The organism is Saccharopolyspora griseoalba, assembly GCF_042665275.1.
Lineage (GTDB): Bacteria > Actinomycetota > Actinomycetes > Mycobacteriales > Pseudonocardiaceae > Saccharopolyspora > Saccharopolyspora griseoalba.
The window spans coordinates 167,882-283,224 of sequence record NZ_JBHTCJ010000006.1 but is presented as its reverse complement, the minus strand read 5'-3'; the positions used below and the strand labels follow the sequence as shown (position 1 = coordinate 283,224).

At 71.5% G+C, this 115,343-nt stretch carries 96 protein-coding genes, 4 tRNA genes and 1 pseudogene (2 of these 101 running past the window's edge); 59 read left to right on the top strand and 42 right to left on the bottom strand.

Features of this window, described 5'->3' with window-relative positions; translation table 11 throughout:
* On the top strand, nt 1–369 hold the 3' end of the coding sequence (locus ACFQRI_RS14235; RefSeq protein WP_380668555.1) for an ATP-binding protein. It extends 669 nt beyond the left edge of the window; 369 of the gene's 1,038 nt are visible here — the last part of the coding sequence; the start codon falls outside the window, past its left edge; its stop codon occupies nt 367–369.
* On the opposite strand, the gene ACFQRI_RS14230 is transcribed toward ACFQRI_RS14235, so the two are convergent.
* The 3 genes from ACFQRI_RS14230 to ACFQRI_RS14220 all read right to left on the bottom strand — a co-directional run bounded on the left by ACFQRI_RS14230 (nt 366) and on the right by ACFQRI_RS14220 (nt 6,651).
* A complete protein-coding gene (locus tag ACFQRI_RS14230) occupies nt 366–2,300 on the bottom strand; it encodes an acyl-CoA dehydrogenase family protein (RefSeq protein WP_380668553.1) in 1,935 nt (644 codons plus the stop codon). The two genes, ACFQRI_RS14235 and ACFQRI_RS14230, sit on opposite strands and share 4 nt — an antisense overlap.
* A gap of 156 nt (nt 2,301–2,456) precedes the next feature.
* The gene (leuS, locus tag ACFQRI_RS14225) at nt 2,457–5,330 is read right to left on the bottom strand and encodes a leucine--tRNA ligase (protein ID WP_380668551.1); all 2,874 of its coding nucleotides are present in this window, start codon (nt 5,328–5,330) and stop codon (nt 2,457–2,459) included.
* Between the two features lie 250 nt (nt 5,331–5,580).
* Entirely contained in the window at nt 5,581–6,651 is a 1,071-nt protein-coding gene (locus ACFQRI_RS14220; RefSeq protein ID WP_380668549.1) for an esterase-like activity of phytase family protein, read from the bottom strand.
* 66 nt (nt 6,652–6,717) lie between these two features.
* Here ACFQRI_RS14220 and ACFQRI_RS14215 point away from each other — a divergent pair, with 66 nt between their 5' ends.
* Nucleotides 6,718–7,125 carry an SdpI family protein gene (locus ACFQRI_RS14215; protein WP_380668547.1) on the top strand — a complete coding sequence of 136 codons (408 nt, stop codon included), beginning with the start codon at nt 6,718–6,720 and terminating at the stop codon, nt 7,123–7,125.
* A 120-nt stretch (nt 7,126–7,245) separates the two neighbouring features.
* Here ACFQRI_RS14215 and ACFQRI_RS14210 read toward each other — a convergent pair whose 3' ends face one another.
* Nucleotides 7,246–7,818 carry a YqgE/AlgH family protein gene (locus tag ACFQRI_RS14210; protein WP_380668545.1) on the bottom strand — a complete coding sequence of 191 codons (573 nt, stop codon included), beginning with the start codon at nt 7,816–7,818 and terminating at the stop codon, nt 7,246–7,248.
* A gap of 173 nt (nt 7,819–7,991) precedes the next feature.
* A complete protein-coding gene (locus tag ACFQRI_RS14205) occupies nt 7,992–9,473 on the bottom strand; it encodes a CCA tRNA nucleotidyltransferase (protein WP_380668543.1) in 1,482 nt (493 codons plus the stop codon).
* 188 nt (nt 9,474–9,661) lie between these two features.
* On the opposite strand from ACFQRI_RS14205, the gene ACFQRI_RS14200 reads away from it, so the two are divergent.
* The 9 genes from ACFQRI_RS14200 (at nt 9,662) to ACFQRI_RS14160 (ending at nt 20,406) form a co-directional block, all read left to right on the top strand.
* Entirely contained in the window at nt 9,662–10,210 is a 549-nt protein-coding gene (locus ACFQRI_RS14200; protein ID WP_380668541.1) for an NUDIX hydrolase, read from the top strand.
* The gene (locus ACFQRI_RS14195) at nt 10,207–12,432 is read left to right on the top strand and encodes a DUF6049 family protein (protein ID WP_380668539.1); all 2,226 of its coding nucleotides are present in this window, start codon (nt 10,207–10,209) and stop codon (nt 12,430–12,432) included. The genes ACFQRI_RS14200 and ACFQRI_RS14195 overlap by 4 nt, the downstream gene beginning before the upstream one ends.
* Before the next feature lie 59 nt (nt 12,433–12,491).
* The gene (gene murJ, locus ACFQRI_RS14190) at nt 12,492–14,306 is read left to right on the top strand and encodes a murein biosynthesis integral membrane protein MurJ (RefSeq protein ID WP_380668537.1); all 1,815 of its coding nucleotides are present in this window, start codon (nt 12,492–12,494) and stop codon (nt 14,304–14,306) included.
* Nucleotides 14,307–14,405: 99 nt separating this feature from the next.
* Entirely contained in the window at nt 14,406–15,968 is a 1,563-nt protein-coding gene (locus ACFQRI_RS14185) for a protein kinase family protein (RefSeq protein WP_380668535.1), read from the top strand.
* A gap of 116 nt (nt 15,969–16,084) precedes the next feature.
* Nucleotides 16,085–16,690 (top strand): RNA polymerase sigma factor SigM, encoded by a 606-nt coding sequence (gene sigM / locus ACFQRI_RS14180; RefSeq protein WP_380668533.1) that lies wholly within the window; start codon nt 16,085–16,087, stop codon nt 16,688–16,690.
* Complete coding sequence (locus ACFQRI_RS14175) at nt 16,687–17,460, top strand: anti-sigma factor (protein WP_380668531.1); 774 nt, start codon at nt 16,687–16,689, stop codon at nt 17,458–17,460. The genes sigM and ACFQRI_RS14175 overlap by 4 nt, the downstream gene beginning before the upstream one ends.
* 168 nt (nt 17,461–17,628) lie before the next feature.
* Nucleotides 17,629–18,588, top strand: a complete 960-nt coding sequence (gene trxB / locus ACFQRI_RS14170; RefSeq protein ID WP_380668528.1) for a thioredoxin-disulfide reductase — start codon at nt 17,629–17,631, stop codon at nt 18,586–18,588.
* 53 nt (nt 18,589–18,641) lie between these two features.
* The gene (gene trxA, locus ACFQRI_RS14165; RefSeq protein ID WP_380668526.1) at nt 18,642–18,968 is read left to right on the top strand and encodes a thioredoxin; all 327 of its coding nucleotides are present in this window, start codon (nt 18,642–18,644) and stop codon (nt 18,966–18,968) included.
* A 289-nt stretch (nt 18,969–19,257) separates the two neighbouring features.
* Nucleotides 19,258–20,406, top strand: a complete 1,149-nt coding sequence (locus ACFQRI_RS14160) for an N-acetylmuramoyl-L-alanine amidase (RefSeq protein ID WP_380668524.1) — start codon at nt 19,258–19,260, stop codon at nt 20,404–20,406.
* A 55-nt stretch (nt 20,407–20,461) separates the two neighbouring features.
* On the opposite strand, the gene ACFQRI_RS14155 is transcribed toward ACFQRI_RS14160, so the two are convergent.
* On the bottom strand, nt 20,462–21,079 hold the full coding sequence (locus tag ACFQRI_RS14155) for a GNAT family N-acetyltransferase (RefSeq protein ID WP_380668522.1): 618 nt from the start codon (nt 21,077–21,079) through the stop codon (nt 20,462–20,464).
* 342 nt (nt 21,080–21,421) lie between these two features.
* Here ACFQRI_RS14155 and ACFQRI_RS14150 point away from each other — a divergent pair, with 342 nt between their 5' ends.
* Together ACFQRI_RS14150 and ACFQRI_RS14145 are read left to right on the top strand one after the other, a co-directional pair.
* Nucleotides 21,422–22,750 (top strand): aminotransferase-like domain-containing protein, encoded by a 1,329-nt coding sequence (locus ACFQRI_RS14150; protein ID WP_380668520.1) that lies wholly within the window; start codon nt 21,422–21,424, stop codon nt 22,748–22,750.
* Between the two features lie 224 nt (nt 22,751–22,974).
* Nucleotides 22,975–23,919 (top strand): D-alanine--D-alanine ligase family protein, encoded by a 945-nt coding sequence (locus ACFQRI_RS14145; protein ID WP_380668518.1) that lies wholly within the window; start codon nt 22,975–22,977, stop codon nt 23,917–23,919.
* A gap of 113 nt (nt 23,920–24,032) precedes the next feature.
* Here the strand turns inward: ACFQRI_RS14145 and ACFQRI_RS14140 are convergent, their stop codons facing one another.
* The 8 genes from ACFQRI_RS14140 to rpmH all read right to left on the bottom strand — a co-directional run bounded on the left by ACFQRI_RS14140 (nt 24,033) and on the right by rpmH (nt 29,609).
* Nucleotides 24,033–25,061: a ParB/RepB/Spo0J family partition protein gene (locus tag ACFQRI_RS14140; protein WP_380668516.1), complete on the bottom strand. Its 1,029-nt coding sequence runs from the start codon at nt 25,059–25,061 to the stop codon at nt 24,033–24,035.
* On the bottom strand, nt 25,058–25,987 hold the full coding sequence (locus tag ACFQRI_RS14135; RefSeq protein WP_380668751.1) for a ParA family protein: 930 nt from the start codon (nt 25,985–25,987) through the stop codon (nt 25,058–25,060). The genes ACFQRI_RS14140 and ACFQRI_RS14135 overlap by 4 nt, the downstream gene beginning before the upstream one ends.
* Before the next feature lie 50 nt (nt 25,988–26,037).
* A complete protein-coding gene (gene rsmG, locus ACFQRI_RS14130; protein ID WP_380668514.1) occupies nt 26,038–26,736 on the bottom strand; it encodes a 16S rRNA (guanine(527)-N(7))-methyltransferase RsmG in 699 nt (232 codons plus the stop codon).
* A 348-nt stretch (nt 26,737–27,084) separates the two neighbouring features.
* Nucleotides 27,085–27,651: a Jag family protein gene (locus ACFQRI_RS14125; protein WP_380668512.1), complete on the bottom strand. Its 567-nt coding sequence runs from the start codon at nt 27,649–27,651 to the stop codon at nt 27,085–27,087.
* A 33-nt stretch (nt 27,652–27,684) separates the two neighbouring features.
* Nucleotides 27,685–28,635 carry a membrane protein insertase YidC gene (gene yidC, locus ACFQRI_RS14120; RefSeq protein WP_380668510.1) on the bottom strand — a complete coding sequence of 317 codons (951 nt, stop codon included), beginning with the start codon at nt 28,633–28,635 and terminating at the stop codon, nt 27,685–27,687.
* A 1-nt stretch (nt 28,636) separates the two neighbouring features.
* Nucleotides 28,637–28,951: a membrane protein insertion efficiency factor YidD gene (gene yidD, locus ACFQRI_RS14115; RefSeq protein WP_380668508.1), complete on the bottom strand. Its 315-nt coding sequence runs from the start codon at nt 28,949–28,951 to the stop codon at nt 28,637–28,639.
* Nucleotides 28,952–29,006: 55 nt separating this feature from the next.
* Nucleotides 29,007–29,453 (bottom strand): ribonuclease P protein component, encoded by a 447-nt coding sequence (rnpA, locus tag ACFQRI_RS14110; protein WP_380668506.1) that lies wholly within the window; start codon nt 29,451–29,453, stop codon nt 29,007–29,009.
* Nucleotides 29,454–29,465: 12 nt separating this feature from the next.
* Nucleotides 29,466–29,609, bottom strand: coding sequence for a 50S ribosomal protein L34 (gene rpmH, locus ACFQRI_RS14105; RefSeq protein ID WP_125092573.1), 144 nt, complete (start codon nt 29,607–29,609; stop codon nt 29,466–29,468).
* A gap of 657 nt (nt 29,610–30,266) precedes the next feature.
* On the opposite strand from rpmH, the gene dnaA reads away from it, so the two are divergent.
* The 11 genes and pseudogenes from dnaA to ACFQRI_RS14050 all read left to right on the top strand — a co-directional run bounded on the left by dnaA (nt 30,267) and on the right by ACFQRI_RS14050 (nt 43,815).
* Entirely contained in the window at nt 30,267–32,129 is a 1,863-nt protein-coding gene (dnaA, locus tag ACFQRI_RS14100; RefSeq protein ID WP_380668503.1) for a chromosomal replication initiator protein DnaA, read from the top strand.
* A 1,246-nt stretch (nt 32,130–33,375) separates the two neighbouring features.
* The gene (gene dnaN / locus ACFQRI_RS14095; RefSeq protein ID WP_380668501.1) at nt 33,376–34,500 is read left to right on the top strand and encodes a DNA polymerase III subunit beta; all 1,125 of its coding nucleotides are present in this window, start codon (nt 33,376–33,378) and stop codon (nt 34,498–34,500) included.
* Nucleotides 34,501–34,671: 171 nt separating this feature from the next.
* Nucleotides 34,672–35,553, top strand: a complete 882-nt coding sequence (gnd, locus tag ACFQRI_RS14090) for a phosphogluconate dehydrogenase (NAD(+)-dependent, decarboxylating) (protein ID WP_380668499.1) — start codon at nt 34,672–34,674, stop codon at nt 35,551–35,553.
* Nucleotides 35,554–35,638: 85 nt separating this feature from the next.
* Complete coding sequence (recF, locus tag ACFQRI_RS14085; protein WP_380668497.1) at nt 35,639–36,826, top strand: DNA replication/repair protein RecF; 1,188 nt, start codon at nt 35,639–35,641, stop codon at nt 36,824–36,826.
* A 112-nt stretch (nt 36,827–36,938) separates the two neighbouring features.
* Nucleotides 36,939–37,490 carry a DciA family protein gene (locus ACFQRI_RS14080; RefSeq protein WP_380668495.1) on the top strand — a complete coding sequence of 184 codons (552 nt, stop codon included), beginning with the start codon at nt 36,939–36,941 and terminating at the stop codon, nt 37,488–37,490.
* 424 nt (nt 37,491–37,914) lie between these two features.
* Nucleotides 37,915–39,882, top strand: coding sequence for a DNA topoisomerase (ATP-hydrolyzing) subunit B (gene gyrB / locus ACFQRI_RS14075; RefSeq protein WP_380668493.1), 1,968 nt, complete (start codon nt 37,915–37,917; stop codon nt 39,880–39,882).
* Between the two features lie 49 nt (nt 39,883–39,931).
* A complete protein-coding gene (gyrA, locus tag ACFQRI_RS14070) occupies nt 39,932–42,427 on the top strand; it encodes a DNA gyrase subunit A (protein WP_380668491.1) in 2,496 nt (831 codons plus the stop codon).
* Between the two features lie 55 nt (nt 42,428–42,482).
* Nucleotides 42,483–43,289, top strand: coding sequence for a DUF3566 domain-containing protein (locus ACFQRI_RS14065; protein ID WP_380668489.1), 807 nt, complete (start codon nt 42,483–42,485; stop codon nt 43,287–43,289).
* 141 nt (nt 43,290–43,430) lie between these two features.
* Nucleotides 43,431–43,504, top strand: a tRNA-Ile gene (locus tag ACFQRI_RS14060).
* A gap of 75 nt (nt 43,505–43,579) precedes the next feature.
* Nucleotides 43,580–43,687, top strand: a pseudogene (locus ACFQRI_RS14055) (DLW-39 family protein); the annotation flags it as partial.
* Nucleotides 43,688–43,742: 55 nt separating this feature from the next.
* Nucleotides 43,743–43,815 (top strand) — tRNA-Ala (locus ACFQRI_RS14050).
* Between the two features lie 358 nt (nt 43,816–44,173).
* On the opposite strand, the gene ACFQRI_RS14045 is transcribed toward ACFQRI_RS14050, so the two are convergent.
* Entirely contained in the window at nt 44,174–44,758 is a 585-nt protein-coding gene (locus ACFQRI_RS14045; RefSeq protein WP_380668487.1) for a hypothetical protein, read from the bottom strand.
* Between the two features lie 140 nt (nt 44,759–44,898).
* Here ACFQRI_RS14045 and ACFQRI_RS14040 point away from each other — a divergent pair, with 140 nt between their 5' ends.
* Together ACFQRI_RS14040 and ACFQRI_RS14035 are read left to right on the top strand one after the other, a co-directional pair.
* Nucleotides 44,899–45,447, top strand: coding sequence for a peptidylprolyl isomerase (locus tag ACFQRI_RS14040; protein ID WP_380668485.1), 549 nt, complete (start codon nt 44,899–44,901; stop codon nt 45,445–45,447).
* Nucleotides 45,448–45,469: 22 nt separating this feature from the next.
* Nucleotides 45,470–46,393: a rhomboid family intramembrane serine protease gene (locus tag ACFQRI_RS14035; RefSeq protein ID WP_380668483.1), complete on the top strand. Its 924-nt coding sequence runs from the start codon at nt 45,470–45,472 to the stop codon at nt 46,391–46,393.
* Nucleotide 46,394: 1 nt separating this feature from the next.
* Here ACFQRI_RS14035 and ACFQRI_RS14030 read toward each other — a convergent pair whose 3' ends face one another.
* Nucleotides 46,395–46,793, bottom strand: coding sequence for a PH domain-containing protein (locus tag ACFQRI_RS14030; protein ID WP_380668481.1), 399 nt, complete (start codon nt 46,791–46,793; stop codon nt 46,395–46,397).
* Nucleotides 46,794–47,037: 244 nt separating this feature from the next.
* Complete coding sequence (crgA, locus tag ACFQRI_RS14025) at nt 47,038–47,304, bottom strand: cell division protein CrgA (RefSeq protein ID WP_380668479.1); 267 nt, start codon at nt 47,302–47,304, stop codon at nt 47,038–47,040.
* 233 nt (nt 47,305–47,537) lie between these two features.
* Between crgA and ACFQRI_RS14020 the strand changes: the two genes are divergently transcribed.
* The 3 genes from ACFQRI_RS14020 to ACFQRI_RS14010 all read left to right on the top strand — a co-directional run bounded on the left by ACFQRI_RS14020 (nt 47,538) and on the right by ACFQRI_RS14010 (nt 49,280).
* Nucleotides 47,538–48,392, top strand: coding sequence for a class E sortase (locus ACFQRI_RS14020; protein ID WP_380668476.1), 855 nt, complete (start codon nt 47,538–47,540; stop codon nt 48,390–48,392).
* Nucleotides 48,392–48,547 (top strand): hypothetical protein, encoded by a 156-nt coding sequence (locus ACFQRI_RS14015; protein WP_380668473.1) that lies wholly within the window; start codon nt 48,392–48,394, stop codon nt 48,545–48,547. Before ACFQRI_RS14020 ends, ACFQRI_RS14015 begins: the two co-directional genes overlap by 1 nt.
* 91 nt (nt 48,548–48,638) lie before the next feature.
* Nucleotides 48,639–49,280 (top strand): aminodeoxychorismate/anthranilate synthase component II, encoded by a 642-nt coding sequence (locus tag ACFQRI_RS14010; RefSeq protein ID WP_380668471.1) that lies wholly within the window; start codon nt 48,639–48,641, stop codon nt 49,278–49,280.
* Nucleotides 49,281–49,346: 66 nt separating this feature from the next.
* Here ACFQRI_RS14010 and pknB read toward each other — a convergent pair whose 3' ends face one another.
* Genes pknB through ACFQRI_RS13975 form a run of 7 tightly spaced genes read right to left on the bottom strand, consistent with a single transcriptional unit; the run spans nt 49,347 to nt 58,873 of the window.
* On the bottom strand, nt 49,347–51,308 hold the full coding sequence (pknB, locus tag ACFQRI_RS14005; protein ID WP_380668469.1) for a Stk1 family PASTA domain-containing Ser/Thr kinase: 1,962 nt from the start codon (nt 51,306–51,308) through the stop codon (nt 49,347–49,349).
* Nucleotides 51,305–52,705, bottom strand: coding sequence for a serine/threonine-protein kinase (locus tag ACFQRI_RS14000; RefSeq protein ID WP_380668467.1), 1,401 nt, complete (start codon nt 52,703–52,705; stop codon nt 51,305–51,307). Before ACFQRI_RS14000 ends, pknB begins: the two co-directional genes overlap by 4 nt.
* A gap of 3 nt (nt 52,706–52,708) precedes the next feature.
* Nucleotides 52,709–54,166 carry a peptidoglycan D,D-transpeptidase FtsI family protein gene (locus ACFQRI_RS13995; RefSeq protein ID WP_380668465.1) on the bottom strand — a complete coding sequence of 486 codons (1,458 nt, stop codon included), beginning with the start codon at nt 54,164–54,166 and terminating at the stop codon, nt 52,709–52,711.
* Entirely contained in the window at nt 54,163–55,587 is a 1,425-nt protein-coding gene (locus ACFQRI_RS13990; RefSeq protein ID WP_380668463.1) for an FtsW/RodA/SpoVE family cell cycle protein, read from the bottom strand. The genes ACFQRI_RS13995 and ACFQRI_RS13990 overlap by 4 nt, the downstream gene beginning before the upstream one ends.
* Nucleotides 55,587–57,035, bottom strand: a complete 1,449-nt coding sequence (locus tag ACFQRI_RS13985) for a PP2C family protein-serine/threonine phosphatase (protein WP_380668461.1) — start codon at nt 57,033–57,035, stop codon at nt 55,587–55,589. Before ACFQRI_RS13985 ends, ACFQRI_RS13990 begins: the two co-directional genes overlap by 1 nt.
* A complete protein-coding gene (locus tag ACFQRI_RS13980) occupies nt 57,032–57,499 on the bottom strand; it encodes an FHA domain-containing protein FhaB/FipA (RefSeq protein WP_380668459.1) in 468 nt (155 codons plus the stop codon). The genes ACFQRI_RS13985 and ACFQRI_RS13980 overlap by 4 nt, the downstream gene beginning before the upstream one ends.
* A 45-nt stretch (nt 57,500–57,544) precedes the next feature.
* Entirely contained in the window at nt 57,545–58,873 is a 1,329-nt protein-coding gene (locus ACFQRI_RS13975) for an FhaA domain-containing protein (protein WP_380668457.1), read from the bottom strand.
* 218 nt (nt 58,874–59,091) lie between these two features.
* Here ACFQRI_RS13975 and ACFQRI_RS13970 point away from each other — a divergent pair.
* The 4 genes from ACFQRI_RS13970 to ACFQRI_RS13955 all read left to right on the top strand — a co-directional run bounded on the left by ACFQRI_RS13970 (nt 59,092) and on the right by ACFQRI_RS13955 (nt 62,660).
* A tRNA-Leu gene (locus tag ACFQRI_RS13970) sits at nt 59,092–59,174 on the top strand.
* 497 nt (nt 59,175–59,671) lie between these two features.
* Entirely contained in the window at nt 59,672–60,460 is a 789-nt protein-coding gene (locus tag ACFQRI_RS13965; RefSeq protein ID WP_380668455.1) for an IclR family transcriptional regulator, read from the top strand.
* A gap of 794 nt (nt 60,461–61,254) precedes the next feature.
* A complete protein-coding gene (locus ACFQRI_RS13960) occupies nt 61,255–61,803 on the top strand; it encodes a hypothetical protein (RefSeq protein WP_380668453.1) in 549 nt (182 codons plus the stop codon).
* Between the two features lie 200 nt (nt 61,804–62,003).
* Nucleotides 62,004–62,660, top strand: coding sequence for an SDR family oxidoreductase (locus ACFQRI_RS13955; protein ID WP_380668451.1), 657 nt, complete (start codon nt 62,004–62,006; stop codon nt 62,658–62,660).
* Here ACFQRI_RS13955 and ACFQRI_RS13950 read toward each other — a convergent pair whose 3' ends face one another.
* Nucleotides 62,661–63,974: a D-arabinono-1,4-lactone oxidase gene (locus ACFQRI_RS13950; protein ID WP_380668749.1), complete on the bottom strand. Its 1,314-nt coding sequence runs from the start codon at nt 63,972–63,974 to the stop codon at nt 62,661–62,663.
* Nucleotides 63,975–64,162: 188 nt separating this feature from the next.
* On the opposite strand from ACFQRI_RS13950, the gene ACFQRI_RS13945 reads away from it, so the two are divergent.
* Nucleotides 64,163–65,302 (top strand): alanine racemase, encoded by a 1,140-nt coding sequence (locus ACFQRI_RS13945; RefSeq protein ID WP_380668747.1) that lies wholly within the window; start codon nt 64,163–64,165, stop codon nt 65,300–65,302.
* Here ACFQRI_RS13945 and ACFQRI_RS13940 read toward each other — a convergent pair.
* Nucleotides 65,272–65,955, bottom strand: a complete 684-nt coding sequence (locus ACFQRI_RS13940) for a TetR/AcrR family transcriptional regulator (RefSeq protein ID WP_380668449.1) — start codon at nt 65,953–65,955, stop codon at nt 65,272–65,274. The two genes, ACFQRI_RS13945 and ACFQRI_RS13940, sit on opposite strands and share 31 nt — an antisense overlap.
* Before the next feature lie 527 nt (nt 65,956–66,482).
* Between ACFQRI_RS13940 and ACFQRI_RS13935 the strand changes: the two genes are divergently transcribed.
* Nucleotides 66,483–69,845, top strand: a complete 3,363-nt coding sequence (locus tag ACFQRI_RS13935) for an L-tyrosine/L-tryptophan isonitrile synthase family protein (RefSeq protein ID WP_380668447.1) — start codon at nt 66,483–66,485, stop codon at nt 69,843–69,845.
* Nucleotides 69,846–70,201: 356 nt separating this feature from the next.
* Here the strand turns inward: ACFQRI_RS13935 and ACFQRI_RS13930 are convergent, their stop codons facing one another.
* Together ACFQRI_RS13930 and ACFQRI_RS13925 are read right to left on the bottom strand one after the other, a co-directional pair.
* On the bottom strand, nt 70,202–70,537 hold the full coding sequence (locus ACFQRI_RS13930) for a hypothetical protein (protein ID WP_380668445.1): 336 nt from the start codon (nt 70,535–70,537) through the stop codon (nt 70,202–70,204).
* Between the two features lie 11 nt (nt 70,538–70,548).
* The gene (locus ACFQRI_RS13925) at nt 70,549–70,809 is read right to left on the bottom strand and encodes a hypothetical protein (RefSeq protein WP_380668443.1); all 261 of its coding nucleotides are present in this window, start codon (nt 70,807–70,809) and stop codon (nt 70,549–70,551) included.
* Nucleotides 70,810–71,031: 222 nt separating this feature from the next.
* On the opposite strand from ACFQRI_RS13925, the gene ACFQRI_RS13920 reads away from it, so the two are divergent.
* The 4 genes from ACFQRI_RS13920 (at nt 71,032) to ACFQRI_RS13905 (ending at nt 76,526) form a co-directional block, all read left to right on the top strand.
* Entirely contained in the window at nt 71,032–72,402 is a 1,371-nt protein-coding gene (locus tag ACFQRI_RS13920) for a helix-turn-helix domain-containing protein (protein ID WP_380668441.1), read from the top strand.
* A 44-nt stretch (nt 72,403–72,446) separates the two neighbouring features.
* On the top strand, nt 72,447–73,358 hold the full coding sequence (locus ACFQRI_RS13915; protein ID WP_380668439.1) for a phosphotransferase enzyme family protein: 912 nt from the start codon (nt 72,447–72,449) through the stop codon (nt 73,356–73,358).
* Between the two features lie 185 nt (nt 73,359–73,543).
* Nucleotides 73,544–73,825, top strand: a complete 282-nt coding sequence (locus tag ACFQRI_RS13910; RefSeq protein ID WP_380668437.1) for a hypothetical protein — start codon at nt 73,544–73,546, stop codon at nt 73,823–73,825.
* Nucleotides 73,826–74,018: 193 nt separating this feature from the next.
* Nucleotides 74,019–76,526 carry an HAD family hydrolase gene (locus ACFQRI_RS13905; protein WP_380668435.1) on the top strand — a complete coding sequence of 836 codons (2,508 nt, stop codon included), beginning with the start codon at nt 74,019–74,021 and terminating at the stop codon, nt 76,524–76,526.
* A 107-nt stretch (nt 76,527–76,633) separates the two neighbouring features.
* On the opposite strand, the gene ACFQRI_RS13900 is transcribed toward ACFQRI_RS13905, so the two are convergent.
* From ACFQRI_RS13900 to ACFQRI_RS13890, 3 genes are all read right to left on the bottom strand, one after another.
* Complete coding sequence (locus ACFQRI_RS13900; RefSeq protein ID WP_380668433.1) at nt 76,634–77,179, bottom strand: copper resistance CopC family protein; 546 nt, start codon at nt 77,177–77,179, stop codon at nt 76,634–76,636.
* On the bottom strand, nt 77,176–77,907 hold the full coding sequence (locus ACFQRI_RS13895) for a YcnI family copper-binding membrane protein (protein ID WP_380668431.1): 732 nt from the start codon (nt 77,905–77,907) through the stop codon (nt 77,176–77,178). The genes ACFQRI_RS13900 and ACFQRI_RS13895 overlap by 4 nt, the downstream gene beginning before the upstream one ends.
* Nucleotides 77,908–77,977: 70 nt before the next feature.
* Entirely contained in the window at nt 77,978–78,430 is a 453-nt protein-coding gene (locus ACFQRI_RS13890; RefSeq protein WP_380668429.1) for a hypothetical protein, read from the bottom strand.
* Nucleotides 78,431–78,797: 367 nt separating this feature from the next.
* On the opposite strand from ACFQRI_RS13890, the gene ACFQRI_RS13885 reads away from it, so the two are divergent.
* Genes ACFQRI_RS13885 through ACFQRI_RS13865 form a run of 5 tightly spaced genes read left to right on the top strand, consistent with a single transcriptional unit; the run spans nt 78,798 to nt 84,094 of the window.
* Entirely contained in the window at nt 78,798–80,498 is a 1,701-nt protein-coding gene (locus ACFQRI_RS13885) for a BCCT family transporter (protein WP_380668745.1), read from the top strand.
* A 3-nt stretch (nt 80,499–80,501) separates the two neighbouring features.
* Nucleotides 80,502–81,149 carry an ABC transporter permease gene (locus ACFQRI_RS13880; protein ID WP_380668427.1) on the top strand — a complete coding sequence of 216 codons (648 nt, stop codon included), beginning with the start codon at nt 80,502–80,504 and terminating at the stop codon, nt 81,147–81,149.
* On the top strand, nt 81,142–82,335 hold the full coding sequence (locus tag ACFQRI_RS13875) for an ABC transporter ATP-binding protein (RefSeq protein ID WP_380668425.1): 1,194 nt from the start codon (nt 81,142–81,144) through the stop codon (nt 82,333–82,335). Before ACFQRI_RS13880 ends, ACFQRI_RS13875 begins: the two co-directional genes overlap by 8 nt.
* Nucleotides 82,332–83,099, top strand: a complete 768-nt coding sequence (locus ACFQRI_RS13870) for an ABC transporter permease (protein ID WP_380668423.1) — start codon at nt 82,332–82,334, stop codon at nt 83,097–83,099. Before ACFQRI_RS13875 ends, ACFQRI_RS13870 begins: the two co-directional genes overlap by 4 nt.
* Nucleotides 83,096–84,094: a glycine betaine ABC transporter substrate-binding protein gene (locus ACFQRI_RS13865; protein ID WP_380668421.1), complete on the top strand. Its 999-nt coding sequence runs from the start codon at nt 83,096–83,098 to the stop codon at nt 84,092–84,094. Before ACFQRI_RS13870 ends, ACFQRI_RS13865 begins: the two co-directional genes overlap by 4 nt.
* A 64-nt stretch (nt 84,095–84,158) precedes the next feature.
* On the opposite strand, the gene ACFQRI_RS13860 is transcribed toward ACFQRI_RS13865, so the two are convergent.
* Entirely contained in the window at nt 84,159–84,830 is a 672-nt protein-coding gene (locus tag ACFQRI_RS13860; RefSeq protein WP_380668419.1) for a DUF6474 family protein, read from the bottom strand.
* A 161-nt stretch (nt 84,831–84,991) separates the two neighbouring features.
* Here ACFQRI_RS13860 and ACFQRI_RS13855 point away from each other — a divergent pair, with 161 nt between their 5' ends.
* Nucleotides 84,992–86,626 (top strand): TM0106 family RecB-like putative nuclease, encoded by a 1,635-nt coding sequence (locus tag ACFQRI_RS13855; RefSeq protein ID WP_380668417.1) that lies wholly within the window; start codon nt 84,992–84,994, stop codon nt 86,624–86,626.
* Nucleotides 86,627–86,658: 32 nt separating this feature from the next.
* Here ACFQRI_RS13855 and ACFQRI_RS13850 read toward each other — a convergent pair whose 3' ends face one another.
* The 3 genes from ACFQRI_RS13850 to ACFQRI_RS13840 all read right to left on the bottom strand — a co-directional run bounded on the left by ACFQRI_RS13850 (nt 86,659) and on the right by ACFQRI_RS13840 (nt 88,735).
* Entirely contained in the window at nt 86,659–87,417 is a 759-nt protein-coding gene (locus ACFQRI_RS13850; RefSeq protein ID WP_380668415.1) for an SDR family NAD(P)-dependent oxidoreductase, read from the bottom strand.
* Nucleotides 87,418–87,521: 104 nt separating this feature from the next.
* Complete coding sequence (locus tag ACFQRI_RS13845; RefSeq protein WP_380668413.1) at nt 87,522–87,644, bottom strand: hypothetical protein; 123 nt, start codon at nt 87,642–87,644, stop codon at nt 87,522–87,524.
* A gap of 134 nt (nt 87,645–87,778) precedes the next feature.
* Nucleotides 87,779–88,735 carry an aldo/keto reductase gene (locus ACFQRI_RS13840; protein ID WP_380668411.1) on the bottom strand — a complete coding sequence of 319 codons (957 nt, stop codon included), beginning with the start codon at nt 88,733–88,735 and terminating at the stop codon, nt 87,779–87,781.
* A 158-nt stretch (nt 88,736–88,893) separates the two neighbouring features.
* On the opposite strand from ACFQRI_RS13840, the gene ACFQRI_RS13835 reads away from it, so the two are divergent.
* A complete protein-coding gene (locus ACFQRI_RS13835; protein ID WP_380668743.1) occupies nt 88,894–90,198 on the top strand; it encodes a UDP-glucose dehydrogenase family protein in 1,305 nt (434 codons plus the stop codon).
* Nucleotides 90,199–90,245: 47 nt separating this feature from the next.
* Nucleotides 90,246–92,051 (top strand): gamma-glutamyltransferase family protein, encoded by a 1,806-nt coding sequence (locus ACFQRI_RS13830; protein ID WP_380668409.1) that lies wholly within the window; start codon nt 90,246–90,248, stop codon nt 92,049–92,051.
* On the opposite strand, the gene ACFQRI_RS13825 is transcribed toward ACFQRI_RS13830, so the two are convergent.
* The 5 genes from ACFQRI_RS13825 to ACFQRI_RS13805 form a co-directional block, all read right to left on the bottom strand.
* Nucleotides 92,033–93,220 carry a glycerate kinase family protein gene (locus ACFQRI_RS13825; protein ID WP_380668407.1) on the bottom strand — a complete coding sequence of 396 codons (1,188 nt, stop codon included), beginning with the start codon at nt 93,218–93,220 and terminating at the stop codon, nt 92,033–92,035. The genes ACFQRI_RS13830 and ACFQRI_RS13825 overlap by 19 nt on opposite strands.
* A 7-nt stretch (nt 93,221–93,227) precedes the next feature.
* Complete coding sequence (locus ACFQRI_RS13820; RefSeq protein ID WP_380668405.1) at nt 93,228–94,697, bottom strand: SLC13 family permease; 1,470 nt, start codon at nt 94,695–94,697, stop codon at nt 93,228–93,230.
* Nucleotides 94,698–94,936: 239 nt separating this feature from the next.
* Nucleotides 94,937–95,599 carry a response regulator transcription factor gene (locus ACFQRI_RS13815; RefSeq protein WP_380668403.1) on the bottom strand — a complete coding sequence of 221 codons (663 nt, stop codon included), beginning with the start codon at nt 95,597–95,599 and terminating at the stop codon, nt 94,937–94,939.
* Nucleotides 95,596–97,047, bottom strand: coding sequence for a sensor histidine kinase (locus ACFQRI_RS13810; RefSeq protein WP_380668401.1), 1,452 nt, complete (start codon nt 97,045–97,047; stop codon nt 95,596–95,598). Before ACFQRI_RS13810 ends, ACFQRI_RS13815 begins: the two co-directional genes overlap by 4 nt.
* A complete protein-coding gene (locus ACFQRI_RS13805; protein WP_380668399.1) occupies nt 97,037–97,324 on the bottom strand; it encodes a hypothetical protein in 288 nt (95 codons plus the stop codon). The genes ACFQRI_RS13810 and ACFQRI_RS13805 overlap by 11 nt, the downstream gene beginning before the upstream one ends.
* Before the next feature lie 537 nt (nt 97,325–97,861).
* On the opposite strand from ACFQRI_RS13805, the gene ACFQRI_RS13800 reads away from it, so the two are divergent.
* The 4 genes from ACFQRI_RS13800 to ACFQRI_RS13785 all read left to right on the top strand — a co-directional run bounded on the left by ACFQRI_RS13800 (nt 97,862) and on the right by ACFQRI_RS13785 (nt 106,285).
* A complete protein-coding gene (locus ACFQRI_RS13800; protein WP_380668397.1) occupies nt 97,862–100,504 on the top strand; it encodes an HAD family hydrolase in 2,643 nt (880 codons plus the stop codon).
* The gene (locus ACFQRI_RS13795; RefSeq protein ID WP_380668395.1) at nt 100,501–101,580 is read left to right on the top strand and encodes a class I SAM-dependent methyltransferase; all 1,080 of its coding nucleotides are present in this window, start codon (nt 100,501–100,503) and stop codon (nt 101,578–101,580) included. Before ACFQRI_RS13800 ends, ACFQRI_RS13795 begins: the two co-directional genes overlap by 4 nt.
* A 64-nt stretch (nt 101,581–101,644) precedes the next feature.
* Nucleotides 101,645–102,961: a glucosyltransferase gene (locus tag ACFQRI_RS13790; protein WP_380668393.1), complete on the top strand. Its 1,317-nt coding sequence runs from the start codon at nt 101,645–101,647 to the stop codon at nt 102,959–102,961.
* 114 nt (nt 102,962–103,075) lie between these two features.
* On the top strand, nt 103,076–106,285 hold the full coding sequence (locus tag ACFQRI_RS13785) for a glycosyltransferase (protein ID WP_380668391.1): 3,210 nt from the start codon (nt 103,076–103,078) through the stop codon (nt 106,283–106,285).
* 91 nt (nt 106,286–106,376) lie between these two features.
* Here ACFQRI_RS13785 and ACFQRI_RS13780 read toward each other — a convergent pair whose 3' ends face one another.
* Nucleotides 106,377–107,678 carry an SHOCT domain-containing protein gene (locus tag ACFQRI_RS13780; RefSeq protein WP_380668389.1) on the bottom strand — a complete coding sequence of 434 codons (1,302 nt, stop codon included), beginning with the start codon at nt 107,676–107,678 and terminating at the stop codon, nt 106,377–106,379.
* 196 nt (nt 107,679–107,874) lie between these two features.
* On the opposite strand from ACFQRI_RS13780, the gene ACFQRI_RS13775 reads away from it, so the two are divergent.
* From ACFQRI_RS13775 to ACFQRI_RS13765, 3 genes are all read left to right on the top strand, one after another.
* Nucleotides 107,875–109,380, top strand: coding sequence for an acyltransferase family protein (locus tag ACFQRI_RS13775; RefSeq protein ID WP_380668387.1), 1,506 nt, complete (start codon nt 107,875–107,877; stop codon nt 109,378–109,380).
* A gap of 21 nt (nt 109,381–109,401) precedes the next feature.
* Nucleotides 109,402–110,067: a peptide-methionine (S)-S-oxide reductase MsrA gene (gene msrA / locus ACFQRI_RS13770; protein ID WP_380668385.1), complete on the top strand. Its 666-nt coding sequence runs from the start codon at nt 109,402–109,404 to the stop codon at nt 110,065–110,067.
* Nucleotides 110,068–110,308: 241 nt separating this feature from the next.
* Nucleotides 110,309–110,665 carry a helix-turn-helix domain-containing protein gene (locus ACFQRI_RS13765; RefSeq protein WP_380668741.1) on the top strand — a complete coding sequence of 119 codons (357 nt, stop codon included), beginning with the start codon at nt 110,309–110,311 and terminating at the stop codon, nt 110,663–110,665.
* Here the strand turns inward: ACFQRI_RS13765 and ACFQRI_RS13760 are convergent.
* Nucleotides 110,619–110,691: transfer RNA gene (locus tag ACFQRI_RS13760), tRNA-Gly, on the bottom strand. The genes ACFQRI_RS13765 and ACFQRI_RS13760 overlap by 47 nt on opposite strands.
* Nucleotides 110,692–110,928: 237 nt before the next feature.
* Here ACFQRI_RS13760 and ACFQRI_RS13755 point away from each other — a divergent pair.
* The 5 genes from ACFQRI_RS13755 to ACFQRI_RS13735 all read left to right on the top strand — a co-directional run.
* Nucleotides 110,929–111,366, top strand: coding sequence for a DUF983 domain-containing protein (locus ACFQRI_RS13755; RefSeq protein ID WP_380668383.1), 438 nt, complete (start codon nt 110,929–110,931; stop codon nt 111,364–111,366).
* A gap of 28 nt (nt 111,367–111,394) precedes the next feature.
* Nucleotides 111,395–112,246, top strand: a complete 852-nt coding sequence (locus ACFQRI_RS13750) for an Fpg/Nei family DNA glycosylase (protein ID WP_380668381.1) — start codon at nt 111,395–111,397, stop codon at nt 112,244–112,246.
* Between the two features lie 168 nt (nt 112,247–112,414).
* Nucleotides 112,415–113,665 carry a histidine kinase gene (locus tag ACFQRI_RS13745; protein ID WP_380668379.1) on the top strand — a complete coding sequence of 417 codons (1,251 nt, stop codon included), beginning with the start codon at nt 112,415–112,417 and terminating at the stop codon, nt 113,663–113,665.
* Nucleotides 113,666–113,675: 10 nt separating this feature from the next.
* Nucleotides 113,676–114,578, top strand: coding sequence for a S49 family peptidase (locus tag ACFQRI_RS13740; RefSeq protein ID WP_380668377.1), 903 nt, complete (start codon nt 113,676–113,678; stop codon nt 114,576–114,578).
* Nucleotides 114,579–114,823: 245 nt separating this feature from the next.
* Nucleotides 114,824–115,343, top strand: partial view of a LytR/AlgR family response regulator transcription factor gene (locus ACFQRI_RS13735; RefSeq protein ID WP_380668375.1) — the 5' portion only. The gene runs 326 nt beyond the window's last position; the window shows 520 of its 846 coding nt (coding positions 1–520); it begins with the start codon at nt 114,824–114,826; its stop codon lies beyond the right edge, outside the window.

Genomic DNA, 115,343 nt, shown 5'->3' with positions numbered 1-115,343 from the left:
TTCCAGCCCGCGCACAACGGGCTCTCGGTGGTCGTCGACGACGCCGGTCCGGGCGTGGGCGACGAGCAGCTGGAGCGGGCGAAGGCCCTGCTCTCCGGGCGCGAATCCGCGGACGTCCACCGGCTCGGGGACCCGCCCCGGGTGGGCTTCGCCGTCGCCGGATTGCTCGCGGCCCGGTGCGGGTTCAAGACCTTCGTGGAGTCCGCCTCGCCCTACGGCGGGACCCGAGCGGTGCTGTTCCTGCCCAACGACGTGCTGACCGGGGCGGAGGCGGAGACGCAGCCCGGCGCCCCCGAGCCCTGGCAGCGGGGAACGCTCATGGGAGCGCACGCGAAGCTGCCAGACCCGGAGGACCCCTCGTTGAACTAGGATCCGTCCCGGTCGTGCGCGGCCATGCGTTCCTGGCGCGATTCCTCGGCGCCGGTGGCGATCGGGGCGGTGAGCCACTCGCGCGGGGTGCCGAAGGCCTCGACGAGCTCGACCGCGTGCGGGCGGAGCTGCTGGCAGAGGTCGTTGACCGCCTGGGTGATCGCCTTCGCGCGGCGCGGGTTGATCCGCTCGTGCTCCAGGAACCACGCCCGGTCCGCCTCGATGTTGGACAGCACGTAGAGGTCCATCAGCTTGTCCAGCATCTCGGCCGTGGCCTCGTCCGGACAGCGGTCGATCGCGCCGACGAAGGCCTCCAGCACCACCCGGTCGATGTGCACCTGGGCGGCGCGCAGCACGTGGTCCTGGGCGTTGTTGAACACCTCGAAGGCGTTCGACCGGTCCGCCTTGCGCAGCCGTCGGGCCAGGCCGTCGAGCACGTGGCGCTCGCGGTCGTCGAACATCTTGAGCTGCCAGCCGCGGTCGAGGATGTCGTCCTCGCCGGCGCGGTCGATGATGCGCTGCACCAGCGAGCGCGTCGCGGTCCGCTCGAAGACCGCGCCCACGAACTGGTCGGCAACGAACCGGGCCAGCGCCAGCGTGCCCAGGTCGTCGAACTGGTCCTTGTAGTTGGTGAGCAGGCCCTTGGCCACCAGTTGCAGCAGCACCGTGTTGTCGCCCTCGAAGGTGGTGAACACGTCGGTGTCCGCCTTCAGCCCGGCCAGCTGGTTCTCCGCCAGGTAGCCGGCGCCGCCGCAGGCCTCCCGGCAGGTCTGGATGGTGCTCGTGGCGTGCCAGGTGGTGACCGCCTTCAACCCGGCCGCGCGGGACTCCAGCTCGCGCTGCGCGCGCTCGTCGGCGGAACCCATCTCCCGCAGCGCGGCGACCAGCTCCTGCTGCGCGAAGTGCAGCGCGTAGCTCTCGGCCAGCGCGGGCAGCAGCTTCCGCTGGTGGCCGAGGTAGTCCAGGACCGCGACTTCCTCGCCGGTGCCCGGCTTCTCGAACTGCCTGCGCACGTCGCCGTAGCGCAGCGCGATCTCGAGCGCCAGCTTCGCCGCGCCGCCCGCGGTGCCCGCCACCGAGATCCGCCCGCGGATCAGCGTGCCGAGCATGGTGAAGAACCGCTTGCCGGAGCTGCCGATCGGGCTGGAGTAGGTGCCGTCCGCGGCGACGTCGCCGTATCGGTTGAGCAGGTTCTCCCGCGGCACCCGCACGTGGTCGAAGTAGATCCGGCCGTTGTCCACGCCGTTGAGCCCGGCCTTGCGGCCGCAGTCCTCGATCCGCACCCCGTCGGCGACCTTGCCGGTGGCCTCGCGGATCGGCACCAGCAGCGCGTGCACGCCGTGCGACTCGCCGCGGGTGATCAGCTGCGCGAACACCACGGCCATCCGGCCGTCGCGGGCGGCGTTGCCGATGTACTCCTTGCGCGCCGCCTCGTGCGGGGTGTGCACCACGAACTCCCGGGTCTCCGGGTCGTAGGTCGCGGTGGTGCGCAGGCTCTGCACGTCCGAGCCGTGACCGGTCTCGGTCATCGCGAAGCAGCCCGGGAGCTCCAGGCCCATGATGTCGCGCAGGTAGCGCTCGTGGTGCCGCTCGGTGCCCAGCGCGACCACCGCGCCGCCGAACAGGCCCCACTGCACGCCCGCCTTGACCATCAGCGAGAGGTTGCCCGGCAGCATCTCCAGGGACACCACCGAACCGGCCGGGTCCCCGCCGCCGCCGTGCTCGGTCGGGAAGCCCAGCTCCGGGATGCCGGACTCCACCAGCGCGTGCATCTGCTCCAGGGTCAGCGCGCGGTGGCTCTCGGTGTCCAGGTGGTCGCCGGAGGGAAGCGCGGTGTCGCGCAGCGCCTCCCGGACCCGCTCGCGCACCTCGGCCCAACGCCCGTCGAGCAACCGGCGTAGTTCACCCGCGTCGAATGCGGACTCGGTCATGCGGCCCTCCCGGGTCGGCGGCGTTGGGATCGAGCGTAGTTACCCGCGAGTAACAAATGCCATGCGAGCTCGCTCACGCCCAGTGTGCCGGTGGCCGGGACGAGAACGCGGGGCGTCCTCGGCGAGTCGAGGACGCCCCGCGTCAGGTTCGCCAGGTCAGGCGACCACGTTCACCAGCCGGTTCGGCACCACGATGACCTTGCGCGGCTCGTTGCCCTCCAGCGCCGCGGCGATCTTCTCGTCGGCCAGCGCGGCGGCCTTGACCGCCTCCTGGTCGGCCGAGGCGGGCACCTCGATGCGCGAGCGCACCTTGCCGTTGACCTGGATCGGGTACTCCACCGAGTCCTCGACCAGGTACTGCTCCTCGGCGACCGGGAAGGTGCCGTGCGCCAGGCTCTCCGCGTGCCCCAGGCGGTTCCACAGCTCCTCGGCCAGATGCGGGGTCATCGGTGCGACCATCAGCACCAGCGGCTCCACCACCGCGCGCGGCGTGCCCGCGGCCGCCGAGCAGGCCTTGGTGATCCGGTTGTTGAACTCGATCAGCTTGGCCACGGCGGTGTTGAACCGCAGCTCGGAGTAGTCCTCGCGGACCCCGGCGATCGTCTTGTGCAGGGCGCGCAGCATCTCGGTGTCCGGCTGCTCGTCGGTGACCCGCAGCTCACCGGTCTGCTCGTCGACGACGTTGCGCCACAACCGCTGCAGGAAGCGGTGCGAACCGACGACGTCCTTGGTCACCCACGGGCGGGAGGCCTCCAGCGGGCCCATGGACATCTCGTAGAGCCGCAGCGTGTCCACGCCGTAGGCGTCGGCCATCTCGTCCGGCGAGACCGAGTTCTTCAGGCTCTTGCCCATCTTCCCGTACTCGCGGGAGACCTCTTCGCCCTCGTAGTAGTACTTGCCGTCGCGCTCGACGACCTGCTCGGCGGGCACGTAGACGCCGCGCGCGTCGGTGAAGGCGTAGGCCTGGATGTAGCCCTGGTTGTACAGCCGCCGGTAGGGCTCCTCCGAGGAGACGTGGCCCAGGTCGTGGAGCACCTTGTGCCAGAACCGGGAGTACAGCAGGTGCAGCACCGCGTGCTCCACGCCGCCGACGTAGAGGTCCACGCCGCCCGGGTCGTTCGGCCCGTGCTCGGCGGTGTCGCGGCCCATCCAGTACTGCTCGTTGGCCGGGTCGACGAACTGCTCGGAGTTGTCCGGGTCGATGTAGCGCAGCTGGTACCAGCAGGAACCGGCCCACTGCGGCATGACGTTGGTGTCCCGCTCGTAGTGCTTGAGCCCGTCGCCCAGGTCCAGCTCCACGTGCGCCCAGTCGGTGGCCTTGGCCAGCGGCGGGGACGGCTTGGAGTCGGCGTCCTCGGGGTCGAAGGTCTGCGGCGAGTAGTCCTCGACGTCGGGCAGCACCACCGGCAGCTGGTCCTCGGGCACCCCGCGCGGAACGCCGTCGTCGCCGTAGACGATCGGGAACGGCTCGCCCCAGTAGCGCTGCCGGGCGAACAGCCAGTCGCGCAGCTTGTACTGCACCGTGCCGCTGCCGTGGCCGTGCTCCTCCAGCCAGGCGACGACCGTCTTCTTCGCCTCGTCGACGCCCAGGCCGTTGAGGCTCAGCCCGGTGGTCTCCGAAGCGGAGTTGATCGCCGGGCCGTCACCGGTGAACGCCTCGCCGTCGAAGCCCTCGGTGGGCTGCACGGTGCGGATGATCTCCAGCCCGAAGGTCGTCGCGAAGTCCCAGTCGCGCTGGTCCTGGGCGGGCACGGCCATGATCGCCCCGGTCCCGTAGCCCATCAGCACGTAGTCGGCGATGAACACCGGGATCTGCGCGCCGTTGACCGGGTTCGTGGCGTGGGCGCCGGTGAACACGCCGGTCTTGTCCTTGTTCTCCTGGCGGTCCAGGTCGGACTTCATCGACGCCGCGCGCCGGTAGGACGCCACCGCCTCGGCCGGGGTCGCCGCGCCACCCGTCCAGCGGTCGTCGACGCCCGCGGGCCACTGCTCGGCGGTCAGCTCGTCGACCAGCGGGTGCTCCGGGGCCAGGACCACGTAGGTCGCGCCGAACAGGGTGTCCGGACGGGTGGTGAAGACCTCGATGTCGTGCCCGCCCGCGGCGAACCGGACGTTGGCGCCCTGCGAGCGGCCGATCCAGTTGCGCTGCATCGTCTTGACCTTCTCCGGCCAGTCCAGCCGGTCCAGGTCGTCGACCAGGCGGTCCGCGTAGGCGGTGATCCGCATCATCCACTGCTTGAGGTTGCGGCGGAACACCGGGAAGTTGCCGCGCTCGGTCAGGCCCTCGGCGGTGACCTCCTCGTTGGCCACCACGGTGCCCAGGCCGGGCGCCCAGTTCACCGGCGCCTCGGACAGGTAGACCAGCCGGTAGGAGTCGACGACCTCGCGCTGCTCGGCCCGGGACAGCTCGGACCACGCCCGGCCGTCCGGGGTGGCGCGCTCGCCGTTGGCGAACTCCTTCTCCAGCTCGCCGATCGGGCGCGCCCGGCCCGCCTCGGTGTCGTACCAGGCGTTGAAGATCTGCAGGAAGATCCACTGCGTCCAGCGGTAGAACTCGATGTCGGTGGTGGCGATGCGGCGGCGCTCGTCGTGGCCCAGGCCCAGCCGGCGGATCTGACCCAGGAACCGCTCGATGTTCGTCTCGGTCGTGGTGCGCGGGTGCGTGCCCGTCTGCACCGCGTACTGCTCGGCGGGCAGGCCGAACGAGTCGAAGCCCATCGTGTGCAGCACGTTGCGGCCCAGCATCCGGTGGTAGCGCGCGTAGACGTCCGAGCCGATGAACCCCAGCGGGTGGCCGACGTGCAGCCCCGATCCCGACGGGTACGGGAACATGTCCTGGACGAACAGCTTGTTCCCCGGCACCTCGCCGTCGGAGAGCGAGCCGACCGGGTTCGGCGCGTGGAAGATCCCGCGCTCGTCCCACTCGCGCTGCCAGCGCTGCTCGATCTCGCTCGCGATGCCCGCGGTGTAGCGGTGCGGCGGAATCTCCTCCGCGGCCCCGTTGCCCGCAGCCTCTGCCTGGCCACTCATCAGTTGCGTCCTTCCCTGCTCCGCCGGAACGCCCGCGTCGTGCGCTACAAGTGTGCCGCCTCCGGAAAATCGAAAACCCCCCAGGCCCTGGTGGGCATGAGGGGTCGCCGCGCTGAACCGTCGGTCCGGGCTCAGCGCGGCCTCGGAAGAAGTCGGCGCGCGCTCACGGGCTCAGTCTAACCGACCAGGCAAAACGCCCTTCGGAACCGGCCGGGGCGGAGCCGGTCGCCGCCACGGCTCGCCGGTTCGCTCAGCCGACGGCCAGGGTGATCAGCTGGGTGGTCTGCGACTCGCTGAAGTTGTCGTCGCTGACCAGCACCAGCGTGCGGCGACCGTCGGCGAGGCGCGGGCCCCAGGTCATGCCCTCGACGTTGTCCACCGCACCGAGGTCGAACTCGGCGAGGTCGGCGAGCAGGCGCTTGCGCACCGGGCGGACGTCCGAGCCGACCAGCGAGCCGACGTGCTCGACGTCGGTGGCACCGCGCAGGTCCGCCTCGTAGACGCGGATGGAGTTGCCGACGCCCGCGACGTAGGCGCGCTCGGCGACGAGGTACCGGCCGCGGTCGTCGGCGAGGATCGCCGAGACGCCGTTGTCGCCGGACCCGCCGGTGGGCGACTCGGCGAACACCGGGTCCAGCGGGTAGGCGTACTGCCCGAGGACCTCGCCCGCGCGGTCCTGGACGGTCAGCCGGGACAGGGCGCCGCGCTCCGTGGTCGGGGGATCGCCGTCCTGGAGCAGCGGACCTTCCATCGCCGTGACCAGCAGGGACCCGCCGGCGGCGAAGGTGAGGCCTTCGAGGGCCAGATTGTTCCTGGGGCCGGAGCCGGGCGCCATGCGCAGATTGTCGGCCACCGGGATCTCGCCGGTGAAGGCGCCCTCGTCGTCGGTCTCGCGGATCGCCGGGTCGATCAGCCGCGAACCGCGCTCGCCCTCGCTGGTCCACCAGGCCCGGCCGGTCCAGGGGTCGTGCCGGACGTCCTCCGGGTCGACCGAGCCCGGCGGGTACGGGGAGCCGTCCGGCCGCAGCAGCGGGTGCGTCCCGGTCAGGCGGAACTGCCCGCCGCGGTCGAACCGGCCGGTGTAGGTGCGGGCGGGCTGCTGATCCGAGCGGTCGTCGGAGATCAGCAGGTACTCGCCGGTGGCGGGGTCGTGGTCGATGCCGGAGAGACCGCCGACCGTGGTGCCCTCGAACCGCATCGCGTGCGGCAACGTCGTCTCGCCGACCAGCTCGACCCGCTGGGGCGGCGCGGCCGGGGCGGCCGGGGCGGTGGCGATCGCGAGCAGCGCGGCGACCGCCAGCGCTCGGGGAGTCTTGACCATGTGGGACAGCACACCGGACGCGGATGGCCGGCGGGTAGCCGCCAGGTTGAGGTTTAGGCTGCTGGGGTGCTCGCTGTTCAGGTGATTCTCTGCGCGGTCCTGGTCCTCGGTGGCGCGGCTCTGCTGACGCTCGGCTTCCGGGGGCTGCGCGGGCGGCTGCCCCGCAACACCTACGTCGGAGTCCGCACCCCCGCGGCCATGCGCAGCGAGGAGGCCTTCGAGCTCGCCAACCGCGCGGCCGGCCCGGCCATGCTCGGCGCGGGCGGCGTCGCGGTGCTGAGCGGCGTCGCGATGCCGGCGCTGGCCACCGGGTTCACCGTCGCGATGGTGGCGGTCATCGGGCTGGTCGGGGCGTTCGCGCTGATGACGGTGGGCGGCGTGGTGGGGAACCGCGCGGCCGAGACCGTCCCGGCCCCGTCCCGGGTCAACCCCAGCCCGTGCGCGGGCTGCGCAGGCGGCTGCTGCAGCGCCTGACCTGGGAGAACCCCCCGGTCCCCAAGTTATCCACAGGAAGTTGTCCACAGGTGTGTGGAGAACTCGCCCCGGCTGCGGCCCTCCCCATCTTCATCAAGAGGTCCCCGGGCGTGCGGTGCGTCAGTTGAGCTTGACGTCGCCCGGGTGGGTGGCCAGGAAGGCCAGCGGCGGGCCCTGGCGGCGCAGCACCCTGGACCACAGCTCCTGGTCCTGATCGGCGATCACGTCGTCCGGCAGCGCGGGGACCACGTGCCAGTCCCCGCGGTCGATCTCCCCGGCGAGCTGACCGGCGTCCCAGCCCGCGTAGCCGGCGAAGAAGCGCAGCCCGCGCGCCCTGGGCACCAGCGAGTCGGGATCGCCGTCGAGGTCGACCAGCCCGACCGGGCCGCGCACCCCGACCATGCCCTCGATCGCGTCGGCGCGCTCGCCCGCGCGCAGCGTCGCCAGGCAGATGGCGGTGCGCTGCTCCACCGGGCCGCCCACGAACAGGGACCGGGGTTCGGTGGCGTGCTCGGCCCACTTCGGCAGGACCTCCTCGACCGCGACCTCGCTCGGCCGGTTCAGGACGACCCCGAGCGTGCCCTCGGCCCGGTGATGAATCACGTAGACGACGGCTCGCCGGAAGTTCTTGTCCAGCAGCTGCGGCGCCGCGACGAGCAGCGTCCCCGGTTCCACCTCAACGTCCGATCCCACGGCCACATGATCTCACCGGAACGGCCGACGGGGACCCTCCCAGGCCGATTCGGTGCCCGCGGAACCCGCAGAACAACACCATTGAGCAACAACAACGAGAAATACGAACCAGTGCTCAGCACTCACTATTAACAGTGCCGCACTTCAGCCCCACGACCTGCGGATTCGGCGAATCAGACGTCGAGTCCCTGCTCCCGGGCGAACTTGAACAGCTCCTCGACGGCCTCGTCGCGGTCCATCGGGCCGCGGTCCAGCCGGAGCTCCTTGAGGTGCTTCCACGCCTTGCCGACGATCGGCCCGGGCTCCACGCCGAGCAGCCGCATGATCTCGTTGCCGTCCAGGTCCGGGCGAACCTTGGCCAGGTCCTCCTCGGCGGCGATCCGGGCGATGCGCTCCTCGAGGTCGTCGTAGGCGCGCTGCAGCGCGGAGGCCTTGCGCTTGTTGCGGGTCGTGCAGTCGGCGCGCACCAGCTTGTGCAACCGGGGCAGCAGCGGGCCCGCGTCGTTGACGTAGCGGCGCACCGCCGAGTCGGTCCACTGCCCGTCGCTGTAGCCGTGGAACCGCAGGTGCAGGAACACCAGATCGCTGACCTGGTTGATGACGTCCTTCGGGTAGCGCAGCGCGCGGAGCCGCTTGCGGGTCATCTTCGCGCCGACCACCTCGTGGTGGTGGAAGCTCACGCCGCCACCGGGCTCGAACCGGCGGGTTGCCGGCTTGCCGACGTCGTGCAGCAGCGCGGCCAGTCGCAGCACCAGGTCGGGCTCGCCGTCCGGGTCTTCGGCCCGCTCCAGGTCGATGGCCTGGTCCAGCACCGTCAGCGAGTGCCGGTAGACGTCCTTGTGCTGGTGGTGCTCGTCGATCTCCAGCTTCATCGCCGGCACCTCGGGCAGCACGTGCTCGGCCAGCCCGGTGTCCACCAGCAGCTCCACGCCGCGCCGGGGGTGCTCCCCGCACAGCAGCTTGGACAGCTCGACCTGAACCCGCTCCGGGGTGATCCGGGCGATCTCGGCCGACATCTCGGTCATCGCGGTCACCACCCGGTCGGCGGCGGTGAAGCCCAGCTGCGCGACGAAGCGGGCCGCGCGCAGCATGCGCAGCGGGTCGTCGGCGAAGGAGTCCTCCGGGGCCGCAGGGGTGTCCAGCCGCTCGGCGACCAGGTCGTCCATCCCGCCGTGCAGGTCGACGAAGGTGCGCGCGCGCAGCTCGATGGCCATCGCGTTGACGGTGAAGTCCCGGCGCACCAGGTCGCCGTCGATGCTGTCGCCGAAGTCGACGTCGGGGTTGCGGCCCACCCGGTCGTAGCTGTCGGCGCGGAAGGTGGTGATCTCCACCGTGGTGCCGCGCCGGTAGGCGCCCAGGGTGCCGAACTCGATGCCGGTGTCCCAGATCGTCTCGGCCCAGCCGGTGAGCAGCTCGCGCACCCGCTCCGGGCGCGCGTCGGTGGTGAAGTCCAGATCGGTGCCCAGCCTGCCCAGCAGCGCGTCCCGCACGCTGCCGCCGACCAGGTAGAGCGCGTGGCCCGCGGCGGCGAAGCGCTCGCCCAGCTCCTCGGCGACCGGCGCGACCCGGATCAGCTCCACGACCGCGTTGCGTTGCGCTTCGCGCTGCCGGTCCGGCGCGGGCTGGGTCGAGTCGGTCTGCTTGGAGGGGGCCACGACGCACCAGGGTATCGGGCGTGCGGCCAGCCGTTTCACCCCTACGTGACCGGTTCACCACCGCACCGGGCGGCAGCCCGTCCACCTCGCGAAACCGCAGGCCCCGGCGCTCGGATCACCCCGCCGGTCACCCGACGCGGCCACGACCGCGGCCCCGCCGCGCGGCTGATCGCACTACCATCGGGCGCATGCCCCCGTCGCCCGGCCGCTCCGGCGGTAACCAGCCGGGGCGTCGGAACCGACGCCGGCGGCGCAGGCTGCGAACGGTCGACGAGACCTCCGCCGGGGGACTGGTGGTCGACGCCGCCGCGGAGCTCGCTGCGATCATCGGGAGGGTGGACCGCAAGGGCCGGCTGCTGTGGTCGCTGCCCAAGGGGCACATCGAACCTGGTGAGACCCCTGCGCAGACCGCGGTGCGGGAGGTCACCGAGGAGACCGGCATCATCGGCCGGGTGGTGACCGCGATCGGCACGATCGACTACTGGTTCGTCGCGGGCAACCGGCGAATCCACAAGACCGTGCACCACTTCCTGCTGGATGCGGTGGGCGGGGAGCTTTCCGACGAGGACGTGGAAGTCACCGAGGTGGCCTGGGTGCCGCTGAGGGAACTGGACGAGGTGCTGGCCTACGCCGACGAACGGCGGCTGGTGCGACGGGCGCTGAGCGAGCGCGGCGACGGTTCGGCCGAGCGGTTCGGGGCCCGTCCGACGAGGAGTACCGGGACGGAGCCGGGTTGAGGTTTCTGCTGGCCGCGCTGGCCGCGGTGATGGTTTTCGCGATGCTTCCGGTCTCGCAGGCGACCGCGCAGACCGACGGTCCCGCCCGATTCGATGTGACCAAGGTCACTCCCAGCGTGGTGGGTCCGGACTCCCCGGGCGAGGTCGTTGTCAGCGGCACGCTCACCAACACCGGCGACGAGGCCATCACCGACCTCGAGGGGCGCGTCGAAGCAGGGAACCCGGCCACCAGCGAACCCCAGGTCGAGCGCTACCTGCGCGACGGCCCGCCGAGCAGCCGCGGCCCCGGCTTCACCGAGCTGCCCGGCCGCGTCGAACCCGGCAGCAGCCTCCCGGTCCAGATCCGCGTGCCGCTGGACTCGCTGCAGATCAACCAGCCCGGCGTCTACCCGCTGCTGATCAACATCAACGGCTCCGCCGACGGCCGCACGCGCATCGCCGACCAGAAGTTCCTGCTCCCGGTCACCGGGCTGCCCGGAGCTCCGGCCCCGCCGCCCGCCGAGCCCACCCCGACCTCGATGATCGTGCCGATCGTCGACCGGCCGCGGATGGAGCGCGAGGCGCTGCCGCAGGGGCGCGCGGTGCTCGTCGACGACCAGCTGTCCACCGAGCTCGCCCCCGGAGGCAGGCTCTACGAGCTGGTGCAGGGCATCATCGACGGCACCCCGCCCGGTTCCACGCTGGGCAACTCGCTGTGCTTCGCCATCGATCCGGACCTGCTGATCACCGCCAAGGCCATGCAGGGCGGGTACCAGGTGCGCAAGCCCGACGGCAGGCTCGTGGAGGGCATCGGGCGCAACGCCGCGGACCTGTGGCTGACCAAGCTGCGGCAGGCGGTCTCCGGGCGCTGCGTGATCGCGCTGCCCTACGCCGACGCCGACCTGGTCGCGCTCGGCCGCGCCGGGCTGCCCGACCTCGTCCGCGGCGCTCTCGACGGCGCCGACCTGCTCGCCGCCAAGGACGGCCTGGACGCCGAACCGCGCGACGTGCTCTGGCCGATCGAGGGCGCGCTGTCCGGACCGCTGTCCGAGGACCTGCCCAAGACCACGCTGCTGGACACCAGGGCGGTCGACATCCCGCCGGGTTCGCTGTCGCCGGTGCGGCTGCGCGGCCAGGACCGCGCCGCGGTGCCGATCGACCCGCTGCTGTCCAGCGCGCTGGACCCGAACCGGGACACCGCCCAGGAGGTCACCGCGACCTCGCCGGGCACCGACGAGGGCACCACGACCGCGCAGGACGCGCTGGGCGCGCTGACCTTCCGCGCCACCCAGGGCTTCATCGGCAACTCGACCTCGGTGATGGTGCCGCCGCGGCGCTGGCAGATGACCGGCGAGGACCTCACCGCGCTGCTGTCCGGGATGCAGCAGCTGGCCGACGCGAAGATCATCGATCCCACCCCGCTGCCCCAGCCGGACCCGGAGAAGCTGCCGGTGGCCGACCTGACCTACCCGGTGCAGGCCAGCAGCTCGGAGATCCCCCGCGACGTCGTCGACCGGATGGCCGCGCAGAACTACAAGGTCGGCGACCTGGCCCGCTCCTCCAGCCCGGAGTTCGCCAACCCGGTCCCGCCCGGCCGGGTGACCACCCCGCTGCGCAACGGCCTGCTGCACGCGGTCTCCAGCGCCTGGCGGGACAACCCGGCGGCGGCCTCGGACTGGGTGCGCCGGGGGACCCGCCCGATCCGGGACGTGCTGGGCATGGTGCGCATCGAGGAGTTCCCCGGGCGGACCACGCGCACCGAGTCGGACAGCCCGATCCCGGTGACCGTGGTCAACGACCTCCCGTTCACCGTCGGCATCGAGTTCCACATCCCGAAGGTGCCCGGGGTGACCGTGCACCACGACTTCGGCGGTCAGCTGGCCACCGTGCCGGCCAACGGGCGGCGGCAGTTCATGCTGCAGGCCGACGCGCAGCGCTCCGGCCAGTTCTTCCTCGACGTGCGGCTCACCGCCGAGGGCGGCACCCAGCTGGGCACGCCCAAGCGGCTGCTCATGGAGTCCACCAACTACGGCGCGATGATCCCCTGGCTGACCGGGATCGCCGGGGCGGTGCTGGTGCTGATGTCGGTGCGCCGGATCGTGAAGAAGGCCAAGGGCCGGCGCGAGCGCCGCGCCGCGGAGCAGCCCTCGGACCCCGATTCGGAGACCACCGCGGAGCTGTTAACCGTTCCGCCCCGAATCGCCCAGTGGAGCACCACCGACCGTGACCGCGACCAGAGCTGAGAAGCTGTGGAGCGACACGATCGGGGCGCGAGCTCCGGTGCGGGCGAAGGACTGAGGCGTTGAACCGAGAAACCGACCCCAGGCGGGGAGTCTCCCCGGACGGGCCGACCCGGCCGGTCCGCCCCGCAGGCACCCACGGGCAGCCGCACCGCGGCTGGCACGTCGCCGAGACGCAGCCGCTGCGCGCGGTGCCCGCCGAACCGGGACCGGACCAGGCCGCCGAGCAGGCCGCCGAGCAGACCGCGGTGATCCGCCCGGTCTCGCCGGGCAAGCCCGGCAAGCCCTCGCTGCTCAAGGCCAGCGGCTCGATGGCCATCGCGACGCTGATCAGCCGGATCACCGGCTTCCTGTGGAAGCTGATGCTGGCCGCCGCGGTCGGCTTCGGCGTCATCAACGACTCGTTCACCGTCGCCAACACGCTGCCCAACAGCATCTTCGAGCTCCTGGTCGGCGGTGTGCTGACCAGCGTCGTGGTGCCGGTGCTGGTGCGCTCGCAGAAGGCCGACCCGGACGGCGGGCTGCGGTTCAAGCAGCAGCTGATGACCCTGGCGGTGGTGGTGCTCGGGGTGGGCACGCTGGTGGCCGTGGTCTGCGCGCCGCTGCTGACCCTGCTGTTCGTGACGCAGTCCGACGCCTCCAACATCGAGCTGGTCAACGTCCTGGCCTACCTGCTGCTGCCGCAGATCTTCTTCTACGGCATCTCGGCGCTGGCCGGGGCGATCCTGCAGGCCAAGCAGGTGTTCAGCCCGCCGGCCTGGGCCCCGGTGGTGAACAACCTGGTCGTGATCGCCACGATCGTGGCGTACTGGCTGCTGCCGGGGGAGATGACCCTCGACCCGGTGTCGATGACCGACGCGCACGTGCTGACCCTGGGCATCGGCGTGACCCTCGGCGTGGTCAGCCAGGCGCTGATCCAGGTGCCCGCGATGCGCGGCACCGGCTTCCGCTGGGCCTGGAGGTGGGGCTGGGACTCGCGGCTGAGCGAGTTCGGCGGCCTGGCGCTGTGGATGCTGGGCTACGTGGCGGTCAGCCAGGTGGGCCTGATCGCGCTGAGCCGGGTGGCCTTCGGCGCCGACGCGGGCGCGTGGTCGATCTACAACTACGTGTGGATGCTGCTGCAGCTGCCCTACGGCGTGATCGGCTTCTCGATCATGACCGCGATCCTGCCGCGGATGTCGGCGGCCGCGGCCGACCGCGACTACGCCAAGGTCGTCGACGACCTCTCGCTGGGCAACCGGCTGTCCACGGTGACCCTGATGCCGGTCAGCGCGATCATGACCGCGCTCGGCGTGCCGCTGGCGCTGTCGCTGTTCGCGCTGCGCGGCTCCACCGGCTCGGCCACCACGCTGGGCCTCGCGCTGGCCGTCTCCGCCTTCGGGGTGCTGCCCTACGCGCTGACGCTGATGCAGATGCGCACCTTCAACGCGCTCAACGACGCCCGCACCCCGACGCTGATCATGGTCGTGATGACCATCGCGAAGGTGCTGCTGGCGATCGCGGTCGCCAACGCGCTCCCGCACGAGGACGTGGTCTACGGGCTGACGTTCGTCAACTCGCTGACCTTCGTGCTCGGCTGGCTGGTCGGCGAGATGTGGCTGCGGCACCGGCTCGGCCCGCTCGGCAGCGCCCGGTTCCTCAAGACCCTCGGCAAGTCGCTGATCGCCTCGATCATCGGTGGTCTCGCCGCCTGGGGCGTGGCGATCGGCGTCGACTCGCTGATCGCCGGGCCGGCCGGTGCCGGGACCGGGTGGCTGCAGCTGCTCCTCGGCAGCGCCGTCGGGTTCGCGGTGATCTTCGGGGCGATGTCGATACTGCGAGTGGCGGAATTGCAACCCGCCGTTGGGCGCGTCACCGGTTTGCTGCGTCGTCGCTGACATCCGCGTCACGTACCCTCGACTCCGAAGTCTCCTTCCGTGAGGGAGCACGGGTGTATCCAACCCCCAAGGCGGACCGGAAGGAGCGGGAGAGGGAAGGTGACCAGCAAACCCACCGAGCAGATCACGAACGAGAACGACGATTCGGGCGCTGACGCCGCGGCGGAGCTAACCCCGGGACGCGTGCTGGACCACGGCAGGTACCGGTTGCTCGCGCAGGTCGGCGCCGACGACCGGTGCGACGCGCAGCTGTGGCGCGCCAAGGACGGCGTGCTCGGCCGCGACGTCGCGCTGACCATCCTGGTCGGCGACCGGTCCGACGCCGAGGCGGCCAACAACGCGCGGCGCACGCTGGAACGCGCGATGCACGCCAGCACGTTCAACCACATCGGCGTCGCGCGGGTGCTGGACGTCGTCACCCCCTCCAGCGGAGATCCGGCCGGCGTGCTCGGCCTGGTGATCTCCGAGTGGACCCACGGCACGGACCTGCTCGACCTGGTCGCCGAGGGGCCCCTCCCGCCCGGCACCGCGGCGCGGTTGATGCAGCCGCTGGCCGCCGCGGTGGAAGCCGCGCACCACGCGGGACTGGTGCTCGGCGCCGATCACCCGCAGCGCGTCCGGGTCACCCCGGACGGCGAGGTGCGGATGGCCTTCCCCGGTCCGCTGGCCCACGCCACCTCCAACGACGACGTGCGCGGCCTCGGCGCCGCGCTGTACCTGCTGCTGACCGGCCGCTGGGCGCTCGACGGCGCGCCGGAGGGACTGCCCACCGCGCCGACCGGCCCGGACGGCGACCTGGTCGCGCCGCGCACGCTGCGCCCGACCGTGCCGATGGAGCTGTCCACCGTCGCGGTGCGCGCGCTGGGCACGCCGGACTCGACCGGCACCACCGGAGGGGTCCGCACCGGTGCGGCCGTGCTGCGCGTCCTGGAGCAGTACGCCACCTACGAGGCCGCGCCGACCGGGACCGGCGGGGACACCGCCACCTTCGAGGCCAACGAGGTGTGGCGGCGCGAGGACCCGAAGACCGACAAGGGGACCCGCAAGAAGCTGATGATCAGCGTCGGGGTGCTGGCCGCGGCCACCATCCTGGTGATCGGCTGGATCGCCGTCGGCGTGATCGGCATCTTCACCGACACCGGCGGGGGCGGCACCGGAACCATCATCAGCGGTGACGAGCCGTCCCAGCAGCCGTCCTCGACCGCGCCGCCGCCCGCCGCCCCGGTGGGCATCACCGACGGCGTCTCGTTCACCGTCCAGGGCGAGCCGGACGCGCCGAACAGCATCCCGCACCTCTTCGACGGGGACCCGAGCACCGACTGGTCGACCTACAACTACTTCCAGCAGCTCGGCCCGGACGGGATCAACACCGGCACCGGCGCGGTGCTCACGCTGGACCGCCCGACCGTGCTGCAGCAGGTCGTGATCAACTCGCCGAGCCCGGGGACCAGGGTGGAGATCCGCCAGGTCGACGGCACGCCGAGCATGGACTCCAAGCTGCTGGGGTCCGCCGAGCTCGCCTCCGGCGACACCCCGATCAAGCTGCAGGCGGCCGCGCCGAGCAACCAGATCCTGGTGGTGCTGACCAAGCTCTCGCCCGGCGACGGCGGGAACTTCGCCTCCAAGATCAACGAGATCAGCGTGACCGGCTCAGCGGCCTGACCAGCCACTCCGCGCGCCCTCGTCGCTCGTCCGGCGAGGGCGCGTCGCAGTGCGCGGCCGCGCGGTCACCGCGGGCACTTCCCGGGCGGTTCGCCGGATCAGTAAGGTCTTGGGCCGTGTCGACCCCCGCCGCATCCGATGCCGAGCTCATCGCGGCGCACAACGACGGAGACCCGCACGCGTTCTCCGAGCTCTTCCGCCGACATCGGGATCGGCTGTGGGCTGTTGCGCTGCGCACCACGCGCGATCACGAGGAAGCAGCCGACGCGCTGCAGGAAGCGATGATCTCGGCCTTCCGCAACTCCGGGTCGTTCCGAGCCGAATCGCAGGTCACCACCTGGCTGCACCGCATCGTGGTGAACGCCTGCCTGGACCGGATCCGGCGCAGGCAGGCCCGGCCCACCGTGCCGTTCCCGGAGACCGGGCCCGAGCCGCCCGCGCCCCGCGACGCGATCGCCGAGCAGGACACCAGGATGGCGGTGCAGGAAGCGCTCGCCACCCTCCCCGAGGACCAGCACGCGCCGATCCTGCTGGTGGACGTCCAGGGGTACTCGGTGTCCGAGGCGGCCCGGCTGCTCGGCATCGCCGACGGCACCGTCAAGAGCCGCTGCGCGCGGGGCCGGGCGAAGCTGGCGAAACTTCTGGGGCATCTGCGGAACCCGAGTGCAGATGCGAACGTCCCAGATGACGCGATGGCCATGCGTCGACGGGAGGGACGATGAGCGGGGAGTACCGGCGCGCGGGAGCGCCGCAGGGGCCACCGTCCCTGGAGGAGCTGGCCGACCTGCACGCGGGGGTGTTGGACGAGCCGACCGCCGCCGAGCTGCGCCGCCGGGTGGAGGCCGATCCCGAGGCCGAGGAGATGCTCGCCGCGCTCGACGCCACCAGCGCCGAGCTGCGCGACCTGCCGCCGCTGCCGATCCCGGGCGAGGTCTCGACGCGCATCGAGGACGCCCTGGCCGCCGAGGCCGCCCACCGGCAGATGCCGCAACAGGCCCCGGGCGGGGCGCAGGTGGTCGACTTAGCGGCGGCCAGGCGGCGCCGCAGGCAGCGCTGGACGCTCGGCGCGGGGCTGGCCGGGGTCGCCGCCGCGGCAGCCGCGGTGGTCTTCGCGGTGCTGCCCGGCACCGGCGCCGACGACGAGCGGCGAGCCGCCCCGGCCCCGGACGCCGGCCCGTCGGGCCAGAACGCGCCGATGGCCCTGCAGGGCGATCAGGTGCAGCTCGACGGCGCGCAGTTCTCGCAGGTCATGCGCTCGGACGAGTACGTGCGCGCGCTGCAGGACCCGCAGCAGCTGATCAGCTGCCTGCAGGCCAACGGCGTCAGCGGCGGGAAGCCGATGGGCGCCAAGGAGGTCACGCTCGACGGCCAGCGCGCCCAGCTGCTGATCCTGCCCGGCGGCGGCCTGGGCCAGTTCCGCCTCCTGGCGGTCGGGCCCGGCTGCGGAGCGGGCAACCCCGCCACGATCTCGGACGGCACCTTCGGCGGCTGACCGCTGCGCGCAGCACCCCCGGTTCCCGAGATGTGGGAGCGGACCGGGGGTGCTGTGCCGTGCGGCACCGCGTCCGACCGATCGGGAACACCGGCGAATAGGATCGCGTTGACTCGGATGCCGTCGCGCGAGCCGCGCGGCGCACACGCTTACGACGGAAGGGGCGCGGTGACTGGCGACGTCCGCAACGTGATCATTGTCGGTTCTGGTCCGGCCGGCTACACCGCGGCGGTGTACGCGGCGCGGGCCGAGCTGGAGCCGCTGATCTTCGAGGGGTCCCAGTTCGGGGGCGCCCTGATGACCACCACCGACGTGGAGAACTACCCCGGGTTCAAGGACGGCATCATGGGTCCGGACCTGATGGAGCAGATGCGCTCCCAGGCCGGCCGCTTCGGCGCCGACCTGCGCCCCGAGGACGTCGAGCGCGTCGACCTCTCCGGCGAGATCAAGACCGTCGTGGCCAACGGGGTCGAGCACCGGGCCCGCGCCGTCATCCTGGCGATGGGCGCCGCCCCGCGCTACGTCGGCGCGCCGGGCGAGGAGAAGCTGCTCGGCCACGGCGTGTCCTCCTGCGCCACCTGCGACGGGTTCTTCTTCCGGGACCACGACATCGCCGTCATCGGCGGTGGCGACTCGGCGATGGAGGAGGCCACCTTCCTGACCAAGTTCGCCCGGTCGGTGACGATCATCCACCGCCGCGAGGAGTTCCGCGCTTCCAAGATCATGCTGGAGCGGGCCCGCGCCAACGAGAAGATCAAGTGGCTGACCAGCAAGACCGTCGCCGAGGTCCAGGGCGAGGGCACGGTCAGCGGCCTCAAGCTGCGCGACACCGTCACCGGCGAGCACTCCGACCTTGCCGTGACCGGCATGTTCGTCGCGATCGGCCACGACCCGCGCAGCGAGCTGGTCAAGGGCCAGGTGGAGCTGGACGACGAGGGCTACGTGCAGGTCGAGCAGCCCTCCACGCGCACCGGCGTCCCCGGCGTGTTCGCCTGCGGCGACCTGGTGGACCACACCTACCGGCAGGCCATCACCGCCGCCGGTTCCGGGTGCTCCGCGGCCATCGACGCCGAGCGCTGGCTGGCCGAGCACGCCGACGTCACCGCCTCCGCAGCGGTCGCCAACTGATCCCGGGTCCCCGCGGACCCGAGCGCACACCCACCCCGAAAAGGAGAATCATCATGGCCGGCAACACCGTGACCGTGGACGCGGACACCTTCAAGAGCGAGGTCCTCGACAGCGACAAGGTCGTGCTGGTCGACTTCTGGGCCACCTGGTGCGGTCCGTGCAAGATGGTCGCGCCGGTGCTCGAGGAGATCGCCGAGGAGCACTCCGACAAGCTGACCGTCGCCAAGCTCGACATCGACCAGAACCCGAGCGTCTCGCGGGACTACCAGGTCATGTCCGTGCCGACCCTGCTGGTGTTCCAGGGCGGCCAGCCGGTCAAGCAGATCGTCGGCGCCAAGCCGAAGGCCGCGCTGCTGGACGACCTCGCCGACTTCCTGTGAATTAGGACTCCCGACGGGGCAACCGAATAACGCGAACCCGCCGTCTTGTCGATAGACACAGGCGGCGGGTTCGTCGTTTCCGCACTCGGCGGCACCGCGTGCGCACCGCCTGTCGTCGCAGTTGAGCCCGGGTGCGCGTAGGCCGCGACGCCGGGCCCCGCAACGCAAGGCACAATGACCCGTTGGGGCCACACTTTCGTGGTCCGCCCACGCAGAACCGGAGTCGGGAAGCGTCCCGACCGTCCTCCGCGCCGGAGTGGAACCGGCGCCTGAATCGAGCGAGGAGTGCATGCAGCTGCTCCACCGCGGTGACGTCGGTCCGGCCGTTGCCGAGATCAGGAACACCCTCGAGGCGCTGGGTCTGCTGCCTGCCACCGGCCGGTCCGGCCAGGCCGTGTTCGACGAGGCGGTGGAGCAGGCGGTGCGCGGCTTCCAGCAGCAGCGCGGCCTGATCACCGATGGCCTCGTCGGCCCGGCCACCTACCGAGCCCTGACCGACGCGCGCTGGCGGCTGGGCGACCGCTCGCTGGCGTTCCTGGTCTCCAAGCCGGTCAGCGGCGACGACGTGTTCGCGCTGCAGGAGCGGCTGCTCGAACTGGGCTACGACGCCGGGCGCCCGGACGGCATCTTCGGCCGCGAGACCGAGCACGCCCTGCGCAGCTTCCAGCGCGACTACGGGCTCAACTCGGACGGCATCTGCGGGCCGGGCACGCTCCGCGCGCTCAAGCAGCTGGCGCCGAAGGTGCGCGGCGGGCGCCCGGTGTTCCTGCGCGAGCAGGAGAAGGTGCGCCGCGCCGGGCCGCGGCTGCGCGGCAAGCGCATCGTCATCGACCCGGGCCACGGCGGCACCGACCGCGGCGCGTGCGTGGGCGAGACCTGCGAGGCCGAGCTGACCTGGGACCTCGCCCGCAGGCTCGAGGGCCGGATGGTCGCCACCGGGATGGAGGCGCTGATCACCCGCGGGCCGAACGCCTGCCCGCCGGACGCCGATCGCGCCACCTTCGCCAACGAGGCCGGCGCGGACATGTTCCTGTCGCTGCACATCGACTCCAACCCGTCGCCGCGGGCCGAGGGCGTGGCGAGCTTCCACTTCGGGACCGGCAACGGCACCACCTCGAACGTGGGGGAGGCGCTGGCCGGGTTCCTGCAGCGCGAGATCGTGGCGCGCACCGGCATGCGCGACTGCGGCGGCCACCCGAAGACCTGGGACGTGCTGCGGCTGACCAAGATGCCCGCGGTGCGCATGGAGATCGGGTACCTGACCAACGAGCGGGACCGCTCCCGCTTGCTGGACCCGTCGTTCCGCGATGTGGTCGCCGAGGGGCTGCTGGTCGCGGTCAAGCGGCTCTACCTGCTGGGCAAGGACGACCAGCCGACCGGCACCTTCACCTTCGACGACCTGCTGCGCCACGAGCTGGCGCGAGCCGAGGGCGCGTAGAGCAGTTCGGCCCCCAACCGCACGCCTCGGGACGTGCGGTTGGGGGCCGAACTGCTCAGCGCACCGCGGGTTCCGCGGTCTTGATCGTCACCGAGGACAGCAGGCGCTCCAGGGCGGCCTCCACGTCCTCCTTCCACGAGATCGCGGTGCGCAGCTCCAACCGCAGCCGCGGCCACCTCGGGTGCTGGCGGACCGTCTTGAAGCCCACCTTCTGCAGGAAGCCCGCCGGGATCACGCACGAGGACTCCCCGGTGAGGTCTCCGAAGGCCTCAATCGCCTTCACACCGCGTCGCGTGAGGTCCTTGGCCACGTTCTGCAGGAGGACCCGCCCCAGGCCGCCATCGGCGAACTCAGGCTGCACGTGGAGGGCCGTGAGGAGCACGGCGTCCGCGCTGACCGGAGCGGTCGGGAACGCGGCGGCGCGGGGCACCGCGGCCGGGGGAGCGTAGGCGGCGTACCCGGCGGGCACCCCGTCGACGTAGATGATGCGCCCGCAGGAGCCCCACTCCAGCAGCACGCTGGAGACCCAGGCCTCCTTCTCCAGCTCGGTTTCGCCGAACTCCTCGGCCTGCTCCCGGACGTGCGGCGCCAGTTCCCAGAAGACGCACCGGCGACACCGCTGGGGCAGGTGGTCGAGGTTGTCCAGCGTGACGCCGACGACGCGTCGCGACACCTGACCTCCTGGCAACCCGCGTGAACCCGCACCTGAGTAGCGGGGACTGCGCACAGAATAAGCCGGGGTGCGCCGCGCCGGAAGCACCGCTGCGCACCCGATCCACCTCGATGGGGTGAGATCACCTCCGCGGCTGCGGTTTCACGTGAAACGTGCGACAAATCGGGTCAGCGCTTCGGCCGTGCCGCAGCACCGGCGCGGCGGCACGAGGACCGAAGGGCGTCGTCAACGAGGTGCCTGTTACATCTCCGCTACCGCGGAGCGATAGGCCTTATAGAATCGCCCGACCGTTCGCGTCAGCCAGCGAGCGGTCTCGAGCGCACGACGAAACCGGAGCGCGATATGTCGGATCAAGGTAGCCAGCCGGACCAGCCCGCGGATAACTCCGCTCGCAACCTCGACGCCTACCGAGCGGCCTACGCCGAGCGGACCGCCGGGATGACCGCTTCCGAGATCCGAGCTCTCTTCGCCGTCGCCAGCCGCCCCGAGGTGGTCTCGCTGGCGGGCGGCATGCCCAACCTCGCCGCCCTGCCATTGGAATCCCTCGGCGCCGAGGTCGGCAGGCTGATCGCCGAGGACGGCCAGGTCGCCCTGCAGTACGGCTCCGCGCACGGGGTGCCGGAGCTGCGCGAGCAGATCTGCGAGGTGATGGAGCTCGAGGGCATCACCTCGCACCCGGACGACGTGGTGGTCACCGCGGGCTCCCAGATGGGTCTCGACATGATCACCCGGATCTTCTGCGATCCCGGTGACGTCGTCCTCGCCGAAGGCCCGTCCTACGTCGGCGCGCTGGGGTCCTTCCAGGCCTACCAGGCCGAGATCGTGCACGTCGCGATGGATGACGAGGGCTTGCAGCCCGAGGCGCTGCGCCAGGCCATCGCCGAGGTGCAGCAGCAGGGCAAGCGGATCAAGTTCCTCTACACGATCCCGAACTTCCACAACCCCGGCGGCATCACGCTCGCGCCCGAGCGCCGCCCGGAGGTCCTGGAGATCTGCCGGCGAGCCGGCATCCTGGTCATCGAGGACAACCCCTACGGCCTGCTCGGCTTCGACGGGAAGCCCCACCAGGCGCTGCGCAGCCTGGACGCGGACAACGTGGTCTACCTCGGCTCCTTCTCCAAGACCTTCGCCTCCGGGCTGCGGGTCGGCTGGGTGCTCGCCCCGCTGGCCATCCGGGAGAAGCTGGTGCTCACCGCGGAGTCCGCGACGCTGTGCCCGCCCACGCTCACCCAGATGATCGTGAGCCGCTACCTGAGCACGCACGACTGGAAGGGTCAGATCAAGATCTTCCAGGAGCAGTACCGGGAGCGGCGGGACGCGATGATGACCGCCCTGGAGCAGTACATGCCCGAGGGTTGCACGTGGACCAAGCCGGACGGCGGTTTCTTCGTCTGGTTGACCGTGCCCGAGGGCGTGGACACCAAGGCGATGCTGCCGCGCGCGGTCACCCAGCGCGTGGCCTACGTGTCGGGGACCGGCTTCTACAAGAACGGCTTCGGCAGCAGGCAGATGCGCCTGTCCTTCTGCTACCCGACCCCGGAGCGGATCCGGGAGGGCGTGCGCCGGCTCGCCAACGTGCTGACCGAGGAGATGGACCTGGTCCGCACCTTCGGCACCGTCCCGCAGCGGAGCGTCCCGGGGCCGCAGGCGCCCTCGCCGGACACCGCCTGATCCCGAGGGCGACCACCGGTCCACCGCGCTCGCCCGGCGGGTGCGGTGGACCTTCTACTCTCCTCCCCGGGGCGCGGGATCTGGAGCGGCCTCCCCGGTGAGGACGCTGCGCCGCCGCGCACGAGTGATACACAAGGAGTGGCTCCCGGAGCCAGGAGCCGCTCAGGTTCTCCTGCCGGCCCCCGCAAATCGGTTCTCAATTGACTTTTCGAGGTGTTCCAGAAGTGTCTGATCGCTGGGTTGCCGTTCTCGCCGGCGGGCTCTCGCACGAGCGCGACGTGTCGCTGCGCTCGGGTCGCCGGTTGTCCGCCGCGCTGCGGTCGACCGGGATGACCGTGGCGGAGTGGGACGCCGATGAACGGCTGCTGTCCCGCCTCACCGAGGAGCGCCCGGATGCCGTGGTGATCGCGCTGCACGGGGGCGAGGGCGAGAACGGCTCGGTGCAGACGCTGCTGGAGATGCTCGACATCCCCTACGTGGGCACCGGCTCGCACGCCTGCCGCCGCGCCTGGGACAAGCCCACCGCCAAGGCCGAGCTGGCCCGCGCCGGGCTGAACACGCCGGACTGGGTCGCCCTGCCGCACAACACCTTCCGGGAACTCGGCGCGCAGGCGGTGCTGGACGCGCTCGTGGCCAAGCTGGGCCTGCCGCTGATGCTCAAGCCCGATCAGGGCGGCTCCGGGCTGGGCGCCCAGGTGGTCACCGAAGCCGCGGAGCTGCCCTCGGCGATGGTCGGTGCGCTGTCCTACGGCGACGCGGTGCTGGTGGAGAAGTTCATCGAAGGCACCGAGGTGGCGGTCACCGTGATCGAGGGGGAGCAGGGTTCGGAAGCGCTGCCCGCGGTGCAGATCGAGCCCGCCGACGGCGTCTACGACTACACCGCCCGCTACACCGCCGGGCTCACCAGCTACCACGCCCCGGCCGAGATCTCGGAGAGCTCCGCGGCCGCGGCCGGCGAGCTGGCGATCGCGGCGCACCGATTGCTCGGGCTGCGCGACGTCTCCCGGACCGACGCGATCATCGACACCGACGGCGTTCCGCACTTCCTCGACGTGAAGGTCTCGCCGGGTCTCACCGAGACCTCGCTGATGCCGATGGCGGTGGAGGCCGCCGGCCGCTCCCTCGGCGACGCCTTCGCCACCCTCGTGGAGCGAGCGATCAACCGCTAGCGTTTCACGTGAAACGGAGAAGCGGCCCGGCCTCCCCGAGGGGAGACCGGGCCGCTTCTTTGGCCTCGATCAGGCCGCGATCGTTATCGTCACCGTGACGAAAGACCCCCGTGTCATCCTTCGTCGATCTCGCGGGCCCGCTCGCCCAAGATCAACTGCGCGATGCGCTCCAGATCGTCGATCGAGCCGTACTCCAGAACGATCTTGCCCTTCCGACGACCACGTTCCACCTTGACCCGGGTGTCGAAGTGGTTGGAGAGCCGATCCGCCAGGCGGTCGAAGCCGGGGGCCTGCACCTGCGGCTTGGCGGCCTTCGGCTTGGCCGGCTCCTCCGACTTCTTCAGCGTCACCTGCTCCTCGGTCGCGCGGACCGACAGCCCCTCCGCGACGATCCGCTTCGCCAGCTCCTCCTGCTGCGCCACGTCCTCCAGACCCAGCAAGGCGCGGGCGTGCCCGGAGGACAGGACTCCCACGGCGACCCGGCGCTGCACCTCGAGGGGGAGACGCAGCAGCCGGATCGTGTTCGTGATGACCGGTCGGCTGCGGCCGATGCGGTCGGCGAGTTCATCGTGGGTGACGCCGAACTCGTCGAGCAGCTGCTGGTAGGCAGCCGCCTCTTCGAGCGGGTTGAGCTGGACGCGGTGGATGTTCTCCAGCAACGCGTCCCGCAGCAGCGCGTCGTCCTTCGTCTCGCGGACGATCGCCGGGATGTGCTCCAGGCCCGCCAGCTGCGAAGCGCGCCACCGGCGCTCACCCATGATGAGCTCGAACCGGTCCTGCTCCAGTTCGCGAACCACGATCGGCTGCATCAGGCCGAACTCGCGGATGGAGTGCTGCAGCTCCTGCAGCGCGTCCTCGTCGAAGACCTGCCGCGGCTGCTTCGGATTCGGCGTGATGGACGCGATCGCGATCTCGCGATACGTCGCGCCGGCCACCGAGCCGCCCCCGGTTTCACGTGAAACCTCGGATTCCGCCGGGGTGGACGGATCCGCCGGGGCAGCGGGGGACGGGGCACTCGGCGCGTCACCACCGCGCACCTGTCCCGAACCACCGCTGAGGGAGGCGCCGTCGGCGCCCCCGGGCGGACCGTTCGGGATCAGCGCGGCGATGCCGCGACCAAGACCACCTCGTCGCTCGGTCATGCTGACGTCCTTTCGACACCCCGCTCCGCGATCTCTCGCGCCGCGTCCAGGTAACTCATCGAACCCCGCGAGCCGGGGTCGTAGGTCAGCACCGTCTGGCCGAAGCCCGGCGCCTCCGAAATCTTGACACTACGCGGGATGACCGTGCGAAGGGCCAGATCGCCGAAGTGGTCCCGGACCTCGGCGGTCACCTGATCCGCCAGCTTCGTGCGCCCGTCGTACATGGTCAGCAGAATCGTGGACACCCACAGCGCCGGGTTGAGGTGCGACTGCACCAGCTCGATGTTGCGGAGCAGCTGCCCCAAGCCCTCCAGCGCGTAGTACTCGCACTGGATCGGGATCAGCACCTCGTGCGCGGCCACCAGAGCGTTCACCGTGAGCAGGCCGAGCGAAGGCGGGCAGTCCACGAAGACGTAGTCGTAGCCGAGCTCGTTGACCGCCTCGGAATTCAGGGCCTCCTTCAGGCGTCCCTCGCGGGCCACCATCGTGACGAGCTCGATCTCCGAACCCGCCAGGTCGATGGTCGCCGGCACGCACCACAGGTTGGCGGACTGGGTGGACTGCGCCGCGGCGTCGGCGATCGAGGTCTCACCCAGCAGCACCTCGTAGATCGAGGGCGTGCCCGCCCGGTGCTCGACCCCCAGCGCGGTGCTCGCGTTGCCCTGCGGGTCGAGGTCGATCACCAGCACCTTGAGCCCGTGGATGGCCAGCCCGGCCGCGAGGTTCACCGTGGAGGTCGTCTTCCCGACGCCGCCCTTCTGGTTGGCCACGGTCATGATCCGGCGGTTCTGCGGGCGGGGGAGGTCCAGCTCGTCGGGATGCAGCACGCGGGTGGCGCGCTGGGCCTCCTCCATGATCGGAGTCCACCCGATGTCCTCCCGCCCGAAGCTCATCGACTCCGACTCGGGCCCGGACGGGAACCGCATCGCGCCCATCGCGCGGCTCCTTGTTTCACGTGAAACCCCGTTTGAGTCCGTCACCGTCCACGATCCTTTCTCGCTCGACGTGCACCGTCACGACGTCGACCGGACGCTTTTCGGGTCGCCGCGACCCGTTCCACGACGACCACGGTCGTCGGCACCTCCAGGGAGCCGACGCCGCACTGGACAACTTCGCCGCGGCCGCCACCGGCCGCCGCGATCGCCGCTTCGTCCCGCTGCAGTTCCTCGGCCGCGCTCTCGCCCTTCATCGCGAGGAGCTTGCCGTCCTGCCGCAGGAGGGGGAGGCACCACTTCGCGAGCCGTTCCATCGGAGCCACGGCGCGCGCCGTGACCACGTCGGCGCCGGCCAGCTGTTCGCGCACCGGACCCTCCTCGGCACGGCCCCGCTGCACCTCGCAGGTGAGCGACAACTCGGTGATGACTTCCTGCAACCAGGTCACCCGTCGGGCCATCGGCTCCAACAAGGTGAGGGTGAGATCCGGGCGAGCGATCGCCAGCGGGATGCCCGGCAACCCCGCCCCAGAGCCTACGTCCACAACCCGGCTTTCCGGTGGAAGCAACTCCGCGAGAACCGCAGAGTTCAACAGATGTCTTTCCCAGAGCCGGTCCAGTTCCCGCGGACCGATCAGCCCGCGCCGGATTCCGTGCTCGTGGAGCAGTTCGTGGAACCGCTCGGCGAGCTCCAAGCGGTCACCGAACACGACCCGCGCCGACTCCGGCGCCCCTCCGGTCAAGACATTCACCCCGTCGTTTCACGTGGAACCAGGACTTCGCACCCAAGACTGCCGGATCACGATCCGCAGTCGAGCACCAACCCTCGTTTCACGTGAAACAGAACCGAACGGGCAACACCGCCGCGCGCGGGCCGGGGTTCAACTACCCGGAACTCATTCAGCCAGACCCGGGTTGCAGAAGTGTTTCACGCGAAACCCGCCCTGACTACGACCCCGAACGGGGTGGGGAAGACCTGTCGACAAAACGTCACGGTGATGAGTCGCCGAGCACCCGGCGGGGGGATTCCTCCCGCACGAGAAAGTCCCCGCACGGAACGCACGTGCGGGGACTTCTCGCAGGGGGAGGGGTCAGCGCTTGAAGACGACCACCTTGCGGTTGGGCTCTTCGCCCTCGGACTCGCTGTGGACGCCGTCGACCGCGGCGATGGCGTCGTGGATGATCTTGCGCTCGAACGGGGTCATCGGCCGCAGCCGGGCCTCCTCGCCGGTGCGGAGGACTTCCTCGGCGGTGGTCCGGCCGAGCTCGGAGAGCTCGTCGCGCCGGCCCGCGCGCCAGCCCGCGATGTCGAGCATCAGCCTGCTGCGGACCCCGGTCTCCTGCTGCACGGCCAGTCGCGTCAGCTCCTGCAGCGATTCGAGCACCTGACCGCGGTTGCCGACCAGCTTCTCCAGGTCACCACCGCCCTCGATGCTCACCACCGCACGACCGGCCTCGACGTCCAGGTCGATGTCACCGTCGTAGTCCAGCAGGTCGAGCAGGCGCTCCAGGTAGTCACCGGCGGCATCGCCCTCCTGAACCAGGAGGGCCTCGGTGTTCGACACCTGCTCGGCGCCGGTCTCCTCGACCGAGCTCGACTCCTCGGTCGCGGCCTCTTCGGCCGAGGCCGGGGTCGACTCCTGCACAGTTTCAGACACTGGGTGTCTCCTCTCCAGGGGTTCGCGACGGACTCAGCGGGACTCGCCCGGCTGGTCGGTGTCGCGAGAACGGTCTTCGATCACCCCGGGGACGTCACCGGGTTGGTCCTTGCCCGCCTCCGCGGCCTGGGCCTCCGAGCTCTCGCTCGGGGCCTCGACGACCGCCGAGTCCACGACCGCGGGCGCGCCGGCCTGCTCGGCCGACGCGGCCTCCTCGCGGTCGATCTTGCGGTACACCACGCGCTGCTGCCCCAACGTCCAGAAGTTGTTGGCCAGCCAGTAGATCAGGATCGCCAGCGGCAGGAAGGGACCACCGATGATCGCGAACATCGGGAAGATCCACAGCATCAGCTTGCCGGTCATCGCGGCCTGCGGGCTGTTCGCGGCCTCCGGGCTCTGCCGCTGCATCGAGTGCCGGGCGGTGAAGTGCGTGGCGATCGCCGCGGCGATCATCAGCGGCACCGCGACGAGCAGCATCGAGGAGCGGTCGGTGCCGAAACCGGCCAGCACCTCGGGGGACTGGCTGATGTGGTTGGACAGCTTCGCGCCGAAGAGATCGGCGGCGACGAAGGAGCGCACGTCCTCGGCGTTGAAGATGAAGTTCGACTGCGCGCCCGGCTTGAACCCGTTCAGGACGTGGAACAGGCCGATGAACACCGGGATCTGCACCAGCATCGGCAGGCAACCCGACAGCGGGTTGAAACCCTGCTCGCTCTGCAGCTTCTGCATCTCCTCGGCGAGCTTCTGCCGGTCGTCGCCGTGCTTGTTCTGCAGGTCGCGCACCAGCGGCGCGAACTCCTGCATCTTCTTCATCGACCGGACCTGGTGCACGAACGGCTTGTACAGCAGCGCGCGAAGGGTGAAGACGAGGAAGATCACCGACAGCGCCCAGGCGAATCCGCTGGCCGGGTCGAGCACGAAGCCGAAGATCTCGTGCCAGAACCACAGGATGGCCGACACGGGGTAGTAGATGAAGTCGAGCACGCTACTCCTCGGCGGTGTTGTCAGACTCGCGAACGCCGGTGGTCGCGGACCGCCGACGGGGTGGCGGGACCGGGTCCAGGCCACCAGGATGCCAGGGACCGCAGCGCAGCAGCCTGCGGAGGGTGAGCCACCCGCCGCGGAACAACCCGTGCTTGGTGAGCGCCTCGACCGAGTAGGCGCTGCAGCTCGGGTAGAAGCGGCACGTCGGCGGCAGCAATGGGGAGATCAGCTTGCGGTAGACGTGCACCGGCCCGAGCAGGAGCCACGCCGCCGGGCTCGGGCGCCCGGGGGAGTCGTGCTCTCGGTCCTGTGCCATCACGAACCCGCCATCAACATCGAACCGACCATTGCCCTGCGGCCTCGACCGGTCGCTACTTCGACACGATCCGCGGACCGTCCGGACGGTCGATGCGCAGCTTGCGCAACGCCGCGTCCAGGTCCGCGCCGAGCTCGTCGCTGGTGGCGCCGGCCGCCGGCGGCAACGCGCGCACCACCACCAGTGTGCCCTCCGGCAGCGCCGGAAGGCGGTCGCGGATCAGGTGCCGCAGCCTGCGGGTGACCCGGTGGCGGACCACCGCTACGCCGACGGCTTTGCTCACGACAAAACCCACCCGGGTCGATCCTGTCGACTCCCGGGTGGGTGCCGTGTTCTGTTCGACTTCCGACGCGGCCTCACCGACGGCTCCGGCCGAGCTCGCGATCGCCGGGTCCGGACGCAGCGCGTGGACCACCAGACGGGATCGCCCTGCTCGGCGGCCACGACGAACCACCAGGCGGAACTCCTGGGACTTGGTCAGCCGGGCTGCCGCGGGAAGCACAGCCGGACGCGATCAGGCAGACAGCTGCGCGCGGCCCCGGCGACGGCGCGCGGCCACGATGGCCCGGCCGGCGCGAGTGCGCATGCGCAGCCGGAACCCGTGCTTCCTGGCACGGCGGCGGTTGTTCGGCTGGAAAGTGCGCTTGCCCTTGCTCACGGTCGGATCTCCCGGTTACTACAGGCACCGAGGCCACGAATGAACCACGGTTCGGTCTGGACGTCCCTGCTCGGGCCCACCATGTCGAGGGAACCCGCGGTCACCGCCCGGACGATACGTCGGCGCAGCGACATGCCCGCTTCGCAAGCGGGGGACTGTACGAGGGTACGCCAGGGCCAACGGCAGGTGCACAACCGGGGTCGGCAACGGGCCCGGCAACGTGTCGGGGACGCATCGGCGGAGGCGCGGTGCGCCCGGAGATCCGCCCGCCGGAAGCCGGCGCCGGCCGCGCTGGTGATCGCCCCCCGCGCCCCGCACCATCCCACATCACGATCGCCGGACGGCGCCGGGGATCTGGTTGTGGGCGGGACGCCCGCTTGTTAGCGTGCCAATCTGCGATGGCGCAGGCCGATGGGTGGGAGCATCGGCCTGGTCGAGGGCCTGACCTCGGTCGCAGCGGGTACACCGGCCCCAGGGGGAAATACCGAAGCGGCCTGCCGTACCTTCATACACACGTTGTGGACAACTCTGTGGACACGTGTGTCCGCGGAGTCGCCTACCAAGTCCCGTGTCATCGCCCGCTGCCCATGCAACCTTGGGGGCTGGCCCTCGGGACCGCAACCGGGGACGCATCAGCGAGGGGAGGGGAGCAAGGCGGTGTCCGACCACCAAGCCGATCTCGGTCGGGTTTGGGAAGAGGTGGTGCAGGAGCTGTCCTCCGGCACCCTTTCCCCGCAACAACGCGCGTGGATGCGGGTCACCCGCCCCATCGGGCTGCTCGACGGGACCGCGCTGCTGGCCGCTCCCAGCGACTTCGCCAAGGAAGCCATCGAGCGCGCGCTGCGCGACCCGATCACCGACGCCCTCTCCCGCCGGCTCGGCCGGACGGTCTCGCTGGCGGTCAAGGTGGACACCGCGGTGCCCGCGCCGACCCGCCCGGTCGCCGCGCCCGCGCCGGAGCCCGGCAACGGTTCCGCCACCGGCGGCGACCAGCAGTCCTCCACCTACATCTCGCTCCCCGCCTTCGGCTCCTCCGGGGACAGCTTCGGGCACACCGCGCACACCGGGTCGATCCCGGTGGTGCCGAGCGACCCGCCCGCGGGCCCGGCCGCGCCGAACCCGCCGCCGACCGCCTCGTCCGGGCCGACCGCGACACCGCCGGTGAGCCCCGCTCCCGAGCCCAAGCACGCCAAGCCGGAGCCGCAGCCGGAGATCGACTTCCCGACCGCCGAGTTCAAGTGGCCGGCGGGCGAACCCCCGAAGCCCAAGGCGGAGCCGGAACCGGAGCCGCAGCCGGAGGAGACCCCGAGCGCGCCCGCGACCAGCACTTCCGCCGAGCAGGAAGCCCCCGCGACCGGTGAGGGCGCCGAGTCCGGAGGGGATTCCGAGGAGAACGGGGTCTGGCCGACCTTCGGCCGCGGCGGGCAGCAGCCCGAGCAGCAGCAGGGCCAGCCGTTCACCGCGCCCAAGCACGCTCCGCCGACCTCGCAGACCCGGCTCAACGCCAAGTACACCTTCGACACGTTCGTCATCGGCGCGTCGAACCGGTTCGCGCACGCCGCCGCGGTCGCGGCGGCCGAGGCGCCCGCCCGCGCGTACAACCCGCTGTTCATCTGGGGCGAGTCCGGTCTCGGCAAGACGCACCTGCTGCACGCCGTCGGGCACTACACGCAGCGCCTGTTCCCCGGGATGCGGGTGCGCTACGTGTCGACCGAGGAGTTCACCAACGACTTCATCAACTCGCTGCGCGACGACCGGCAGGTGGCCTTCCAGCGCCGCTACCGCGACGTGGACGTGCTGCTGGTCGACGACATCCAGTTCCTGGAGGGCAAGGAAGGCACTCAGGAGGAGTTCTTCCACACCTTCAACACGCTCCACAACTCGAACAAGCAGATCGTGGTCTCCTCGGACCGGCCGCCGAAGGGGCTGCGCACGCTGGAGGACCGGCTGCGCACCCGGTTCGAGTGGGGCCTGATCACCGACATCCAGCCGCCCGAGCTGGAGACCCGGATCGCGATCCTGCGCAAGAAGGCGGCCCAGGACCGGATGAACGCGCCGGCCGACGTGCTGGAGTTCATCGCCTCCCGCATCGAGCGCAACATCCGCGAGCTGGAGGGCGCGCTGATCCGGGTCACGGCCTTCGCGTCGCTGAACCGGCAGCCGGTCGACCTGCAGCTCGCCGAGATCGTGCTGCGCGACCTGATCCCGGACTCGCAGACGCCGGAGATCACCGCGCCCACGATCATGGCCGTGACCGCGGACTACTTCGGGGTGACCATCGACGACCTGTGCGGCCCCGGCAAGACCAAGGCGCTGGCCCAGGCCCGGCAGATCGCCATGTACCTGTGCCGCGAGCTGACCGACTCCTCGCTGCCCAAGATCGGGCAGTCCTTCGGCAGCCGCGACCACACCACCGTGATGTACGCGGACAAGAAGATCCGCAAGGAGATGGCCGAGCGCCGCCGCGTCTACGAGCACGTCCAGGAGCTCACCGCGCGCATCAAGCAGCAGTCCCGCTGATCGGGCGGTTTCGGGCCCGACCGCATCGCCAGGTGTCCGAGGTCGGCTCCGAAACCGCGAACACTCGAAGCTGTGACCTGCACCTTTATCGGGTCGGCCGCTCATTTGGCCGCTGCCGCCCGATTTCGGGTCGCCTGGTGTGATTGGCCGGGCGGCGAACACCGGATCTTTCTGCTACTGGGGATCGCCGCGCCCCACCCCCGCGACCAGAAAGATCCCGGGGGATCGCCCCGACCCGCACCCCGCTCCGGCGGACGGCGCGCATCCGAAATCCGGCCCGCGAGCCGACGACGGGAACCTTTCTGCTGACCCACCGCGGCCGCGCCCACCCCCGGGAGCAGAAAGATCCCGCACCACCCGGAGGGCTCCGCACCGCTGGATCCGGGGTGTGCCGAGCCCCGCCGAGGCTTCCGCGTCGGCGAATCCGCACGTGACGTGGTCGTCCGATCGCCCTGCGAGGTCACCGGGACGCGCTGCAGAGGCCAACTTTTCTGCGCCCCCGGGTGGGCTTCGCCTCACCCCGCCCGCAGAAATCCGCGAACCGGCCGAGATGTCCACAGCGACCTCGGTCCCCAAGGATGACCTGGAACTTTCCCCAATTCATCCACAAGCTGTGCACATCTGTCCCCGGGTCTGCCCACATGCCTTCCCGGGGTTGCCAACAGCTCTCCCACAGGTCTGCCCACAACCCGACCGGTGGAGAACCGCGAATCCACCGGCGCTCGGGACAACCGGGGGAGCATCTGGGGATCGGCGTGTGGACAACTGGGGACAGTTGTGGAAGCAGCGAAGGAGGCCAGAAGTTGTCCACCACCCGGCTGTCGTAGTCCCCGGACACGTCCCGTGGTCATCCACACGGCACGGGACGCCACGACCAGCCGAAACGGGACTTGTCCCCACAACTCACAGCCCTTACTACTACTGCTCTCATTTCTCTTCTTTTAAGAAAAAAGACAAGAGAAAGAGGGGCGGTGGATAAGTGGACAACCCCTCGGCTCGGCCCTCGGAGCGGTCTCGCGAATGCCCGGACCCGGATGCGGAGATCCGCGAGCACGCTCTACGGTGGAACTCCCGCGAAGACCGCATCCGCGAACATCGCCCCGGCGATCGCTGTCGAGGCCTGCCTTCCTCGGTGCGTTCGGCGCGGGACGCTTCGCCTCGACGCGGAGCACCCCGAACCTTCCAGCCGCGCACGGCTCGACAAGTTCTCGGCAGCCAAGCCACGGCTGAAACCGAAAGGACACCCATGAAGATCCGCGTGGAGCGCGACGGCCTCGCCGACGCCGTCGCCTGGGTCGCGCGCAGCCTCCCGTCGCGGCCACCGGTTCCGGTGCTGGGCGGCGTGCTGCTCGATGCGAGCTCCGGGGAAGCGCTGACCATCTCCGGCTTCGACTACGAGGTCTCGGCGCAGGTCGCGGTCGAGGCCTCGATCGACGCCAGCGGCAAGACCCTGGTCTCCGGGCGCCTGCTGGCCGACATCACCAAGGCGCTGCCCAACCGCCCGGTGGAGCTCACCGTGGACGGGTCCCGCGTGAGCATCAGCTGCGGCAGCTCGAAGTTCAGCCTGCCGACCATGCCGGTCGAGGACTACCCGGCGCTGCCCGCGATGCCCGACCACGTCGGTTCGGTGCCGGGCGACCTGTTCAGCGAAGCGGTCGGCCAGGTCGCCGTCGCGGCGGGCAAGGACGACACGCTGCCGATGCTCACCGGCATCCGCATGGAGATCAACGCCGACAAGCTGACCATGGTCGCCACCGACCGTTTCCGGCTGGCGATGCGCGAGTTCACCTGGGAGCCGGGCACTTCGCTCGGGGACACCTCGGTGCTCGTCCCGGCCAAGACGCTGGCCGACTCGGCCAAGACCCTCGGTGCCGGCGGCAGCAAGGTGGAGATCTCGCTGGCCTCGGGCGACGGCCTGCTGGGCCTGTCCGGCACGACCCGGCGCAACACCACCCGGCTGCTGGACGCCGAGTTCCCCAAGTACCGCCAGCTGCTGCCCTCGGAGAGCGCGGTGACCGCCGACGTCGACGTCGCCCCGCTGGCCGAGGCGATCAAGCGCGTCTCGCTGGTCGCCGAGCGCGGCACCCAGGTGCGCCTGGAGTTCTCCGACCGCCTGCTGCGGCTGACCGCCGGTGGCGACGACGAGGGCTCGGCCGAGGAGGAGCTGCCGGTCGACCTGGTCGGCGAGGACCTGACCATCGCGTTCAACCCGACCTACCTGCTGGACGGCCTCGGCGCGCTCAAGTCCGAGCGGGCGCAGCTGCAGTTCACCACGTCGAACCGGCCCGCTCTGATCAAGCCGATCGGCGAGGACGGCCAGGTCCAGGAGGGCTACCTCTACCTGCTGATGCCGGTGCGCCTGCCGGGCTGATCCGGCGCGGCTGGTGGTGGGTCACATCCGGCCCACCACCAGCCGACGGCTGCCCGCTCCGGTGGTTAGGCTCGAAGTCAGATCGATTCAGCGGGCGAGGCATCGCCCCGACGAGGCCGGCCGCGCGCCGACCCCGGCAGTCGACAATCACGTTCGGATAGGGGAGTTCCAGTGCAACTCGGACTTGTCGGCCTCGGCCGAATGGGCTTCAACATGCGCGAGCGGCTGCGCGCTGCGGGGCACGAGGTGGTCGGTTACGACCGAAACGCCGAAGTCAGCGACGTCGCGTCGATCGCGGAGCTGGTGGAGAAGCTGTCCGGCCCGCGCGTCGTGTGGATCATGGTCCCGCACGGGGACCCGACCAGGCAGACCGTCGAGGAGCTGTCCGGCCTGCTGGCGGCCGGTGACCTGGTGATCGAGGGCGGGAACTCCAAGTTCACCGACGACCAGGCCAACGCCGCGCTGCTCGCGGAGAACGCCATCAAGTACGTCGACGTCGGCGTCTCCGGCGGCGTCTGGGGTGCCGAGAACGGCTACGGCCTGATGGCGGGCGGCGACGCCGAGGACGTCGAGCGCGCGATGCCGATCTTCGACGCGCTGCGCCCGGAGGGCCCGCGCGAGGAGGGCTTCGCGCACGCCGGCCCGGTCGGCGCGGGGCACTACGCGAAGATGGTGCACAACGGCATCGAGTACGGCCTGATGCAGGCCTACGCCGAGGGCTTCGAGCTGCTGGCCGCCTCGGACGTGGTCACCGACGTGCCCGCGACGATCAAGGCGTGGAGCCGCGGCACCGTGGTCCGCTCCTGGCTGCTGGACCTGCTGGTCCGCGCCCTGGACGAGGACCCGGAGCTCGCCGAGCTGCGCGGCTACGTGCAGGACTCCGGCGAGGGTCGCTGGACCATCGAGGAGTCGATCAACAACGCGGTCCCGGCCCCGGTGATGACCGCCGCGCTGTTCGCCCGCTTCGCCTCGCGCCAGGACGACTCCCCGGCGATGAAGGCGGTCGCCGCGCTGCGCAACCAGTTCGGCGGGCACGCGGTCAAGAAGGACTGACCTCCCGGCTCCGCGGTGGCGGTGCGGCGCGCGCGTCGTGCCCGCCGCCACCGCGCCGAGATCCCGACCACTAGGTTGGACAGCCGTGTACGTGCGTCATTTGCAGGTGACCGACTTCCGGTCCTGGTCGCATGCCGACCTCGCCCTGGAACCGGGGACCACCGTGCTGGTCGGCTCGAACGGGCAGGGCAAGACCAACCTGGTCGAGGCGATCGGCTACGTCGCGACGCTCGCCTCGCACCGGGTCTCCAGCGATCAGCCGCTGGTGCGCGAGGGCAGCGGCCGAGCGGTGGTGCGCGCCGCGGTGGTCAACGGCGGCCGCGAGCTGCTGGTCGAGCTGGAGATCACCCCGGGCAAGGCCAACCGCGCCCGGATCAACCGGGGCAACGCGGGCAAGCCGCGCGACGTGCTGGGCATCCTGCGCACCGTGCTGTTCGCGCCCGAGGACCTGGCCATCGTGCGCGGGGATCCGGGCGAGCGCCGCCGGTTCATGGACGACCTGCTGGTCTCCCGCGCGCCCAAGTACGCGGGCGTGCGCTCGGACTACGAGCGGGTGCTGCGCCAGCGCAGCGCGCTGCTGAAGTCGGCGGGCGCGGCGCGCAAGGGCGGCGGCAAGGCCGATCTGCGGACCCTGGAGGTCTGGGACGGTCACCTCGCGCGCTTCGGCGCCGAGCTGCTGGCCGGCAGGCTCGCCCTGGTCTCGGCCCTCGGGCCGCACGTGACCAGGGCTTACGCCAGCGTGGCCGCGACCGAGGAGGCGACCTCGCCCTCGGGGCGGGTGGCCGATCTGCGCTACCGCAGCAGCCTCGGCGAGTCGCTGCCCGCGGGTTACGGCGAACCGGGGCAGGAGCAGCCGCCGCACGATGAGATGGTCGCGGCGCTGGAGTCGGCGCTGCAGGCCGAGCTGGAGCGGGTCCGCCCGCAGGAGATCGAGCGCGGGGTGTCGCTGGTCGGTCCGCACCGCGACGACCTGGAGCTGCTGCTCGGCGAGCTGCCGGCGAAGGGCTACGCCAGCCACGGCGAGTCGTGGTCGTTCGTGCTGGCGTTGCGCCTGGCCTCGTACCACCTGCTCACCGATGATGGCGCGGAACCGGTGCTGATCCTGGACGACGTGTTCGCCGAGCTGGATCGGCGGCGCCGGGCCCGGCTGGCCGAACTGGTGGCCGACGCCGAGCAGGTGCTGGTGACCGCGGCGGTGCCCGAGGACGTGCCGGAGGAGCTCACCGGTGTCCACTTCAACGTCCGGGAAGGCGAGGTCCACCGTGCCGAGTGAAGATGGCCGGGACGAGGGGCCCGGCAGAGCGCCGAGCACCCGCGATGATGAACCCAGCGTGACCGGCGCCACTGGTAAAGCTGTGGATGTCCCCACATATGGGGATAACGCTGTGGATAACTCGCGGTCGGCCGCGGAATCCCGAGTTGCGGAGGACGGCGAGCTGCGCGGTCCCGACCTCGCCCGGGCGGCCCTGCAGGCCGCCCGGGAGCAGGCCGCGGCCAAGCGCAAGAAGAGCGGTGCCGGGCCCGCGGGCGGCAAGGTGCGCACCCGGCGGCGTCGCGGCTGGTCGGGCGCCGGTCCGGACGACCGCGACCCGCAGCCGCTGGGCAAGCTCGCGTCCCGGATCGCCAAGGACCGGGGGTGGACGGACAACCTCACCGGCGGCCAGGTCTTCGCCAAGTGGGGTGCGCTGGTCGGCGAGGAGGTCGCCGAGCACACCAAGCCGGTCGCGCTCTCCGACGGCGAGCTCACCGTGCAGGCCCAGTCCACGGCGTGGGCCACCCAGCTGCGCCTGCTGCAGCGGCAGATCCTCAAGCGGATCTCCGACGGGATCGGCCGCGACGTGGTCAAGCGGATCAAGGTGCAGGGCCCGGCCGCGCCGAGCTGGCGACACGGGCCGCGACACGTCCCCGGACGGGGCCCGCGGGACACCTACGGCTAGTAATCTGCGGGCTGCGCACCGTCCGGTTCCCGGTCGGGCGCGCGGCCCGGCGGGCTCCGGCGGTGCTGATCTGCTCCTCGGCGGCCGATCGCCACCGAGATCCGGCGACGACCGTTCACGGCTCTTCGATGGTGGATCCGGTCGAGTTATCGGCTCTGTGAGCAAGTCAGGGGTGTCCTTGCCCCACTTCTGCGCGGGGGGACAAGTAGAATCTCAGACGGGGTGTGACCCGACGCGCCCGCGACCGGCCGCAGGCACGACCGACCCGGTCGGCAGGGAGGCCGGTGGTGACGTCGGCAGCACCCGGGGTGCGGCGCCGGCAGACGAGTCGCCCCGAAGTGGTCCGCGGTGCGGGAGACAGGTTCGAACCGGCATCGACCGATCACCGTGACAGCACAGTCGGCTCAAGGAGAAATCGAGGCCCGTGGCACCGAAGAAGAGCGAATACAACGCTTCATCCATCACCGTTCTTGAGGGCCTTGAGGCCGTCCGCAAGCGTCCGGGCATGTACATCGGCTCGACCGGCGAGCGCGGTCTGCACCACCTGGTGCAGGAGGTCGTGGACAACTCGGTCGACGAGGCGATGGCCGGGTACGCCTCCAAGGTCGAGGTCACCCTGCTGGCCGACGGCGGCGTGCGGGTCACCGACGACGGCCGCGGCATCCCCGTCGGCCTGCACCCGGTGGAGAAGAAGCCGACCCTGGAGGTCGTGCTCACCGTGCTGCACGCGGGCGGCAAGTTCGGCGGCGACTCCTACGCCGTCTCCGGCGGTCTGCACGGCGTCGGCGTGTCGGTGGTCAACGCGCTGTCCACCGCCCTGGAGGCCGAGGTCCACGTGGACGGCCACGTCTGGCGGCAGAGCTACAAGGACTCCAAGCCGGTCGCCGACGTCGAGAAGGGCGAGAAGACCGACCGGACCGGCACCACCATCACCTTCTGGGCCGACCCGACCATCTTCGAGACCACCACCTACAACGCCGAGACGATCGCTCGCCGGCTGCAGGAGATGGCCTTCCTGAACAAGGGCCTGATCATCACCCTGCGGGACGAGCGCAGCACCGGCGAGGACGGCGAGATCGACGGCGAGGAGGCCGTCCGCCCGAAGGAGCGGACCTTCCACTACCCGGGCGGCCTGGAGGACTTCGTCAAGCACATCAACGCCACCAAGGAGCCCATCCACAAGAAGGTGGTGGCCTTCAGCGCCTCCGGTCAGGGGCACGAGCTGGAGGTGGCGCTGCAGTGGAACTCCGGCTTCAACCAGTCGGTGTACACCTTCGCCAACACGATCAACACGCACGAGGGCGGTACCCACGAGGAGGGCTTCCGGGCCGCGCTGACCAGGGTGGTCAACGCCTACGCCAAGGACAAGAAGCTCATCAAGGACAAGGACGGCAGCCTCACCGGTGACGATGTCCGCGAGGGCCTGGCCGCGATCGTGTCGGTGAAGGTCTCCGAACCGCAGTTCGAGGGCCAGACCAAGACCAAGCTGGGCAACACCGAGGTCAAGTCCTTCGTGCAGACCACCGCCTTCGAGTGGCTGACCGACTGGTTCGACCGCAACCCGGCCGACGCCAAGACGATCGTGAACAAGGCGGTCTCCTCGGCGCAGGCGCGGATGGCCGCGCGCAAGGCCAAGGAGCTGGTCCGCCGCAAGAGCGCGATGGACATCGGCGGCCTGCCGGGCAAGCTCAAGGACTGCCAGTCCAACCAGCCCGACGAGTGCGAGCTCTACATCGTGGAGGGCGACTCCGCGGGCGGCTCGGCGAAGGAGGGCCGCGAGTCCCGCTTCCAGGCGATCCTGCCGATCCGAGGCAAGATCATCAACGTGGAGAAGGCCCGGATCGACAAGGTCCTCAAGAACAACGAGGTCCAGTCGATCATCACCGCGCTGGGCACCGGCATCCACGACGAGTTCGACCTGTCGAAGCTGCGGTACCACAAGATCGTGATCATGGCCGACGCCGACGTCGACGGCCAGCACATCCGGACGCTGCTGCTCACGCTGCTGTTCCGGTTCATGCGCCCGCTGATCGAGGCCGGTCACGTCTACCTCGCGCAGCCGCCGCTGTACAAGATCAAGTGGCCGCGCGCCGAGCCGGACTACGTCTACAGCGACAAGGAGCGCGACGCGCTGCTCGAGCGCGGTGCAGCCGAGGGTCGCAAGCTTCCCAAGGACGACGGCATCCAGCGCTACAAGGGTCTCGGCGAGATGAACCCCGAGGAGCTCTGGGAGACCACGATGAACCCGGCTTCCCGGCTGCTCATGCAGGTCTCGCTGGACGACGCCGCCACCGCCGACGAGCTGTTCAGCGTGCTGATGGGCGAGGACGTCGAGGCCCGGCGCTCGTTCATCACCCGCAACGCCAAGGAAGCCGGCCTGCTCGACGTGTGACGCCGACGCGCCTCAATCGCCAAGACTTCGAGCGAAACGAAGGATCAGCATGACTGAAATCCTGCCGCCGGAACACGGCCGGATCGAGCCGGTCGAACTCCAGCAGGAGATGCAGAACTCCTACATCAACTACGCGATGAGCGTCATCGTCTCGCGCGCCCTGCCGGACGTGCGGGACGGCCTCAAGCCGGTGCACCGCCGAGTGCTCTACGCGATGCACGACGCCGGGTTCCGCCCGGACCGCGGGTACGTGAAGTGCTCGCGCGTCGTCGGCGAGGTGATGGGCAACTACCACCCGCACGGCGACTCGGCGATCTACGACACCCTGGTGCGCCTCGCCCAGCCCTGGTCGATGCGGCACCCGCTGATCGACGGCCAGGGCAACTTCGGCTCCCCGGGCAACGACCCGGCGGCGGCCATGCGCTACACCGAGTGCCGGCTGGACCCGTTGGCGACGCACATGCTCGCCGACATCGAAGAGGACACCGTCGAGTTCTCGGACAACTACGACGGCCGCACCCAGGAACCCGACGTCCTCCCGTCGCGCATCCCGAACCTGCTGGTCAACGGCGGTGGCGGTATCGCGGTGGGCATGGCGACCAACATCCCGCCGCACAACCTGCGCGAGGTCGCCGAGGGCGTCTACTGGCTGCTGGACAACCCCGAGGCCGAGGACGACGAGCTGCTCGAAGCGCTGATGCAGCGGATCAAGGGCCCGGACTTCCCGACCCACGGCCTGATCCTGGGCACCAACGCGATCGCCGACGCGTACCGGACCGGCCGCGGGTCGATCAAGATGCGCGCGGTCGTCAACATCGAGGAGGACAGCAAGGGCCGCACGATCCTGGTCGTCACCGAGCTGCCGTACCAGGTCAACCCGGACAACCTCATCGAGAACATCGCGACCATGCACCGCGAGGGCAAGATCGCGGGCATCTCGGACATCGCCGACGAGTCCAACTCGCGGCGCGGCATGCGGATCGTGGTCACCCTCAAGCGGGACGCGATCCCGAAGGTCGTGCTCAACAACCTCTACAAGCACACCCAGCTGCAGACCACCTTCGGCGTGAACATGCTGGCGCTGGTCGACGGCGTGCCGCGCACGCTGCGGCTGGACCAGGTGATCCGGTACTACGTCAAGCACCAAGTCGACGTCATCGTCCGCCGGACCCGCTACCGGCTGCGCAAGGCCGAGGAGCGGGCGCACATCCTGCGCGGTCTGGCCAAGGCGCTGGACGCGCTGGACGAGGTCATCGCGCTGATCCGGCGCTCGCCCACGGTCGACGAGGCGCGCACCGGCCTGATCGAGCTGCTCGAGATCGACGAGATCCAGGCCAACGCGATCCTGGAGATGCAGCTGCGGCGGCTGGCCGCGATGGAGCGCCAGAAGATCGTCGACCAGCTGGCCGAGATCGAGCGCGAGATCGAGGACCTCAAGGACATCCTGGACAAGCCCGAGCGGCAGCGCGCGATCATCCGCGACGAGCTCGCGGCGATCGTGGACAAGCACGGCGAGGACCGGCGCACCAAGATCGTCCCGTTCGAGGGCGAGGTCTCCATGGAGGACCTCATCGCCGACGAGGACGTGGTCGTCACGATCACCCGGACCGGCTACGCCAAGCGGACCCGCACCGACCTGTACCGGGCCCAGAAGCGCGGCGGCAAGGGCGTGCAGGGCGCGGCGCTGAAGCAGGACGACATCGTGTCGCACTTCTTCGTCTGCTCCACGCACGACTGGATCCTGTTCTTCACCAACAAGGGCCGGGTCTACCGCGCGAAGGCCTACGAGCTGCCCGAGGCCAACCGCACCGCGCGGGGCCAGCACGTGGCGAACCTCCTGGCGTTCCAGCCGGACGAGGAGATCGCCCAGGTCATGCAGATCAAGGACTACACCGCGGCCCCGTACCTGGTGCTGGCGACGCGGAACGGCCTGGTCAAGAAGTCCCGTCTGACCGATTTCGATTCCAACCGATCGGGTGGACTTATCGGCATCAACCTCAAGGACGACGACGAGCTGGTCGGCGCCGTGCTGTGCTCGGCGGATGACGACCTGCTGCTGGTCTCGGCCGAGGGGCAGTCCATCCGCTTCCACGCCACCGACGAGGCGCTGCGCCCGATGGGGCGCGCGACCTCCGGCGTGCTCGGCATGCGGTTCAACCAGGGCGACGAGCTGCTCGCGATGGGCGTGTGCCGAGATGACCGGTATGTCCTCGTGGCCACCGACGGCGGTTACGCCAAGCGGACGCCGATCGAGGACTACCCGGTCCAGGGCCGCGGCGGAAAGGGCGTGCTGACTCTCCAGTACGACAACAAGCGTGGCAGGCTTGTGGCTGCGCTCATCGCCGAGCTCGACGACGAGCTCTACGCGATCACCTCCACCGGCGGGGTCATCCGGACCACCGCCAAGGAGGTGCGAAAGGCCGGCAGGCAGACGAAGGGTGTTCGCCTGATGAACCTCGACGACGGGACCGCGCTGGTGGCCATCGCCCGCAACGCCGACGAGGCCGCCAACCCCGACGCTGCGGGGCCGGACCAGCAGAAGTAAAACCGTGGGGTGACCACGGGGCACACCGACGCCGACGATCACCGAAGGATCGCTCGTGACACGTTCCGAGAAGCCGGAGTCCTCGGACCCGCAGCAGCAGGGTGCGGACCGGACTTCGGTCAGCACCCAGACAGTCGACGAGAACGTCGAGAACGCGGCCGCGGAGACCGGCGCGTCCTCGGCGCAGGCTGCCGACGACGGCGGTGAGGCGCTCGGTGGCACCGAGGCCCCGCCGCCGTGGCAGCGGGGCTCGGCCTCCGCGGAGTCCGGGACCGCCGCCACCGGGACGTCGTCGGCGGGCTCCGCCGACAGCGGGGTCGAGGAGACCCAGACGATCCCGAAGGCGGTCTCCGACGAGGAGACCGTGCGCACCCAGCTGCCGAACGCGGGCGCCGAGCGCACCCAGGTGTCGTTCACCGGCGCCGGCGCCGGCGCCGGCGGAGGCGGCTCGGCTCGGTCCGGCACGCCCAACGCCACCTCGGCGCGGCGTCCCAGCCGGGGGCCGCGGCGGGCGAGCCTGCAGGTCAAGCGGCTCGACCCGTGGTCGGTGCTCAAGCTCGCCCTGGTGCTGTCGGTCGCGCTGTTCTTCATCTGGATGATCGCCGTGGCGGTGCTCTACGGCGTGCTCGACGGCATGGGCGTGTGGGACTCGCTCAACGGCACCTTCACCGAGCTCACCCAGCCCGAGGACGCGGCCACCGAGCCGCTGATCAGCGCGGGCCGCGTGTTCGGCGTCGCCTCGATCGTCGGCGCGATCAACATCGTGCTGATCACCGCCCTGGCCACGGTGGCCGCGTTCATCTACAACGTGGCCGCCGACTTCGCCGGCGGGATCGAGGTCACGCTCTCCGAGCGCGAGTGAGCCGCTGACCCGGGATCGTCCCCGGTGATCCGGTCCGTCCGCGCAGGCCGGACCGGATCACCAGGGCCCGGGCGGGGCAACGCCGACCCCCCGTTCGGGCGCCCGGAACGATCCTGTAAGCTCTTTAGCACAACGGAACAGGGGCCTATAGCTCAGGCGGTTAGAGCGCTTCACTGATAATGAAGAGGTCGGAGGTTCAAGTCCTCCTAGGCCCACTGGGAGTTCTCCTCCCGATTTCTCACAAGGTCTCGAACAGCCCGGGCCGCGCGCCCGATTAGGAGGCGACCGGAATGAAGAAGCTGCTCGCGCTCGTCGCAGTTGCCGGCGTTGTTTTCTTCGTGGTTCGCCGCAACAAGGCCGCCAAGGCCGAGGCCGACCTCTGGCGCGAGGCCACCGCCGAGGCCTGATCCCGGCGAGGGGACACCTACCCCGGCTCGTCGGAGCCGCCCGCTCGGGGACGTAGCTCAATTGGCAGAGCACCGCCTTTGCAAGGCGGGGGTTAGGGGTTCGATTCCCCTCGTCTCCACTGCAATCGGGGCGAGATGCGTTCGCGGAGTGCGCGAACCTTCTCGTCCCGTCGTGCTAGTTGCGGGCCCCGCGGACGCCTGCGGTGCGCTGGCTGCCCGTCGGCCCCTCGTGCTGGGCAGCGCTCCCGGCCCGCTCGCCGACCAGCAGTTCGCCGGCGTTCGGGTTCTCCCGGGACGCTCTTCCGCGGTCGACGGCGTTGGTTCTGCTGGCTCCACTCGTTGAGCAGCAGTGGATCGCAGTAGTCGCTATTAATACTCAGCATTGCCCGGCTTCGTGCACATCAGGGCTGTGCGCTGGGGTTTTGACATGAGTGAGGCCGGGCCTGACGGCCCGGCCTCACGAGATCCGCAGTTCCGTCAGCGGTTCGGCGGGTGGGTCTTCTCGGTGCTCGGGTTGTGCCCGTCCTGCTGGGTCGGGACGGGGGAGTCGTCCTCCTGCAGGCGGTGCCTGGGCGTCGGGTTCGGGTCCTGCCGACCGGTGGCCGCGGCCACCGGGAGCTCCTCCGGCCGCCGGGTCAGGGCCACCGCTGCCGCCGCGCCCAGCGCCGCCAGCACCAGGAGCAACCACGGCCACTTGCGGCGCTTCTTCGGTGCGGGGTCGATCCTCGCGGCCAGCTCCTTGCGGGCCGCCGCGGCGTTCTTCGCCCACTGCTTGCGCGACTTGGCGGTGCGCTTGTCCCACTGCTTGCGGGCCTTCTTCGTGCGCTTGGCCAGCTGCTTGCGGGACATTCCGGTGGTGCGCTGGGCGAGCTTCTCCTGCAACTCGTCGGTGTTGACCCCGCGATTGGCCAGCTCCCGCTCGGCCATCGCGGCGGCCTGCTTTCCTGCCGTGCCGCAGACCTCGCCCGCGCGCATCGCGCCCTGGCGGGCCGAGCGCACGCCGGTGCCGACCGCCTTGCCCATGCTCTCGCCGGCTTTGGTCATCGCCTTCACTTCATCCATTCGGTGCCTCCCTGGCCCGGCTTTGCGGGTCAACCTCATGTGGCGTTCGCGTCCGCGTGCGAGCAGCGCCCAGAAGGGCCGGATCTGCCCATACTGCACCCAGAAAGAAAGTTCAGCGCGCTCGATGGCAGGATGATGGGGTGGCTGAAGACAACGGATCGCTCGTTGGGACGACGGTGACCGCGACCCTGCACACCTCGCAGGGCGACATCCGGATCAACCTGTTCCCCGACCAGGCGCCCAAGACCGTGGCGAACTTCGTGGGCCTCGCCGAAGGAACCAAGGAATACTCCGAGCCGAACGCCAAGGGCGAACGTTCCGGGCCGTTCTACGACGGAGTCATCTTCCACCGGGTCATCGACGGCTTCATGTGCCAGACCGGTGACCCGACCGGAACCGGCCGCGGCGGCCCCGGCTACCAGTTCGCCGACGAGTTCCACCCGGAGCTGCAGTTCAACAAGCCGTACCTGCTGGCGATGGCCAACGCCGGGCCGAACACCAACGGCTCGCAGTTCTTCATCACCGTGTCGGCCACGACTTGGCTGAACTACAAGCACACCATCTTCGGCGAGGTCGCCGACCAGGAGTCGCGCGACGTGGTCGACACGATTTCGCACACCGCGACCGGTCGCAACGACCGGCCGGTCAACGACATCGTCATCGAGAAGGTTTCGATCGAGCGCGGCTGACGCCGCCCGGGAGGTAACCAGAATGACTGTGCCCCCCGGATCTCAACCCGGCGCGGACGGGGCGCCGGCGCAGCTGCCCGGCTGCGTCCGGCACCCCGACCGCCCGACCGGGCTGCGCTGCGTCCGGTGCGACCGGCCCGCGTGCCCGGAATGCCTGCGCGACGCCTCGGTGGGCATGCAGTGCGTCGACTGCGTCGCCGAGGGCGAGCGCACCACCCGGCGACCGATGACCGTCGCCGGGGCCCAGCTGCGCGAGAAGCCGATGCTGGTTCCCGCGCTGATCGCGGTCAACGTGGTGATCTTCGCGATCACCGCGCTGCAGGCGGGCAGCATGCGCAACTACGGTTCCGCGCTGTTCGCCGACTTCGCGATGCTGCCGATCACGGTGGCCGCCGGCCAGTGGTGGCGGCTGCTCAGCTCCGGGTTCCTGCACATCGGCCTGGTGCACCTCGCGATGAACATGATCGCGCTGTGGGTCATCGGCCGAGACCTGGAGCTGCTGCTCGGCCGGTTCCGCTTCGCGGCGGTCTACGCGCTGTCGCTGCTCGGCGGGAGCGTCGGGGTGTTCCTCTTCGGCGCGGCCGACGCCCCGGTCGCCGGCGCCTCCGGTGCCATCTACGGGCTGATGGGCGGCATCGCGATCGCGGCGATGCGGCTCAAGGTCAGCCTGAAGCCGGTGCTGGTGGTGATCGCGCTCAACATCGTCCTGAGCATCACGATCCCCGGCATCTCGCTGCTCGGGCACCTCGGCGGGCTGGTCCTCGGCACCGCCGCCACCGCGGCCCTGCTCTACGCGCCCAGGCAGAACCGCGCGATGGTGCAGGCGGGCGCGCTCGCGGGGCTCCTGGTGCTGCTGATCGCCGTGGTGATCACCCGCGACGTGCAGTTCGGCGACATCAGCTGCTTCGGCGACGGGTTCCAGACCCGCTGCACGCAGCCGCGGTGAGCTAGGGCTGGAGGTCGTGCAGGCGGAAGGCGACCTCGTAGGGGTCGGCGCCCAGCTCCAGCCTGCCCAGCACGATGAGCTGCGGGTCGGCGTCCAGCTCCAGGCCGGCGTTGGTGCGGCCGAGCCTGCGGTGCTCGCGGACGCGGACGGTGACCTGCGGCCAGTCGAAGTGCTTGCTCCCGGTCAGCGTGCGCACCGTGAGGCCGGTGCTGTCGGCGGCCAGCCGCGGGCGGACGAACGAGCCGTGCGCGGCGGCCGCGACCAGGGCGAGCACCAGCACGCCGACGAACAGCCGGTCGGTGGCCGCGTCGGTCAGCGCGAACCAGGCCGCGGCCGCGGCGGCCAATGCCCAGCCGCAGGCGACCAGGCCCTTCGCGGGTGCCCAGCTGTTCGGTTCCACGGTCGTCCACCCGCTGTCGAGGAGTTATCCACAGGAGTTATCCCCACTGGGGATTAGTTACACATGTGTGCTTCGCTGACCGTCCGTCAATCCGCCGATGGGCTGAGTGAACCTCGAACGGCGGGCGCGCTCGGCGGCGGAGCACGAACCGCGACCGGACCGGTGCGGTCCTCGGCGCCCCGAGTTGCGGGGCACCGGGGACCGGCTTATGGGCAGGTTGTCCGCGCAGGTCAGAGCCTTGCGCTCAGCGCCACCGCATGGTCATCAGCAAGCCGACGATCATGAAGGCGAAGCCGACGGCGAAATTCCACCCACCCAGGTCGGCCATGAAGCCGATCTTGTCGCCGGCGATGTAGTTGGTGACCAACCACAGCAGGCCGACGATCATGAGTCCGAGCATCACGGCGACGTAGATCGGGTGCGACGGACCGACCGCCTTCGCCTTCACCGGGGTGCGGCGGTCGGCGACCGGGGCGGAGGTGTCCTTCTTGCGGACCTTCGACTTCGGCATAGGTGTCCTCGCCAGGTGATGCGGCACAGGGGCCCGTTCGCGGGGACGCCGCAGGGCGGCGTTCGCGATGGCGCCGCGTGCCCGGTCGGTCGCCGTCCCGACCCCGCCGGGAACGACTCCGCGAGCCGGACCCGCTGGTCGGAACGACTGGGTTTCCACCCACCACGTTAACGTAATCACAGCCCTCGTCGGGCACCCCTGGCGGAAAGCCGTGACCGGAGAGGAACGACTTCGTGGTCTCCACCATCGGGACGCCGCAGAGCCCGCCACCGGACTCCGAGCGGCGGGTGACCTGGCGCGGCGTCGCGCGGTTCGGCGGCGAGCTGATGATCACCGCCGGGCTGGTCCTGCTGCTGTTCGTCTTCTACGCGGTCTACGTCACCGACTGGTTCGCGGCCCGCCAGCAGCACGCCGCGGCGCAGCAGCTGCACGACCGCTGGCAGCAGCAGCGCGCCGAGCAGCCGAGCGGCGGGACCATCCCGGAACCGCCGCCGCCGGAGCCCGGTGCCGGGTTCGCCCGGCTGCACCTGCCCGCGCTGGGGCCGGGCCTGGACTTCACCGTGCTCGAGGGCACCGGCACGGAGACCCTCAAGCGCGGTCCCGGCCACTACGAGGGCACCCAGTGGCCCGGCGCCCCGGGCAACTTCGCGGTGGCCGGTCACCGGATCGGCCGAGGGGCGCCGTTCAACGAGCTCGACCAGCTGAGCTCGTGCGATCCGCTCGTGGTGGAGACCGCCGCCCGCTGGTACGTCTACCGGGTGCTGCCGATGCCCGAGGAGGAGGCCGGCTGGGACGGGCGCGGTGGCGATCCGCGCTGCGCCGGGGTGGCGCCGATGGGCGAGCCCTACGGCGAGGTCGCCGGACGCCGGATCGTCGCGCCGGACCGGGCCGAGGTGATCGACCCGGTGCCCGGCGAGGTCGTGCGCGGCGAGCTGCCGCCGAACGCGAGCAGGCTGATCACGCTGACCACCTGCCACCCGGAGTACTCCGCCCGCCAGCGGCTGATCGTGCACGGCGTGCTGACCACCGAGTACCCCAAGATCGCCGGTCGGCCGCAGCTGCGACCGCCGGAACTCGAGGAGGGCTGATGTACGCCTGGCTCTGGCGGCACCTGCCCGGGCCGTTCCCCGCCAAGCTGCTCCAGGCGGTGGTCCTGGTCGCGGCGGTCGTCGCGCTGCTGCTGTTCGTCGTCTTCCCCTGGGCCGAACCCCTGCTCCCGTTCGACGAGGTGACCACCGGTTGAGGAGTTCCGCCGGGCGTGCTCGCGCGGCGGAACCGCGTCCGGGCGGTCCGGGTGGCGGAACGGGATTGCGGGGAGGACGTAGGCTGGCTCCGTGCGCGTATTGGTCGTCGACAACTACGACAGCTTCGTCTACAACCTGGTGCAGTACCTGGCGCAGCTCGGCGCCGAGTGCACCGTCCGGCGCAACGACGTCGTCACCGACGAGGACGTCGCGGCCGCGGACGGCGTGCTGTTCAGCCCCGGTCCCGGCACGCCGGACCGCGCCGGTCGGACCATGGAGCTCATCGAGCGCTGCGCCGCCGAGCGCAAGCCCGCCTTCGGGGTGTGCCTCGGCCACCAGGCCATCGGTGCGGTGTGGGGCGGCACCGTCGAGCGCGCGCCCGAGCTGCTGCACGGCAAGGTCAGCGAGATCCAGCACGCCGGGGCCGGCGTGTTCGCCGGCCTGCCCGCGCCGTTCATCGCCACCCGCTACCACTCGCTGATCGTCCGCGCGGACAGCGTCCCGGACGACTTCGAGGTCACCGCCCGCACCGAGTCCGGCATCGTGATGGGCATGCGGCACCGCGAGCTGCCGGTCGAGGGCGTGCAGTTCCACCCCGAGTCGGTGCTCACCGACGGCGGTCACCGGATGCTCGCCAACTGGATGGCGTCGGCCGGCCACCCGGTGGACCCGGTGCTGGTCGAGACGCTGGAGGGCGAGATGCGCGCCGTGGCGGCCGCCGCGCAGCGCTGACCCGCGAACGCGAAGCGGGGGCGGTGACCTGGTCACCGCCCCCGCTGTTCGTCGCGCTGCCGACCCCTAGCCGTCCTGGAAGGGGAACAGGTTGCCCCCGTCCGGCGGGCTGCCGGAGGTCGCCCCGCTGTCGTAGTCGCCGACGTAGAGCGTCACCGGCTGATCCTTGCTGATCTTCTGGCCGGCCGAGGGGGACGAGCCGACGACCTTGTCGTCCTTGGACTCGTCACCGGTGGGCTGCTGCTGCTCCTGGATCGAGCCGTTCCAGCCCAGCGCCTTGAGCGCCTGCTCGGCCTCGCTCCTGGACTTGCCCTCCAGGCTCGGCATGGTGATCTGGTCGCCGTTGGAGACGGTGAGGGTGACCGTGGAGCCGGTCCGGGCCTCGGTGCCCGCCGACGGCGACTGGTCCAGCACGGTGTCCGCGGGCTGGTCGGAGTCGGTGGTCTTCTTCTGCACCTTGAACCCGGCGCCCTCCAGGTAGGCCTTGGCCGTCGAGAAGGGCTGCCCCACCAGGTCCGGGACCTGCGTCTGCGGGATCTCCTTGCCGATGGTGACGTTGATCGTGGTGCCCTTGGGCACCTGCTGGCCCTTGTGGTCCCAGCTGATGATCTTGCCGACCAGGCTGGAGTCGTCGGTCTCCTGCTCCCGCGGGGTCAGACCGATCTTGAGGCCCGCGGACTCCAGCTTCTGCTGCGCCTGGCTCATGTCCAGGCCCTCGATGTCCGGGATCTGCACCGTCTCCGGGCCCTCGCCGCGGCAGAGCACCAGGTTGGGCGAGCGCTCCTTGTTGACCATCGAGCCCGCCTTGGGCTCCTGCTCGACGATCTTGCCGCGGTTCTCCTCGCTGGAGAAGCAGCTCTTCGGGACCGGCCGCCAGCCCTGCGAGCGGGCCTGGTCCTGCGCCGCCTGCTCGGTCTGCCCCACGAAGCTGGGCACCTTGACCTGCTCCGGTTCGGAGTTGACCATGCTGGCCACCAGCCAGCCCGCGAGCGCGAGCACCGCCACGCAGGCGATCGTGACCAGGGCTATCAGCCCGGTCCGGCGCTTGCGCTCCGGTTCCTCCTCCGGGTAGGGCTCGGCGTCGTCCGAGCGGTGCCTGCCCGAGGACATCACCTCGGTGGCGCCCGCGCCCTGGCCGAGCATCGCGGTGTGCTCCTCCTCCGACATGATCATCGGAGCCTTCGGGCGCTGCCCGGAGAGCACGCGAACCAGGTCGGCCCGCATCTCGGCGGCCGACTGGTAGCGGTTGGCCGGGTTCTTGCTCAGGGCCTTGAGCACCACGGCGTCCAGCGAGGCGGGCACCGACGGGACCACGTCGGAGGGCTTGCGCGGCTCCTCCCGAACGTGCTGGTAGGCCACCGCGACCGGCGAGTCGCCGGTGAACGGCGGCTCCCCGGTGAGCAGCTCGAAGATCACGCAGCCCGCGGCGTAGACGTCGCTGCGCGCGTCTACCGCCTCGCCGCGCGCCTGCTCCGGGGAGAGGTACTGCGCGGTCCCGATCACCGCCGCGGTCTGGGTGACCGCCGCCTGCCCGTCGGCCAGGGCGCGCGCGATGCCGAAGTCCATCACCTTCACCGCGCCGGAGCGGGTGATCATGATGTTGGCCGGCTTGACGTCGCGGTGCACGATCCCGTGCCGGTGGCTGAAGTCCAGCGCCGCCGACGCGTCGGCCATGACCTCCATCGCCCGCCGCGGCGGCAGCGGACCCTCGGTCTTGACGATGTCGCGCAGCGTCCGGCCGTCGACGTACTCCATCACGATGTAGGGCAGCGGCCCGTTCTCGGATTCCGTCTCGCCGGTGTCGTAGACGGCCACGATGGCCGGGTGGTTCAGCGCCGCCGCGTTCTGCGCCTCGCGGCGGAAGCGCAGCTGGAACGTGGGGTCCCGGGCCAGGTCGGCGCGCAGAATCTTGACCGCGACATCTCTGCTCAGGCGAGTGTCCCGGCCGCGGTGCACCTCGGACATACCGCCGTAGCCGAGAGTCTCACCGAGCTCATATCGGTTGGACAGAAGTCGAGGTGAACTCATCGAATGGTCGTTCCGATCCTTGTCAACGGTCGTCCCATCATGCCGAGCTGACGGCCCTCGCCGACAGTCGTGCCGGCCGCTCGCGCGGCCCGTGGTGTATCCCCGACTCCATTCATCGGCCGACCCACGTGAAACGTTCCGTCCATGGGGGCCTGCCGCGCAGTTTGTCCCATAGCGCGCGCGGAAGCCAGGTCCTGCGTGATCGTGTGATCGCGTGCGGCCTGCCCCAGGATGTTGCGGTGGGTCGCCCAATAGGTCAACAAACCGATGGCGACCAGCACACAAACAGCGAGCACGGCCGCCACCGCCCACAGCACGACCCTGCCGCCGCGCGTCGGGTGAGGAATACCACCTGGTCGCACCGCGACCGCCTGCTGCGGCGGCTGCGGTACCGGTGCGTGCGCCGCCTGGGGCGGGATGACCCCGGGCGGGTAGGTGTTGCCCAGCGGTTGCCCGGTCGCCGCGGCGGGGGTCATCGCGGGCACCGTCGGACCGCCCGAGGCAGGCGTGCCGGGCTGCGGCTGCTGCGGCACGGCCATCGAAGCCGGAGCGGGCAGCGGCATGCCCGCGCGCACCGCCGCGACCGCGTTGGCGAACTCCCCGCCGTCGCCGTAGCGCCGCCGGGGGTCCTTGACCAGCGTGGCCTCGATCAGCGCGCGCACTCCCGGCGGCACGTCCGGAGGCAGCGGCGGTGCGATCTCGCGGATGTGCATCATCGCGACCGTCACCGCGTTCTCGGACAGGAACGGCCGATGCCCCATCAGGCATTCGTAACCCACCACGGCCAGCGAGTACACGTCGCTGGCCGGCGTCGCGTCGCTGCCCAGCGCCTGCTCGGGCGCGATGTAGTGGGCCGTGCCCATCACCATTCCCGAGCGGGTGACAGGTGCCGCGTCGGCCGCCTTCGCGATGCCGAAATCGGTCAACTTCACCTTGCCCTCGGGAGTGATCAGGATGTTCCCCGGCTTGACGTCCCGGTGCACCAGCCCGCGCTCGTGCGCGGCCTGCAGCGCCCGGCCCGCCTGCTCCAGCATGTCCAGCGTGTGCTCGATGGTGATCCGCTGCGTCTCGGCCAGGATGCTCGCCAGCGGCTTGCCCTCCACCAGCTCCATCACCAGGTAGGCGGTGTCGTCCGGGCCGTCCGGCGCCGCGGCGGTCTCGCCGTAGTCGTGGACCGCGGCGATCCCCTGGTGGTTGAGCGAGGCGGTGGTGCGGGCCTCGGTGCGGAAGCGGTGCAGGAACTCCGCGTCCCCGCACAGCTCGGCCTTGAGCACCTTGATGGCCACCGTCCGGTCCAGCCGGACGTCCACCGCCTGCCACACCTCGCCCATGCCACCGACGGCGATGCGACTGCCCAACCGGTAGCGCTCGGCGAGTAACTGGCCGGTGGTCAGCACGGATCAGCCACCTCCTCGCAGACCCGCCCGGATGACCTCGCGGCCGATGGGCGCTGCCAGCGAGCCGCCGGTGGCCTCGGCGCCCTCGTCGCCGCCGTTCTCCACGATCACCGCGACGGCGATCGTGGGGTTCTCGGCGGGGGCGAAGGCGACGTACCAGCCGTGCGGCTGGTCGCCGGGGTCACCGTGCTGGGCGGTACCGGTCTTCGAGGCGATGTCGATGCCGGTGATCTTGCCGCCGCCCTTGGTGAAGCCCTCGGACTTGATCATCATCTCCTTGATCTGGGCGGCGACCTGCGGCGACACGGCCTGGCCGAGGGACTCCTCCTGGAAGGTGTCCATCGTCTCCATGTCCGGCGCGCGGGTGGCCTCGACCAGCTGCGGCTTCATCAGCTCGCCGCCGTTGGCGATCGCGGCGGCCATCATCGCGTTCTGCAGCGGCGTGACGCGCACGTCGCGCTGACCGATGCCGCTCTGGTACAGCGAGGCCTGGTCGGCCATCGGGCCCATCTCGGACCTCGCGACGCTCATCGGCATGTTGAGGTCGCGGTCGAAGCCGAACTTCGCCGCGGTGGACCGCAGCTTGTCCGCCCCGACCTTGCCCGCGATCTCGGCGAACGCCGTGTTGCAGGAGTGCGCCAGGGCCAGCGTCAGGGTGCTGCCCTTGCACGTCCGGTCGCCGTAGTTCGGCAGCGTCGCGTCGGCGGTGCCCGGCAGGTGGATCGACGAGGCGGTCTCCACCTGGCTGTCCGGGGTGTAGCCGGAGTCCAGCGCGGCCGCCGTGGTGATCAGCTTGAACGTCGAGCCGGGCGGGTAGATCTCGGAGACCGCCCGGTTGGACATCGGGTTGCCCGACTCGTCGTTGAGCTGCTGCCACTGGTCGGCGACCTGGTTGTTGTCGGTGCCGGTCAGCCGGTTCGGGTCGTACGACGGCGCGTTGACCATGGACAGGATCTGCCCGTTGGCCGGGTTCAGCGCGACCACCGAGCCGTGGAAGCCCTTGCTGGTCAGCTGCTCGTAGGCGACCTGCTGCATCGCCGGGTCGATGGTCAGCTCGACGTTGCCGCCGCGCGGCTTGTTGCCGGTGATCATGTCCGAGAACCGGCCGAAGGCCATGCTGTCGGCGGTGCCGTTGAGGATCTTGTCGTTGGCCCGCTCGATGCCGTTGGACCCGTAGAAGAACGAGTAGAACCCGGTCACCGGCGCGTACAGCGGCCCGTTCGGGTAGCTGCGCTGGTACTGGTAGCGGTCGTTGTCGATCGGGTTGGACACCGCCAGCGACTGCCCGTCGGCGATGATCTGCCCCCGCTCGTGGGAGAACTCCTCCAGCTGGGTGCGGATGTTGCGCGCATCGTCGCGGTACTCTCCGGCCTTGATCACCTGGACGTAGGTCATGTTGGCCATCAGCAGCACGACCATCGCCATCATGGCCAGCGCCACGCGGCGCAGCGGCTTGTTCATTGGGGACGCTCCACCAGTTCCGTATGCGCCTCCGCGATCGGGGCTTGCTTCGGCTTCGGCTTGGCGGGCGACTGCGGGCGCCGCGCCGCGTCGGAGATCCGCAGCAGCAGCGCGGCCAGGATGTAGTTGGCCAGCATCGACGACCCGCCCGCGGCCAGGAACGGCGCCGTGAGACCGGTCATCGGGATCAACCCGGTCACGCCGCCGGCGACCACGAACAGCTGCAGCGCGATGGTGAACGACAGGCCGCCGGCGAACAGCTTGCCGAACGAGTCGCGCACCGCCAGCGCGCTGCGCAGCCCGCGCATCACCAGCAGCAGGTAGACCATCAGCAGCGCCATCAGCCCGATCAGGCCGAGCTCCTCGCCCAGCGCGGGGATGATGAAGTCGCTGAACGACAGCGGGGTGATGTTCGGCATCCCGCTGCCCAGGCCGGTGCCCGGGATGCCGCCGTAGGCCATCCCGAACAGGCCGGTGCGCAGCTGGTAGCCCGGGTCGGAGGCGCCGTCCGGGACCTGCGCCATCGGCTCCAGCCAGCTGTTGACCCGCACCTGCACGTGGTCGAAGAGGTTGAAGGCGACGACGCAGCCGATCGCGAACAGCGACAGGCCCAGACCGACCCACACCGCGCGCTCGGTCGCGATGTAGATCATCACCAGCACGATGCCGAAGAACAGCAGCGAGGTTCCCAGGTCCTTCTCCAGCACGACCACGCCGATGGACAGCACCCAGGCGAACAGCACCGGGCCGAGGTCGCGCGGGCGCGGCCAGTCCACGCCGAGGAACCGCTTGCCCGCCGTGGTGAACAGCTCGCGCTTGGACACCAGGAACGAGGCGAAGAAGATCAACAGCAGGATCTTGGCGAACTCGCCCGGCTGGATCGACATGAAACCGAGGTTGATCCACAGCTTCGCGCCGTTGGCCTCCGAGATGCTCGCCGGCAGCACGCCCGGCAGGGCCAGCAGCGCCAGCCCGACGAACCCGCAGGTGTAGCCGTACTGGGCCAGCGTGCGGTGGTCCTTGACCAGCCACAGCACCAGCCCGAACATCACCACGCCCAGCGTGGTGTAGAGGATCTGCTTCGGCGTGTACGGAGCGCCGACCACCGGCGCCAGGTCGAGCCGGTGCAGCATCACCAGGCCCACGCCGTTGATCAGCGCCACCAGCGGCAGGATCAGCGGGTCGGCGTACGGCGCGAAGTAGCGCACCGCGAAGTGCGCCGCCCCGTAGAGCACCAGGAACGCCAGGCCGTAGAACAGCAGCTCGCGGGTGAGCGTGTGCGCCTGGGAGAGCTCGACCACGATCAGCGCCGAGGTGACGATGACCGCGGTGAGAACGAGCATGAACAGCTCGGTGCCCCGCCGAGTTGTCACCCGGGGGGCTCCGCTGCCTGCTCCGGTCGCGAGGGCCGGATCCGACATCAGCTCACCGTCCGGCAGTTCACGCCCGGCTTAGGCTCCTCCGGTTGCAGCGGGGTCGCGTCGGCGGCCGAGGTCTCCGTGCTCGGGGCCGGCTGGCCCGGAGACGGCTGTCCCGGAGCGGGCTGGCTCGGGGACGGCTGCCCGGGACTCGGCTGGCCGGGGGGCGGTGGCGTGCCCGGCTGCCGGGTCGGCGGAGTCTGCTGCTTGGGCTCCTGGCACTCCGGCAGCAGCGCCGTCATGCGCAGCCGCCGCATCGCCTCGCGAGCCTCCTGCAGCCCGTTGACCTCGGTGATGCCGTTGCGCACGTCGGGGCGCTGCGCCTCCTGCAGGTCCGTGATCTTGATGGGGCGGCAGTCCTGCGCGGAACCCTGCGGGCACGAGCCCTCGACCTGCCAGTTCAGCGACACGCCGAGCACATCGCCCTGCACGCCCTGGTAGATCACGACCTCGTCGGCCTCGTTGGTCCCGATGTAGTACTGGTTGAGCACCCACCAACGCCCAACCAGCGCGACTGCCGCCAGTGCGATGAGCACGCCGCAGGTCACCGCCAGCGGGAGCAACCAGCGGCGCTTGCGCGGCCGGTTGTCCGCCGGCGGTGAGGTGGGCTCGAAACGCTGCGGCTGCTGCCGCGGCATGGTCACCGCGGAAGCGCGCGCCGCAGACGAATCGGGTTGCGGATGCTCATCGCCATTTCCCGCCGCACCCCCGACGATGGGGGCGTCGTCACCGAACTCGACGTCGACGACGTCGGCGATGATCACGGTCACGTTGTCCGGACCGCCGCCCTTGAGCGCCAGCTCGATCATCCGATCCGCGCAGGCCTGCGGATCCTGGATGCGCAGCGCCTCCGCCATCGTCTCGGTGCTGACCGGTCCGGTCAGCCCGTCCGAGCAGAGCAGGTAGCGGTCCCCCGCTCGCGCCTCGCGGATCGCCAGGCTCGGTTCCACCTCGTGGCCGGTCAACGCGTGCAGCAGCAGCGAGCGCTGCGGGTGGTTGGCGGCCTCCTCCTCGGTGATCCGGCCTTCGTCGATCAGCGACTGCACGAAGGTGTCGTCGTGGGTTATCTGGGTCAGCTCGCCGTCGCGGACCAGGTACGCGCGGGAATCGCCGACGTGCACCAGTCCCAGCTTGCTGCCTGCGAACAGCACAGCGGTCAGGGTGGTGCCCATCCCGTCGAGGTCCGGGTCGTCGGCCACCAGCTCGGAGATCGCGCTGTTGCCCTCCAGCACCGCGCTGCGGAGCTGGCCGAGCAGGTCGTCACCGGGTTCGTCGTCGTCCAGCGGCGCGAGAGCCGCGATGACGACCTTGCTGGCGACCTCGCCGGCGGCATGTCCGCCCATGCCGTCCGCGAGGGCGAGTAGTCGTGGGCCGGCATAGACCGAGTCCTGGTTGTTGGAGCGAACCAGGCCGCGGTCGCTGCGGGCTGCGTAGTGAAGGACGAGGGTCATGAGCGCAGCTCGATCACCGTCTTGCCGATTCTGATCGGAACGCCGAGCGGAACCTTGGTCGGCCCCGTGACCTTCGCCCGATCGAGGTATGTGCCGTTTGTGGAGCCTAGATCCTCCACGTACCAATCGGAGCCGCGAAGCGACAACCGCGCGTGCCGCGTGGACGCGTAGTCGTCGTCGAGCACCAACGTGGAGTCGTCGGCACGGCCGATCAAGATCGGCCGGCCGTCCAGGGAAATGCGCGTGCCGGCGAGAGCGCCGTGCGTCACCACCATCTGGCGGGGCGTCTTGGCCTTGCTCTTGCCCCGGGACTTGCCCGGGCTCCGACTCGCACCTGGCATCGGGACTCGCATGCCCGAGGCCGAGTAGAGATCCGAACGAACCACGCGAAGCGCAGCCAGTACGAACAACCAGAGCAGGGCGAGGAACCCTGCTCTGGTCAGCTGAATCACCAGCTCCGGCACTTGTTGTGAACGCTCCTACTCGTATCCGCGGGTCGGCGTCCGCGCTCAGCCCTGAGCGCGGAAGACCAGGGAGGAGTGCCCGACCCTGATCACGTCACCGTCTGCCAACTGCCAAGTCTGCACCGGAGTGCCGTTCACCGTGGTGCCGTTTGTCGAACCGAGATCGGCCAGCATGGCCGACTGACCATCCCAGGTGATCTCGATGTGCTTGCGGGAGACCCCCGTGTCCGGCAGCCGGAACTGGCCCTCCTGGCCGCGGCCGATGATGTTCGAGCCGTGCTGCAGCGTGTAGGAGCGGTTCGAACCGTCGTCCAGCAGCAGCGTGGCGGTCATCTGACCGCGCGGGGCGCCCGCCGGGTAGCCGCCGGGTGCGCTCTGCGGGTACGCGCCGCCGGGCTGGCCGTAGCCCTGGTCCGGGAAACCGCCCGGAGCGCTCTGCGGGTAGGCACCGCCCGGCTGGCCGTAGCCCTGGTCGAAGCCCTGGGGCGGCTGGCCGTAGCCCTGGTCGAAGCCCTGCGGGGGCTGGCCGTAGCCCTGGTCGTAACCGGGCTGCGGGGGCTGACCGTACTGGTCGTAGCCCGGCTGCGGCGGCTGGCCGTAACCCGGCTGCTGCCCGTACTGGTCATAGCCGGGCTGCTGCGGGTAGCCCTGGTCGAAGCCCTGGGGCGGCTGGCCGTAGCCCTGGTCGAAGCCCTGCGGGGGCTGGCCGTAGCCCTGGTCGTAACCGGGCTGCGGGGGCTGACCGTACTGGTCGTAGCCCGGCTGGGGCGGCTGGCCGTAACCCGGCTGCTGCCCGTACTGGTCGTAACCGGGCTGCGGGGGCTGACCGTACTGGTCGTAGCCCGGCTGCTGGCCGTAGGCGTAGTTGGGGTCCTGGCCGTAGCCCTGGTCGTAGCCGTACTGGCCCTGCTGGTTGTACGGATCTCCCTGGGGGTAATGGCCTGGTGGCTGGCTCATGGGTCGGTCTCCTGCGGTACGCGGTTGTGTCGGCCGTCGGGTTACGTCGGGGTCGACGGTCGAACTGATTCGAAACTGTCCCGTGTGCAGCGTCTCAGAGCGCTCCAGGGAGACTACGACGTCACCATATGTGTCCCACCCCTGTTCGGTGAGATGCTCCTGAACGCAGTCGGCGAGGAGGTCGGTCACCCTCTCCTCATCGCCGGTGAGTCGATCGTGATCGGACGGGCTCAGTTGCACAACGTAGTGGTTACAAGCCAGCAACCGTCCACCGGCAAGCTCGCGGACGTGTAGCTCGGCATCCCTCTGCAGGCCCTGAGCGACCTCCTGAGGCACCACGTTGCCGCCGAACACGCGCGCGAAGCCATTACCGACGATGCCTTCGAGTCGGCGCTCGAAGCGCTGAACGAGGCCCACGGCAAAATCCCTTCACGCGTACGACATCTCCGACCATCGTATCTGGGCCAACGGCTCTGGACACCGCCCAGTTCCCAACTTCTTGGACCCCCCTGCGAAACCCCCTCCGGAGCCCGTGCTAATGTTTCTCTCGTCCACAGGGCAGCAGGGGAAAAGCGAGAGCGGCCCCCCCGGTGCTCAGGCCAGGGAGCCAGCAAGATAGACTCCCAACCAGCCACGGGCGAGTGGCGGAATGGCAGACGCGCACGGTTCAGGTCCGTGTGTCCGAAAGGACGTGAGGGTTCAACTCCCTCCTCGCCCACTCGAAAGGCCCCGGCGAATGCTTCGCCGGGGCCTTTTTCTCGTCGTGCCGTCGGGGGACCGACTCCCCCGAACCCCCTTCGGTGCGGTGGGCGCTCGGGTGAGTGCTCGTTCCGCTGGGTGCGGTTCCCGCCTGCGCTCGGACCAGCCTTCGTGCTCGTGCGCGCCTCGTCCGCATGGCCTCCCCGCTGTCTCTCCGCCCCCTCCTCGCCGCCTCTTCGCCTCTCGGTTTTCTTCGGCGGCTTCGTCCGGTTGTTCTGGTTCGGGATCGTCGCCGTTCGGGCGCTCGGTCGGGGAATTGGTTTCTCGGATTCCGCTTTTCGCGGGTGGTTTCGGGCGGTTTGGCGGGTTCGCGCTTCGGGGGACCGTGTTTTGCTTTCCGCGAAATCTCTCCGTGATCTTCGGGGGAGGTTCTTCCGGCCGGGGCTTGGCCCGGGGGGTTCCTTGTGCTGGGGTTGGGGCTTGTTGTCCGGCTGGGGGTTGGTGTCGGAGGTGGCCGTGGCCGGGAACAGTCGGGATCCGGGGCGCTCGGTTACCGCTCGGGCGTTGAGCGTGCTGACCGCGTTCGACGCCGAGCACGGGCGGCTGACCTTGACCGCGATCGCGCGGCGAGCGGGCATTCCGCTGGCGACCGCGCACCGGCTGGTGCGCGAGCTGGAGATGTGGGGCGCGCTCGAACGGGACCAGGAGGGGCGCTACGCCGTCGGGTTGCGGCTGTGGGAGATCGGCCTGCTGGCGCCGGTGAACAGCCGGCTGCGCGAGGCCGCCCTGCCGCACCTGCAGGAGCTCTGCCGCACCACGCACGACAACGTCCACCTCGCCGTCCGCGACGAGGTCGACGCGATGTACGTGGAAAAGCTCACCACTCCGCGCGCCGTGAGCATCGTCTCCCGCGCCGGTGGGCGATTGCCGCTGCACGCCACCGGCGTGGGCAAGGTGCTGCTCGCGCACGCGCCCGCCTCGGTGGTGCACGAGTGCTGCGAGCGCGGCCTCGCCCGGCACACGCCCTACACGATCACCGAGCCCGGGCGGCTCGGCCGCGAGCTGCAGGCCGTGCGGTCCCGCGGCTTCGCCCAGGCCAACGAGGAGATGACCCTGGGGAACTGCTCGGTCGCCGTGCCGGTGCACGACCCGGACGGCACCGTCGTCGCGGCCCTCGGCGTGGTCACCCACAGCGCCCGCGCGGAGGTCGCCAAGCTCGTCAAACCCCTGCTTCCCGCGGCCGAGGGCATCACCCAGCGCCTGGGTGAGCAGGACCGCTCCGGGCTCGCGTCGCTGCCTCGCTAGGGGCTGCTGAGGACGTGCGCTGTGAGGTGGTGCGGGTAGCGGGTCGTGAGACGCCTCCGGAAGTCGGTGCGCGGTGCCGACCGAGTCCCGCACCTGAAGCACAGCGGCTGCCCCGCACTCCTGAACAACTCCAAGGAGCTGTCCGGACCGGGCCCCGCAGCGGAACCGCCCGGATCCGGGGTCCGCACCGAGCCCGGCGTTGCGGGCTGTCCCCGCGGGCCGACCGCTGGGACCCTCCGGCGGTGCGCCCCGCACCGGCCGACGTCTGCTCGCACCCGGACGACGCGCGTCCACGTGGGCGTCACCGAGCGGCAACCCCGAGGACCTAGCGTCGGAGCGGGTCGAAAGCAAGGGCGAATATTCCACCGATAGCCGGACGAATAATCGAAAGTCTGTGCGTTTGTGCTGGTCCGGTGCTTCCGACCGCCGTTGTGCAGTGATTTCCCTGGTCGGGAATGCACGGCTCGCCGCGTTGTCCGACAAGCGTCGGGCCCGGCTCACCTGAATGGCGGCATCGCCGGGCTGAAGCGCGGATGTCATTCGTCGACCGGTCACCGACCGCTGGGCGCCGCCGATCGCAGCGACCCCTGGTGAGCAGCGCAAAACCGCTTCGGAGCTGTTTTAGTCGAAGTCAGCCCCGCGAGGGGCCTGGGGAAGCAAGCCGTTGGAGTGCATGCCTGCTTGAGGGAGGCGGAGAAGCTGTGACCGGAATGCCGGGACATGCCTGGTCCGAAGACGAGCTCAGGGTCTGTTCGACGACGCAGGTCCGGTCGCCCCTGGGGTCGGCCACCTCGATGGGGCGGCTGGCGCAGGCGGCCGTGGACACCCTGGGCTGGACCGGCAGCGTGCTGCCGCCGGTGAAACTGCTCGGCAGGCAGATCATCGCCACCGCCGAGCTGGTTCCGGACGCGCACGCCGAGCGCCTCGTCTTCGGCAGCGGTCCGGTGGTGGACCGCGCCGAGATCTCCACCTGGGTGTGGCCGGAGATGGACGGCCGGGTGCCGCCGCCCGCCGCCCGCATCACCGGGATCCTCGCCCCCGCCCGGCACTGGCGCAGCGCGCTGACCGCCGCCGTGCCGTTCGCGCGGTTCGCCAACGCCGCCATCATGGTGCCGCGCAACGTGGCCGTGGCCCCCGAGTTCGCCGAGACCTGCCTGATCCGCGCCCGCCAGTTCGGCATCGGGGTGCTCAGCGCCGACGGCGAGGACATCCGGGTGGAGATGGACGGCCACGGCTTCGACGACGCCCCGCCGATGGAGCACACCGCCATCTCCCGCTGGGTCAACGAGATCGTCTACGAGCAGCTGCTCGCCGCCGAGGCCCCGACGCCCTCGCGCAGCTGACCGGCCGAGGAGGCCGCGAGAACTTCGGTGGGCGGGGATGCGCCTGCTGAGGGGGAGACGCGGACGGACTCGACCCGCGCCGAAGCGAGTCCGTCCGCAGCGGCCTTGCGGAGTACTCCACAGAAATTCTGAGTTGTCCACAGGCCACGATCGGTGATGCTGGATCGTTCGAGGCGCGCCGACCGGCCTACGGTGTGGGCATGCGAATCGTGATCGCCGGAGCCCACGGGAAGATCGCGCGACAGCTCGGCGCGCTGCTGGCCCAGCGGGGCGACTCGGTGCTCGGACTGGTCCGGAACCCGGACCACGCGACCGAGCTCGCCGAGCTCGGGATGACCCCGGAAGTCGTCGACATGGAGATCGCGGACGCGGCCGGTCTGGCCGCCCGGTTGTCCGGAGTGGACGCGGCGGTGTTCGCCGCCGGCGCGGGCCCGGGCAGCGGTGCCGAGCGCAAGGACACAGTGGACCGCGGTGCCTCCGTCCTGCTCGCGGAATCCTGCCAGCGGGCGGGAGTTCGGCGCTTCGTGCAGATCAGCTCGATGGGCACCCGCAACCCCAACCCGCCCGACGTGGACCCCGTCTTCGGGGCGTACCTGGACGCCAAGCGGGCGGCCGAGCAGGACCTGCGGCAGCGGGATCTGGAGTGGACGATCCTGCGCCCCGGCAGGCTCACCGACGACCCGCCCACCGGCCGGGTGACGCTCGGTCCGGAGATCGCCCGAGACGCCATCACCCGGTCCGACGTGGCCGAGGTGGTCCTCGCCCTGCTGGACGAACCGCGCACCGCGGGGATGGCGCTCGAAGCGGTCAACGGAGACGTCCCGGTCACCGATGCGGTCCGTAACGCCGTCGAGTGATCAGACCGAGTTATCCACAGGCCCCAGCACGCGGTTCAGGTACCCGTTGGTGAACACCCCTCCGGGGTCCGCCTCGGCGCGGATCCGGAGGAAGTCGTCGAACCGCGGGTACCGCTCGCGCAGCGTCGCGGCGTCCAGCCGGTGCATCTTGCCCCAGTGCGGGCGCCCGCCCGCCGCCGCGGCGATGGACTCGAAGGCGTCGAACCACTCGCGGTGCGGCATCCCGACGTACTGGTGCACCGCGACGTAGGCCGTCGGGCGCCCGTGGGCGGTGGACAGCCAGATGTCGTCGGGCGCGGCGATCCGGACCTCGACCGGGAACATCACGGGATCGGCGAGCCGGGCCGCCGCGGCGCGCAGTTCGCGCAGCACCTCGCCGATCCGCTCGCGCGGGAACGCGTACTCGGTCTCCACGAAGCGAATCCGGCGCGGCGTGGTGAACACCCGGTGGGACCGGTCCCGGTAGGAGCGCGCCGACCAGGCCGCGGCGCAGACTCGATTCAGCGGCCGCACCAGCGGTTTCACCGCACGTCCGAGCTCGCAGACCGCGCCGAACAGGCCGTTCTCCAGCACCTCGTACTCGACGAAGCGCCGCACCGGGCTCAGCGGTTCCGGCGGGCCGTCGCAGCGGTTGTTCCGCTTGACCAGCGTCCGCTCGCTGTGCGGGAACCAGTGGAACTCGAAGTGGTCGTTGGCCGCGGCCAGCTCGTCGAAGCCGTCGAGCACCTCGCCGAACCCGGCCTGGTGCTCCTCGGCGGCGAGGGTGAACGCGGGGACGCAGCGCAGCGTCGCGGTGGTGATGACGCCGAGCGCTCCGAGCCCGATCCCGGCCGCGGCGAACAGCTGCGGGTTCTCCTCGGGCGAGCAGCGCACCTCGGTGCCGTCGGCGAGGACGAGCTCCAGGGCCGCGACCTGGGTGGCCAGCCCGCCGAGCTCGGCACCGGTGCCGTGCGTTCCGGTCGAGATCGCCCCCGCGACGGTCTGCCGGTCGATGTCGCCGAGGTTGGGCAGCGCCAGGCCGAGCCCGTCCAGGTCGGTGTTGAGCCGGTGCAGCGGGGTGCCCGCGCGCACCACGACCAGCCCGGTGCCCGGATCGGCGGAGATGATCCCGGACAGCTGCGAGAGGTCCAGCGCGCAGCCGTCCTCCGGGGAGCCGACGGCGGAGAAGGAGTGCCCCGAGCCGAGCGCGCGCACGGTGCGGCCGTCGCGCCCGGCCCGCTCGATCGCCGCGGCGAGCTCCGCGGTGTCGCGCGGGGTGACCACCGAGCTCGGGACGGCCCTCGCCGTGCGTCCCCAGTTGCTCCATCGCTGCATGCCGAAGAACTCCCAGAGCTCGATCGCCGGTGTTGCCGAGTCGTGCTGGGCCGTCCGGGTGGTGATGCGCTCCACAGGCGGCGCGGACGGGACGAAGTTATGTGAAAGATTCTCACTTAACAAGGGGATGGGCTTACGGTTGTCCCGTGCGCAGGATCGACGAGATCACCCGCGAACTGGACCCGCCGATGGCCGCCGTGGACCTGGCCGCCTTCGACCACAACACCGCTGACCTGGTGCGCCGCGCTGCCGGGTACCCCATCCGGATCGCGACCAAGTCCGTCCGGTGCCGCGAGCTCATCGCCCGCGCCCTGGGAGCGCCCGGGTTCGTCGGGCTGATGTGCTACTCGCTCGACGAAGCGCTGTGGCTGCACGCCGAAGGGCTCTCCGACGACCTGCTGGTCGCCTACCCGACCGCCGACCGCGCGGCGCTGCGCCGGCTCGCGGCCGATCCGGCCGCCGCCGCGGCGATCACGATCATGGTCGACTCCGCCGAGCACCTGGACCTCGTCGACGCCGCGGTCGGCCCGGATAGGGCGCCGGTGCGGGTGTGCCTCGAGCTCGACGCGTCCTGGCGGCCGGTGCCCGGCGCGCACCTGGGCACCCGTCGCTCGCCGCTGCACACCGCCGCGCAGGCCGGTCGCTTCGCCGAGCAGATCGCGCGCCGGAGCGGGTTCCGCCTGGTCGGCCTGATGGCCTACGAGGGCCAGATCGCCGGGCTCGGCGACGCGCCCGCGGGTCGCCCGCTGCGCGGTGCGGCGCTGCGGTGGGTCCAGCGGCGCTCCGCCGCCGAGCTCGCCGAGCGGCGCGCGGCCGCCGTCGCCCGCGTGCGCGAGGTCGCCGAGCTGGAGTTCGTCAACGGCGGCGGGACCGGAAGCCTGGAGCGCACCGCGGCCGAGGGGGTGGTCACCGAGATCGCCGCCGGCTCCGGTCTGGTCGGACCCACCCTGTTCGACGCCTACCGCGCGTTCCGCCCGCGGCCGGCGCTGTTCTTCGCGTTGCCTGTCGTGCACCGGCCGGCGCGGCGGATCGCCACGGTCTTCGGCGGCGGTTACATCGCCTCCGGCGCGGTGGGCCCGGACCGGAGGCCGACGCCGCACTGGCCCGAGGAGTTGAGCCTGCTGGACACCGAGGGCGCGGGTGAGGTGCAGACACCGGTCACCGGAGCGGCGGCCCGGGACCTGGCGATCGGCGACCGGGTCTGGTTCCGGCACGCCAAGGCGGGCGAGCTCGCCGAGCGCTTCGAGCAGTACCAGCTCGTCGACCCGGCGAGCGCCACCTCGCGCCAGGCGCCGACCTACCGCGGCGAGGGGAGGTCCTTCGGGTAGCCGGACTTGCCCGCCGGTTCCGGCGGCGGCCCGCCGCCGGGGATCCGGCTGGACAGGTAGCCCCGCACCAGCTCCTTGGCCTCGGCGACCATGGGCTGGTCGCCGTCGGCGGTGTCGCGCCGGAAGGCCAGGTGCAGCACGGCGTCCGCGGCCTCGACCGCGACGGTCAGCGGCAGCGCCAGCTCCTCGGGGTCCTGCCCGAACTCATCGCTGATCAGCTCGGTGAGCTTCTCGGCGATGACCGCGTTGTTCTCCCGTCCGGGGTCCAGCAGCCGCAGGTCCACGACGTCGCCGAAGTGCAGCCTGCTGAAGGCGGGCACCTCCCGGTACATCTGCAGATAGGTGTCGAAGACCGTGTCCACGGCCTGCCACCAGTGCTCGGGCCGATCCGCCTCGAAGCGCTCGGAGATCATCCGCACGAAGCGCTCCAGGTTGCGCAGCGCCAGCTCCTGCACGACCGCTCGCTTGTCCGGGAAGAACTGGTACAGCGAACCGACCGCGACTCCCGCCCGCTCGGCGATGAGGGTGGTGGTTAAGCCGTCGTAGCCCATCTCCTCGATGAGCTCGGCGGTGGCCGAGAGCATCCTCTCCACTCGGCGCGTGCTCCGCTGCTGCACCGGTTTGCGGCGCAACGGCGCTGTCTCAGCAGGCAATGCCACTCCTATCGAGTTCGCCGGCCATCCGAAACGCGTTTCGGTCGTTCCGGGCGGATTCCCGCGCGGGAAGCCCGGCCGGCCGCGGAGCCGGTGAACGGAAGCCTGGTGTTGCAGTCGATGTCCAGTTTGGGGTGCTCGGAGATGGCGTGGGGATCGGACACGCACCTCACGCGTAGTTCGGTTGAGTGAACTCGTTGAACGCACCTTGACCCCGAGCTCGGTGTTACATCTCGGCCGGGTGAAAAGCCTATTCGGTCCGCCCGCAGAGAAGCGTTACACCTATTCGGTATGCAGTGAGTCATGTTGTCAACGCACAGGGGCGCTATCTAGTGTGACGGGGTCGTCATTCTCCGTGACAGAAAGGTCATTGTGGGTTACTGCGCGGCTGCTCGCCCGCCTTCCGGCGCCCGAGAATTCCCCCTCTGGGGCGAAATGTCCGACTGGGACCGCTTCGGCGGTGTCGGCGCCCCTGCGGCGCCCAGATCCAGCTCGGCGCGAGGGCACGCGACGTGCACCGCGGCATCGTGACCGCGCGGCAGGCGGAGGCCTCGACGGTCCGGCCCGAACCCCCGCAGCACCGGCAGCCCGCGGACGAGGAGGTGCCGCCCCCGGGCCTGTGGCAGGCCATCACCATCGCCGAGGCCAACGCGCTGCTCGCGGCCGGGCGCTACGGGCTGTGGGTGGAGCGCGACGCCGACGGCGGGACGCGGCTGGCCGGGGTGGGCAGCGGGCTGCCGCTCGGCGTCGAACCCACCTGGGCCGACCTCTACCGCGCGCTCGTCCGGTTGCGCCGCACCCGGCGCAGCTTCGACGCGGCTTGGCTGCAGCGGCTGGCCGGATCGCTGGGCTCCGACCCGGGCGAACCGCTGGACGCCTGCCGCCGGGTGCCCACCGAGCGCATCGAGCTGCTGCCCGGCCGCGACCGGGAGCTGGCCGAGAAGTCGCTGGGCGCTCTGACCTCGACCGGGCGCGGCGTGCCCTTCCCCGTCGAGCGCACCACCGTGGGCAGGCGCGCGGGCGCGGTCCGGCTGCAGGCCGTGGACTCCAGGGAAGGCGCGGTGCGCAGGCTCGACCGGGCCGAGCTGCTCGCCGGCGTGGTGGCCGCGGACCCGGACCTGCGGATGCACTGCGCGACGCAGCCCGTCCCCGGCGCGGTGCTGGACGCCGAGACCGGTGCGGCCGCGGTGCTGCGCACCGTCGAGCCCGCCCCCGCGCACCCGACGCACCCCGGCGGCACCATCGCCGCCGACCTGAGCACCCTGCTGCGCCCGGCCGACGGCGCGCCGGGGCTGCTGCGGGTGGCGCTGGACAACCGCTTCGAGCGGCGCGAGGACGAGCTGGAGCACTTCCTGGAGCACTTCGTCCGCCCGCTGCTGCGGGTGTTCCGGCTCGCGCTGGACACCCACGACCTCGGCCTGTTCGCGCTGGAGGAGGGCGGATTCGCCTTCGAGCTCTCGCCGGAGCTGCAGGCCACCGGCCGGATCGTGATCACCGATCACGACCGGATCACCCGCGGGCCCACTCGCACCGAGGTCACCGCGGGGGTGCGGGCGCTGGTGAGCACGCTGGACAAGCTCGGCGACGGCTACGCCGAGCTGCACCCCGAGGAGCCCGGTGCCCGGGTGCGCGACGAGGTGCGGCGGATCATCACCGAGGAGCTGCGCTACCTCGCGCCGCACACCGCCGAGCTGCTCTCCGGCGAGCAGCCGCTGCAGGGCTACGCGCACGCCGTGCCCGCGGGTCAGGACGCGGTGCTCAAGTCGGTGCTGGAGAAGGTCCAGGAAGCCACCCGCAGGCGCCGGTTCCGCCCGAGCGCCCCGCAACCGGCCGTGGTCATCGACGTCGACCTGTGCGGCCTGGTGCCGCTGCAGCGGATCATGGACTCCGCCCGCGCCATCTCCGGGCCCCGCCCGGGAGCGCCGGACGGAATACTGGAGCTGGCCGGGCCCGGCACCCTCCCGGTGCTGCCCACCCACGCGCCGGGCGCCTGGCAGGAGTTCGTGCGGCGCAGCGGGCTCGGCGGGCGCTACCCCGGCGTGGACTTCGAGCAGCTGCGCGGCGAGTTCCTGCGGGCCTTCCAGTCCCGGCCGTGGGAGCGGCTGCGCACCGACCGGGTCAACGCCGGTCTGGGCCGCTTCGTCTGGGACGTCCGCGACGCCGGTGGCCGGGTGGTGTTCTGCACGGCCCGCCGCGAGCGCTTCCGCGAGGTCACCGAGCAGGCGCTGGCCGAGGCCGGGGTCGCCGACGTGACGCTGCTGTTCGCCCCGGAGGACGCGAGCAGGTCGATCGCGGAGCTCAAGACCGAGCAGCTCCGGCGGCTCGGGCTCGACGTGGTCGCGGTCTTCGACGACGAGCGGGCCACCCGCGCGGCGGTGACCGACGCCTTCGGCGACGTGCAGCCGGTCGCCGTGGAGATCCCGGGACTGGCCCCGGACCGCCCGGCCGAGGTGCCGCCCGCGGACGGAGCTCCCGTGATCTCCACGTTCGAAACCCGGCCGCGCGCCGAGGAGTTCGGATCCCGGCTGTCCAACACGCATTCGCTGGAGGAGCTGCAGATCGGCGCGATGCGCCGGAACCCGCTGGCGCGCAGGTGGGGCGTGCAGCTCACCGAGGAGCACACCTGGTCCATCGTGGACTCGATCCTGGCCGATGTGGACAGATCGGCGCGCCGGACGGGTCGGGCCGCGGTGGCCAAGTTCGGGTTGCGGGAAGGGTCGTCGGACACCGGCGCGGTGCTGGACGCGGTGCACCACGTGCTGACCCGCAAGCAGTTCATCAAGGGCTCCCGCGCGAACTACCGGCCCGCGGACCTGCGCCGCGACGCGGAACCGCGCGTGCTCGCGGGCGAACCGATCGACGTGGTGCTGCTGGGCTTCCCGGTCAAGCAGTGCCTGAACCGGCTGAAGGCCTCCGGCCCGCTGCCCGACCTCGCCGAGCTCGGCGCCATGGCGCGGCTGCGCGAGATGCACCGGGCGGTGGCCGCGGTGCACCCGCCGGGACTGCGGTTCAACATCCTCACCGACGGCAGGCACTTCCGGACCCGGCCCGCCTCCATCACCGACGCCTACCAGCGAAAGCTGCGCGAGTACGTGGACATCGCGGGCATCGGCGACCGGACCGTGGTGCGCGAGGTCGACGCGCTCGCCGAGCAGCGCATCGGTCCCGAGCTGCCCGCGGAGCGGTCGCGGCGGGTCGCGGCGTACAGCAGGCTGCTGGCCGATCGGCTGCGCGGCTTCGACATCACCGACAACCCGCTGCGCACCCTGGAACGCCTGCACGACTGGACGAGCCGGACCGACGAGTTCGCGCCGCAGGTGATCGGGCTGTTCCGGGAGATCTTCATGTCGCTGGTGTACTCGGTGCCGGTGTCGGTGCCGCCGGGCACCGACCGCATGGAGTGGTCCCGGGCGGTCTACGCCGACGTCTACAACCTCACCGACCCGGCCGCGCGCTCGGAGGTCCGGCAGGCCAGGGCGGCGGTGCTGCGGCGCACCTGGCACATCGTCCTGCAGTACATGGCGACGATGCAGGTGGACCACGAGTTCGACTACGAGGGGCTGATCCCGCACCGGATCCGATTGACGCTGAGCGCGGTCCGCCCGGGTTGCCTCGGCTTCACCTACCTCGGTGGGACCGGGGTGCTGCCCTGGCAGGGCACCGGGGTCCTGGACCCGCGCGGGCACGTCGCGGTGGACTTCGCGGTCTCGCTGCTGGACCAGGGATTCGTGCCGGTGTACTCGCCGCTGCTGGGCCCCCGCCAGCCCTGGGCGATGGTGCCCGCCGCCCAGACCCACCTCCCGAGCCCGACCGCCCGCGCGCCGCGCGCCCAGGCGGGCGTCCAGCTGGACCCGGAGTTCATGGCCAGGGCTCGCCTCCGCCGCAAGTGATCCGGGGACGTTGAAAGGCCCTGGGGCTCGAGTCGGGGAATTCGAGCTCCAGGGCCTTTCCAGCTCCGGGCCGTCCGGGGAAACGGGATCCGGAGTGGTTGGTGTCCGCGGGCCGGTACCGGTCGGGGGAGGGGAGTGCAGCAGCACCGACCCGCGGAGTTCGCGTCCGCAGTGGCCGGTCGGGGGACGGCCACTGCGGACCCGCATATCGAGTTGTTCGTTCGGGGAGGTGGCGGCCGACGCCCTCGGTCGGGGTCGGGGAAACTCGGCCGAAATCATCGGCCGCCACCCGAGGCGGTAACTCGGCCTCCCGGCCGGGGGAGGAGGTGCTGCTGTCCGGGGCCGAGTCCGCCGGCTTACGGCACCGGCTCCGCGCGCAGCTCCTGCGCCGGTAGCTGGTGCCGCGCGGGACCGGGTGCGAGTGCTCCCGCCACCAGGTGGTCGTAGGCCGACCGCCACACCGCGCACGGTGCTCGCTGCGGACGCCGACGACCGGAGCACTCGGGGCAGTTGCCCTTCTCGTCGGCCTCGTGCTTGGTGAGCAGCGTCCGCCACCCCTCGATGAGCCGAGGGATCTCGGTGCGCGCCACGGACACCAAGGCGGCGGCATCTCCGCGGCCGGCGAGCTCGGAAAGCACATCGAGCCGCTCGCGCACCGCGCTGCGCAACACCGTCCCCAGAATCGCGTCCACGAACCTCACCGTCACTTCCTGGCCTGGGCTGCGGCATCGCGCAGCGCCATCGACAGCTGACCGGCGCCGCGAGCGCTCAGCTCGGCGGCGCGGTCAGGCGGTCCGACGAGAACCACCTCGTCCCGATTGACCAGCACGGTCAGGTCGCGATGCGCGTTCGCCACATCGCGGGCGTCGACGTGCCACCAGCGGCGGCGGTCGCCCGGCGCCGATTCGACCGCCTGGCCGAATCCGGTGCCGCACCACCGGTTCTCCGTCGCTGAAGCGTCCACCTCGTCGCCCGTCCCTTCCGTGCCTCGTCGCTTGCCGATGACTACATTGGGGCCTGCGAGGCCGGTTCGCCTAGATGGAGGGCGACGACCGGGCCGACGCCCGCGATAAGCGGTCGGCGGACTTCACCGCAACCGATCACCTCCACCGATACGGGCTTCACCGGGTTGCCGCAGTGCGCTTACTCTGCGAACAACGCCCGTTCAGAGCGTCAGGGGGTCTAAATGAACAACATCGGATCTGGCGGCTCGCCCGTTACTCCCGACGTCTGGAACGAGCGGGACATGCGGGATGCGCTGGCCCGACGGAACGTCAGCGAGGTTTACCGGCACCTGCGCAAGCACGGTGTTTCGCAGCGGCAGATCGCCGCCTCGACCGGGCAATCCCAGTCCGAGGTGTCGGAGATCCTCAAGGGCAGGCAGGTCATGGCCTACGACGTGCTGGCCCGAATAGCCGACGGGCTCGGCATCCCGCGGGGCTACATGGGCCTCGCTTACGACGGGGCCACCGAACTGCGGGTCAAGCAGTCGGACGACGCCCTGGAAGCTGAGGAGGACGAATCGGTGAAGCGTCGGAAGTTCCTGTCCCACGCCGCCGCGGTCACCATGGGTGCCGCGGTCTTCGGCGCCGAGGACAGCGCCTGGGCGCCTGCCAGCGCCCAGACCCCGGCCCCGTCCCGCATAGGCATGTCCGACGTCCAGCAGATCCAGGCGGCCACCAAGGCGCTGCGCGACCTGGACTACCGCTACGGCGGCGGGACCTGCCGCGACGCCGTGGTCGCCCAGCTGTCCTGGGCGCAGCAGCTGCTCGACTCCGCGTCCAGCGACGGCGTCCGCAAACACCTGTTCACCGCCCTCGCCGACATGCACAGCCTGGCCGGCTGGACCTCCTTCGACGTGGGGCTGCTGGACCCGGCGCGCGGCCACTTCGGCCGGGCCCTGGAGTTCGCCAAGCAGGCCGACGACGACAGCCTGGTGGCCAGCGTGCTCTACCGCATGGGCCGGGTCTACCTGCACTACCAGGAGCCCAACGAGGCGCTGAAGCTGTTCCAGCTGGGGCAGATCCCCGCCCAGGAATCCGGTTCGGCGCTGACCGTGGCCGTGCTGTGCGCCAACGAGGCGTGGGCCTACGGGATGCTCAACAAGCCGGACCAGGTGCAGAAGATGGTGGGCCGGACCCGGGACGAGTTCGCCAGGGCCAACGTGGACGAGGCCCCGGACTGGGTCCGCTTCTTCACCGAGAACGACCTGCACGGGATGATCGGTTCCGCGCACGACGCGCTGGCGGTGTTCGACCCGAAGAAGCACGCGTCGATCGCGGTCGCCGAGACCATCAAGTGCAACGAGGCCTACGGCGCTGACATGCAGCGGACCCACGTCTTCGGGTTGAGCCTGCAGGCCACCAACCACTTCCGCGCCGGCGACGTGCAGGAAGGACTGAAAGTCGGGCTCCGGGCACTCCAGTTCGGCGAGCGCGTCAAGTCCGCACGGGTCGCCGACCGGCTCAAGCCGCTGGAGCTGGAAGCGGGCAAGCACCGGGCGAACAACGACGCCCGCGACCTCTTCGAGGAAGTCCGGAAGTTCCGTCAGGCGTGAGGTCGACCTTCGTCGACCGAGCCGGCCCTCTCCGGTTTGAGAACATGAGCATGACGACATACCAGGTTAAACAGGGTCAGTGCATCCCGCCCGAGCTCGAACTGGCACTGACCGAGATCTGCGCATCGGTCGGCCTCAACCCGCGTGGGGCGCGGCTGATCCGGTTCATCAACAACGGCGTTTTCCTGCTCCGCGACGACCCGGTCATCGTCCGCGTGGTGCTGTCCCCGTCGTTCGCGCACCGCGCGCGCACGGCGGTCGAGGCGGCGCACTGGCTGGCGATGCACGGGGTCCCCGCGGTGCGGCTGCTGCCCGGCGTCGAGCAGCCGGTCACGGTCGGCCCGCACTGCGGCACGCTGTGGCAGTTCGTCCCGGAGGACGGGCCCTCGCCCGGCAGTGCCGATCTGGGCCGACTGCTGCGCCAGATGCACGCCCAGCCGTTGTCCGACAGCTTCCCCGCGTGGCGGCCGATGGCCGACATCCGGCGGCGGCTGGACGACGCGGTGGACATCGACCCGGCCGACCACAGGTTCCTCCAGGAGCGCTGCGACTACCTGGAGGAGCAGCTGGACCGGCTGGAGTTCCCGCTGCCGCCGTCGGTCATCCACGCGGACGCCCACCTGGGCAACGTGATCGGGGGCCCGGACGGGCCGCTGCTGTGCGACCTCGACTCGCTGTGCGTCGGGCAGCCGGAGTGGGACCTCACGCCGATCGCGGTGGGCAGCCTGCGGATGGGCTATCCGGCGTCCTGGCACGAGGAGCTGGCCGAGGCGTACGGCTTCGACATCACCTCGTGGGAGGGCTTCGCGATCCTGCGCGAGCTGCGCGAACTCAAGATCACCACCGGTGTGCTGCCGATCCTGCGCAGCAATCCGAGCGTCCGCGAGCAGGTCGAGTGGCGGCTGCGGACGATCCGGGAAGGCGATCTGGAAACCCAGTGGGCCCCGTACAGCTGACTCGTCGGTACTGATCACGCACGTCGATCGGCATGCCACACCGAAGTCCGAATCGTGCCGCCAAACGGGCGATATTTGGGCTTTTTGCGGGGACTTCTGGTCATTCATGGTGACTTCGTTGGGCCTGGAGGGGTAAACCATACGAGCGAACTGGTGCATCGATCTGGCTAGCGGATGGGCATTCGATGAGGATCGCTGACTTCCTGCCGGGTGCGCGGTCGCGCGCGCTGGTGTCCGCGCAGCTGCTCGACGAGGTGGTGGACGCCCAGCTGGACTCGCTGCCGCGGCTGCCGCCGGAGACCAGGGGTCGGCAGGCCGACCACCTCGCGGAGCTCGTGCAGCTCGGGCAGTTCTACCGGCACTACGCGCGCGGCTGGATCTCCCGCCGGGAGCTGCAGCGGCGCTGCCTGGCGGCGGTCCCGGACCCGACCAGGGGCGCTCCCGTGCAACTCGTCGACGGTGAATGACCGCTCGTCGACTTGCGCCGAGAACCGCTCCCGGGTCCCGCCCGCGGCCCGCATCGCCCCCGATTCGCCGCTGCGACCTGCGAATTCGCTGATCGGCAGCGGGTGGCTTCGGCCCGGCCGAAGCACCGCTGAGCACCTGTTCTCCCCGATGGTCCGCCCCTCCTCCGGGCCCACCAGGCTTTGAGGAGATGCGGTGAACGGTTCCGGCCTGCTGCCGGCCACCGCGCGCGAGCTCATCGCGCGCGATCCCCTGCTTCCGCGGTACTGCCGGGTGGCGGAGCACGCGACGGGCGACGTCGAGCTGAGAAGCCTGCTCGCCGACGGGGTCGGCGAGCAGCGGCCGATGCGGGAACTGCTGGCCGCCCGCCCGGACGGCTGGACCGAGCTGGACTACGCGCTGGAGTTCCTGGTCCGGCCGGTGGTGATCACCGTGCGGGGGCTCCTCGCGCTGGACTGGCTTCCCGCCGGCGAGCTCGGCGTGCGCCCCGGGGCGGGCCAGGTGGTGCTGCGCGGGCTCGAACCGGCCGATCCGCACCGCTGCTCGCGGCTGGTGCTGGAGGTGCACGAGCTGCTGTCCAAGCTCACCGAGTCGGTCGGCGGCACCGTCGACGACCTGGAGCAGGTGCTGGCCGAGGAGCTGTGCGACCTCTCCGAGCGGCTGCTGGCCGCGCTAGGCGGGCACCACCCCTGGCGGCCGTTCCTGCACTCCGTGCCCGAGCACCAGCAGGACCTGCTGCAGCGGGTGCTGCGGCTGGTCCGCGAGCGCGCCGCGGCGCGACGCCGGGACCCGTCCGCGCCCCGCCCGCTGGTGGCCCTGGACCTGGACTTCTGCGCGCTGCACCCGCGCGAGCGGGTGCGCGCCGCGCTGGAGCGGGTCTCGCGCGAGCACGGGGTGGTGGACTTCGCCTTCGACCTCGCGCAGCTGCCCGGGCTCTACGAACCGGGCTGGCGGCCGTTCCTGGAGCACCTCGGGCTGCCCGACGACGGGCTGTACCCGGCGTTCCGCGCGGCGCTCGGCTGGGAGCGCGCCGACCTGCTCACCGACGAACCGGCGCCGGGCGTGCGCGGCTTCGTCCGCGACGTGGAGGAGGTGGGCGGCCAGGTCGTGCTGGTCACCGGCCGCAGGCACCGGATGCGCGCGGCCACCGAGGAGCTGCTCGCCCGGTGCGGGCTGGGCCACCTCCCGCTGCACACCACCGACGAGGGCGCCGACGTGGCCGAGCAGAAGGTCGCCGCGCTGCGCTCGGTCCCCGGCGAGCTGATCGCGGCCTTCGACGACAAGGCGGACAACCTCGCGGCGCTGCGCGCGGCGTTCCCGGAGGCCCGGGTGGTCCCGGTGGCCGCGCCGGGGTTCACCGGGGTGGACGAGCCCGGTGCGATCGGCACCTTCGAGCTCCTGCCGCACCCGGTCCCGCTGGGGCGCGGGCACGCGGCTCGCCCGCAGCTGTCGCACGCGAGCTCACCGGCCCGGTTGCGCGTCGGCGACTTCAGCACCCGGCCCACGTGGTGGCGGCACGGCGTGCGGCTCACCCGGGAGCAGCGGGCTCGGATCGTCGCCGCGCTGCGCGGCAACGCGCTGGAAGCCGGGCGCAGGCTCGGCGAGCGGGTGCGCGACACCGGGGACGGCGGCGAGTCGGCGATCTGGCGGGTGCTGGTGGCCAAGCCCTTCGGCGCCGCCCGCCCGGCCTACCCGCCCGAGCTGGCGGCGCACGACCTGCGACCGGCGGTGCGCGAGGGGACGCCGGTGCCGCTGGTGATGATCGGCCCGCCGATCAAGCAGGACGGCTCGCGGCTCAAGGCGCTCGGCGCCCGCCCCGACCTGGCCGAGCTGGCGATGCTGGTGCGGCTGGTGCAGCTGGACGCCGCGGTGCGGGTGGTGCACCCGGCGGGAATCCGGGTGACCGCGCTGGCCGACCCGAGCCACTTCCGGTACCGCCCGGCCGATCGCTGCGGCGGTTACCACGAGGACTTCGCCCGGATGCTGGCCGAGACCGGCGCCGACGAGTTCATGCGGGTCCGCGACCTCGACGAGGCGGCTGCCGAGGCCGGCTGCGCGCGCGATCGCCGCGCCGAGCGGGTCGCCGCGCACCGCGCGCGCTACGAGGAGGCGCTGGCCGGTCTGGACGTCACCGCCGACCCGATCGCCGCGCTGGCCGCCGCCGACGAGCGGGACCCCGCGCTCGCCGGTCAGCCGAGGTTCGTGGAGCTGTTCCGCTCGGTGCTGCACGCGGTGGACCTGCCGCGACCGGGCGGGGACCCGCTCGCGCACGCCCGGCGGGTCTACGCCGATCCTCTCGACCTGCGCGGGGAGGCGCGGGAGGCCCGCCGCGAGCTGCTGTCGCTGGCCTGGCGGGAGACGATCACCTACCTGGCCAACAAGCACGTGGACGCCGAGCTGGACTACTCGGCGCTGTGGCGCGGCGGGGTGCGGATGAGCCTGTCGCTCCGCCCGGTGCCGGGGCGGTTGCGCTTCGTGCCGCTCGGCGGCGGCGCGGCGATGCCCTGGCACGGCACCGCGGCGCTGGGCGACAACCACGAGGTCTCGGTGGATTTCGCGATCTCGCTGGTCGACCAGGGGTTCGTCCCGGTCTGGACCCCCGGTGACGACGCCCAGCCCTGGTTCATGGCCCCGCCGCAGGCCCTCCGCGGCGACGACCTCGACCCGGAGGTCCTCGACCGGATCCGCATCCGCGCGAAGTGACCGCCCCTCGCACCGCGAAGGGCGATCGAGCGCGCGAGTTGTGCGCCTCTTTCCATCAGAAGTCCCCCACGAGCTGCGCTTCGCGGGGGACTTCTGATGGAAAGAGGCTAGCCCTTGGGCTTGCCCAGCCGGAGCGCCAGGACGAGGCCGAGGGCCACGACGATCACGGCGCCGACGATCCAGGGCCAGATCGGCATCCCGCCGGAGCCGGACTGCTGCTCCTGCTCCGGCGAGTCCGGGGCCTGCGGCGCCTGCTCGGTCTGCGGCGCGGGGGTGCCGTTGCCCGCGGTGGTCAGCCGGAAGCCGACCTTGCCGGACACCGGGTGCCCGTCGTTGGACAGCACCCGGTAGCCGACCGCGTAGTCACCGGCCGGGCCGAGCTCGCGCACCGGAACGGTCACCGAGCTGCCCTCCACGCGCGCCGGGCCCGAGGTCCAGTGCTCGCCCTTCGGGCCGACCACGGTGACGGTGTTGTACTGGTCGCCCTGCTTGACCGGTTGGTCGAAGGACAGGCGGACCTCCTGGGGACCGGTCTGCAGCTGGGCGCCGTCGGCCGGGTCGCTGCCCACCAGCACGTTGTGCGCTAGCGCGGGCGAGGCCGAGCCGAGCAGCGCGGCCAGGGCGAGCGCTCCGACCGCCAGCAGCCGCCTCACGACGCGTCCCCGCCGGAGGAGCGGCGCCCGCGCGCGAGCGCGCCCGCGCCCACGCCGACGCCCAGGGCGCCGACGAGCAGGCCGGCGCCGCCCAGGTAGCGGGCGGTGTCGTCGGTGGCCGGGCCGGCCTGCTCCGCGGAGTGGTGCGCGGCGGGCTGCGCGCCCCCGCCGTGCTGATGTCCTTCGCCGGGGACCAGCTGGAGGGTCGGGGCCGGGTGCTCCGGCTCCTCGCCGCTGGGCGGCGTCGGCTGGTCCCAGGCCACGACCTCGCCGTTGTCGTAGGTCTGGGTGGTGGGCAGCTCCAGCTTGTCGGTGTTCTCCGGCAGCGCGCCGAGGCTGGCCTCGAACTCCTGGAACTGGTCGGGCTTGATGCCCTGCCCGGGCTGGGCGGTCCAGGTGATGCTGCGCACCGTCTCGGTCACCTCGGAGCCGGCGACCTTCGTCGGCGGGATCTGCACCTTCTCCAGCTGGGCCGTCCAGCCCGGCATGGGCTTGACCCGCACCGAGCTCAGCGGGTGCTGGGCGGGCAGCTGCACCTTGATCGAGACGGTGGCGGCGTCGTCCTTCTCGTTCGGAACGCGGAATGCGATCTTGGCGTATCCGCCTCGCTCAGCGGTTTCCGGATTCGCGGTGACGTGGGCCTGGGCGGGAGCGGCGGTCAGCGCCAGCAGAATGCCGCTGGTCGCCGTCCACGCGGCGGTCCGGGCGACGAATCGCTTTGTCGACATAGCTCTTGAAATCTCCTGAAGATTTTGTTATCTGCGCGCGCATAGGCGATAGAACTGCGAGGAACAACAGTCAGCTGTTCGTGCGCGCCGGAATGTTGTGGAACGGAGATTTCGGCGGACCGCGCAGCGCGTGGATTCGCTGGTAGATCAACTGCGCGATAGTTCTGGTGATCGGCGCCGGGACGCAAACCGAGGGCGGGGGCGTCACCACCGGCAGGGGGCCCGCCCGCCGGGGCAGGATGGCCTGCAGCAGGCGGGCGACCACGAAGAGTGCCCGCTCCGCGTGCGTCATCACCAGGCCGGTGACCAGCACGACCGCGATGTGCCCGAGCGTCATGGCGGGCGCCGGGGTGTGCATCTCGTGGCCGTGCGGGTGGCCGATCGCCGGGCCGTGACCCGACATGATCTCCAGGAACGCGTGAAGTGCGAGCTGGCTGGCGCCCAGAGCCCCTAGAATCCCACCCGGTCCGCGCTGCCGATCGGCCAGTGCGACCCCTGCTCCGGCGAGCAGGAGGGTCACCACCGCGGTCGTCCCCGCATCAGGGGTCGGACCGCCTGCGGCGGTGTGCGCGGCTACGGAAAGTGACGCCGACGTGCAGGCCAAACCGCCGCCGCGCAAGACGCGCAGAGCGCCTCGCGTGGGTGCTAGACCGGCCATCACGCTGAGCAGTCTAGGTGTCGGCTCGGCCACGATAACGGTGGGTGAGCTTGCCTTAGTCACCCATTTGGGCCACGGTTTACAAGTTGCAGCGGTCCGGACCTGGAAATCCGCAGATTTCATTCCGGTCGCCGTGACTGACGACGGAGAGGAGGGGGCGTCGCCCAAAGTGACGCCGAAACCTGTGTCGACCGAAACTCAACAAACGGGCGGCCCGACGGGTCAGCCATCCATAGAACCGAACGAAGCGGCCTTTCTGGCCAAACCGCGCACGGACTGGATCGTGTTCGGCATCACCGCGCTGATCATGTTCGGCGTGGTGGCCTGGGGCGGCCTGGGCACCGATTCGCTGAGCAACGCCTCGTCCGCGGCGCTGGACTGGCTGCTGACCAACACCGGCTGGGGCTTCGTGCTCGCGGCCACCGGATTCGTCATCTTCGCCCTGTACCTCGCGTTCAGCAAGTACGGCCGCATCCCGCTCGGCCAGGACGACGAGGGCCCGGAGTTCCGGACGATCTCCTGGATCGCGATGATGTTCTCCGCCGGCATGGGCATCGGCCTGATGTTCTTCGGCGTGAGCGAACCGCTGAGCCACTTCGTCTCGCCGCCCCCGGGCACGGTCCCCGGCGAGAGCGAGGAGGCCATCAAGGTGGCCATGTCCACCTCGCTGTTCCACTGGACCCTGCACCCGTGGGCGATCTACGCGGTGGCGGGTCTGGCGATCGCCTACTCCAGCTTCCGGCGCGGCCGCAAGCAGACCATCAGCGGCGTGTTCGTGCCGCTGATCGGCAAGCGCAACGCCGAGGGCCCGCTGGGCAAGCTGATCGACGTCCTGGCGCTGTTCGCGACGCTGTTCGGCTCCGCGGCCTCGCTGGGGATCGGCACCCTGCAGATCCGCAGCGGCATGCAGGCCGCCGGCTGGCCGATCGGTGAGGCCGGGACCAACATCCTGGTGGCGATCATCGCCGTGCTGACGGTGTGCTTCATCGTCTCGGCGGTCTCCGGCGTCGCCCGGGGCATCCAGTGGCTGTCCAACATCAACATGGTGCTGGCCGCGCTGCTGGCGGTGTTCGTGTTCGTGCTGGGTCCGACGGTGTTCATCCTGGACCTGCTGCCGACCGCGGTCGGCTCGTACATGAGCCAGTTCGGCGAGATGGCCTCGCGCGCCGGCGCCACCGGCGGCTCGGAGATGCAGTCCTGGCTGGCGAGCTGGACGATCTTCTACTGGGCCTGGTGGATCTCCTGGACGCCCTTCGTGGGCATGTTCATCGCGCGGATCAGCCGCGGCCGCACGATCCGCCAGTTCATCGGCGGCGTGCTGCTGGTGCCCAGCGCGGTGAGCCTGGTGTGGTTCGCCATCTTCGGCGGTGCCGCGATCAACACCCAGAAGGGCGGCGCGGACGTCTACGCGGGCGGCTCCGCGGAGGCGCAGACCTTCGCGCTGTTCGAGAACCTGCCGCTGCCGCTGCTCACCGCGGTCCTGGTGATGGTCCTGGTGGCGATCTTCTTCGTCTCCGGTGCCGACGCCGCGTCGATCGTGATGGGCACGCTCTCCCAGCGCGGGGCCATCGAGCCCAGCCGGTGGATCGTCATCTTCTGGGGTGCCGCCACGGGTGCCGTGGCCGCCGTGATGCTGGTCATCGGCGGTGGTCAGGACAAGGCGCTGGAGGGGATCCAGAACCTCACGTTCCTCGGCGCGCTGCCCTTCGCGATCGTGATGGTGCTGATGTGCGTCGCCATGCTGAAGGACCTGCGCACGGACCCGATGACCCTCCGCGATCAGAAGGGCGCCGAAGTCCTGGAGCAGGCGGTCATCGCGGGCACCGAGGAGCACGACGGCGAGTTCCAGCTGGTCACCACCCCCGCCGAGCCCGGCGAGGAGGAGACCGGTGAGGACACCGGCGTCGCGGCGCAAGGTGAGCGAAAAGAGTAGAGCGTGAATCTCCTGGACTACGTTGCATCCAGGTGGCAGTCGCTGCTGGTGGACTCCTACCAGCACGTCAGCATGGTGATTCAGTGCATCGTGCTGGCAACGATCGTCGGCGTTCTGGTCGGGGTTGCGGTCTACCGCAGCCCCGCCGGGGCGGCGATCGCCACCGCACTTTCCAGCGCGATCCTCACGGTGCCTTCCTTCGCCCTGTTCGGCCTGCTCATCCCGGTTCTCGGGCTGGGCGTCGCGCCGTCGGTGGTGACCTTGGTGCTGTACGCGCTGCTGCCGATCGTCCGCAACACCATCGTCGGCCTGGCCACGGTGGACCAGCCGATCCTGGACGCGGCCCGCGGCATCGGCATGAGCCGCTTGAGCGTGCTCACTCGCGTCGAACTGCGCATGGCCTGGCCGGCGATCCTGGCCGGCATGCGGGTCAGCACCCAGATGCTGATGGGCATCGCGGCCATCGCCGCGTACGCCAAGGGACCCGGTCTGGGGAACCTGATCTTCAGCGGACTGGGACAGCTGGGCGGCGCGAACGCGCTGAACATGGCGTTGGCCGGCACCGCCGGTGTGATCGTCCTGGCGCTGCTGCTGGACGCCCTGTTCGTGCTGTTCGGCCGGTTGACGACTTCGAGGGGTATCCGTGGCTGAGGAAGACAAGACCGGCCCGACCAGCGGGCACGGCGTGGAAATCAAGCTGGAAGAGGTCTCCAAGCGCTACCCGGGCGCCAAGCAGCCCGCGGTCGAGTCGGTGACCATGACCATCCCCGCCGGGGAGACGGTCTGCCTGGTCGGCCCGTCCGGCAGCGGCAAGACCACGACCATGCGGATGATCAACCGCCTGATCGAGCCGTCCAGCGGCAAGATCAGCATCGGCGGGCAGGACGTGCTCGGGCTCGACCCGGACGAGCTGCGCCGCGAGATCGGCTACTCGATCCAGCAGGCCGGCCTGTTCCCGCACATGACCGTCGGCGAGAACGTCGGCCTGGTTCCCGGCCTGGTCGGCTGGGACAAGAAGCGCACCAGCGAGCGCATCGACGAGATGCTGGAGCTCGTCAACCTGGACCCGGCCATCTACCGGGACCGCTTCCCGCGCCAGCTGTCGGGCGGTCAGCAGCAGCGCGTCGGCGTGGCCCGCGCGCTCGCGGCCAACCCGCCGGTGCTGCTGATGGACGAGCCCTTCGGCGCGGTCGACCCGATCACCCGCGGCGTGCTCCAGGACGAGCTGATGCGCCTGCAGGCCGACCTGGGCAAGACGATCGTGTTCGTCACGCACGACTTCGACGAGGCGGTCAAGCTGGGCGACCGGATCGCGGTCCTCGGCGAGCGCTCGAAGATCCTGCAGTACGACGCGCCGGACGCGATCCTGGCCAACCCGGCCGACGACACCGTGGCCGGCTTCGTCGGCGCCGGTGCCGCGCTCAAGCAGCTCACGCTGCGCCGCGTCCGCGAGATCGAGACCGGCGACGTCCCGACCGCCAAGGTCGGCGACGCCCCGTCGGTGCTGGTGGAGAAGTTGGGCACCCGCCGCGGCGCGATCGGCTTGGTGCTCGACGAGCGCAACCGCCCGCTGCGCTGGGCCACCGCTCGGGAAGCGGGGTCGGTCTCCGACCTGTCCCGCGCGGGTCGCCCGGTGGAGGACTCCGTGTCGCCGGCCTCCACCCTGCAGGACGCACTCGAAGCGATCCTGACCGATGACGACGGCGTCGCCGTGGTCACCGGTTCGCGGGGGCAGTACGAGGGCGTCGTGGACATCGACACCGTGATGAACACGATCAAGAGCCTGCAGGAGGAGCACTCCGACGACGCCGACACCGCCGCCGGGGACGCCTCATGAGCAGCCAGTTCGCATCGGACTCCGGCTCGGGGCGGGCCGAGCGGCTGCGCATGTTCGCCCAGCCGCTGCTGGTCGTCGCGCTGGTCGCCGCCGTGCTGGGCTGGGCGTTCAGCCGGAACAACGACGAGGTCACGCTGCGCAGCCTGAACCTGTCCAACATCGCGCAGCTGACCTGGACGCACTTCCTGATCAGCCTCGCGGTCGCCGCGGTCGTGGTGCTGGTCGCGGTCCCGCTGGGCGTGCTGCTCAGCCGCAGCTGGGCGAGCAAGGTCTCCCCGTTCGTGATCGGCGTGGCCAACATCGGCCAGGCCGCGCCCTCGGTGGGTCTGCTCGTGCTGTTCTTCCTGTTCACCGGGGGCAAGACCGGGTTCTGGATCGCGGCGGGGCCGATCGCCTTCTACGCGCTGCTGCCGGTGCTGCGCAACACCATCGTGGGCCTGCAGCAGGTGGACCGGTCGCTGATCGACGCCGGTCGCGGTGTGGGCATGTCCGGCACCGGCGTGCTGCTGCGCATCGAGCTGCCGCTGGCCGTGCCCTACATCCTGGCCGGCCTGCGCACCGCCCTGGTGCTGGCGGTGGGCACCGCGACGCTGGCGCTGTTCGTCGGCGCCGGCGGTCTCGGCGAGCTCATCGACACCGGTTACAAGCTGAACGACTACACGGTCATGATCGTCGGATCGGTCCTGGCGATGGCCCTCGCGCTGCTGGTCGACTGGCTGGGCGCGATGGCCGAGACCTACCTGTCGCCGAGGGGGTTGCGATGAAGCTGCGCACGCGCAAGGGCGCGGTGAGAGCGGCCTCGCTGGCGCTGACCGGCGCGCTGCTGACCGGATGCGGGCTGAGCTCGGGCAGCGCGGTGCCGCTGGAGGTCGAGCCGGGCGAGATCCAGCCGGTGCCGGAGCTGCAGGGCGTGTCGTTCACGGTCGGCTCGAAGGCCTTCACCGAGCAGATCGTGCTCGGCTACATCGCCGAGTTCGCCCTGTCCGCCGCCGGGGCCGACGTCCGCGACCTCACCAACATCGTCGGCTCGTCGACCGCGCGCAACGCGCTGGTCAGCGACCAGATCGACGTGATGTGGGAGTACACCGGCACGTCCTGGGTGTCCTACAACGGCAACGAGGAGCCGATCCCGGACGCCCGGCAGCAGTACGAGGCCGTGCGGAAGCAGGACCTGGCGAAGAACGGGGTCGCCTGGACCGCGGTCGACTACAACGTGGACAACACCTACGCGTTCGCGCTGAACCGGGAAGCCGCCCAGCGCTACGGCATCGACCGGATCTCCGAGATCCCGGAGGTGCTCGCCGAGCACCCGGAGGCGGGCACGTTCTGCGTGGACACCGAGTTCGCCAACCGCAACGACGGTCTGCCGGGGGTCGAGGAGGCCTACGGGTTCAAGGCCGACCCGTCCAAGATCAAGGTCCTCACCGAGGGCTCGATCTACCAGGCCACCGCGGACGGCACCTGCACCTTCGGCGAGGTGTTCACCACCGACGGCAGGATCCAGGCGCTGGACCTGCACGTGCTGGAGGACGACAAGAAGTTCTTCCCCCGGTACAACATCGGCATCACCACGCGGGACGAGCTGCTCAAGCGGTACCCGCAGCTCGGCGACGTGTTCGCCAAGGTGTCCGCGAAGCTGGACAACCAGGAGCTGATGAAGATGAACGCGCAGGTCGACGTCGAGGGCCGCGACCCGGCCGACGTCGCCCGCGAGTGGATGGCCGAGAAGGGGCTGGTGAAGACCCCGGGCGAGCAGTAGCCGCCGCCCTGCCGCGAGGAGCCCCGAGCGCCCGGCGCCCGGGGCTCCTCGCGCGCTGAGGGGCTCAGCGGGCGCTCACCCCGAACCGGTCGAGCAGCTCGGTCTCGATCCGCCCCAGCTCCTGGTCGACGGCGCGGTGCGTCGAGCGGCGGCGCTGCGCGGGCATCCGCTCGGCCGCGCGCACCGCGCTGGTGAGCTGGTCGAGCCGTTGCGCGGTCTGCTCGGCGTAGCGCTCGGCGACCACCTCGGCCTCGGTGTCCGGCGCCTGCTCGCGCAGCTCCCGCAGCGCGTTGGTGTCCCCGGCGATGCGGGCGTGCAGCGCGGCACCGCGACCGGTGTAGCGGCCCAGCTCCTCGACCGGGACGCCGAGCTTGCGCGCGCGGGACCGGTCCAGCCGCTCCCGCGCCGAGCGCGCCGCCTTGAGCGCGAACGGGGCCAGCACCGGTCCGGCGACCTTGGCGATGCCGATGACCTTCTTGGCGTTGCTCGGGGTGATCCGGCCGTGCTCGCCCTTGCTGATCGCCTTGGCGGTCTTCTTGTCCGCCTTCTTCAGCGCCTTCGCCGTCTTCTTGTCCACCGGGACCGGCGTGACCTCCGGCTCGGCCGCGCGCACCGGTTCGGCGCCGTTCGCGCCCGCGCGCTTGCGCGGGGCCGCGCGGCCCCTGCGCTCGCCGCCCCTGCCGGACAGCCCGCTGTTCTTGCCGCACCGCTTGCGCCGGGCAGTGAGTCTGCTCACCTCGTCCGCACCTCCCAAGTCCGCGATCTTCCCCAAGTCTGGCGCCAGGCGGCTCGACGAGCACACCGAGACAACACCGTGCACTCGCGGTGACCACCGCCCCGCGCGTGCCACCGGGGTGATGGACGCGCCTGTCGGTGGCACGGCATACCCTTTGAGCCGTGGGAGAAAAGGTGCTGCTCGACGCAGGCGTCGTCACGCGTTGCCGTCGGCGCGTGCACCTGGAGAACGATCCGGAGGCCCGCGACCTGCCCCAGGCACCGCTGGATCCCGGCATCGAGCAGCGCATCGCCGACGCCACCGAGCACCGGCGCAGCGTCGCCGACTGGTTCGGCGCGACCTTCGGGTCCGACTGGACCGAGATCCCGCGCACCGGAACCCAGCGCGACCGCGCGCAGCTCACCCTGGACGCGATGCGCGCCGGCGTCCGCTACATCTCCGCGGCGCAGCTGCCCGACGACGCCGAGGGCGGCAGGCGCGGGAGCATCGACCTGCTGGTGCGCGCCGAGGGCGGCTACGTGCCGGTGCTGGTCGCCCGGCACAAGACCACCGATCCCGGGCAGGGCGCCCGGGTCACGCCGATCGAGACCCCGCTGCCGGAGCTCGCCACGACCGACTCGACCCGCAAGGTCCGCCCGCAGCCCCGCGATCAGCTGCGACTGGCGCACGCGGTGCGGCTGCTGGCCGCGTGCGGCATGGGCGCCGGCGACCGGTACGGCGGCGCGATCGGCGTGGACGCCGACGTGGTCGTCTGGCACGACCTGCGCAACCCGAACTGGCCCGGCGGGCGCACCGCGCTGACCGAGTACGAGACCCGCTTCGGCGACCGGCTCGCGGTGGCCGAGGCCGCCGCGACCGGCGCCGAGCCGCTGGCCCGGCCCTCCCGGATCAACGAGTGCCGCGGATGTCCCTGGTGGCCGACCTGCGAGGCCCAGCTGCGGGAGAGCCGGGACGTGAGCCTGGTGGTGCGCGGCGAGGACGCGAGCGCGCTGCGCGAGCAGGGCGTGTCCACCGTGGACGAGCTGGCCGCGATCCCGCTGGCGCGGGCCGAGGAGCTCAACCTCACCGGGGTGCGCAACACCGACGCGGTGCTGCAGGCCAAGGCCTGGCTGCGGGACATCCCGCTGGTGCGGCGGGTGCGCGAGCTCGACGTGCCGCGCGCGGACGTCGAGGTCGACGTGGACATGGAGTCCTACGCCGACGCGGGGGCCTACCTGTGGGGCTGCTGGTTGTCCGGGGCGGACGTCGGGCAGGCGCACGGCTACCGGGCCTTCGCCACCTGGGACCCGCTGCCCTCCGACGACGAGGGCCGCTCGTTCGCCGAGTTCTGGGCCTGGTTCACCGGCGTGCGCCGCTACGCCTTCGAGCGCGGGCTGAGCTTCCGCGCCTACTGCTACAACGAGCTCGCCGAGAACCGCTGGATGCTGGCCTCCGCGGAGCGGTTCGCGGGCAAGCCCGGGGTGCCCTCGGTGGCCGAGGTCCGGGAGTTCATCTCCTCGGCCGAGTGGGTCGACCTGTTCCAGATCGTCCGCGACCAGTTCCTCTGCCCCCGCGGCAAGGGGCTAAAGGTGATCGCGCCCAGCGCCGGGTTCGCCTGGCGCGACCCGGAAGCCAGCGGCGAGAACTCGATGCGCTGGTACCGCGAGGCGGTCGGCCTCGGCGGCGGCGAGGTCGACGAGACCCAGCGCGACCGGCTGCTCACCTACAACGAGGACGACGTCCGGGCGACCTGGACCATCCGCAACTGGATGACCTCCGACGCCGCCGCGGACGTCCCCTACGCCGAAGACCTCTAGACGAGCCTCTTTTCATCAGAAGGCGGAGGCGACTACCGCGGGGCCATGCGGAGGGCGCCGTCCATCCGGATGACCTCGCCGTTGAGGTAGTCGTGCTCGACGATGTCCAGCGCGAGCTTCGCGTAGTCCTCCGGGGTGCCCAGGCGCTTCGGGAACGGCACGCCGTCGGCCAGGCCCTGGCGGAACTCCTCGCTCACCGTGGCCAGCATCGGCGTGTCCACGATGCCGGGCGCGATGGTCATCACCCGGATGCCGCTGGAGGCCAGGTCGCGCGCGGCGGGCAGGGTCAGGCTGGCGACGCCGCCCTTGGACGCGGCGTAGGCGGCCTGCCCGATCTGGCCGTCGTAGGCGGCCACCGACGCGGTGTTGACGACCACGCCGCGCTGGCCGTGCTCGTCGGCCTCGGTCTTGCCGATGGACTCGGCGGCCAGCCGCAGCACGTTGAACGTGCCGAGCAGGTTGATCTCCAGGACCTTGCGGAACAGCTCCAGGTCGTGCGGGCCCTTGCGGCCGGCGATGCGCGCCGACGGGCCGATGCCCGCGCAGTTCACCACGATCCGCAGCGGGTTCTCGCCGCCGGCGGCCTGCCCGACGGCGGCCTGCACCTGCTCGGCGTCGGTGACGTCGGCGGCGACGTAGGTGATCCCGGAGACCTCGGGCGCCTCGGCGATCCCGTCCGGGAGGTCCACGGCGAACACCTTCGCGCCGCGGTCGGCCAGCGCTCGGGCGGTGGCCGCGCCGAGGCCGGAAGCCCCGCCGGTGACGATCGCTGCGGTCTCGCTGATCTGCATGTACCGATCCTTCGAGTTCGACTGCCGCTACGCGAGCATGTCTAGCACCCGCGTCTCGGCTTGCCCAGCGGTGAACCCGGAAGGGGCGGGAAGCAGCGGTGCGATCACCGATCTCGCTGGGCCTTTCTCGGTGAAGTCCACTCCACCAGGTGCAGCAGCACCACCAGCGGCACGGCCGCGAGCAGCGCGAGTACGACGAACAGTGCAGCTACCCCGATCAGCTCCATGACTCGATCGTGGTCGCCATCACATCGGCGCCGCTTCGGCTGACCGAGCGGATCAGCGCACCCGTCCGAGCGACATCACTGCTGACGCGCGGTGTCTGACGCGATGCAGGAGCCAGCGTTTCGGGCAAACCGCCTCACGCGACCGGGCAGATCGCGTCGATCGCGGCGACGTCCTCGTCGGTGGGCGACCACGACGCCGCTCCGGCGTTGGCCCGGACCTGCTCCGCGGTGGTGGCCCCGCTGATCACCGACCCGACCGAATCCCGGGAGGCCAGCCAGCCCAGCGCCACCGAGGCCATCGACATGCCGCGCTGCTCGGCGAAGACGCGCAGCTTCTCGATGCGGTCCCACGGCGCCTCGGACAGCGCGTCCGCGCGACCGGCCAGCCTGCTGCCCTCGGGCGGCGGCTGCCCCTGCGAGTACTTGCCGGTCAGCAGCCCGTTGGCCAGCGGGAAGTAGGGCAGCAACCCGACCCCGAACCGCCTGCAGGCGGGCACGATCTCGCGCTCGGCCTCGCGGGCCAGCAGCGAGTAGTGGTTCTGCGCCGAGATCGGGGTGGTCAGCCCCGCCGACTGCGCGGTCCAGGCGGCGTCCGCGACCTGCCAGCCCGCCAGGTTGCAGTGCCCGACGTAGCGGATCTTGCCCTCGTGCACCAGGTCGTCCAGCGCCGCGAGGGTCTCCTCGATCGGCGTCAGCGGGTCCGGCCGGTGCAGCTGGTAGAGGTCGATCCAGTCGGTGTCCAGCCTGCGCAGCGAGGACTCCACGGCGCGCCGCAGGTAGCGCCGGGAGCCGCGGGCGCCGAAGTCGGGGCCGTTGCCGCCCTGCATGTCCATGCCGAACTTGGTGGCGATGACCGCCTGCTCGCGGCGGCCGGACAGCGCCTGCCCGAGCAGCTCCTCGCTGCGGCCGCGCGGCGAGCCGTAGGCGTCGGCCACGTCGAAGAAGGTGATGCCGGACTCCAGCGCGGCATCGATGACGGTGCGCGTGCCGGCCAGGTCCTGCGTCGCGGTGTTCGGGCGGCCGAGGTTGTTGCAGCCGAGACCGACCGCGGAGACCACCAGACCGGATTCCCCCAGGCGTCGTGCTTCCACGAGCGCTCACCCTAAACGCAGGGCTACCGGCTCGTCACCTGGCAAGTACAGCGGTTGAACAGTTGGCTAAGCCCGGTCAGCCGGGCGCGGTCCCGTGCCACGATCCCCCCGGGGTGGCGACCTGCACTGGTCGTTCGAGGTGAAGGGGTGTGGTGATCGTGTTCGCCCGCCGAATCGTCGTCGTCGGAACCGGTTACGTCGGACTGACCACCGGGGCCTGCCTGGCCTCGCTGGGGCACCGGGTCGTGTGCAGCGACGTCAACGCGACCAAGATCGAGCAGCTCAACAGCGGCGAGGTGGGCATCCACGAACCCGGCCTGGCCGAGCTGGTGCAGGAGGGAATCGCCGCCGGTCGGCTGAAGTTCGCCGTCGGCTCGGCCGATGCGGTCGCCGAGGCCGAGGTGGTCTTCCTGTGCGTGCCGACCCCGATGGGCTCGGGCGGCGCCGCCGACCTGGCGGCGGTGGAGTCGGTGGTGCGCGAGGTCCGCGAGGTGCTGCCGCGCGGCTGCGTGCTGGTCACCAAGTCGACCGTCCCGGTGGGCACGGCGGCCCGGCTCTCCGAGCTGGTGGGCCGCCCGGACGTCGCCGCGGTGAGCAATCCGGAGTTCCTGCGCGAGGGTTCGGCCGTGCGCGACTTCCTCAACCCGGACCGGATCGTGGTCGGCTCGGACACCCAGGACGCCGCCGAGCGGGTCGCCGCGCTCTACGCCCGGCTGGGCGCGCCGACGGTGCTCACCGACGCGGCCAGCGCCGAGATGGTCAAGTACGCGGCCAACTGCTTCCTGGCCACCAAGCTGTCCTACGTCAACGCGATCGCCGAGCTGTGCGAGCGGCTGGGCGCCGACATCGCCGACGTCACCGAGGGCATGGGCTACGACCGCCGCATCGGGCAGTCGTTCCTGCAGCCGGGCCCGGGCTGGGGCGGTTCCTGCCTGCCCAAGGACACCGCCGCGCTGCTGCAGGTCGCCGAGGCGGTGTCCTTCGACTTCCCGATGCTGCGGGCGACCATCTCGGCGAACTCGCACCAGCGGATGCGGATGGTGGCCAAGGTCCGGGAGGCCTGCGGCGGTTCGCTGGACGGCGTGCGGCTGGGCGTGCTGGGCCTGACCTTCAAGGCGGGGACCGACGACCTGCGCGACTCGCCCGCGCTGGAGGTCGCCCGGCTGCTGGCCGAGGAGGGCGCCGACCTGATCGCCTACGACCCCGGGCTGCGCGGCGACGAGCCGGGCCTGCCCGCGTCGCTGACGCTGGTCGACGACCCGTACCTGGCGGCCAAGGAATCGGCCGCGCTGGTGGTGCTCACCGAGTGGCAGGAGTTCCGCGCGCTGGACTGGGGCAGGGTCGCCGGGGTGCTGACCGGGCCGGTCGTGGTCGACACCCGCAACCACCTCGACCCGGACGTGCTGCGCCGGGCGGGGCTGTCCTGGCGGGGCGTGGGACGCACCCCGGTACCGGCGATGTGACCTTCGCGGCACTCGATCGGGCGCGTCCGGCGGCCTAACGTGGACGCGTGTTCACCACGCGACCGGAACTCGCCGGTACCCACGGGATGGTCGCCTCCACGCACTGGCTGGCCTCGGCGGCCGGGATGGCGGTGCTGGAGGACGACGGCAACGCCTTCGACGCCGCGGTGGCGGCCGGCTTCGTGCTGCAGGTGGTCGAGCCCCACCTCAACGGGCCGGGCGGGGAGGTGCCCGCGCTGTTCGCCACGGCCGCCGACCCGCGGCCGCGCGCGCTGTGCGGGCAGGGGCAGGCGCCCGCGGGCGCGACCATCGAGCACTACCGCGACGAGCTGGGCCTGGAGCTGGTGCCCGGCACCGGTTTCCTGGCCACCACGGTGCCCGGCGCCTGGGACGGTTGGCTGACGCTGCTGCGCGACCACGGCACCAAGTCGCTGCGCGAGGTGCTGGGCCACGCGATCGGCTACGCCCGCGGCGGATTCCCGATCGTGGGCCGGATCAGCGACACCATCGGCATGGTGCGGGACATGTTCGTCGAGCACTGGCCGAGTTCGGCGCAGCTGTGGCTGACCGCGTCCGGCGGCGTGCCGGAGGCGGGCAGCGTGCTGCGCAACCCGGTGCTGGCCGACACCTTCGAGCGGCTGCTGGCCGAGGCCGAGGCCGCGGGCCCGGACCGCGAGGCGCAGCTGGAGGCCGCGCGTAGAGCCTGGTCGCAGGGCTTCGTCGCCGAAGCGGTGGAGAAGTTCGCGCGGATCCCGCACCGGGACAACTCCGGCCGCGACCACGCGGGCGTGCTCACCGCGCAGGACATGGCCGAGTTCGAGACCACCTACGCCGATCCGCTGGTGGTCGACCTGGCGGGCGGCTGGAGCCTGGCGAAGTTCGGCGTCTGGTCGCAGGGCCCGGTGCTGGCCCAGCAGCTGCGGCTGCTGGAGGACCTGGACGTGTCCTACGTGGACGGGGTGGCCACCGCGGAGACGGTGCACGCGGCGCTGGAGGCGGCCAAGCTCGCCTTCGCCGACCGCGAGGCGTGGTACGGCGATTCGGCCGAGGACGGCGTGCTCGACGACCTGGTCTCGCGCGAGTACGCCGCGCACCGGCGGGATCTCATCGGACCGTCGGCCTCCGCCGAGCTGCGGCCGGGCCACCCGGGCGGTCGCGTGCCGCGGCTGCCCGAGTTCGTCGCCGAGGGCCGCGGCGTCGGCGGTGCGGTCGACCCCAGCGGCGTGGGCATCGGCGAGCCCACGGTGCGCTCGGACGGCGAGACCCGCGGCGACACGGTGCACATCGACGTGGTGGACCGCTGGGGCAACATGGTCTCGGCGACGCCCTCCGGCGGCTGGTTGCAGTCCTCGCCGATCATCCCGGAGCTGGGCTTCTGCCTGGGCAGCCGGGCGCAGATGTTCTGGCTCGAGGAGGGTCTGCCCAACTCGCTGGCCCCGGGCAAGCGGCCGCGGATCACGCTGAGCCCCTCGCTGGCGCTGCGCGGCGGCGAGCCGGCGCTGGCCTTCGGCACGCCCGGCGGCGACCAGCAGGACCAGTGGCAGCTGTGCTTCTGGCTGGCGCACGTGCGCGCCGGGCTGAACCTGCAGGAGGCCATCGACGCCCCCGCCTGGCACAGCACCGCCTTCCCGCGGTCGTTCTACCCGAGGGAGTGGGAACCCGCTGGCGCGCAGGTGGAATCGCGCCTGGGGGCGGACACCATCGCCCAGCTGCGCTCGCGCGGCCACCGCGTCGAGGAAACCGGGCCGTGGTCCCTCGGCCGCCTGTCGGCGGTCTCCCGGGACCCGGAGTCCGGGCTGCTCAAGGCGGCGGCCAACCCGCGGGGAGCCCAGGGCTACGCGGCCGGCCGCTGATCTCGCGCCGCGCGCAGCGTGCTGCCCAGCAGGAGCATGCGCAGGGTGCGGGCGGTGGCGTCGGCGATGAGCGCCGGGGCGCGGTCGATGGCCTCGGGTAACGCGGTCGGGCCGGTGAGGATGCCGGTGATGGCGTCGATCCCGTGCTCGTAGCTGGTGTCGGCGCCGGGGCCGATCGTCCCGCACAGCGCGATGACCGGTTTGCCGTGCCGCTTGGCCCGCCGCGCCACCTCGGTGGGGATCTTGCCGAGCGCGGTCGAGGCGTCGATCGCGCCCTCGGCGGTGATCACCAGGTCAGCGGTGCGCAACCGCTGCTCCAGGTCGGTGCTGGCCAGGAAGGTGTCGAAGCGGGATTCCAGCCGCGCGCCGAGCACGCCGGCGAGCCCGGCGGCCAACCCGCCCGAGGCGCCGCCGCCGGGCACCTCGGCCAGCTCGGCGCCGCAGTGCTCGCCGAGCAGCCGCGCCCAGCGGGACATCGCCGCGGCCAGCTGCTCGACCCGCTCCGGGCCGGCGCCCTTCTGCGGGCCGTAGCGCCGCGCGACCCCGTCCGGCCCGCACAGCACGTTCCGCGGGTTGACCGCGACGGTCAGCTCCACATCGGACAGACGCGGGTCCAGGCCGGTGGCGTCGACGCGGTGGGCCCCGAGCAGTTCGGCCCCGCCCTCGCCGATCGGTTCCCCGGCGGCGTCGAGGATCTCCGCGCCCAGCGCGCGCAGCGCGCCCGCGCCGCCGTCGCAGATCCCGGAGTCCCCGCAGCCGATGATGATCCGCCGCGCCCCGCTGTCCAGCGCGGCCGAGACGAGCTCGCCGACCCCGCGGCTGGTGGTGCGGCCGGGGTCGCGGTGCTCGGCGGGCACCAGCGAGAGCCCCGCCGCGGCGGCCATCTCCACGAACGCGGTGTCCTCGAACCGCGCGAAGTGCGCCTCGACGGGCCGCCCGGTCGGCCCGGTCGCGGTGACCGGGATGAGCCGCCCGCCGGTGGCGCTGGCCAGCAGCCGGGCCGATCCCTCACCGCCGTCGATCAGCGGAACCCCGTCGACCACGGCACCCGGGATGACCCGGCGGATGCCGGTGGCGATCGCTTCGGCGACCTCCTCGGCGTCCAAGCACTCCTTGAAGCCGCTCGGGGCAACGGCGAAACGCAGCATTGATTCCTCCACAGTGGACATGACTGGATCACAGCGACAGGCCGAGCAGCGGCCAGCCGAAGAACGCGAACAGCAGCACCAGCCCGGCCAGCGCCGGGGCCAGCAGCACCGAGAGCCTGCGCAGGTCGTGCGGCCGGAAGCCGTCGTCGAGCTGGGCGAACATCGCGACCGGCTTGGCCGAGGACGGCAGGGTGTGGCAGAAGCCGGCGGCGGCGGTCGAGGCGAACGCGACGGCCACCGGGTTCGCGCCGACCGCCGCCGCGGCCGGGATCAGCAGGGGCACCAGCACCGACGAGCGGGCCGAGCGCGACTGCACCAGCAGGTGCGCGGCCGTGCTGACCAGCACGACCGCGATCAGCAGGGTGGCGGGCCGGTCGCCGACCAGGGCGTGCGCGGCGATCCAGGCCGCCGCCCCGGATTCGGTCAGCGCCCCGCCGAGCGCGGTGGTGGCGGCCATGAACAGCAGCAGCGACCAGGGGATCTCGGAGATCGCGGCACCGGGACCCACGGTGCCCACGCCGGGCGAGGTGATCAGCAGCGCGCCGGCCAGCGCGACCAGGGCGGGCGGAAGGCCGTGCCAGGCCTCGGTGCTCCACAGCAGCACGACCGCGCCGAGCAGCAGCGCCGCGCGGTGCTCGGCGTGACCCATCCGCTCCGGGACCTCCAGCCGGGCGCGCAGCTCCGCGGCGTCCACCCGCAGCGCTTCGCGGCGCTCGGCGCGGGTGGTGAACAGCAGCAGCACCAGCTCGGCGGCGAGGTGCGAGCTGACCACCGCCAGCGGCAGCCCCCACAGCAACCACTGCCCGAACCCGATGCCCTCGCCGACGGTGGCCGCCAGCACCTGGCTGGTGATCAGGTGCGCCCCGGCGCCGACCAGCGTCGCGATCGCCGAGAGCAGCACGACGGTGGGCATCAGCAGCGCGACCGCGCGGACCAGCCCGCGGGGCAGCGCGCTCGCAAGTCCCCGGTGCAGCGGCAGCGCGAGCGCGGCCCGGCCGCTGGTGCTGGGGATGAGCAGCGCCGTTCCCACCAGCCCCAGGGTGAGCAGGTGGAACAGCGCCCGCGGGGTGCTGGCGCGGGCGGCCAGCCCGACGGCCAGCCGCGCGGGCAGCCCGGTCCGGTTGATCCCGGCGGCCAGCATGAAGGCCGCCACCAGCAGCCAGATCTGGTCGCCGCCGAGGGTGGCGAACAGGGCCCCGGTGTCCAGCGCGCCGAGCGCGGCCAGCAGCGCGGCGGCCGCCAGGGCGACGAAGCTGTCGTCCAGCCGGTTGCCGATCCAGCCGATCACCGCGCCCGCGAACACCAGCAGGGTGATCAACGCGTCCCGGCTCAGCTCACCGGGACCGGCCGCGTCGGGCACGGTCAGCACCGCGAACGCGGCGAGCAGGCCGAGCGCGGCGGCGGTGAAGCCGAGCGCCCAGCCCTGCCCGGTCACCGGCTCGCCGGCGGGCGGGTCCACGCGCGGCGGGCGGGTCGCGTAATCGGTGTTCGTCTGCACGGGAACCACTCTCGGCGGCCCCGCTGAGGTCTCGGTGAACCTTCGGTGAGAGGGCTTTCATCTCCGGTGGGGCGGAGTTGTCCACAGGCTGTGAGCCGAGGTTTTCCACATGGGTGCGACCTGGGAAAACGCACCCCTCGCCGGGGAGTTGTGCACAGCTGTGGACAGAGTTGTCCACAGGGCGGCCGAGGACGGGGACGGGTACCCGGCACCGTCCGGGGAGCGGTCCCGATCGGCTCTCAGGTCTGCAGGCGGTAGCCCATGCCCCGGACCGTGCCGATCCGGCCGTCGCCGATCTTGCGGCGCAGCGCCCGGACGTAGACGTCCACCACGTTCGACCCGGGATCGAAGTCGTAGCCCCAGACGTGGGAGAGGATCTGCTCCCGGCTGAGCACCTGCCCCGGGTGGCGCAGGAACAGCTCCAGCAGCGCGAACTCGCGCGCGGTGAGGTCCACCGTTTCCCCCGGCACCTGCGCGCGCCGGGTGCGCAGGTCCAGCGACACCTCCCCGGCGCGCAGCACGGTGACCTCGGCGGACCGGTCGACCGGCCGCAGCCGCAGCCGGATCCGGGCCAGCAGCTCCTCGAAGCGGAACGGCTTGGTCATGTAGTCGTCCGCGCCGCCCTCCAGCCCGGCGACGGTGTCGTGCACCGTGTCCCGCGCGGTCAGGATCACCACCGGCAGCGACACCTGCTTGGCGCGCACCTCGCGCAGCACGTCGAACCCGTCCTGCCCGGGCAGCCCGAGGTCGAGCACCGCGAGGTCGTGCTCGCCGCCCAGCAGCTCGCGCAGCGCGGTGCCGCCGTCGCCGACGACCGTGGTGGTGAAGCCGTTGGCGCGCAGCCCCTTGTCGATGAACGCGGCGATGCGCTGCTCGTCCTCGATGATGAGGATCCTGCTCATTTCCCGTCCTCTTCGGTGGGCAGTTCCAGGCGGAAGGTCGCACCCCGCCCCGGCTCGGACAACACGCGCACCCGCCCGTGGTGCGCGTCGGCGATGGCCCGCACGATCGCCAGGCCCAGCCCGGCGCCGCCGCGGCGGCCGCTGCCGTGGGTGAAGCGCGCGAAGATCTGCTCGGCCTCGGCCGGGTCGATGCCCGGCCCCTCGTCGGCGACCCACAGCGCCACCACGCCGTCGGAGGCCGAGGAACCGATCCGGATCGTCGAGCCCTCCTCGGTGTGCTGCACGGCGTTCTGCGCCAGCTGCACCATCGCTTGGGTGATCCGCTGGGCGTCCAGCGGGTGCTCGCCCTCGCCGATGTCGGCCAGCAGCCAGCGGCGTTCGCCGAGAGACCGCACCTTCGCGTCGATGTCGCTGGTCAGCTCGGCCAGCGAGGTGGGCGTGCGGGTGACGAAGTCGGGCCGGTCGGCCTTGGCCAGCACGAGCAGGTCGTTGACCATGCGGGTCATCCGGTCCAGCTCGTCGGTGCACAGCCGGACCACGTCGGCCCGCTCGACCGGATCGTCGCCGAGCAGCTCCAGGTTGCCGCGCACGATGGTGATCGGGGTGCGCAGCTCGTGGCCGGCGTCGTCGACGAACTGCCGCTGGATCCGGAAGGCGTCCTCCAGCCGGTCCAGCATCGCGTTGAACTGGTCGGCCAGCGCGGCGATGTCGTCGCGCCCGTCGACCTCGATGCGGCGGGTGAGGTCGTGCTCGCTGATCTCGGCCGCGGCCTGCCGCACCGCGCGCACCGGCGCCAGGATCAGCCCTGCGACCACCCACGAGATCAGCGCCGCCAGCACCACGCCCACCGCGCTGACCAGCAGCAGCACCCGCACGCTCTGGTCGGCCGCCGCGGTCGCCCTGGCGGTGTGCTGCTCGACGACCAGCCAGGCCACGTCGCCCCGCGCGGTCTCGGCGCGGACCTTCACCCAGCGCACCGGTCCGGTGCGGGCGGTCAGCTCGCCGTGGGCGGCCGGGTTCTCGACGATCTGGCGCAGCAGCTGCGGGTCGTGCGCGGCGGCGCGCTGGCGGTCGCCCTGCTCCTGGTAGACCGCGTCCAGCCCGGCCGGGCCGCGCCACACGCCGATCAGCGCTTCGTCCGGGCTCGGGTACTGCTGGCCCAGGTAGGTGCGCAGCAACTGCTCCGGGTCGTCGAGCAGCCGGCCGGTCATCGGGTCGCGACCGCGCTCGGCGAACTTCACGAACTCCTGGGCCTCCTGCTCGACGGCGGTGGTGACCTGCTCGTCGACCTGGTCGTGCAGGTAGTTGCGGATCATCAGCACGATGGCCAGCAGCACCACCACGAGCACCAGCAGCAACCAGCCCATGATCTGGGCTCGCGCCGGCACCCGGGTGCCCCGGCGGTTGGCGATCTTGATGACGGGCTTGGTCGGGGCCTCAGCCGTCATCGTCGTCCAGGTCGTCGCGCACGCCGTCGTCGTCGTTGTCGTGCGGCGCGGGCGGCGGCAGGTCGGCAGGCGGTGGCGGTGCGGTCCCCGGTCCGGACTGCTGCGGCGGCGGAGCTTGCGACGAGGTCGGCTCCGGCCCGGGCGAGCTGCCCACCCGCACCATCTCCGGTGCCCGCGGGGAGCGGGGCGAGTCGGTCAGCGCGAAGCTGAGCAGCACCGCGGCGACCGGCAGGGCCAGCGCGGCCAGCACGAGTAAACCCTTGGGGACGGATCGCATGACCACCACTCTCCAGGGTCGGCGGCAACCCGAGGTGAAAGGAGGATGAGAACCTCCTCATCTTCGCCCGGATGCCTGATCGCGAAGACCTCGGGTGCCGAGCGGTGCTGCCCCGCGGGAGTTCGGCGGTGCGGTCCGGCGCCGCCGCACTGGCGAGCGGAAATCGCGAATGCGATTTTCCACCTGCCCCGCAAGCGAATCGCTCTCATGATTTTCGGCGGTCGCGAAACCGGCTCGACGTTTTCGCGGACATCTGGGTTCCAATTTTCCGACGGGGCCCACCGGGTGGCTGTTGCGCCCTTTTCGAACGGTCTTCACGTGCTGAAACGGTGGATCATCTGTTCCCCTTCGCGGCTGCGGAATTGATCTCGGATAATTCCGTCGAACGTGTTCGACGGAGAGTTCGACCGTTAGTCCCGTCAGGTCAAATTTCAGTCTCCTGGGGTGGTTGGCCGCGAATTACTCCTCGCGGATGTGCAGAATTTGCCGCGCTGCGCGGGAACGGGGAGCGCGGCTTCGGCCGAAGGAGATCCAGCGTTGAGATACGAAGAGGACCTGGGCGCGGCGGCTCGAGCACCGGAGCTCGAGCGGGTTCGCCGGCTGGTGAGCGACGGTTCGTGCGCGGTGCTGTCCCTGGACGTGTTCGACACGGTGCTCTGGCGGCGGGTACCCCGCCCCACCGACGTGTTCGCGATGCTGGGGGCGCGGTTGCGCCGGGAGGGCAGGGTCCCGGACTGGATCACCGACGGCACCTTCCGGCTGATGCGCATCGATGCCGAGCAGCGAGCCCGCGAGCGCAGCCTGTCCACCTGCGGTGAGGTCTCGTTGTTCGACATCTGGCGCGAGGTGCCGCCCGAGGTCTTCGTCGAGGGAGGCCTGGAGGACCTGGTGCGCGCCGAGGTCGAGCTCGAGCGCGAGGTCACCGTCCCGGATCTGGAGGTCGCCGAGCTGCTCGGCATCGCGGAGCGGAACTCGCTGCCGATCGCGCTGGTCTCCGACACCTACTTCACGGCCGAGCAGCTGCGCCACCTGCTCGACCAGCCGGGTCTCGAACCGCTCCGCGGCGCCGAGGTGTTCCGGTCGCACCAGCACGGCCTGGACAAGGCGTCCGGGTTGTGGGAGATCGTGCTGCAGGAGCTGGGCACCAGCCCCGAGCAGGTCGTGCACGTGGGCGACAACCAGGTGGCCGACGACGAGGTCCCGGCCAAGCTGGGCATCCGCACCGTGCACTACCAGCGGGTCGACGAGGACTTCGGCGCGGTCCTGCGCCGGGAGGGCGAGTCGACGGACCCGTTCGGACCGCCGGACGAGCACCTGCACCCGGACGACGGCGACGCGGGCCTGACCAGCCTGCGGGCGAAGACCGTCCGCGCCGTGCCGGACGAGGTCGACGAGACGGTGGCCGACGCGTGGCGCTACGGCGCCGGGGTGCTCGGCCCGGTCCTGACCGGCTTCGCCGCTTGGGTTGCGCGCCGCGCCCACGAGATGGGCCAGAAGGTCGTGTGGTGCCCGATGCGCGAGGGCGAGCTGCTCTCCGAACTGGTCGACGAGGCGGCTCGGACCCGCGGTTGGGAGGTGACGGCCAAGCCGATCTGGCTGTCCCGCCAGATCACCTCGGTGGCCGCGCTGGACAGCTACGACCAGGAAGCGGTCCGGGAGTTCATCGGGCGCAGCTACCGGCTCACCGTCTCCCAGCTCCTTCAGTCCCTGCACCTGCGCCCCGGTGACGTGCCCGCGCTGGCCGACAAGCTCGACATGCTCCTCGACCAGCCGGAGCTGCGGGAGCGGGTCACGGTGGCGTTGACCGAGGCACCGCACCTGCGGAACCGGCTCGCGACCACCGTGGCCGGCGTGCGGGACCGGCTGCTGCGCTCGCTGCGCGAGGCGGGAGCGCTGGACGCCGAGGAACTCGTGCTGGTGGACCTGGGCTGGGGTGGCACCATCCAGTACCAGCTGGCCCGGGTGCTGCGGCGCAACGGATCCGACGTCCGCACGGCCGGCTACTACCTGGCCACCGACCACCGCTCGGGCCGGCTCCCCTTGGCCGGGCAGCGGACCGAGGGGTACCTGGGGCAGAGCGGCTGCCCGCACGAGGTCGTCCACGCCCTGTCCCGCAGCCCCGAGGTGATCGAGCAGTGCGTGAGCGCCCGCTGCGGGTCGTTGCTCGACTTCACCGATCTCGGCGAGCCGGTGCTGGGCACCTCCAACAGCTCGTCCACCCAGGAGCTCGAGTGGCGCGCGGTGCAGGACGGCATTCGCGGCTTCCAGCACAACTGGAATCGCCACGTCCGCGCCGCGGGCGGTGAGTGGCCGCTGCTGAACCCGGAGCGGCTCGCGGAGATCACGACCGCGGCGCTGAAGGCGCCGAGCGCGTCCGAGGCCGCGGTGTTCGGCTCCTGGCGGCACGACGACAACTTCGGTTCCTCGGTCGTGACCCGCATCCTGCCCGGCGACCTGATGGCGGGGGTGCCGTACATGTCCCCGGCCGACCTCGACGACCTGCACATGCGGGACGCGTTCTGGCCGGCCCTGCTGGCCGCGGCCGATCCGCAGCTCAGCGCGGCGGTGAGCGCCCTGCGCAGCGGGGCCGTCGATCCCGCGCTGTTCGAGATGGTGGGCGAGGGCCCGGAGACGCGGCTGCGGTTCCGCACCTCCGACGACGAGTGGCACGACGGCCCGCGCCGCCGGGTCAGGGTCAACCACAACGGGCTGTCCTTCGCCCGCATCGGGTTCGAGTCGCACGGCGCGCTGGACGTCTCGCTGGCGATCCCCGGGCAACCGGCGATCGTGCGGGTGGACTGGGTGGAGGTCGCGGCCTACGTCGAGGGAGATCCGGAACCCAAGCACCTGCGGTGGGAGCGGTCCGAGGACTTCGCCGGGCTCGTCTTCGCCGACTGCGACTGGCTCGGGGGCACGATGATCGAGTTCCACGAACCGCACGGCGCGGTCTGGCTTCCGATCGCCAACCGCGCCGGCGGACCCGTCACCTCTGCCCAGGTGACCATCGCCTTCGCGAGTCTGCCGCAGTCGCGGTCCGGGCTCGCGCACCGCGTGCGACCGGCACCCGAACTGCGGCGCCTCACCGGGCGGCTCCGAGAGGAGCTCCGCGCCGGCGGGCTGCGCGGGGTCGCCGCCGGCGGAGCCCGCATGGCACTGCGCAAGATCGGAGGAGCGCGATGACCCTGGTCGCTGAAGCCGCGAACGAGGTCGGCACCCGGCAGGACCCGCACGTCCAGGCCCGCAGCGCCCGCCAGCAGCCGTTGCTGCTGCACTCGATGGCCTTGTTCCGGGAAGTCCTGGCGGTGGTCTTCGAGCACCGGCCCATCCGCACCGTGGTCGAGGTCGGCGTGGAAACCGGCCAGGTCAGCGCGTGCTACGCCGAGCTCGGCGCGGAGGCGGTCCACTGCGTCGAGCCCGCCCCCACCGAGCAGCTGCGACGCACCCTGGCCGAGCACGACGCGCTGCACCTGGTCGAGGGTCGTTCGCCGGACGTGCTCCCCGAGATCCCGATCGCGGACCTGTACGTGCTCGACGGCGACCACAACTACGCCGCGGTGCGCGCGGAGCTGGACTGGATCCTCGTCAACGCGCCCGACGCGGTGGTCGTGCTGCACGACGTGCTGTGGCCCTGCTCCCGCCGCGATCTCTACTACCTGCCGCGGTCACCGGGCGACCAGCACCACGAGTCGAGCGACGACGGGCCGACCATCTGGCACGACGACCTCACGCCCTCCGGCTTCGTCGGCGCGGGCCAGTTCACCTTCGCCACGACGGCGGGCGGGGAGCGCAACGGCGTGCTCACCGCGACCGAGGACGCCATCGCCGAGCACGGCGGGCGGCTGGAGATCGTGCCCGCGGTGTTCGGGCTGGGGGTGCTCCTGCGGGAGGGCAGCGAAGCCGATCAGCTGATCGGCGAGGCGCTGAGCCCGTACACCGGGTCCGCGCTGCTGTCGGCGATGGAGAACAACCGCCTGGCCCTCTACACCCGCGTGCTCGCCATGCAGGCCGAAGCCGTCGCGCACGCCGACGAGGCCGACCGGCAGGTTCGCGAGCTGCAGGACCGCAACGCCGAGGTGGCCGAGCTGCGCAGCCGCTGCGACGAGCTGATCAGGCGGCACGCCGAGGAGCTCGACGCGCTGCGGAACCGCAACGAGGAGCTGGGTCGGCAGCTCGACCGCGAGCGCGTGCCGAAGCCGGTCCGCGAGGTCGTCCGCATCGCGCGGCGCGCCAAGCGCTCGCTCTCGCGGCGTGCTTGAGCACGGCACGAGCGGAGCGCGAGCGGCGGACCCGGCGAACCGGGGCGGGCGGTGCGGGATCGCGGTGCTCAGCGCCGGTTGGGTGCTGCTGGCCGCTTGGCTCCAGCTCGTCCGGGGCTCCGGGCTCGGGGCCGCCGACGTGGTCTGGGCCGAGGACGGCGGCGTCTTCCTCGACGACGCCCTGCGCACCACGACGTGGCAGGCGCTGACCGCTCCGCACGCCGGCTACCTGCAACTGGTCGCGCGGCTGGCGGCGGAGCCGGTCTCCCTGCTGCCCCCGACGCGGATGGCCACCGGGCTCGCCGTCGTGGCAGCGCTGGTCGTGGGCCTGGTCTCGCTGCTCGTGTGGTTCGCGAGCGCTCGGGTGCTCGCGGCGCCGTGGGCGCGGGTGCTGGCGACCGCCCTGGTGCCGCTGCTCCCGCAGGCCGGTTTCGAGGTCAACGCCTCGGTGGCCAACCTGCACTGGTACCTGGCGTACGCGGCGTTCTGGATCTTGCTCGCCTCGCCGAGGTCGACCCGGGGGCGGATCGCCGGTGCCGCGGTCGGGGCGCTGGCCGTCCTGTCGGATCCGCTCGCCGTGCTGGTGCTGCCCGCCGCGCTGGTGGGAGCGGCGCTGCGGCACCGGGTCGCCCTGGCCACGCCCGCGGCGATGCTCCTCGCGCTCGTGCCGCAGGTGCACGCGTACTCGCAGACCACGACGATGGCGTGGGCGGAGACCCGGCTCGGCGACTTGCCGCGGATCTACGGGTTGCGGGTGCTGACCAGCGGTGCCGTCGGCGACCGCGCGCTCGGCCCGGTCTACGAGCAGTTCGGGACACCGGTGGTGGCGCTGGTGTCGGCCGGTGTGCTCGCGGTTCTGGCAGCGCTCGCGGCCCGCAGCGATCGCGCGGCGCGCCTGACGGCCGCGGTGGCGATCGAGATCTCGGTGCTCTACCTCTGCGTTCCCGTCGGGGTGCGCGGCGGGGTGGTCGGCGGGACCGGCGCTCTGCTGGACCGCGACCCGTTCAGCCTCGGGGGCTCCCGCTACACGATCGTCCCGATCCTGCTGCTGTGGGTGGCGGTGCTGGTTCTCGCCGACAGCACGACCCGGCGGTGGCGCGGTGGTCGCGCCCTTCCGGTGGCCGCCGGGATCGCGGCTCTGCTGGTCGCGCAGCTGCTCGGCGACTGGGCGGGCGCTTCCGTTCGCTCCCGCGGCCCCGTCTGGGTCGCCGATGTGCAGCGCGCCGCCGCGATCTGCCGCGAACCGCGCCACCTGCGACCGCCGCAGGTCGCGCCGGTGTTCGCCGATCCCCCCGGGGCGGACGAGGTCGTGATCACCGTCGCGCCGCAGGTCGGGGCCGATCCGTTCGGCGTCGTGCTGCCCTGCTCGGTCCTGTCCTGAGCGACGGGAACCCGATCTGCGCCCGCGTTGGAACGAGCTTCCCCGAACGGCGTCGAACGGGGTTCGCCGAGCGATAGCCTTTGTCCAAAACGTGGCTTTCGGCGAGGGAGTTCGATGGACGAGCGGCTGATCGACTGGACCGGGGAGCGGTGCGTTCCCTGGGCCGACGACGTGCAGGTGGTCTACGAGCACTACCACCGGTACGCGTTGGCGGCCCGCTTCGTCCGCGGCAAGCGCGTGCTCGACCTGGCCTGCGGCGAGGGCTACGGCGCCGCGCTGCTGGCCGAGGAGGGGGCCGAGGTCGTCGGCGTGGACGTCGACGAGCGCACCGTCGAGCACGCCCGGCGCAACTACCCGGGCATCGACTTCCGGATCGGCTCGATCACCGACCCCGAGCTGCTGGCCGACGCGGCTCCCTTCGACGTGATCACCTGCTTCGAGGCCATCGAGCACGTCAGCGACCACGCGGCGGTGCTGGCGCTGGTCAAGGCCCGGCTCGCCCAGGGCGGGCTGTTCATCAGCAGCACCCCGGACACCGCCGTCTACAGCCACGAGCACGGCAACGACAACCCGTTCCACGTCCACGAGCTCACCGCGCAGGAGTACCACTCGCTGCTGGAGGACGACTTCCGCCACGTGGCGGTGCTCAAGCAGAACGTCACCGCGGGCTCGCTGCTGGTGCCCTTCGACCACGGGGACCCGGACACCGCGATCGAGGGGGTCCGGCTGCAGACCATCGAGCAGGTGCAGGACTCCTGGGCGGTGCGGCAGGGGGTGCCGCACACCTACCTGGTCGGCATCGCCTCCAACCGGCAGCTGCCCAAGCTGCCCGCCGCCGCGGTCCTCACCGACGCCGCGCTGAGCATCGCGCGCGGTGCCGACACCGGTTCGCTGCAGCGCGAGCGGGACGAGGCGGTCGCCGACGTGGCCAAGCTCAACGAGCTCTACCAGCGCAGCCGCAGCGAGTCCGAGGAGCTCAAGGGCGCCGTCGCGCGGCTGGAGGAGCTCCGCAAGGAGCAGGAGGCCCGCGCGGACCGGGCCACCGGCGAGCTGACCGGGGTCACCGGCGAGTTGACCCGGCGGGAGCAGGACGCCGAGCGCGCCCAGGCGCGCATCGACTGGCTGCGCGACACCGTCGCCCGGTTGGAGACCCGCGTCGCCGAGGCCGAGCAGCGGTCGGCCGAACTCGCCGAGCGCAACGCCGAGCTGGCCGCGCAGAACTCGGCGCTGGTGCAGCGTGCGGTGACCAAGTACCGCAAGGTCGTCGAGCGGGTCGCGCCGCGCGGCACCGGCCGCCGCGACGCCTACGAGATCCTGCTCGGCCGCGAGCCCGGTGCGCCGCAGGTCGCCGAGGTGCCCGAAACCGGCCCGCTGCCCGTGCCGCGCAGCGAGAAGCCCTCGGTCAGCGTGATCGTGCCGGTGCACGGCAAGTGGTCCTACACCCGGCAGTGCCTGCGGATGCTGGCCGGGCACGTCGTCTCGGTGCCCTTCGAGGTGATCGTCGTCGACGACGCCTCGCCCGACGACAGCGCCGCGCGGCTCGCCGAGTGCGAGGGCGTCCGGCTGGTGCGCGCCGAGCGCAACCTCGGGTTCATCGGCGCCTGCAACCTCGGCGCCGAGCACGCCCGCGGCGAGTACCTGTTCTTCCTGAACAACGATGCCGAGGTCACCGAGTCCTGGCTGGACGTGCTGATCGACACCGCGCGCTCCGACGACCGCATCGGGATGGTCGGGGCGAAGCTGGTCTACCCGGACGGCAGGCTGCAGGAGTGCGGCGGGATCGTGTGGGCCGACGGCACCGGCTGGAACTACGGGCGCGACCGCGACGCGGCCGGTGCCGAGTTCAACGTGCTGCGCGACGTGGACTACTGCTCCGGCGCGGCGATCCTGGTGCGCACCGACGTCTTCGAGCAGGTCGGCGGGTTCGACTCGCGGTTCGCGCCCGCCTACTACGAGGACACCGACCTGGCCTTCGCGATCCGCGCGGCCGGGTACCGCACGGTGGTGCAGCCCGAGGCCGTCGTGGTGCACCACGAGGGCGTGTCCAACGGGACCGACGAGGGCACGGGGGTGAAGAAGCACCAGGAGCTCAACCGCCGGGTCTTCGTCGAGAAGTGGGCCGGGACGCTGGCCGCCGAGCACCTGCCCGCGGCCTCGCCGCGCAACCTCTGGCTGGCCCGGCAGCGCGGCACCCGCGGTCACCGCGGTCCGCTCGTGCTGGTCAAGGACCACCAGGTGCCGCGCCCGGACTTCGACTCCGGTTCGGTGCGCATCCGGCGGGTGCTGGAGCAGCTGGTCGAGCTGGGTTGCCGGGTGGTGTTCCTGCCCGCCAACCACGCCGCGCTGGCGCCCTACACCGAGCAGCTGCAGCAGCGGGGCGTCACCGTGCTGCCCGAGCCCGAGCTGCAGCAGGCCTTCCTGCACGAGGCGGGGCCGGAGATCTCGCTCGCGCTGCTGTCCCGCCCGCAGGTCGCCTGGAGCCTGCTGGAGGAGCTGCGCACCCGCGCGCCGCAGGCGGTGGTCGCCTACGACACGGTGGACGTGCACTTCCTGCGCCTGGAGCGGGAGGCCGAGCTGGCCGAGCGGCAGGGCGAGCCGGAGCGGGCGGAAGCGCTGACCCGCAAGGCCTTCGCCTCCCGGCAGATGGAGCTGGGCCTGACCCGCGCCTGCGACGTGACCTTGGTGGTCTCCGAGGCCGAGCAGGCGCTGCTGCGCGAGCTGGTGCCGGAGGCCGACGTCCGAGTGCTGTCCAACGTGCACCAGATCCCCGACGAGCAGGCGCGGCCCGCGGGGCGCCGGGACGTGCTGTTCGTCGGCAGCTTCGACCACCCGCCGAACGTCGACGCGGCGTGCTGGGCCGCCCGCGAGATCATGCCGCTGGTCCGGCGGAGCTGCCCGGACGCGGTGCTGCACGTGGTCGGCAGCAACCCGACCGACGAGGTGCGCGCCCTGGAGGGCCCGGGGGTGCGGGTGCACGGCTGGGTCGCCGAGCTGGAGCCGGAGTACGCCGCGGCCCGGGTGGTGCTGGCCCCGCTGCGGTTCGGCGCCGGGGTGAAGGGCAAGGTGGGCGAGAGCCTCGCGCTGGGCGTCCCGGTCGTGGGCACCTCGATCGCCGCCGAGGGCATGCACCTGCGCCCCGGCGAGGAGGTGCTGCTCGGCGACGACGCCGAGTCCCTGGCCGAGGGCGTGCGCACCCTGCTCGAGCAGGACGAGACCTGGACCCGGTTGTCCGCCGCGGGCAAGGACGCGGTGGCCCGCCAGTTCGGCCCCGAGGCCTCCCGGGCGGCTCTCCAGGACCTCCTGGCCAAGCTCGACCTCGGCTGAGCGGGCGCGGGGCACCTCCTTCGCCGGAGGTGCGGTCGCGCCCGGGCGGCCGCCACCCGAACCGCCGGGCAGCGGGCTCCCCGAGCGGCGCTCAGCTCTTCGCCGTCGGCGGGGTCTGGGCGAGCTGCTGGTCGAGGAGGGTCTTGAACGCGCCGCGAGCGGCGTCCTCGGCCGCCGGGTCGCCCGAGACGTCCAGGATGATCGCGTAGTTGTGGGCCACGTAGGCGGTGCGGAAGGTGCCGCCGGTGGAGACCACCGGAACGCCCTGGTAGGACAGCGACTCGACCTCGGACAGGCCGCGCTGGTTGTCCAGGTACTTGTCGGCCACCGTCTTCGCCGCCTCCTGGTCGGGCAGCTTCAGCGCGATCAGCGTGGACTTCGGATCGACCCCGTCGGTGCCGTTGAACCAGCCCTCGACCAGGCCGTTCTGCAGCGCGGTCTGCGCGAGGCCCTGCGGCAGCAGGCCGGACTTGGGGCCCTGCAGGCTCGGCACGTCCAGCGGCCCGGCCCACGGGTGCGGCGGCCCGGGCACCGCGACCAGGGCCTCCGGCGTGGCGCCCGGAGCGGGCTTGGCGGCGGGCGGTTCGGGCAGCGGATCGCTGGTCGCGGTCGGCGCGGGCGGCGGGGGAGCGGCCGGGCTGGGCTCGGAGGCCCGGTCGTCGCCTCGGCTGGTGAAGAAGAACACCGCGGCGACGATCACCGCGACCAGCAGCACCGCGCCGAGGAACAGCCCGGTGATCAGCTTGCCCTTGCCGGGCTTGCCCGCGCCCTCGAAGACCTCGGGGCCCTGCCGCATCCACGGCGCGTCACCGGTCTCGGTCGATCCGGGCAGGCCGTCGCCCCACGGCGTTCCGGTGGTCTCCACCGGGCCCCAGGCGGGCTGCTGGGGCTGCGGTTGCTGCGGCCACGGCGCCTGCGCGGCCTGCGGCGGTCCCCACTGCGGCGGGGGCGGCGGGGTGACGCTGTGCGGGCCGGAACCCTCCGCGGGCTGGGCGAACGGCCGGACGACCTGGGTGGTCTCCTCGCCGGTGCCGGTCTGCTGGGCGCCCTGCTTGGCGGCGTCGCTCCAGCTGAAGGCCGGCGGGAACGGGTCCTTCTCCCCGGGCTGGGCGACCTGCGCGGTCGGCTCCTGGCCCGCGACGGGCTCGACGTTGCGGGTCGGTTCCTCGCCCGGCACGGGCTGCACGTTCCTGGTGGGTTCCTCGCCCGCGAGCTCGGCGGTGCCCTCGCCCTCGCCGGGCTCACCGGAGGGGTCCTCCTGCGGGAAGCCCGCGGAGTTGTCGTCCTGCTCCCGGGCGAGCAGGGCGTCGCGGCGCTGTCGGTACTCCTCCGCGGAGATGCGTCCCGCTGCGAGTTCGGCGTCGAGGTTCTGCAACTCGTCTTGCCAGGTCACCGATAGGCCCTTTCCGGATGTTCACGATCGCGCGAGCCATTCTGGCACCCCGAGGTGGGTGATCGGGTTCGGTGTCCGGATAACGAAACAACTCCGTGCCCTGCGTGACCTGGGGGTCACTGGCGCAAAGCGCTTCGGGCGAGCCCCGGCCGCCGCTAGGCTACGCAGCGTTCGGCAAGCCGGGGTTGACGAGGTGATGTTGGTGGGTGCAGCGCGCGTCGAGCACGCTCGCCCGGAGTTGTTCGCCGACCCCGCGCACGGGTTCGCCTGGATCCGCATGATCGGCGCCCTGCTGGTGATCTACGGGCACAGCTCCCCGCTGTCCGGGCACGGCGACCTGTTCCCGGCCTGGTGGCCGGTGCAGCCCGACGAGGGCGTGCTGATGGGCTTCTTCGCCATGAGCGGCTTCCAGATCACCGAGAGCTGGATGCGCGACCCGCACCCCGGCCGGTTCGCCGCCAAGCGGGTGCTGCGGCTGTGGCCCCCGATGCTGACCGTCTCGGTGGGCATGGCGCTGATCGTCGGGCCGCTGGTCAGCGATCTCCCGGTGGGCGAGTACTTCGCGGCGCACGGCACCTGGGCCTACATCGTCGACAACGCGGGGCTGGTCACCCTCCAGCACGAGCTCCCGGGGGTGTTCGCCGACAACCCCTGGCCGGACGCGGTGAACGGCTCGCTGTGGACGCTGCCGATGGAGCTGCTGGCCTACGCGGGCCTGTTCGTGCTGCTCGTGGCGGGCACGGCGAAGCGCGAGCGGCGCTGGCTGGCGGTCGTGGCGCTGGTCGCGCTGGTGATCTGGGACCGGCACCTGGAGCAGACGCCGGGCGCGGAGTCGGCGGGTTCGCTGCTGAGCGTGCCGGTGGAGTCGCTGGTGGCGTTCCTGGTGGCCTTCGCGCTGGGCGTCGTGCTCAACCTGTACCGGGTGCCGCTGTCGCCGCTGGCCGCCGCGGCGGGCCTGGTGGTGCTGGCGCTGATGCCCAACAGCATCGCCGCGTCGTTCCTGATGGCCTTCGCGGTCAGCTACGCCGTGGTGGTCGCGGGGCACTTCTGGCCGGAGCGGCTGACCGTGCCGGGGGTGTGGGTCAACGGCAGCTACGGCGTGTACGTCTGGGGCTTCCCGACGCAGCAGCTGCTGGCCATGGCCGGGATCCGCAACGAGTGGATCATGCTGGTCTGCGCGGCGCCGATCGCCTACGTGCTGGGCACGCTGTCGTGGAAGTTCGTCGAGGACCCGACGATGAAGCTGCGCCACCTGCTCACCCCGGCCCCCGAGCGCGAGCCGGAGCCGCTGGCCGACCCGGACTCCGAGGTGACCCGGCAGCACGACGCGGTGCCCCCGGAGCCGACCCGGCCCGAACCCGCGCGCGCGGAACCGCCGCGGCGGCCGCGACCTGAACCGCCCCGCGCGGAACCGCCGCCCCGCCCAGAACCGGCGAGGGCCGAACCGCCCCGCGTCGAACCGCCGAGGGCGGGGCCGCAGGCCAGGCAGGACGCCGTGTGGCGCCCGCCGCCGCGCCCCGCTCCGCAGCCGCCCGGGCACCGCCAGCCCCCGCGCCCGCCGACCGCGGCGGAGGATTCGCCGCTGGCCAGGCGGCTCTCCGGCGAGGTCGAGGGGGCGCCGCGCCCGCCGCGGCCCGGGCCCGGGGAAACCCGGCAGGTGCGGCCGCGAGGTGCCGATCCCAACCGCCGGGACCTGCGCTGACCGGGGCGTATCGTGGTGCTCATGGCGCTTTTCGGTGCGAGGACGAGCATGATCGACCCGGCGTCGGCCCTCCCGGGCCGCGACGCCCCGATGCCGGTCGACCCGCAGCACGCGGTGTTCCCGGACCGCAGCTTCGTCGGCCCGTTCCCCGAGGGCACGGCCACGGCGGTGGTGGGCATGGGCTGCTTCTGGGGTGCCGAGCGGGTCTTCTGGCGGACCGAGGGCGTGTGGACCACCGCGGTCGGCTACGCGGGCGGTCACACCCCGAACCCGACCTACGAGGAGGTCTGCTCCGGCCTGACCGGGCACACCGAAGCGGTCCTGGTCGTCTTCGACCCGGAGCGGATCAGCTACCCGCAGCTGCTGAAGGTCTTCTGGGAGAACCACGACCCCACCCAGGGCATGCGCCAGGGCAACGACCTGGGCACCCAGTACCGCTCGGCGATCTACTGCACCGACGAGCAGCAGCGCGCCGAGGCCGAGGCGAGCCGCGAGGCGTTCGGACGAGCGCTCGCGCAAGCGGGCAAGGGGCCGATCACCACGGAGATCGCCGACCTCCAGGCCTTCTACTACGCCGAGACCTACCACCAGCAGTACCTCTCGGACGCCAAGAACCCCGACGGCTACTGCGGCCTGGGCGGCACCGGCGTCAGCTGCCCGGTGGGCACCGGCGTCCAGCAGGACTGATCCACCCGAGTCGGCCCCGGCCGCGTCCGGAGCAGCGGTGCGCGTTCGACGACTGATGTCGCTCGATGGTGAACGCGCTGGGTTCGAGCTCGGTCCTGCGCGCGTTCCTCAACGGCCGCCTTCCACGTCGACCTGCTCGCCGAGCGAGGACCGCTACTGGCTGAGCCGTACGCGCGACAGCTCAGCGGCGAGCTCCGGGAACTCCGGTTCCGTCTGGACGGGAACTCCGTTCGGATGACCTGTGATCGCGTCAGGACGGCGGATCGTGCTGCTGCCGGCGTTCCGGAAGACCCGGGCCCAGCTGGCGGGAGCCGCGGGTGCGACGCAGCCCGCCGCGGCTCGTTTCGAAGCCGGGGGCACGTCCCCGCCATTTCCGCTGATCGAGCGGTTGGCACGCGCGCTCGGCGTTGAACTCGTGGTGAAGTTCGACGGCCGGAGCGGCGCGGCCCGCCCGGATCGCACGGCCAGCGCCTCCCGGGGATCCGACGCACCGCCCGGGACGAACGGCGAGGAGCCCGGTCCAACCGCTGTGGACCGGGCTCCTCGCACCGAGCGGATGACGGGACTCGAACCCGCGACCCTCACCTTGGCAAGGTGATGCGCTACCAGCTGCGCTACATCCGCGTATTCATCGCGTCCGGGAGCTCGTCGCTCCGTTTCGCTGTTGGTGAGTACTTTAGCGCACCGTTCAACGGGGGTTCAGAGGGGGGTCCCCTTTCGCGCAGCGGACGGGTGACTCGGGCGGCGCGCGCTTGGCGCGACCAGGGGCCATGATCGACAATGGCGGGCGCCGCCGACGACCGGTCGGCGGGCGACGTGTTGGCGTTCCAGCGACCAGCCCGGGTGGGCGGGGAGGCGACGATGAACCGGGTGGTGCGAGGCTCCGACGGCCGGGAGTGGACGATCAAGGCCAACCTGGAGTGGTCCAACCCGATCGCGGTGGACGAGTTCGAGCACGAGGTCAACGGCGGTTCCGGGCCGGCGATCATCGTGGGCGCGGCGCTGGCGGCGCTGGTGGTGCTGTTCATCGCCTGGACGCCCGACGAGGTGATCGTGCCGTGGTGGCTGATCCTCGTCCTCGTGCTGGCGGTCCTGTTCTTCCCGGCCCGCTGGTTGATCCACCGCCCGTGGTCGGTCTACGCAGCGACGCCGGGGGACGCCGACGAGAACCCGCCGGAGACCTGGGTGGGCGTGGTGCGCGGCTACGTGGACGCGCGCGCCGAGGTCTCCAAGGTCGCCCGCGAGATCGAGCTCTACGCCGAGCCGGACATGAACGGCAGCCTGCAACCCACCGAGTGAACCCCGGGGTTTCGGGCACACTGGGTGGATGCCGGAACTTCCCGAGGTCGAGGCGTTGGCGCAGCACCTGCGCGCGCACGCGGTCGGCCGGTCGGTGAGCCGCGTCGACCTGGCTTCGATGAGCGCGCTCAAGACCGCGCAGCCCTCGCACGCCGAGCTGGCCGGGCGGGTGGTGACCGACGCGCGGCGGCACGGCAAGTACCTGGACCTGGACTGCGCGGGTCTGCACCTGGTGTGCCACCTGGCGCGGGCGGGCTGGCTGCGCTGGTCCGACGAGCTCTCGCCGGTGCCGCCGAAGCCGGGCAGGGGGCCGATCGCGCTGCGCGTGCACCTCGGCGGCCCGGGCTTCGACCTGACCGAGGCGGGGACGCAGAAGAGCCTCGCGGTCTGGGTCGTCGGCGAGGCGTCCGAGGTGCCCGGCATCGCCAAGCTGGGGCCGGACGCGCTGGAGATCGACGTCGCGGGGCTGGCCGGGGTGCTGCGCGGTCGCACCGAGCGGATCAAGACGCTGCTGACCGACCAGTCCGCGCTGGCCGGCATCGGCAACGCCTATTCGGATGAGATCCTGCACGCCGCGAAGCTGTCCCCGTTCGCCGCCGCCGGCCGGCTGGACGACGCCGCCGTGAACCGGCTGCACGCCTGTGCTCAGGAGATCCTCCGGGATGCCGTGCAGCGCTCGGTGGGCCAGGACGCTGCGCGGCTGAAGGCGGAGAAGCGCTCCGGGATGCGGGTGCACGGCCGCGCCGGGTTGCCGTGCCCGGTGTGCGGTGACACGGTCCGGGAAGTCTCCTACAGCGAGCGGTCGTTGCAGTACTGCCCGACCTGCCAGACCGGGGGCAAGCAGCTGGCGGACCGGCGGATGTCCCGCCTGCTGAAGTGACCCTTCCACAGCCTGTGGATAACTCGGCGAGTTATGCACAGGCCATCTGGCCTGCGCACGTGCCGTTCTCCCGCTGGGCGGAAGGTTCCGAGACCGTTCACCGACGAAAATCCCGCACTTACCGTAGTCGCCTTGATTCCTTCCGTGCGGGTCGGGCAGATTGATGTTGTGGCGGAGTTGTTGACGGAGCGGACGGTCTTGACCACGCTCGCTGCGCTCGCCGTGCTCGGGATGTTCGTGTTGCTGTGCCGGGCGCGCCGGGTGAGCACCTCGGTGGAGGACGCCACGCTGGCGGCCCTGCACCGGGTGACCAGCGTGGCGCCGTTCCTGCGCGCCGGCCTGAACCAGGAGTCGGCCGATGGCGCGGCTCCGCACCTGCGCAAGTTGCTGTCCTGCGTGGCGGTGGGCATCGTGGACGCCGACGGCACCCTGCTGACCTGGGACGGCGAGGCCAACCACCACTACGCCGACCTGCGCACCAAGATCGAGCAGGTGCTGCGCACCGGCAAGCGGGACTTCCTGGACCACGGCGACGTGGTCTGCGAGCAGCGCCCTTGCCCGATGCGGCACGGCGCGGTGGTCCCGCTGAAGGTCGAGGGCGAGGTGCGCGGCGCGCTGACCGTCATCGCCGGCGGCGACCGCAAGCGGCTGATGGTGGCCGCGGGCGAGGTGGCGCACTACGTGTCCACCCAGCTGGAGCTGGCCGAGCTGCAGGAGTCCAAGGAGCGCTTGGCGCAGGCCGAGGTGCGCGCGCTGCGCGCGCAGATCTCCCCGCACTTCATCTACAACGCCCTCAACACCATCGGTTCGCTGATCCGCACCGACCCGGAGCACGCGCGGGACCTGCTGCAGGAGTTCGCCGACTTCACCCGCTACTCGTTCCGCAACAGCGGGCTCTACACGACGCTGGCCGACGAGATCCGCAACATCGACCGCTACCTGACCCTGGAGAGCGCGCGGTTCGGTCCGGACCGGCTCAACGTCGAGCTCAAGATCGCCCCCGAGGTGCTGCCCGTGGTGGTGCCGTTCCTGGCGTTGCAGCCGCTGGTGGAGAACGCGGTGCGGCACGGGCTGGCGAACAAGCCGGGCGGCGGCACCGTGTCGGTCACCGCGGAGGACCGCGGTTCCGAGGCCTTGATCAGCGTCGACGACGACGGTATCGGGATGGACCCGGAGCTGCTCGACGCGGAGCTGGCCAACGCGCACCTCACCGGCGCGCACGTGGGGCTCGGCAACATCAACAACCGGATGCGGGCCACCTTCGGCAACGACTACGGCCTGGTGGTCGAGACCGAGCAGGGCGCGGGCATGAAGGTCATCATGCGGGTGCCGAAGTTCGCTCCCGGGGTTCGCCCGGCCGCGCACCCGGTGGGCGAGCCGCCCGTGGGGTTGGCCGCCGGACCGGCCGTGAGCCGGTAGCGTTCTGGGCATGAACGACAACGCACCGCAGAAGCTCGCCGATCTGGTGAGCAGCGTTACCGGGAAGTTGCCGGGCAAGCTCGCCGAGAAGGCCGAGCGCGGTCCGGTGGTGGCGGTGGTCAAGCTGCACGGGCCGATCACGCCGCAGCCCTCGCCGATGAGCAGGCCGACGATCTCGTTGCAGACCACCGAATCCGCGCTGACCCGAGCGTTCGGCCAGGACCGGCTGTCCGCGGTGGTGCTGTCGATCAACTCGCCGGGCGGCGCACCGACGCAGTCCGCGCTGGTCGCCGACCGGATCCGCGGGTTGGCCGACGAGAAGGGCGTGCCGGTGCTGGCGTTCTGCGAGGACGTCGCCGCCTCCGGCGGCTACTGGCTGGCCTGCGCCGCCGACGAGATCTACGCGCACAAGACTTCGCTGGTCGGTTCGGTGGGCGTGGTCAGCGCGTCGTTCGGGATGACCGGCCTGATGGAGAAGCTCGGCGTGGAGCGCCGGGTCTACGCCGCGGGCGAGAACAAGGTGCGGCTGGACCCCTTCCGCCCGGAGAAGGAGGAGGACGTGCAGTGGCTGCGCGGCCTGCAGGACGAGCTGCACGGGCAGTTCACCGATTGGGTGCGGCAGCGGCGCGGCGGCCGGCTCACCGGTACGGCCGAGGAGCTGTTCTCCGGCGAGGTGTGGACCGGGGCGAAGGCCGACGAGCTGGGGCTCGTCGACGGCGTCGGCACGCTGCGCGAGATCGTGGAGAGCAAGTACCCGGACGCGCACGTCCAGACGGTGGAGGCGCGCAAGCCGCTGCTGGCGAGGCTGGGGATGGGCGCGCAGACCGCGCTGGGGCGCGGCCCCGCCGAGAACGTGCTCTCCGCGCTGGACGCGCTGGAGCACCGGGCCCTGTGGAACCGCTTCGGGCTGTGATCCGCGGGTCGGTTCCCGACTTGCCCCGAACGGAGCAACGCCTCGACGTTGATCGACTCCCGTGAACGGAGTAATAATCTGGTCGGGCTGGGCGAAAAACTGCTCTGCTGAGCTGAAAGCGGTGCCGAGCTGCTCGCGGAGAGCGGGGTTGCCGCGCTGACAACGGGTTCCGGGATTCGTCTTGGCGTGGTACCTGATCGGGACATGGACAGGTGCGCCGGTGGCGCGGCACGATTTGGAATGCTGTGAGTACACGTGAGAATCCCGCCGGGCTCGTCGTCCTCGCGGTCGACGACGAGCGCGCCGGTCTGGACGAGATGCAGTACCTGCTCGGCAGCAATCCACGCGTCGGGCGGGTGCTGACGGCCTTCGACGCGGCGGAGGCGCTGCGCCTGCTGCGCAGCGACGACTCCGAGCTGGCGGGTCGCCGCGACGGTGACGAGCCCACGGTGGACGCCGTGTTCGCCGACGTCTCGATGCCGGGGCTGAGCGGGATGGAGCTCGCGCGCGTGCTCGCCGCTTTCCGCAACCCGCCCGCGCTGGTGTTCATCACCGGGCACGAGGAGAACGCGCTGGAGGCCTTCGAGGTCGGGGCGCTGGACTACATCATGAAACCGGCCAACTCCGACCGCGTGGACCGCGCGCTGCGCGCCATCGAGAAGAACAAGCAGCAGGACGCGATCGGCGACGCTTCCCGGCCGCAGCGGCAGCTGGAGGTTCCCGGCCCGGACGACGACGAGGTCATCCCGGTCGAGCTCGCTGGCA

Bases quoted from the DNA above. Each gene is read 5' to 3' on its own strand.
- ACFQRI_RS14045 (WP_380668487.1), bottom strand. From the start codon at position 44,758: ATGGATGAAGTGAAGGCGATGACCAAAGCCGGCGAGAGCATGGGCAAG.
- leuS (WP_380668551.1), bottom strand. From the start codon at position 5,330: ATGAGTGGCCAGGCAGAGGCTGCGGGCAACGGGGCCGCGGAGGAGATT.
- msrA (WP_380668385.1), top strand. From the start codon at position 109,402: ATGGCGCTTTTCGGTGCGAGGACGAGCATGATCGACCCGGCGTCGGCC.
- ACFQRI_RS14175 (WP_380668531.1), top strand. From the start codon at position 16,687: ATGAGCGGGGAGTACCGGCGCGCGGGAGCGCCGCAGGGGCCACCGTCC.
- ACFQRI_RS14220 (WP_380668549.1), bottom strand. From the start codon at position 6,651: ATGGTCAAGACTCCCCGAGCGCTGGCGGTCGCCGCGCTGCTCGCGATC.
- ACFQRI_RS13915 (WP_380668439.1), top strand. From the start codon at position 72,447: ATGAGCATGACGACATACCAGGTTAAACAGGGTCAGTGCATCCCGCCC.
- ACFQRI_RS13865 (WP_380668421.1), top strand. From the start codon at position 83,096: ATGAAGCTGCGCACGCGCAAGGGCGCGGTGAGAGCGGCCTCGCTGGCG.
- ACFQRI_RS13850 (WP_380668415.1), bottom strand. From the start codon at position 87,417: ATGCAGATCAGCGAGACCGCAGCGATCGTCACCGGCGGGGCTTCCGGC.
- ACFQRI_RS13740 (WP_380668377.1), top strand. From the start codon at position 113,676: ATGAACGACAACGCACCGCAGAAGCTCGCCGATCTGGTGAGCAGCGTT.
- ACFQRI_RS13910 (WP_380668437.1), top strand. From the start codon at position 73,544: ATGAGGATCGCTGACTTCCTGCCGGGTGCGCGGTCGCGCGCGCTGGTG.
- ACFQRI_RS14160 (WP_380668524.1), top strand. From the start codon at position 19,258: ATGCAGCTGCTCCACCGCGGTGACGTCGGTCCGGCCGTTGCCGAGATC.
- ACFQRI_RS14150 (WP_380668520.1), top strand. From the start codon at position 21,422: ATGTCGGATCAAGGTAGCCAGCCGGACCAGCCCGCGGATAACTCCGCT.
- ACFQRI_RS13870 (WP_380668423.1), top strand. From the start codon at position 82,332: ATGAGCAGCCAGTTCGCATCGGACTCCGGCTCGGGGCGGGCCGAGCGG.
- ACFQRI_RS14135 (WP_380668751.1), bottom strand. From the start codon at position 25,987: ATGCGGTTCCCGTCCGGGCCCGAGTCGGAGTCGATGAGCTTCGGGCGG.
- ACFQRI_RS13825 (WP_380668407.1), bottom strand. From the start codon at position 93,220: ATGTCCACTGTGGAGGAATCAATGCTGCGTTTCGCCGTTGCCCCGAGC.
- ACFQRI_RS13805 (WP_380668399.1), bottom strand. From the start codon at position 97,324: ATGCGATCCGTCCCCAAGGGTTTACTCGTGCTGGCCGCGCTGGCCCTG.
- ACFQRI_RS13990 (WP_380668463.1), bottom strand. From the start codon at position 55,587: ATGTCGGATCCGGCCCTCGCGACCGGAGCAGGCAGCGGAGCCCCCCGG.
- ACFQRI_RS14140 (WP_380668516.1), bottom strand. From the start codon at position 25,061: ATGACCGAGCGACGAGGTGGTCTTGGTCGCGGCATCGCCGCGCTGATC.
- ACFQRI_RS13955 (WP_380668451.1), top strand. From the start codon at position 62,004: ATGCGAATCGTGATCGCCGGAGCCCACGGGAAGATCGCGCGACAGCTC.
- ACFQRI_RS14035 (WP_380668483.1), top strand. From the start codon at position 45,470: ATGACTGTGCCCCCCGGATCTCAACCCGGCGCGGACGGGGCGCCGGCG.
- ACFQRI_RS13815 (WP_380668403.1), bottom strand. From the start codon at position 95,599: ATGAGCAGGATCCTCATCATCGAGGACGAGCAGCGCATCGCCGCGTTC.
- ACFQRI_RS13960 (WP_380668453.1), top strand. From the start codon at position 61,255: ATGGGGCGGCTGGCGCAGGCGGCCGTGGACACCCTGGGCTGGACCGGC.
- ACFQRI_RS13895 (WP_380668431.1), bottom strand. From the start codon at position 77,907: ATGTCGACAAAGCGATTCGTCGCCCGGACCGCCGCGTGGACGGCGACC.
- ACFQRI_RS13920 (WP_380668441.1), top strand. From the start codon at position 71,032: ATGAACAACATCGGATCTGGCGGCTCGCCCGTTACTCCCGACGTCTGG.
- ACFQRI_RS13785 (WP_380668391.1), top strand. From the start codon at position 103,076: ATGGACGAGCGGCTGATCGACTGGACCGGGGAGCGGTGCGTTCCCTGG.
- ACFQRI_RS14015 (WP_380668473.1), top strand. From the start codon at position 48,392: ATGTACGCCTGGCTCTGGCGGCACCTGCCCGGGCCGTTCCCCGCCAAG.
- gyrA (WP_380668491.1), top strand. From the start codon at position 39,932: ATGACTGAAATCCTGCCGCCGGAACACGGCCGGATCGAGCCGGTCGAA.
- ACFQRI_RS13985 (WP_380668461.1), bottom strand. From the start codon at position 57,035: ATGACCCTCGTCCTTCACTACGCAGCCCGCAGCGACCGCGGCCTGGTT.
- ACFQRI_RS13995 (WP_380668465.1), bottom strand. From the start codon at position 54,166: ATGAACAAGCCGCTGCGCCGCGTGGCGCTGGCCATGATGGCGATGGTC.
- crgA (WP_380668479.1), bottom strand. From the start codon at position 47,304: ATGCCGAAGTCGAAGGTCCGCAAGAAGGACACCTCCGCCCCGGTCGCC.
- yidD (WP_380668508.1), bottom strand. From the start codon at position 28,951: ATGGCACAGGACCGAGAGCACGACTCCCCCGGGCGCCCGAGCCCGGCG.
- ACFQRI_RS14200 (WP_380668541.1), top strand. From the start codon at position 9,662: ATGCCCCCGTCGCCCGGCCGCTCCGGCGGTAACCAGCCGGGGCGTCGG.
- ACFQRI_RS13950 (WP_380668749.1), bottom strand. From the start codon at position 63,974: ATGCAGCGATGGAGCAACTGGGGACGCACGGCGAGGGCCGTCCCGAGC.
- ACFQRI_RS13945 (WP_380668747.1), top strand. From the start codon at position 64,163: ATGGCCGCCGTGGACCTGGCCGCCTTCGACCACAACACCGCTGACCTG.
- ACFQRI_RS13750 (WP_380668381.1), top strand. From the start codon at position 111,395: ATGCCGGAACTTCCCGAGGTCGAGGCGTTGGCGCAGCACCTGCGCGCG.
- ACFQRI_RS13810 (WP_380668401.1), bottom strand. From the start codon at position 97,047: ATGACGGCTGAGGCCCCGACCAAGCCCGTCATCAAGATCGCCAACCGC.
- trxA (WP_380668526.1), top strand. From the start codon at position 18,642: ATGGCCGGCAACACCGTGACCGTGGACGCGGACACCTTCAAGAGCGAG.
- ACFQRI_RS14230 (WP_380668553.1), bottom strand. From the start codon at position 2,300: ATGACCGAGTCCGCATTCGACGCGGGTGAACTACGCCGGTTGCTCGAC.
- ACFQRI_RS13775 (WP_380668387.1), top strand. From the start codon at position 107,875: ATGTTGGTGGGTGCAGCGCGCGTCGAGCACGCTCGCCCGGAGTTGTTC.
- ACFQRI_RS13755 (WP_380668383.1), top strand. From the start codon at position 110,929: ATGAACCGGGTGGTGCGAGGCTCCGACGGCCGGGAGTGGACGATCAAG.
- pknB (WP_380668469.1), bottom strand. From the start codon at position 51,308: ATGAGTTCACCTCGACTTCTGTCCAACCGATATGAGCTCGGTGAGACT.
- dnaN (WP_380668501.1), top strand. From the start codon at position 33,376: ATGAAGATCCGCGTGGAGCGCGACGGCCTCGCCGACGCCGTCGCCTGG.
- ACFQRI_RS13795 (WP_380668395.1), top strand. From the start codon at position 100,501: ATGACCCTGGTCGCTGAAGCCGCGAACGAGGTCGGCACCCGGCAGGAC.
- ACFQRI_RS13845 (WP_380668413.1), bottom strand. From the start codon at position 87,644: ATGGAGCTGATCGGGGTAGCTGCACTGTTCGTCGTACTCGCGCTGCTC.